The sequence below is a fragment of the Azonexus sp. genome (assembly GCF_049652925.1).
In the GTDB taxonomy this organism is placed as follows: Bacteria; Pseudomonadota; Gammaproteobacteria; order Burkholderiales; family Rhodocyclaceae; genus Azonexus.
The window spans coordinates 56135-171477 of record NZ_JBASFI010000024.1 but is presented as its reverse complement, the minus strand read 5'-3'; the positions used below and the strand labels follow the sequence as shown (position 1 = coordinate 171477).

110 protein-coding genes and 1 tRNA gene (2 of these 111 running past the window's edge) are annotated in these 115343 nt (G+C 59.4%); 29 read left to right on the top strand and 82 right to left on the bottom strand.

The features are described from left to right. Both WBK19_RS13120 and WBK19_RS13115 read right to left on the bottom strand, forming a co-directional pair. A protein-coding gene (locus tag WBK19_RS13120) for a hypothetical protein (RefSeq protein ID WP_511290393.1) crosses the window boundary here: on the bottom strand, positions 1–231 show its beginning. The gene continues 669 nt to the left of window position 1, outside the view; only the first 231 of its 900 coding nucleotides appear in the window; it begins with the start codon at positions 229–231; the stop codon falls past the left edge of the window. Between the two features lie 690 nt (positions 232–921). Beyond that, entirely contained in the window at positions 922–1206 is a 285-nt protein-coding gene (locus WBK19_RS13115) for a hypothetical protein (RefSeq protein ID WP_511290391.1), read from the bottom strand. 33 nt (positions 1207–1239) lie between these two features. Here WBK19_RS13115 and WBK19_RS13110 point away from each other — a divergent pair, with 33 nt between their 5' ends. The 5 genes from WBK19_RS13110 to WBK19_RS13090 all read left to right on the top strand — a co-directional run bounded on the left by WBK19_RS13110 (position 1240) and on the right by WBK19_RS13090 (position 6933). After that, positions 1240–2976: a hypothetical protein gene (locus WBK19_RS13110; RefSeq protein ID WP_511290389.1), complete on the top strand. Its 1737-nt coding sequence runs from the start codon at positions 1240–1242 to the stop codon at positions 2974–2976. A 13-nt stretch (positions 2977–2989) separates the two neighbouring features. Beyond that, positions 2990–4390, top strand: coding sequence for a DUF8535 domain-containing protein (locus WBK19_RS13105; RefSeq protein ID WP_511290387.1), 1401 nt, complete (start codon positions 2990–2992; stop codon positions 4388–4390). Positions 4391–4755: 365 nt separating this feature from the next. Continuing rightward, positions 4756–5349 carry an RNA polymerase sigma factor gene (locus WBK19_RS13100; RefSeq protein ID WP_511290385.1) on the top strand — a complete coding sequence of 198 codons (594 nt, stop codon included), beginning with the start codon at positions 4756–4758 and terminating at the stop codon, positions 5347–5349. Next, positions 5340–6098, top strand: coding sequence for a hypothetical protein (locus WBK19_RS13095; protein ID WP_511290383.1), 759 nt, complete (start codon positions 5340–5342; stop codon positions 6096–6098). The genes WBK19_RS13100 and WBK19_RS13095 overlap by 10 nt, the downstream gene beginning before the upstream one ends. A gap of 76 nt (positions 6099–6174) precedes the next feature. Continuing rightward, entirely contained in the window at positions 6175–6933 is a 759-nt protein-coding gene (locus WBK19_RS13090) for a hypothetical protein (RefSeq protein WP_511290381.1), read from the top strand. A 102-nt stretch (positions 6934–7035) separates the two neighbouring features. Here WBK19_RS13090 and WBK19_RS13085 read toward each other — a convergent pair whose 3' ends face one another. From WBK19_RS13085 to rlmE, 22 genes are all read right to left on the bottom strand, one after another. Beyond that, complete coding sequence (locus WBK19_RS13085; protein WP_511290379.1) at positions 7036–7578, bottom strand: NUDIX domain-containing protein; 543 nt, start codon at positions 7576–7578, stop codon at positions 7036–7038. A gap of 66 nt (positions 7579–7644) precedes the next feature. Beyond that, positions 7645–9123 (bottom strand): NADH-quinone oxidoreductase subunit NuoN, encoded by a 1479-nt coding sequence (nuoN, locus tag WBK19_RS13080; RefSeq protein ID WP_511290378.1) that lies wholly within the window; start codon positions 9121–9123, stop codon positions 7645–7647. Between the two features lie 12 nt (positions 9124–9135). Further along, entirely contained in the window at positions 9136–10620 is a 1485-nt protein-coding gene (locus tag WBK19_RS13075) for an NADH-quinone oxidoreductase subunit M (RefSeq protein WP_511290376.1), read from the bottom strand. 33 nt (positions 10621–10653) lie between these two features. Continuing rightward, positions 10654–12690, bottom strand: coding sequence for an NADH-quinone oxidoreductase subunit L (nuoL, locus tag WBK19_RS13070; protein ID WP_511290374.1), 2037 nt, complete (start codon positions 12688–12690; stop codon positions 10654–10656). Between the two features lie 2 nt (positions 12691–12692). Continuing rightward, positions 12693–13004 carry an NADH-quinone oxidoreductase subunit NuoK gene (gene nuoK / locus WBK19_RS13065; protein WP_511290372.1) on the bottom strand — a complete coding sequence of 104 codons (312 nt, stop codon included), beginning with the start codon at positions 13002–13004 and terminating at the stop codon, positions 12693–12695. A gap of 14 nt (positions 13005–13018) precedes the next feature. Then, a complete protein-coding gene (locus WBK19_RS13060; RefSeq protein WP_511290370.1) occupies positions 13019–13615 on the bottom strand; it encodes an NADH-quinone oxidoreductase subunit J in 597 nt (198 codons plus the stop codon). Positions 13616–13627: 12 nt separating this feature from the next. After that, the gene (gene nuoI / locus WBK19_RS13055) at positions 13628–14116 is read right to left on the bottom strand and encodes an NADH-quinone oxidoreductase subunit NuoI (protein ID WP_226404182.1); all 489 of its coding nucleotides are present in this window, start codon (positions 14114–14116) and stop codon (positions 13628–13630) included. A gap of 10 nt (positions 14117–14126) precedes the next feature. Continuing rightward, positions 14127–15176 (bottom strand): NADH-quinone oxidoreductase subunit NuoH, encoded by a 1050-nt coding sequence (gene nuoH / locus WBK19_RS13050; RefSeq protein WP_511290368.1) that lies wholly within the window; start codon positions 15174–15176, stop codon positions 14127–14129. Then, the gene (gene nuoG / locus WBK19_RS13045; protein WP_511290367.1) at positions 15177–17510 is read right to left on the bottom strand and encodes an NADH-quinone oxidoreductase subunit NuoG; all 2334 of its coding nucleotides are present in this window, start codon (positions 17508–17510) and stop codon (positions 15177–15179) included. A 44-nt stretch (positions 17511–17554) separates the two neighbouring features. After that, positions 17555–18883 carry an NADH-quinone oxidoreductase subunit NuoF gene (gene nuoF / locus WBK19_RS13040; protein ID WP_511290365.1) on the bottom strand — a complete coding sequence of 443 codons (1329 nt, stop codon included), beginning with the start codon at positions 18881–18883 and terminating at the stop codon, positions 17555–17557. Then, complete coding sequence (nuoE, locus tag WBK19_RS13035; RefSeq protein ID WP_011286718.1) at positions 18883–19356, bottom strand: NADH-quinone oxidoreductase subunit NuoE; 474 nt, start codon at positions 19354–19356, stop codon at positions 18883–18885. The genes nuoF and nuoE overlap by 1 nt, the downstream gene beginning before the upstream one ends. Further along, a complete protein-coding gene (locus tag WBK19_RS13030) occupies positions 19356–20609 on the bottom strand; it encodes an NADH-quinone oxidoreductase subunit D (RefSeq protein ID WP_511290363.1) in 1254 nt (417 codons plus the stop codon). Before WBK19_RS13030 ends, nuoE begins: the two co-directional genes overlap by 1 nt. Beyond that, positions 20602–21207, bottom strand: a complete 606-nt coding sequence (locus WBK19_RS13025) for an NADH-quinone oxidoreductase subunit C (RefSeq protein ID WP_511290361.1) — start codon at positions 21205–21207, stop codon at positions 20602–20604. The genes WBK19_RS13030 and WBK19_RS13025 overlap by 8 nt, the downstream gene beginning before the upstream one ends. A gap of 19 nt (positions 21208–21226) precedes the next feature. Further along, positions 21227–21703: a NuoB/complex I 20 kDa subunit family protein gene (locus tag WBK19_RS13020; RefSeq protein ID WP_117609323.1), complete on the bottom strand. Its 477-nt coding sequence runs from the start codon at positions 21701–21703 to the stop codon at positions 21227–21229. Positions 21704–21712: 9 nt separating this feature from the next. Beyond that, a complete protein-coding gene (gene ndhC, locus WBK19_RS13015; protein WP_511290360.1) occupies positions 21713–22084 on the bottom strand; it encodes an NADH-quinone oxidoreductase subunit A in 372 nt (123 codons plus the stop codon). A 64-nt stretch (positions 22085–22148) separates the two neighbouring features. After that, positions 22149–22233, bottom strand: a tRNA-Leu gene (locus WBK19_RS13010). Between the two features lie 53 nt (positions 22234–22286). Further along, the gene (gene secG, locus WBK19_RS13005; protein WP_511290359.1) at positions 22287–22658 is read right to left on the bottom strand and encodes a preprotein translocase subunit SecG; all 372 of its coding nucleotides are present in this window, start codon (positions 22656–22658) and stop codon (positions 22287–22289) included. A gap of 11 nt (positions 22659–22669) precedes the next feature. Then, on the bottom strand, positions 22670–23419 hold the full coding sequence (gene tpiA / locus WBK19_RS13000) for a triose-phosphate isomerase (protein ID WP_511290357.1): 750 nt from the start codon (positions 23417–23419) through the stop codon (positions 22670–22672). A gap of 87 nt (positions 23420–23506) precedes the next feature. After that, complete coding sequence (gene glmM / locus WBK19_RS12995) at positions 23507–24859, bottom strand: phosphoglucosamine mutase (RefSeq protein ID WP_511290356.1); 1353 nt, start codon at positions 24857–24859, stop codon at positions 23507–23509. Continuing rightward, positions 24856–25692, bottom strand: a complete 837-nt coding sequence (folP, locus tag WBK19_RS12990) for a dihydropteroate synthase (RefSeq protein WP_511290354.1) — start codon at positions 25690–25692, stop codon at positions 24856–24858. The genes glmM and folP overlap by 4 nt, the downstream gene beginning before the upstream one ends. A gap of 55 nt (positions 25693–25747) precedes the next feature. Next, a complete protein-coding gene (ftsH, locus tag WBK19_RS12985; RefSeq protein ID WP_511290352.1) occupies positions 25748–27628 on the bottom strand; it encodes an ATP-dependent zinc metalloprotease FtsH in 1881 nt (626 codons plus the stop codon). Positions 27629–27683: 55 nt separating this feature from the next. Continuing rightward, positions 27684–28301 (bottom strand): 23S rRNA (uridine(2552)-2'-O)-methyltransferase RlmE, encoded by a 618-nt coding sequence (rlmE, locus tag WBK19_RS12980; protein ID WP_511290351.1) that lies wholly within the window; start codon positions 28299–28301, stop codon positions 27684–27686. Between the two features lie 31 nt (positions 28302–28332). Between rlmE and WBK19_RS12975 the strand changes: the two genes are divergently transcribed. Beyond that, positions 28333–28698 (top strand): YhbY family RNA-binding protein, encoded by a 366-nt coding sequence (locus tag WBK19_RS12975; protein ID WP_511290349.1) that lies wholly within the window; start codon positions 28333–28335, stop codon positions 28696–28698. Here the strand turns inward: WBK19_RS12975 and WBK19_RS12970 are convergent, their stop codons facing one another. The 7 genes from WBK19_RS12970 to WBK19_RS12940 all read right to left on the bottom strand — a co-directional run bounded on the left by WBK19_RS12970 (position 28699) and on the right by WBK19_RS12940 (position 38076). Beyond that, positions 28699–29160, bottom strand: a complete 462-nt coding sequence (locus WBK19_RS12970; RefSeq protein WP_511290347.1) for a DUF4149 domain-containing protein — start codon at positions 29158–29160, stop codon at positions 28699–28701. A gap of 5 nt (positions 29161–29165) precedes the next feature. Next, positions 29166–29642 carry a transcription elongation factor GreA gene (greA, locus tag WBK19_RS12965; RefSeq protein WP_310491446.1) on the bottom strand — a complete coding sequence of 159 codons (477 nt, stop codon included), beginning with the start codon at positions 29640–29642 and terminating at the stop codon, positions 29166–29168. A 64-nt stretch (positions 29643–29706) separates the two neighbouring features. Then, positions 29707–32913, bottom strand: a complete 3207-nt coding sequence (gene carB, locus WBK19_RS12960; protein ID WP_511290345.1) for a carbamoyl-phosphate synthase large subunit — start codon at positions 32911–32913, stop codon at positions 29707–29709. 21 nt (positions 32914–32934) lie between these two features. After that, a complete protein-coding gene (gene carA, locus WBK19_RS12955; protein WP_511290598.1) occupies positions 32935–34083 on the bottom strand; it encodes a glutamine-hydrolyzing carbamoyl-phosphate synthase small subunit in 1149 nt (382 codons plus the stop codon). Positions 34084–34207: 124 nt separating this feature from the next. Further along, a complete protein-coding gene (locus WBK19_RS12950; protein WP_511290343.1) occupies positions 34208–36778 on the bottom strand; it encodes a response regulator in 2571 nt (856 codons plus the stop codon). Between the two features lie 5 nt (positions 36779–36783). After that, on the bottom strand, positions 36784–37590 hold the full coding sequence (dapB, locus tag WBK19_RS12945; protein ID WP_511290341.1) for a 4-hydroxy-tetrahydrodipicolinate reductase: 807 nt from the start codon (positions 37588–37590) through the stop codon (positions 36784–36786). A gap of 3 nt (positions 37591–37593) precedes the next feature. Then, positions 37594–38076 carry an outer membrane protein assembly factor BamE gene (locus tag WBK19_RS12940; protein WP_511290339.1) on the bottom strand — a complete coding sequence of 161 codons (483 nt, stop codon included), beginning with the start codon at positions 38074–38076 and terminating at the stop codon, positions 37594–37596. Positions 38077–38170: 94 nt separating this feature from the next. On the opposite strand from WBK19_RS12940, the gene fur reads away from it, so the two are divergent. Then, positions 38171–38614 carry a ferric iron uptake transcriptional regulator gene (fur, locus tag WBK19_RS12935; RefSeq protein ID WP_511290337.1) on the top strand — a complete coding sequence of 148 codons (444 nt, stop codon included), beginning with the start codon at positions 38171–38173 and terminating at the stop codon, positions 38612–38614. Positions 38615–38631: 17 nt separating this feature from the next. Beyond that, positions 38632–39234 carry a TMEM165/GDT1 family protein gene (locus WBK19_RS12930; RefSeq protein ID WP_511290335.1) on the top strand — a complete coding sequence of 201 codons (603 nt, stop codon included), beginning with the start codon at positions 38632–38634 and terminating at the stop codon, positions 39232–39234. Between the two features lie 56 nt (positions 39235–39290). Here WBK19_RS12930 and recN read toward each other — a convergent pair whose 3' ends face one another. Both recN and WBK19_RS12920 read right to left on the bottom strand, forming a co-directional pair. Beyond that, positions 39291–40943: a DNA repair protein RecN gene (gene recN, locus WBK19_RS12925; protein ID WP_511290333.1), complete on the bottom strand. Its 1653-nt coding sequence runs from the start codon at positions 40941–40943 to the stop codon at positions 39291–39293. Then, positions 40943–41872, bottom strand: a complete 930-nt coding sequence (locus WBK19_RS12920; protein WP_511290331.1) for an NAD kinase — start codon at positions 41870–41872, stop codon at positions 40943–40945. The genes recN and WBK19_RS12920 overlap by 1 nt, the downstream gene beginning before the upstream one ends. An 87-nt stretch (positions 41873–41959) precedes the next feature. On the opposite strand from WBK19_RS12920, the gene WBK19_RS12915 reads away from it, so the two are divergent. Genes WBK19_RS12915 through WBK19_RS12890 form a run of 6 tightly spaced genes read left to right on the top strand, consistent with a single transcriptional unit; the run spans position 41960 to position 47902 of the window. Then, positions 41960–42448, top strand: a complete 489-nt coding sequence (locus WBK19_RS12915) for an acyl-CoA thioesterase (RefSeq protein WP_511290596.1) — start codon at positions 41960–41962, stop codon at positions 42446–42448. 42 nt (positions 42449–42490) lie between these two features. Next, entirely contained in the window at positions 42491–43519 is a 1029-nt protein-coding gene (gene hrcA, locus WBK19_RS12910; RefSeq protein ID WP_511290329.1) for a heat-inducible transcriptional repressor HrcA, read from the top strand. Beyond that, complete coding sequence (gene hemH, locus WBK19_RS12905; protein WP_511290327.1) at positions 43519–44622, top strand: ferrochelatase; 1104 nt, start codon at positions 43519–43521, stop codon at positions 44620–44622. The genes hrcA and hemH overlap by 1 nt, the downstream gene beginning before the upstream one ends. A gap of 51 nt (positions 44623–44673) precedes the next feature. After that, positions 44674–45120, top strand: coding sequence for a thioredoxin TrxC (gene trxC, locus WBK19_RS12900; RefSeq protein WP_511290325.1), 447 nt, complete (start codon positions 44674–44676; stop codon positions 45118–45120). A gap of 56 nt (positions 45121–45176) precedes the next feature. Beyond that, positions 45177–46250, top strand: a complete 1074-nt coding sequence (locus WBK19_RS12895) for an SPM autocatalytic domain-containing protein (RefSeq protein WP_511290323.1) — start codon at positions 45177–45179, stop codon at positions 46248–46250. Positions 46251–46282: 32 nt separating this feature from the next. After that, positions 46283–47902 carry a methyl-accepting chemotaxis protein gene (locus tag WBK19_RS12890; RefSeq protein WP_511290321.1) on the top strand — a complete coding sequence of 540 codons (1620 nt, stop codon included), beginning with the start codon at positions 46283–46285 and terminating at the stop codon, positions 47900–47902. Between the two features lie 44 nt (positions 47903–47946). Here the strand turns inward: WBK19_RS12890 and WBK19_RS12885 are convergent, their stop codons facing one another. Continuing rightward, positions 47947–49314: a protein kinase domain-containing protein gene (locus WBK19_RS12885; protein WP_511290319.1), complete on the bottom strand. Its 1368-nt coding sequence runs from the start codon at positions 49312–49314 to the stop codon at positions 47947–47949. Between the two features lie 144 nt (positions 49315–49458). Then, a complete protein-coding gene (locus tag WBK19_RS12880; protein WP_511290317.1) occupies positions 49459–50313 on the bottom strand; it encodes a hypothetical protein in 855 nt (284 codons plus the stop codon). A gap of 149 nt (positions 50314–50462) precedes the next feature. Between WBK19_RS12880 and grpE the strand changes: the two genes are divergently transcribed. From grpE to WBK19_RS12855, 5 genes are all read left to right on the top strand, one after another. Further along, positions 50463–51020 carry a nucleotide exchange factor GrpE gene (gene grpE / locus WBK19_RS12875; protein ID WP_511290315.1) on the top strand — a complete coding sequence of 186 codons (558 nt, stop codon included), beginning with the start codon at positions 50463–50465 and terminating at the stop codon, positions 51018–51020. A 120-nt stretch (positions 51021–51140) separates the two neighbouring features. Next, complete coding sequence (dnaK, locus tag WBK19_RS12870) at positions 51141–53078, top strand: molecular chaperone DnaK (RefSeq protein ID WP_511290313.1); 1938 nt, start codon at positions 51141–51143, stop codon at positions 53076–53078. An 84-nt stretch (positions 53079–53162) separates the two neighbouring features. Then, positions 53163–54308 (top strand): hypothetical protein, encoded by a 1146-nt coding sequence (locus WBK19_RS12865; protein ID WP_511290311.1) that lies wholly within the window; start codon positions 53163–53165, stop codon positions 54306–54308. A 29-nt stretch (positions 54309–54337) separates the two neighbouring features. Beyond that, positions 54338–55459, top strand: a complete 1122-nt coding sequence (dnaJ, locus tag WBK19_RS12860) for a molecular chaperone DnaJ (protein WP_511290309.1) — start codon at positions 54338–54340, stop codon at positions 55457–55459. A gap of 281 nt (positions 55460–55740) precedes the next feature. Further along, the gene (locus tag WBK19_RS12855) at positions 55741–56880 is read left to right on the top strand and encodes an ABC transporter substrate-binding protein (RefSeq protein WP_511290307.1); all 1140 of its coding nucleotides are present in this window, start codon (positions 55741–55743) and stop codon (positions 56878–56880) included. Positions 56881–57083: 203 nt separating this feature from the next. On the opposite strand, the gene cysS is transcribed toward WBK19_RS12855, so the two are convergent. Beyond that, positions 57084–58454, bottom strand: a complete 1371-nt coding sequence (gene cysS, locus WBK19_RS12850) for a cysteine--tRNA ligase (RefSeq protein ID WP_511290306.1) — start codon at positions 58452–58454, stop codon at positions 57084–57086. Between the two features lie 105 nt (positions 58455–58559). Here cysS and WBK19_RS12845 point away from each other — a divergent pair, with 105 nt between their 5' ends. Genes WBK19_RS12845 through WBK19_RS12815 form a run of 7 tightly spaced genes read left to right on the top strand, consistent with a single transcriptional unit; the run spans position 58560 to position 65287 of the window. Further along, complete coding sequence (locus WBK19_RS12845; RefSeq protein ID WP_511290304.1) at positions 58560–59705, top strand: nuclear transport factor 2 family protein; 1146 nt, start codon at positions 58560–58562, stop codon at positions 59703–59705. Beyond that, positions 59702–60997 carry a L,D-transpeptidase family protein gene (locus WBK19_RS12840; RefSeq protein ID WP_511290302.1) on the top strand — a complete coding sequence of 432 codons (1296 nt, stop codon included), beginning with the start codon at positions 59702–59704 and terminating at the stop codon, positions 60995–60997. The genes WBK19_RS12845 and WBK19_RS12840 overlap by 4 nt, the downstream gene beginning before the upstream one ends. Next, complete coding sequence (locus WBK19_RS12835; RefSeq protein WP_511290300.1) at positions 60997–61569, top strand: peptidylprolyl isomerase; 573 nt, start codon at positions 60997–60999, stop codon at positions 61567–61569. Before WBK19_RS12840 ends, WBK19_RS12835 begins: the two co-directional genes overlap by 1 nt. Before the next feature lie 9 nt (positions 61570–61578). After that, positions 61579–62076, top strand: coding sequence for a peptidylprolyl isomerase (locus tag WBK19_RS12830; protein ID WP_511290298.1), 498 nt, complete (start codon positions 61579–61581; stop codon positions 62074–62076). Then, positions 62073–62792 carry a UDP-2,3-diacylglucosamine diphosphatase gene (locus WBK19_RS12825; RefSeq protein WP_511290296.1) on the top strand — a complete coding sequence of 240 codons (720 nt, stop codon included), beginning with the start codon at positions 62073–62075 and terminating at the stop codon, positions 62790–62792. The genes WBK19_RS12830 and WBK19_RS12825 overlap by 4 nt, the downstream gene beginning before the upstream one ends. Before the next feature lie 34 nt (positions 62793–62826). Beyond that, positions 62827–64650: a DNA helicase RecQ gene (recQ, locus tag WBK19_RS12820; RefSeq protein ID WP_511290294.1), complete on the top strand. Its 1824-nt coding sequence runs from the start codon at positions 62827–62829 to the stop codon at positions 64648–64650. A gap of 1 nt (position 64651) precedes the next feature. After that, complete coding sequence (locus WBK19_RS12815; RefSeq protein ID WP_511290292.1) at positions 64652–65287, top strand: DUF2238 domain-containing protein; 636 nt, start codon at positions 64652–64654, stop codon at positions 65285–65287. 33 nt (positions 65288–65320) lie between these two features. On the opposite strand, the gene WBK19_RS12810 is transcribed toward WBK19_RS12815, so the two are convergent. The 41 genes from WBK19_RS12810 to WBK19_RS12610 form a co-directional block, all read right to left on the bottom strand. Further along, positions 65321–66007: a DUF3334 family protein gene (locus WBK19_RS12810; RefSeq protein WP_511290290.1), complete on the bottom strand. Its 687-nt coding sequence runs from the start codon at positions 66005–66007 to the stop codon at positions 65321–65323. A gap of 31 nt (positions 66008–66038) precedes the next feature. Next, positions 66039–67697 (bottom strand): fatty acid--CoA ligase, encoded by a 1659-nt coding sequence (locus WBK19_RS12805; protein ID WP_511290288.1) that lies wholly within the window; start codon positions 67695–67697, stop codon positions 66039–66041. Between the two features lie 172 nt (positions 67698–67869). Continuing rightward, a complete protein-coding gene (locus WBK19_RS12800) occupies positions 67870–68964 on the bottom strand; it encodes a tetratricopeptide repeat protein (RefSeq protein WP_511290286.1) in 1095 nt (364 codons plus the stop codon). A 1-nt stretch (position 68965) separates the two neighbouring features. Next, the gene (locus WBK19_RS12795; RefSeq protein WP_511290284.1) at positions 68966–69793 is read right to left on the bottom strand and encodes an ExeA family protein; all 828 of its coding nucleotides are present in this window, start codon (positions 69791–69793) and stop codon (positions 68966–68968) included. A 16-nt stretch (positions 69794–69809) separates the two neighbouring features. Next, on the bottom strand, positions 69810–71546 hold the full coding sequence (gene mshL, locus WBK19_RS12790) for a pilus (MSHA type) biogenesis protein MshL (RefSeq protein ID WP_511290282.1): 1737 nt from the start codon (positions 71544–71546) through the stop codon (positions 69810–69812). Continuing rightward, positions 71543–71938, bottom strand: a complete 396-nt coding sequence (locus tag WBK19_RS12785) for a hypothetical protein (protein ID WP_511290280.1) — start codon at positions 71936–71938, stop codon at positions 71543–71545. Before WBK19_RS12785 ends, mshL begins: the two co-directional genes overlap by 4 nt. Beyond that, on the bottom strand, positions 71923–72609 hold the full coding sequence (locus WBK19_RS12780) for a hypothetical protein (RefSeq protein WP_511290279.1): 687 nt from the start codon (positions 72607–72609) through the stop codon (positions 71923–71925). The genes WBK19_RS12785 and WBK19_RS12780 overlap by 16 nt, the downstream gene beginning before the upstream one ends. Further along, positions 72606–73265 carry a PilN domain-containing protein gene (locus WBK19_RS12775; RefSeq protein WP_511290277.1) on the bottom strand — a complete coding sequence of 220 codons (660 nt, stop codon included), beginning with the start codon at positions 73263–73265 and terminating at the stop codon, positions 72606–72608. The genes WBK19_RS12780 and WBK19_RS12775 overlap by 4 nt, the downstream gene beginning before the upstream one ends. Continuing rightward, entirely contained in the window at positions 73262–74188 is a 927-nt protein-coding gene (locus tag WBK19_RS12770; protein ID WP_511290275.1) for a hypothetical protein, read from the bottom strand. The genes WBK19_RS12775 and WBK19_RS12770 overlap by 4 nt, the downstream gene beginning before the upstream one ends. Before the next feature lie 68 nt (positions 74189–74256). Next, positions 74257–77892 (bottom strand): NIDO-like domain-containing protein, encoded by a 3636-nt coding sequence (locus WBK19_RS12765; protein WP_511290273.1) that lies wholly within the window; start codon positions 77890–77892, stop codon positions 74257–74259. Between the two features lie 11 nt (positions 77893–77903). Further along, a complete protein-coding gene (locus WBK19_RS12760; RefSeq protein WP_511290271.1) occupies positions 77904–78395 on the bottom strand; it encodes a hypothetical protein in 492 nt (163 codons plus the stop codon). After that, positions 78392–79213, bottom strand: a complete 822-nt coding sequence (locus WBK19_RS12755; RefSeq protein ID WP_511290269.1) for a prepilin-type N-terminal cleavage/methylation domain-containing protein — start codon at positions 79211–79213, stop codon at positions 78392–78394. Before WBK19_RS12755 ends, WBK19_RS12760 begins: the two co-directional genes overlap by 4 nt. Then, a complete protein-coding gene (locus tag WBK19_RS12750; RefSeq protein ID WP_511290267.1) occupies positions 79197–79751 on the bottom strand; it encodes a type IV pilus modification PilV family protein in 555 nt (184 codons plus the stop codon). The genes WBK19_RS12755 and WBK19_RS12750 overlap by 17 nt, the downstream gene beginning before the upstream one ends. Beyond that, entirely contained in the window at positions 79741–80253 is a 513-nt protein-coding gene (locus WBK19_RS12745) for a pilus assembly FimT family protein (protein WP_511290265.1), read from the bottom strand. The genes WBK19_RS12750 and WBK19_RS12745 overlap by 11 nt, the downstream gene beginning before the upstream one ends. Positions 80254–80317: 64 nt before the next feature. Next, entirely contained in the window at positions 80318–80716 is a 399-nt protein-coding gene (locus WBK19_RS12740) for a pilin (RefSeq protein ID WP_511290264.1), read from the bottom strand. 24 nt (positions 80717–80740) lie between these two features. Further along, positions 80741–81307 (bottom strand): prepilin-type N-terminal cleavage/methylation domain-containing protein, encoded by a 567-nt coding sequence (locus WBK19_RS12735; RefSeq protein WP_511290262.1) that lies wholly within the window; start codon positions 81305–81307, stop codon positions 80741–80743. A gap of 60 nt (positions 81308–81367) precedes the next feature. Beyond that, positions 81368–81796: a type II secretion system protein gene (locus WBK19_RS12730; RefSeq protein WP_511290260.1), complete on the bottom strand. Its 429-nt coding sequence runs from the start codon at positions 81794–81796 to the stop codon at positions 81368–81370. A 7-nt stretch (positions 81797–81803) separates the two neighbouring features. Further along, entirely contained in the window at positions 81804–83030 is a 1227-nt protein-coding gene (locus WBK19_RS12725; RefSeq protein WP_511290258.1) for a type II secretion system F family protein, read from the bottom strand. Positions 83031–83036: 6 nt separating this feature from the next. Further along, the gene (locus WBK19_RS12720) at positions 83037–84746 is read right to left on the bottom strand and encodes a GspE/PulE family protein (protein WP_511290256.1); all 1710 of its coding nucleotides are present in this window, start codon (positions 84744–84746) and stop codon (positions 83037–83039) included. Between the two features lie 126 nt (positions 84747–84872). Further along, on the bottom strand, positions 84873–86150 hold the full coding sequence (locus WBK19_RS12715) for a DEAD/DEAH box helicase (protein WP_511290254.1): 1278 nt from the start codon (positions 86148–86150) through the stop codon (positions 84873–84875). 185 nt (positions 86151–86335) lie between these two features. Continuing rightward, positions 86336–87517, bottom strand: coding sequence for an O-succinylhomoserine sulfhydrylase (locus tag WBK19_RS12710; RefSeq protein ID WP_511290252.1), 1182 nt, complete (start codon positions 87515–87517; stop codon positions 86336–86338). Between the two features lie 2 nt (positions 87518–87519). Beyond that, a complete protein-coding gene (gene purF, locus WBK19_RS12705; protein WP_511290250.1) occupies positions 87520–89061 on the bottom strand; it encodes an amidophosphoribosyltransferase in 1542 nt (513 codons plus the stop codon). A 12-nt stretch (positions 89062–89073) separates the two neighbouring features. Next, on the bottom strand, positions 89074–89565 hold the full coding sequence (locus WBK19_RS12700; RefSeq protein WP_511290248.1) for a CvpA family protein: 492 nt from the start codon (positions 89563–89565) through the stop codon (positions 89074–89076). Beyond that, complete coding sequence (locus WBK19_RS12695) at positions 89562–90305, bottom strand: SPOR domain-containing protein (RefSeq protein WP_511290246.1); 744 nt, start codon at positions 90303–90305, stop codon at positions 89562–89564. Before WBK19_RS12695 ends, WBK19_RS12700 begins: the two co-directional genes overlap by 4 nt. Before the next feature lie 2 nt (positions 90306–90307). Then, positions 90308–91618 carry a bifunctional tetrahydrofolate synthase/dihydrofolate synthase gene (gene folC, locus WBK19_RS12690; protein WP_511290244.1) on the bottom strand — a complete coding sequence of 437 codons (1311 nt, stop codon included), beginning with the start codon at positions 91616–91618 and terminating at the stop codon, positions 90308–90310. Next, a complete protein-coding gene (gene accD, locus WBK19_RS12685) occupies positions 91615–92484 on the bottom strand; it encodes an acetyl-CoA carboxylase, carboxyltransferase subunit beta (protein WP_511290242.1) in 870 nt (289 codons plus the stop codon). The genes folC and accD overlap by 4 nt, the downstream gene beginning before the upstream one ends. Next, on the bottom strand, positions 92481–93287 hold the full coding sequence (trpA, locus tag WBK19_RS12680) for a tryptophan synthase subunit alpha (protein WP_494648654.1): 807 nt from the start codon (positions 93285–93287) through the stop codon (positions 92481–92483). The genes accD and trpA overlap by 4 nt, the downstream gene beginning before the upstream one ends. Further along, positions 93287–94486 (bottom strand): tryptophan synthase subunit beta, encoded by a 1200-nt coding sequence (gene trpB / locus WBK19_RS12675; RefSeq protein WP_511290240.1) that lies wholly within the window; start codon positions 94484–94486, stop codon positions 93287–93289. The genes trpA and trpB overlap by 1 nt, the downstream gene beginning before the upstream one ends. After that, complete coding sequence (locus WBK19_RS12670) at positions 94473–95099, bottom strand: phosphoribosylanthranilate isomerase (RefSeq protein WP_511290238.1); 627 nt, start codon at positions 95097–95099, stop codon at positions 94473–94475. Before WBK19_RS12670 ends, trpB begins: the two co-directional genes overlap by 14 nt. A gap of 52 nt (positions 95100–95151) precedes the next feature. Then, positions 95152–95940 (bottom strand): tRNA pseudouridine(38-40) synthase TruA, encoded by a 789-nt coding sequence (gene truA, locus WBK19_RS12665; RefSeq protein WP_511290236.1) that lies wholly within the window; start codon positions 95938–95940, stop codon positions 95152–95154. After that, positions 95937–96530, bottom strand: coding sequence for a hypothetical protein (locus WBK19_RS12660; RefSeq protein ID WP_511290234.1), 594 nt, complete (start codon positions 96528–96530; stop codon positions 95937–95939). Before WBK19_RS12660 ends, truA begins: the two co-directional genes overlap by 4 nt. A gap of 63 nt (positions 96531–96593) precedes the next feature. After that, positions 96594–99767, bottom strand: coding sequence for a motility hub landmark protein FimV (locus WBK19_RS12655; RefSeq protein ID WP_511290232.1), 3174 nt, complete (start codon positions 99765–99767; stop codon positions 96594–96596). 159 nt (positions 99768–99926) lie between these two features. After that, positions 99927–101060 carry an aspartate-semialdehyde dehydrogenase gene (asd, locus tag WBK19_RS12650; protein ID WP_511290230.1) on the bottom strand — a complete coding sequence of 378 codons (1134 nt, stop codon included), beginning with the start codon at positions 101058–101060 and terminating at the stop codon, positions 99927–99929. Between the two features lie 27 nt (positions 101061–101087). After that, complete coding sequence (gene leuB, locus WBK19_RS12645) at positions 101088–102140, bottom strand: 3-isopropylmalate dehydrogenase (protein WP_494648661.1); 1053 nt, start codon at positions 102138–102140, stop codon at positions 101088–101090. A gap of 12 nt (positions 102141–102152) precedes the next feature. Beyond that, a complete protein-coding gene (gene leuD, locus WBK19_RS12640; RefSeq protein WP_511290228.1) occupies positions 102153–102791 on the bottom strand; it encodes a 3-isopropylmalate dehydratase small subunit in 639 nt (212 codons plus the stop codon). After that, the gene (locus WBK19_RS12635) at positions 102791–103006 is read right to left on the bottom strand and encodes an entericidin EcnAB (protein WP_511290226.1); all 216 of its coding nucleotides are present in this window, start codon (positions 103004–103006) and stop codon (positions 102791–102793) included. Before WBK19_RS12635 ends, leuD begins: the two co-directional genes overlap by 1 nt. Positions 103007–103021: 15 nt before the next feature. Next, positions 103022–104428 carry a 3-isopropylmalate dehydratase large subunit gene (gene leuC, locus WBK19_RS12630; protein WP_511290224.1) on the bottom strand — a complete coding sequence of 469 codons (1407 nt, stop codon included), beginning with the start codon at positions 104426–104428 and terminating at the stop codon, positions 103022–103024. A 30-nt stretch (positions 104429–104458) separates the two neighbouring features. Beyond that, the gene (locus WBK19_RS12625) at positions 104459–105646 is read right to left on the bottom strand and encodes an MFS transporter (RefSeq protein WP_511290222.1); all 1188 of its coding nucleotides are present in this window, start codon (positions 105644–105646) and stop codon (positions 104459–104461) included. Positions 105647–105687: 41 nt separating this feature from the next. Then, a complete protein-coding gene (locus tag WBK19_RS12620) occupies positions 105688–105954 on the bottom strand; it encodes an HP1242/YdcH family protein (protein ID WP_226447557.1) in 267 nt (88 codons plus the stop codon). A 53-nt stretch (positions 105955–106007) separates the two neighbouring features. Beyond that, a complete protein-coding gene (gene aroC, locus WBK19_RS12615) occupies positions 106008–107108 on the bottom strand; it encodes a chorismate synthase (RefSeq protein WP_511290221.1) in 1101 nt (366 codons plus the stop codon). A 243-nt stretch (positions 107109–107351) separates the two neighbouring features. Continuing rightward, positions 107352–107801, bottom strand: a complete 450-nt coding sequence (locus WBK19_RS12610) for a CBS domain-containing protein (protein WP_511290219.1) — start codon at positions 107799–107801, stop codon at positions 107352–107354. Between the two features lie 273 nt (positions 107802–108074). Here WBK19_RS12610 and WBK19_RS12605 point away from each other — a divergent pair, with 273 nt between their 5' ends. Further along, complete coding sequence (locus tag WBK19_RS12605) at positions 108075–108380, top strand: helix-turn-helix domain-containing protein (RefSeq protein WP_226405690.1); 306 nt, start codon at positions 108075–108077, stop codon at positions 108378–108380. Between the two features lie 39 nt (positions 108381–108419). Here WBK19_RS12605 and WBK19_RS12600 read toward each other — a convergent pair whose 3' ends face one another. Beyond that, positions 108420–109256: a radical SAM protein gene (locus WBK19_RS12600; protein ID WP_511290217.1), complete on the bottom strand. Its 837-nt coding sequence runs from the start codon at positions 109254–109256 to the stop codon at positions 108420–108422. 44 nt (positions 109257–109300) lie between these two features. Here WBK19_RS12600 and queD point away from each other — a divergent pair, with 44 nt between their 5' ends. Both queD and WBK19_RS12590 read left to right on the top strand, forming a co-directional pair. Continuing rightward, entirely contained in the window at positions 109301–109753 is a 453-nt protein-coding gene (gene queD / locus WBK19_RS12595) for a 6-carboxytetrahydropterin synthase QueD (protein WP_511290215.1), read from the top strand. A gap of 121 nt (positions 109754–109874) precedes the next feature. Then, a complete protein-coding gene (locus WBK19_RS12590) occupies positions 109875–111023 on the top strand; it encodes a patatin-like phospholipase family protein (RefSeq protein ID WP_511290213.1) in 1149 nt (382 codons plus the stop codon). A gap of 16 nt (positions 111024–111039) precedes the next feature. Here the strand turns inward: WBK19_RS12590 and WBK19_RS12585 are convergent, their stop codons facing one another. The 4 genes from WBK19_RS12585 to WBK19_RS12570 form a co-directional block, all read right to left on the bottom strand. After that, positions 111040–111519, bottom strand: coding sequence for a nitrous oxide reductase accessory protein NosL (locus WBK19_RS12585; protein WP_511290211.1), 480 nt, complete (start codon positions 111517–111519; stop codon positions 111040–111042). Further along, the gene (locus WBK19_RS12580; protein WP_511290209.1) at positions 111519–112124 is read right to left on the bottom strand and encodes a nitrous oxide reductase accessory protein NosL; all 606 of its coding nucleotides are present in this window, start codon (positions 112122–112124) and stop codon (positions 111519–111521) included. Before WBK19_RS12580 ends, WBK19_RS12585 begins: the two co-directional genes overlap by 1 nt. 81 nt (positions 112125–112205) lie before the next feature. Then, on the bottom strand, positions 112206–112904 hold the full coding sequence (locus WBK19_RS12575) for a sulfite exporter TauE/SafE family protein (protein WP_511290207.1): 699 nt from the start codon (positions 112902–112904) through the stop codon (positions 112206–112208). A gap of 48 nt (positions 112905–112952) precedes the next feature. After that, positions 112953–115343, bottom strand: partial view of a heavy metal translocating P-type ATPase gene (locus WBK19_RS12570; protein ID WP_511290205.1) — the 3' portion only. Its footprint extends 42 nt past the window's final position; only the last 2391 of its 2433 coding nucleotides appear in the window; its start codon lies off the right edge, out of view — the gene reads right to left on this strand; its stop codon occupies positions 112953–112955.

Genomic DNA, 115343 nt, shown 5'->3' with positions numbered 1-115343 from the left:
GATATCGAGCCCAGCGGTCATGACACCCACAGCAAGCTTCTTGGATAAGAGACTTGCTGCGACTAGGGTCGGCACTCCCTGCAAGCCATGTTGCTGACGTAGCTTGAAAACTCTCGCATCCAAGGGGGCATATCGACCTGAAGCAAGAAAATGTGCATACCCAGCCTCATTCATCACAGTTTCAAGCTCACTATCGCTCAGCGATGTCTTATATCCGGCCATCTGGGCCAAGCAGTCGATACCCCCAGCGGGTCGACCAGGCACTCCAAGCTTGGGCACTTCCAGACCGGCAGCACGCAAAAATAGAGGGCAAAGCAACGTGCTTAGCGATGCTGGCCCTCCTGTCGATGCCACGTCGGCTGTTTGCGCAGTTGTACGGATAAATTTGCTGCCGGAACTAGCTAAGACATCTGCGAGGTCTGCGGCTGCCCTAGCGTCGCTTGCGCTCTGCCGAGCAATCTCTTTCAGAAAATTGACTATTTCTTCATCGCTAGATTGAGAGCTAATCACCTAGAAGTCACCTGAACATTAATTTTAAGTGCATATTTTACACTTCTTTCATTTCATTCTTTGGCGTATGCACCTCAATGAACTCCGATACCGCCCCCCCAAACTCCACGGTTCCATTTTGGACGACTGCATGATCGCCTGCGGACTGTGGATTCCGGCCACGTTGACCGCTTGCGCCGGAATCAGTTGACCACATCGAGACAATGTTGCTGCCGGTGACCGCTTTCCGGAGGGCAGATGGAGGGCTCAGTCCGGCCAAGAGCAGTAATCGGCAAAGTTGAGGCAAGTGCCCGCTTTAGGCTGAACAGAATCACTCGAATCCGCAGTCCGAGACCCGGGAAGCCGCTGCCGTCATCACCGAACACTCGACGCGCAGCGACTTGTAGACTTTTCGCCGTATAACGGCCTGTGCTAACCGGCGGCCAGCGTGAGCGGGCTGGCCGCGTCGCGGCTGCCCCGCTCGACGCACAGCTCATTGCGGATACGCTTGAAGTCAAACTCGCCCTGGAGCGCCTTGTCCATGCCATCCAGCATGACTGGCGCTTTGATAGCCGCCTCCCTAGGTGGCATCCCACGTTCGGTCAGCTGATCGCGCAGCTTGTCGCTGACCTCTGAGAACTCGTTTTCTTCTAGAGCTCGGGTCAAGTGCCAGTCGAGACTCATCGCGTACATTGGGCGAAATTTCCGCACTTTCATTTCAGTTCCTTTCGTTGAATTTGACGTCGACGTATGGGCGTCGACAATGCGATATTCGCGGCTCACGCCATCCTGTTCCACCGGAAATCACGGAAACCGATGCTCATCGCCACGCCATCAGCCTACGCACGCTTGCCTACCTTCTCCGCCGTCATTGACGGCCTGGCCTCTGGCCTTGGAATTGCACGGAACCAAGAGGATGCGCTCGTCGGCCTCGGCTCGTTTGGCGGCCGGATCGACGCCTATAGCAGCTCGCCCCACCGCTCAGGCCTCGAAGATCGGCTCTTGGATCTGCTCGCGGGTTCGAATGAAGCGCTCCGGAGCCTTGTCCAAGCACGGCTGCTCGACGCCGAAATGGTGCTGACCGATGCCAGGGCTGTCCCACTGGTCACCGAGGCGACGGAAACAGAAGGGCTGCGGCGCTTCATCGAGATCTGTGCAGTCCCATGGATTGCTCAGATGCTTGCTGATGCCCGCCAACACCCAGGATCGGTGCTGGACAGCGCTCGGCTACTGCTTGAAGTGCATGCCCCTTCACTCACTGGAGACACCACAAGCTATCTGTCCACCTGGAAGGGGGCGGTCAAGCGAGCGATTCCTGAGGGTGTTAATGCCCGTGAGTTCCGCTCGACGCTTGCTAGACTAGATCAGCGTTCTCAGCGCAAGCATTCGTCCATCAAGCAGGACCTAGCCAACTTGCGTATTGAAATGCAGAGCGGTTTCGCCTCTCCGCAGGAGCTTGATGCCGCAGTTGACGCGGTACGCGGGTTATACCTCGCCGGCATGGCGACGATGCGGCTGTGCGCCATGGCTGACGAGATCATTCCAGAACAAGATCTTCTTGCGCTGGTTGTCGGCAAACTGCTTGTAGGCCAGGACAGGAACGGCGCCCCCCCTGTGGAAACACAGCAATACAGCATCCGCAGGTACTGGAGCTACCTCGACCCTTGTTTGACCCTATCAAAGGAGTTTGACCAGCTTGGCGCTCAGGTGAACGCTCTGGACGAAGCGAATTTCGACAAGTTGCGTGCGGATTCGCGCGCGGTCGCCTCGTCGGACTTGTTAATGTTCGTCATCGACTACGCGGAGGGGCACTGGCATCTTCGCCATGGCCGTAATGAACTGGCCGAGCAGTGCTTACAGAAGGTTGTCGCGAGAGCCGACGGTCGACAACTTGGCAAAATCGCTGCGGACGCTGCAAGCATCCTGATCGCGCTGCGACTCGCTGGGCCTAGCCCGGTCACGTTCAAGGCGCTGAATCCCCTGATGCGCGTGCGCATTGACAACATGCCGCAGTTGATTGAGATGTATATCGACTATATTCCGACGCCCTTCTCGCTTTGGTCCCCACGCCCCAAGCCAACCTTCTATGACTCGCACTTGATGGGGTGCGTGGCCTTTTTTTACAAAGTTACTAACGCATCAGGTGTGTCCGCGATCTGCAATCCTCTCCAGCGCTTTGATGCAAGCCTGGAGAACCTGATCACAAAATCCCGTCAGGCGGGAGCTAGGCTGACGAAGGTGGTACGGGAGCGACCGGCAATTGTTGGCACATCCATCAAGCCGTACCAAGTGCTCAGGGACCACTTGTACTACCGAAGTGCGCTCTTTGGGTGGAATCCATCAAACCTTCCTGGCATGGACACCTATGTGAAGCTGCCGCAGCCCGATCAGCTTCGTCTCCTGCGTTTCGTGGATCCGGAGCAGTTCCAACTTGACCTGCAGGCGCATGGTTTAGGTCCATGGCGGCATCCTGATGATTGCATCTAGTGAATAAACAACAATGGCAAAACGACTCGTAACTCACTTTGATCAGGAAAAGACAACACCTCGGGGAAGCGCACTGCAACCCAGTGAAGCTGTTGCCATGATTGCCTACTGGACAAGGACAGCAACAACCGAACAACTGCAACTTGTCGCCACCAAACTCGAGGAAGCACACAAAGACGGCAAGTGGATCGCCTGTGACTGCAAGGATCAGCCCGGCCAAATCAACCCCAACCCGCCAGTAATGATGGTTGGAGCGAAGACAACGGAACATAAAGGCACCACGCTGTATCTGTTTCAGCGTAAGGAACGCCCTCGCCATGCCGACGACTGTCCATTCTCGATCACCGAAGAGGAATACGAGCGCCGGGCCAGAGAGCGCGACCAGGAAGAAGGGAAGCAATCGAAAATCGACCTCGACAAGGTGCCGAATTTGCTGGGTGGCATGAAGGGCAACAATAAAATGGCTTCGCGAGACGGCGCAGCCACTACATCGACGGGCACCGCTGGTGATCAGGATGATCCACTATTTGGAATTCTCGCCTGGCTCATCGAAAAAGCGGGCATCCATCGCTGCACACACGAACCCCAAGCCATTGCTGACCAGTGGACCGCCATCCAAGCATTCGCTGCCTCCGTAACCCTTGAGGACAACATGACATTCGCGGATCTACTTATCCGCGGCGAACGCAACATCCTCCGGGAAGAATTCCAACGTGCCTTCAAAGCAATTTCAGCGAAGACGAACGCCAACCGGGAGAAGGTTGCCTACTTGCTCTTCGTTGCCGATGTTCTCCAGCGCAACGAGGACGGATCCACATCGCTCACCGTCACCCATTGGGTGTCCGACGGCGCCGGTAACCGCAAGCAACAAACAGCAACCGAGCATATCTACTGCGATATCAAGCATCCCGCCCGCGACGGCGACGAAGTCAGGGCCCCATATCTGGTCTTGATCCACTTGGTGGAAAAACGAGACCAACGGGCGCGGCCGAGCAAAGGCGTAGCGCAACCTATCTACGGCAAGTCGAACCTGTTTCCGGTGGACTCCGATCAGGAGCGCAAGACATACCGAAAGCTGCTTCAGGTCGGTGCAGCCTACGCCAAACGAGGCGGTTGTCTGCAGATCGAAAAGCCGGTACGTGGGCGGAATACGACGCTAGGCGTTTGCCGGCCAGATTTCATCGTATGGGACAGCGATCGCCCGACACCAAAGCACATCATCATTGTCGAGACCATGGGGTTCGACACGCCCGAATATCGGGAGCGGAAAGCCAAGACCACCGTGATGATGTGCGAAATCGGAAAGACGTTGATTGAAGATGATCGTTCGGGGAAGCTGCCGGACTTTGATGCGGACAATCAAATCTACACAGCAACGATGAACGCACTGACAACCTTCGCAAAGGATCGATAACTGCGTCAGGCAGGCCGATTCTAAGCCCAAAAACAGGCGTAGGATACGCTATTGCAGACTTTACAGTCCCGGCATGCCAGTCATTGCAAACTTTGACGGATCGTCTTTGCAAATGAGGTGTACCAGTACGACGCCAAGGCCTTGTTCCTCAAACAATTGCAACTTCAGTCATTGCTGTAGCCCACACGAAAAAAGCCCCAAAAATGAAAATTTGGTAGGCGTACTGGGATAGGCCGCAAGGAAATGGAGCCCCGGGATCGTTGATCCCGGGGCTTCTTTGTTTTCCCCTTGCCACTTGATGGCCGTTGCAGTCTCACCCCGACCTCACGACAGGATAATATTCGGGCTCTTTCACCCCGATCCTCATGGCCGAACGTTTACCCGATCAAGACCTCAGAACCGATGAAGGCCTGATGCTCGCCTACAAGAACGGCGATGCTGCGGCTTTCGAGGTGCTTTACGGTCGGTGGCGCCGGCCGCTGTTTCGCTATGTGGCGCACCAATGCGGACAAGACGAGGCAAGCGATGAACTCTTCCAGGATATTTGGCTCCGCGTGGTCAACGCCCGGCTGCAATACGAGGCCGCAGCCAGGTTTTCCACCTGGCTTTTTCGCATTGCCCACAATCGACTGGTCGATCATTGGCGCTCAAGCAACAGGACACCAGTCGTCGACGCCGCACTCCAGGACGACGAGGACGCCGATTTCACGGCGTCCATCCCTTCCCCGGACGATGATCGCCCGGATCGCCGCGCTGAACGCAAAGCCCTGACCGAACAGATCGTCGTCGCCGTCCATGCTCTTCCGGATGTCCAACGTGAAACCTTCCTGCTTTCCCAGGACGGCGACATGACTCTCGAGGAGATCGCGTCCTTGATGGGCGTCGGGCGAGAAACCGTTAAGAGCCGCTTGCGCTACGCGCTAGGCAAGCTGCGTCAGGAGTTGTCGAAATGGCGATGAAACCTACAGATCAAGAAATCGGGGAGCTTTATCGGGAGGCTGGCCCATCCGGCCCGAGCGCGGAACTTGACCGAAATATCCTGCTGGCCGCGCGCGCCGCAGTCGAACGTCAAAGTACACCTGCCCCGTGGTGGCCGCGCTGGCGTCTGCCGCTGCAAGCCCTTGCCACAATCTGTCTGGTCGCAATGGTGACCATCATGGTCGAGCACCACGAACCGATGGAGCCTGCTATTCCACCACGGACCATGAACGACAATGGGGCTGCTACCGACAAACAGAAGATGGCCCCCGCAGCACCGAGCCCGGCGCCCGTCGTTGCCGAATCAAGGGCCAGAATGCCCGATCAGGTGCCGACGCAGGGGCGATCTGAAGCCAAAATGGCAGCCCCTGCTTCAACGCCAGCCCAGGCTGCACCCGCCCAATTTCCGGCCAGCAGCGAAGCTGTTCTTTCGTCGGCACCTGCAGAACGTTCCGTTGCAGCCGAATCGGCGGCTGCGATGCCCATGGCCAAGCGTGAAGCGGTGGCAAGTCCCAGCGCGAAGGCTACCGCAAGGATTGCAGCCGATCAGGCCAATTCGCCAAAGGACTGGCTGGATTCGATTCAGGCACTGATCAAACAAAATCGACTTCAAGAGGCGCAAAAAAGCCTTGAAGCCTTTATTCAGGCCTATCCGGGCGAGGCCGTTCCTGATGAGGTCAGGGCAAAACTCAGGACTGCGCCAGATGGGGGGAGCGGAAGACAACCGTAATCGGAAAACTTTTTAACCCCGTTTCCGAATGCTGATCGTTTAAGAGAGTACCTGCCAACTCAAAGGGACTCTCAAAATGAAACCTGTCTTCCGCTTCATTACCTCGGCCATCATCGCCGCCGGGATTTCTTCCATTTCCCACGCCACCAGCGTTACCGACATCGAGATCGTCAACCGGACGACCGGCGAACATCTGCCGACCTACCGACATGAAGGCCAGCTCTGGATTGCCGGCAAGCCGGGAGATCGCTATGCCATCAACGTCATCAACAAGACCGGAGGGCGCATGCTGACCGTTGTTTCAGTCGATGGTATCAACGTCGTCAGCGGCGAAACCGCCGCCCAAAACCAGCGAGGATATGTGCTGTCGCCAAGGGGTGCAGTCGAAATCGCCGGCTGGCGCAAGAGTGAGCGTGACGTGGCAGCCTTCTATTTCACGGCGGTCGAAGACTCTTACGCCGGTAGAACGAGCCGGCCGGACAATGTGGGCGTGATCGGGGTGGCTGCGTTCCGCGAATACCAGGAACCTGTTCCCGCCCCGACACAAGAAATGTCTGCCGCCGCAGCTTCGGCTCCGATGCGCAGCCGCAACGAAGTGGCTGACAAGGCAGCTTCGCCCATGGCCGAGCGCAAGCTAGGCACTGGCCATGGCGAGCGGGTCTATTCGCCAACGCAGCAGGTTGATTTCAAGCGGGCAAGCGGCACGCCGGACGAGATCATCACGGTCCGTTACGACTCGTATGCAAACCTCGTCGCTCGCAGGATCATTCCTTCGCCCCGGCGCTACAAGTCACCCAATGCCTTCCCTGGTAACTACGTGCCTGACCCGTCCTGATTTCGACCAGAGGGCCTCGGTTTTACATACCGAGCTTTTCATTTTTGGCCGTTTTTTCCGGTTGACCGTAGCCATCACCCGGAAGCGGTCAACAGCGCGGATTCAAGGCTTGTCGAGCCAGAATAGCGAGGTAATGGTCTTCGCATCGGTGATGCGACCATCCCAGATCGCTTGCCTGGCTTCGGCCGGCGACAGTTCGACGACATCGAGGAATTCGTTGTGGTCGAGCTGTTTCTCACCAGCCAGGTTCAGGCCGCGTGCGGCGAAGATTTCGATTCGCTCGTCGGAGTAGCCGATGCACGGGTGCATCACGCCGAGATACTCCCAGTCGCTCGCGACGTAGCCGGTTTCTTCCTTGAGTTCGCGCTGGGCGGTATCGATGATGGCTTCGCCGTGATCGATCTTGCCGGCCGGCAGCTCCAGGAAAACGCGGCGCAACGGGTAGCGGAACTGACGCTCAAAGAGCAGGTTGCCGTTGGGCAGGAAGGCGAGGATGACGACGGCGCCGGGATGAACGATATACTCCCGAATCGATTCCTGGCCATTGGGCAGCAGTACGCGATCCTTGCGGACATTGAGCAAAGCCCCCTTGAAGACGCTCTCGGAGGAGACTTCGGATTCGATGAGGTGTGCGTCGTGCGACATTTCAATCTCCACAAAAAGAAACGCCCCGACTGGCGGGGCGTTTTATTGAATCACTTCACTGTGGCATCAGAGCGAACGGAGCAGCGCGTAGGCGCAGAGCGACATGATGACCTGCGGGAAGATGCCAAGGGCTGCGACGGCCAGACCGTTGGCGGAAATCAGGATACGCATGTCCATCGGCGCGGCCAGCGGGGTATCGTCGGCCGGGGCATCGAAGTACATGACCTTGACGACGCGCAGGTAGTAGAAGGTACCGATCAGCGAGAAGAGAACTGCAACGATGGCCAGCCACATGTAGCCAGCAGCAACGACAGCCTGCAGCACGGAGAACTTGGCGAAGAAGCCGATAAAGAACGGCACGCCAGCCATTGAGAACATGAGCATGAGCATGATGCCGGCGAACCACGGGCTGCGCTTGTTGAGGCCCTTGAAGTCTTCGATATTCTCGGCTTCGAAACCGGCCCGCGACATGAGCAGAATCATGCCGAAAGTGCCGGCACTCATCAACACGTAGGCGATGACGTAGAACATAGCCGAGCTGTAGGCATTGAGCGCGTAGCGGGCATCGCCGCTGACCACGCCGGTAACGATACCGAGCAGCATGAAACCCATGTGCGAGATGGCGGAATAGGCCAGCATGCGCTTGAGATTGGTCTGGGCGATGGCGGCAAGGTTACCGATGGCCATCGACAGCACCGAAAGGATGATCAACATCGCTTGCCAGTCAGCTGCCATGGTGATCAGACCATTGACCAACAGGCGCATGACGATGGCGAAGGCGGCCAGCTTGGGAGCGGAGCCGATGAGCAGCGTGACCGAGGTCGGGGCACCGTGATAGACGTCCGGAATCCACATGTGGAACGGCACGACACCGAGTTTGAAGGCCAGGCCGGCAACCAGGAAGACCAGGCCGAAGACCATCACGCTCTTGTTCACGCCGCCACCGTACAGGCGTTCGGCAATGCCGGTGATTTCCAGCGTACCGGTCGCCCCGTAGATCATCGACATGCCGTAGAGCAACAGGCCGGAGGCCAGTGCGCCAAGCACGAAATATTTCATCGCAGCTTCGGTCGACTGCACCGAGTCACGGTTCATGGCAACCATGGCATAGAGCGACAGCGACAGCAGCTCGAGACCGATGTAGATAGTCAGGAAGTGGTTGGCGGAGATCATGACCATCATGCCGAGCGTTGCGAACAGCGCCAGCACGTAGTATTCGCCCTTGTTCATCGAGTCGCGATCAATAATATAACCACGCGAGTAGAACATGACGATGACCATGGTCATGTACAGGAAGAGCTTCAGCAGGTCGGACATCAGATCGTCGACGAACATGTTGCTGAAGGTGTAGGTGATCTCGCCGGTGCTCGTCGCGAACTGGATGGCAGCACAACCGATCAGCGTCAGTTGGGTCAGCACGAAGATAACTGTGCGGCGGCTATCCTTGACCAGCAAATCGATCATCAGGATGGCCAGCGCCATCACCGTCAGAAAGATTTCCGGCGCTGCGGGCAGAAGATTGGGGACAACGAAATTGTCGAACATGTCGGCTACCGATTATTGAATCTTGCTGATGGCGACATGACGCAACAGGTCATTGACCGAGGCGTGCATGACTTCCGTGAAAGGCTGCGGGTAGAGGCCCATGCCCAAGGTGCAGAGAGCCAGTACGCCAAGAATGGCGAACTCGCGCTTGTTGATGTCGGTCAGTTCGGCCACGTGATGATTGGTGACATCGCCGAAAACCACTCGCTTGTACATCCACAGGGTGTAGGCGGCGCCGATGATCAGCGAGGTGGCGGCAGCAAAGGCGACCCAGAAATTGAACTTGGTAGCGGCCAGGATGACCATGAACTCGCCGACGAAGCCAGAGGTAGCAGGCAAACCAGCATTGGCCATGGAGAACAGCATGAACAGCGCGGCGAATTTTGGCATGGTGTTCACCACACCGCCGTAATCGGCGATCTGACGGCTATGCACTCTGTCGTACATGACACCGATACAGAAGAACATGGCGCCGGCCACAAAACCGTGCGAAACCATCTGGACCAGCGCACCTTCAACGGCGAGCGGACTGAACATGAAGAAGCCGAGGGTCACGAAGCCCATGTGGGCGATGGACGAATAGGCCACCAGTTTCTTCATGTCTTCCTGAACCAGGGCAACAAAACCGATATAGACGACAGCGATCAGCGACATGCCCAGAACCAGACCGGACAACTCATGCGAGGCGTCGGGCAGGATCGGCAGCGAGAACCGGATGAAACCGTATGCGCCGAGTTTGAGAGCGATGGCGGCCAGCACGATGGAACCGCCGGTCGGCGCTTCGACGTGGGCATCCGGCAACCAGGTATGCACCGGCCACATCGGAACCTTGACGGCGAAAGCAACCAAGAATGCCAGGAACAGCCAGATCTGCGGGCCGAGAGCGATCGGCATCTTGTGCCATTCGAGAATGGAGAAGCTGCCGCCTGAATTGATGAACAGATACATCAGGGAAAGCAGCAGAAGCAACGAGCCGAACAGCGTGTAGAGGAAGAACTTGAAGGCGGCGTAAACCCGGTTCGGGCCACCCCACACACCAATGATCAGGTACAACGGGATCAGCGAAGCTTCGAAGAAAACGTAGAACAGGACACCATCGAGCGAGGCGAAAATGCCGTTCATCAAGCCGGACATGATCAGGAAGGCAGCGTTGTACTGGGCAACCTTGGTCTTGACCACTTCCCAGCCGGCAGCAACCACGATGATGGTAACGAAGGCGTTGAGCACGACGAACAGCATGGAAATGCCGTCCACCCCGAGGTGGTAATTGATGTTGAAGCGCGGAATCCAGGAACCCAGTTCAACGAACTGCATGCCCCCATTGGCGGTATCGAAACCAGTCCAGAGCGGAATAGTGATCAGGAAACCGGCAACGGCACCCGCCAGCGAAAGCATTCTTGCCAGCGGTGCGTTCCGGTCGCCACCGGTGGATAGCACCACCAGTCCGGCGAAAATCGGGATCCAGATTGCGAGAGACAGCAACGGGTAAGTCGACATGTTATTCCTTGCTTTTCTGCGAACTATTCACGCTTAGGCGCGGTTGATCCACAGAGTCATCAGCACAAAGACGCCGATGATCATGGTGAAAGCGTAGTGATAGACGTAACCGGTCTGGAACAGACGGGTAATGGAAGAGATCCAGCCAACAACCTTGGCCGAGCCATTGACGATCAGGCCGTCAATGATGGCAACATCGCCGCCACGCCACAGCACCTTGCCCAGAAGGCGGGCGCCACCGGCGAATACGACCTCGTTAAATTTGTCGAAGTAGTACTTGTTCTCAAGTAGCGTATGGACGGCCGAGAAGCGACGCTGGATGGCTGCTGGGATATCGGGGCGCTTCATGTAGAAGAACCAGGACAGCACAACACCCGACAGGGCCAGAATGAACGGCAGGCTGGTCAGCGAATGGACGCCCATGGCCACCGCGCCGTGGAAGTGCTCGGAAAGATGTTCCATAGCCGGATGGGCATGGTGATCGATGAAGATCACGCCCTTGAAATAGTCGCCGAAAACCATCGGACCGATCGCGATAAAACCGATGACCACCGAAGGAATAGCCAGCAACACAAGCGGCAGCGTGACAACCCAAGGCGTTTCGTGTGGCTTCTGACCCGGAGCCAGACCATGATGATGGTCATGCGAGGTTTCTTCATCATCATGATCACCGTCGTGGTCGTGATGGTGTGCGTCATGCGCCTTGCCGAAACGCTCCTCGCCGTGGAATACCAGGAAGTACATGCGGAACGAGTAGAAGGCAGTGACGAATACGCCAGCCAGCACAGCGAAGTAAGCGAAGCCCGCACCCGGAATATGTGACAGGGCAACGGCTTCGATGATCGAATCCTTGGAATAGAAACCGGACATGAAAGGCGTACCGATCAGGGCCAGCGAACCAACCAGCGAGGTAATCCAGGTAATCGGCATGTACTTGCGCAGACCACCCATGTTGCGGATGTCCTGATCGTGGTGCATGCCGATGATCACCGAGCCAGCGCCAAGGAAGAGCAATGCCTTGAAGAAGGCGTGGGTCATCAGGTGGAAGATGGCGACCGAGTAAGCCGAAGCACCCAGTGCAACGGTCATGTAACCCAGTTGCGACAGCGTGGAATAAGCAACCACCCGTTTGATGTCGTTCTGGATGATGCCAAGGAAGCCCATGAATAGCGCAGTGATCGCACCGATGACAATGATGAAGGAGAGCGCCGTGGTAGACAGTTCGAACAGCGGTGACATCCGGGCGACCATGAAGATACCGGCGGTAACCATGGTTGCCGCATGGATCAGCGCAGAGATCGGGGTCGGGCCTTCCATCGAGTCGGGCAGCCAGACATGCAGCGGTACCTGAGCAGACTTGCCCATCGCGCCGATGAAAAGGCAGATACAGGTGACGGACATCAAGGACCAGTCAGCCGCGCCCCAGATATTGATAGTGGTAGCAGCCAGTTCCGGTGCTTTCTCGAACACGGTCTTGTAATCAAGCGAGCCGAAATGAGCCAGCACCAGACCAATGCCGAGGATGAATCCAAAGTCGCCGACGCGATTGACCAGAAAGGCCTTCATGTTGGCGAAGATGGCCGTCGGGCGGGTATACCAGAAGCCGATCAGGAGGTAGGAAACCAGACCGACCGCTTCCCAGCCGAAGAAGAGCTGCATGAAGTTGTTGCTCATCACCAGCATCAGCATGGAGAAGGTAAACAACGAGATGTAGCTGAAGAAGCGGTTATAGCCAGGATCTTCCTGCATATAACCGATGGTGTAGATATGCACCATCAGCGATACGAAGGTGACGACCAGCATCATCGTGGTGGTCAGAGTATCGATCAGGAAACCAACTTCGAATTTATAGTCACCACTGGTCAGCCAGGTATAGACAGCACCGTTGTAGGTGTGACCTGCCAGGACATCCTGGAAGATGATGAGCGAAGCGAAAAAAGCGATGGCAACACCGGCGATGGTTGCTGTATGAGCAACCCAGCGCGGAATGACGCGACAGAACAGGCCGGCGATCATGGCGCCGACCAAAGGCGCCATGGGAACGAGCAGGTAGAGTTTTTGCATTTCCATGTTTAACCCTTCAGGCTGCCCAGGTCATCCACATGGATGCTCTTGAGGTTGCGGAACAGCACGATCAGAATGGCCAGGCCGATCGCCGATTCGGCAGCGGCAACCGTCAGGATGAAGAAGACAAAGATCTGACCGGAGAGATCCTGCAGATAGTGGGAAAAAGCCACGAAATTCATGTTGACCGCAAGAAGCATCAACTCGATGGCCATCAGCAACACCAGCAGGTTCTTCCGGTTCAGGAAGATCCCGACCACGCTGATCGCGAAAAGTATCGCGCCCAGAATCAGGAAATGGGAGAGAGTGAGAGTTAGCATTGTTTCCCCGGGGTTCAGTCTTTTTCAACCGGCATCTGCAGGAGGCGCACGCGATCCTTCGCCTTGACGAAGACCTGCTGATTCGGGTTGGTGTACTTGGACTTCTTCGGACCGCGGTGTGTCAGCACAATCGCCGCGATCATGCCGACGAGCAGAATGATGGAGGCCAGCTCGAAGGGATAGACGTAATCGGTGAACATCAGCGCACCGATACTCTTGGTATTGGAAATACCGGCCGGAAGCATCGCTTCCGCAGCAGGAATCTGGAAGTACTTGCTACCAAGCACCAAGCCCATTTCAAGAACCATCAACAAACCGAGCAATGCTCCGAGCGGCAGATAGTTCCAGAAGCCCTGCCGAATACGGTCGATATTGATATCGAGCATCATCACCACAAACAGGAAGAGCACCATGACCGCGCCGACATAGACGAGGATGATGGCTATCGCTAGGAACTCAGCCTGCAGCAGTGCCCAAATCCCGCCGCAGGTGAAGAAGGCAAGAATGAGATGCAGCGCAGCGTGAACCGGATTGCGCGCGGTGATTACGCGCAGGCTGGCAAAAATCAGGATCGCCGACAGGAAGAAGAAAACCGCAGTTTGAAAATCCATTGCTAGCACCTGTTATCGGTAAGAAGCATCAAGTTCGCGATCCTTCGCGATTTGATCTTCGTAGCGGTCGCCGTTGGCCAGCAACATTTGCTTGGTGTAATACAAATCACCGCGCTTTTCGCCGTGGTATTCGAAAACCCGCGTTTCGACTACTGCATCGACCGGGCAAGCTTCTTCACAGAAACCGCAAAAAATACACTTGGTCAGATCAATGTCGTAACGCGTCGTGCGACGCGAACCGTCGTCACGTGGCTCAGCCTCGATCGTAATGGCCAGCGCCGGACAGATTGCTTCGCACAACTTGCAGGCAATACAACGCTCCTCACCATTCGGATAGCGACGCAACGCATGCAAACCACGAAAACGGAAACTCTGCGGTGTCTTTTCTTCCGGATATTGAACGGTGATCTTGCGGGCAAAGAAATACCGCCCCGTGACCGACATGCCCTTCAACAATTCCTTGAGGAAGAGGCTGTTGAAGATTTCCTTCATCGAACCCATTAGTCTCTCCTCACTTCCAGATATTCAATGGCGACATCATCCAGACGCCGACGACAACCAGCCAGATCAAGCAGATCGGCAAGAAAACCTTCCAGCCCAGACGCATCAGCTGGTCATAGCGATAGCGCGGGAACGTTGCCCGAAACCACAGGAACAAGAAGAGTATTGCCGACATCTTGGCAAACAGCCACAGAATGCCGTCAGGCAGGAAACCAACCGGCGAGAGCCACCCCCCCAGGAACAGGAGGGATGTCAGCGCTGCAACCAGAATCATGTTGGCGTATTCAGCCAGGAAAAAGAGCGCAAAAGCCATCCCGGAATATTCAACGTGGAAACCCGCGACGATTTCGGACTCACCTTCAGCAACGTCAAACGGCGCGCGGTTCAACTCGGCGGTACCGGAAATCAGGTAGACGATGAACATCGGGAATAATGGCAACCAGTTCCACGAAAGGAAACTCAGGCCCCAGCCAGCGAAACGGCCCTGGTCCTGAACATTGACGATATCGACTAGATTCAGGCTGTTGGAGACCATCAGAACGCAAATCAGCGAGAAGCCCATGGAGATTTCGTAAGAAACCATCTGGGCAGCCGAACGCATGGCACCAAGGAAAGCATATTTGGAGTTTGACGCCCAACCGGACAGAATTACCCCGTACACGCCCATGGAAGTAATTGCCATGATGTAGAGCAGGCTGGCATCAATATTGGCAACTACAAGCGAATCGGTAAATGGAATCACCGCCCAGGCAGCCAGCGCCGGAGCAATCGCCAACATCGGGGCAATAATAAAAATCCCCTTGTTAGCTGTGGTGGGAACAATAATTTCCTTGAGCAACAGCTTCAGGCCGTCGGCAATCGGCTGGATTAGTCCCCACGGACCAACCCGGTTGGGGCCGATTCGAACCTGCATATAGCCGATGACCTTGCGTTCGAAATAGGTCAAATACGCTACGCCAAGCATCAGCGGAGCAACGATCAGGACTATTTTTAGAAGGGTCCAGACAGCAGGCCAAGCGCCGCCGAAAATCCCAAGTCCGAAGTTCATCAGTGCGTCCATTTATGCACGCTCCACGGAGATTGAGCCGAACATGTCACCCAGCATCGCTGTGCTTGCATGTGCCGCCGAAACGCGAACACATCCGGCAGGCACATTGTTGTCATTCTTGACGATCAGTATGGCCTCGCCAGAACCCTGCTTGACGCGAATTTGCACACCATCTGCAACGCCAATCTGTGCCAGGGTTTGCTCATTAATGCGGGCAGTCGGAGCAACTGCATCGGCAGTCTGCTGCAGAGCAGGTGCGCGGCGTGCCATCGGATCGGCAAAGTTGATAGGCACATCAGCAATCCGCTGAAGGCCATTGGTGTTGTTAGCCGGCAGAGCAATGGCAACATCCTTCAGGCCATTGTCGAGGGCGCTAACGAATTCGACACCCTTACCCAGCACTTCATCGCGAATTTCTTCGCTGGATGCATAATCAAAGCCATCGAGATTCAGCACATTGCCGAGAACGCGCAACAGCTTCCAGGCCGGACGCGCATCACCACGCGGCTTGGCCACCCCGTTGAAACTCTGGGCGCGACCCTCGATGTTAATGAAGGAGCCCGACGTTTCGGTATAGGGAGCGACCGGCAGCATCACATCTGCAAACTCCAGCGCCGGCGCATGCTTGAAGGCGGACATGTAGACCACCAAGCTGGCCTGCTTCAAGGCACCCAGAACCAGTTGCGGGTTGGCGCAATCAAATTCCGGTTCGACCCCCATCAGGACATAGGCTTTGCGTGGCTGCACGAACATCTGGCGAGCATTGGCGCCGGAGGGCAGCGCCCAGGCGACATGGCCGCCCACGGTGTTGGCGCCTTCGCCAAGGAAGCCTACGGTCGCGCCAGTCAGTTTGCCAAGTTCCAAAGCCAGGGCATGCAACTGCGTGGCATCGGCTGATTGGGTTGCGACATTGCCGAGGAAGACGGCACGCTTCTCACCATCGACCAGGCTTTGAGCTATCTTCTTGCTCGTCTCGCAGACCACTGCCGATTCAACACCGGCCGGCAATGCGACACCCTTGATCTCGGCTGCCGCCTTGACGACAGCAGCCAGCGCGGTAGCCAGTTGGGCTGGCGCGACAGTCAGGCGAGCATGCAGGTTGATCAGTTGCTCGTCACCGGTCACCGACAACAAGCTGACCTTGGTAAATTTCTTGGCGGCCTGACGCAGGCGCTGAGCGATCAGCGGATGGTCCTTGCGCAAGAATGACCCCACCACCAGAGCACCGTCGAGATCCTTAATCTCGGCAAGGCGCATGCCCAACCACGGAGTACCGGAGCGCTTGAAATCGGAGGAGAAATCACTCTGGCGCGGACGGAAATCGATATTGCCGCTTCCCAAGCCCTTCATGACCTTGCCGAGCAGGAAGAGTTCTTCAACCGTCGAACTTTGGGCTGCCAGAGCAGCCAGAGCATCGCCGCCGTGTTCGCGTGAAACGTCCTTCAGGCCATGGGCAACGTAGTCAAGTGCGACATTCCAGTCAACTTCCTTCCACTCGCCGCCCTGCTTCACCATTGGCTTGGTCAGACGTTCGTCGGAATTCAGCGCCTGATAGGAGAAACGCTCCTTGTCCGAGATCCAGCACTCGTTTACTTCTTCATTTTCACGCGGCAAGACACGCATCACGCTCTCGTGCTTGACCTGGACAACCAGATTTGCACCGACGGAATCGTGCGGGCTGACCGATTTGCGACGTTGCAGCTCCCAGGAACGGGCGGTGTATCGGAAAGGCTTTGAGGTCAGTGCACCAACCGGACAGAGGTCGATCATGTTGCCAGACAATTCCGAGTCGACCGTACGACCAACAAAGGTCATGATCTCGGAATGCATGTTGCGGTTGGCCATGCCAAGTTCCATGATGCCGCCGATTTCCTGACCGAAGCGGACGCAACGGGTGCAGTGAATACAGCGGCTCATTTCTTCCATCGAGATCAGCGGGCCGACGCTCTTGTGGAAAACGACGTGTTTTTCTTCGGTATAACGACTCTTCATCGGGCCGTAACCAACAGACATATCCTGCAACTGGCACTCGCCACCCTGATCGCAGATCGGACAATCCAACGGATGGTTGATCAGCAGGAATTCCATCACCCCCTTCTGTGCCTTGACGGCCAGTTCGGAGTGGGTAAAGACCTTCATCCCGTTGGTCACCGGCGTTGCGCAAGCCGGCAACGGCTTCGGTGCCTTCTCAACCTGCACGAGACACATGCGGCAGTTGGCGGCAATCGAAAGTTTCTTGTGGTAGCAGAAATGGGGAATGTATACCCCAACCTGCTGCGCGGCATCCATCACCGTGCTGCCATCAGGCACTTGCGCTTTCTTGCCGTCGATTTCAATTTCTAGCATGTCGCTACCTTGTAGCCAGTTCTTTCGTTACAACCCGTAGCCTGTCAGGCCGGAATCTTGTGGAAGCCACTGCCTGCCCATTGCACATCTTTGGGAACGAGACAGGTCTTGTTTTCAATGTGGTACTCAAATTCCTTGCCGAAGTGCTTTATGAAGCTCTGCACCGGGAAGGCTGCCGCATCACCGAGCGCACAAATGGTGCGGCCGGCAATATTACCCAAGACACTATTTAGCAGATCAAGGTCTTCAGGCTTGCCGAGACCGTTCTCGATACGATGCACGACCTTGTACATCCAGGCAGTACCTTCACGGCACGGCGTACACTGGCCGCAGGACTCTTCGTAGTAGAAGAAGGACAAACGCTCCAGCGCCTTGACCATGCAGACCGTTTCGTCCATGACGATGACGGCGCCCGAACCGAGCATAGAGCCGCCCTTGCTGATCGAGTCATAGTCCATGGTGCAATCCATGATGACCTCACCCGGCATGACCGGGGCCGACGAACCACCAGGAATAACAGCCTTGAGCTTGCGCCCGCCACGCATCCCGCCGCACATTTCAAGAAGGGTCGCGAACGGCGTACCGAGGGGAATTTCGTAATTGCCCGGGCGATTGACATGACCCGAGACAGAGAACAGCTTGGTGCCTCCGTTGTTCGGCTTGCCCAGGTTCAGAAACTCTTCGCCGCCCATCTTCAGAATGAAAGGAATGGCAGCAAAGGTTTCGGTATTGTTGATCGTCGTCGGCTTGCCGTACAGACCGAAGGAGGCCGGGAACGGCGGCTTGAAGCGCGGCTGGCCCTTCTTTCCTTCGATGGATTCGAGCAACGCAGTTTCTTCGCCACAAATGTAGGCGCCGTAGCCGTGATGCGCGAAAAGTTCGAAGTTGAAGCCCGAACCGAGAATATTCTGACCGATGAAACCGGCGGTGCGAGCTTCGTCAAGCGCCTCTTCGAAACGCTTGTACTCCTGCCAGACTTCGCCATGCACATAGTTGTAACCGCGGTTGGCACCCATCGCGTAGGCTGCGATCGCCATGCCTTCAATGACGGCATGCGGATTGAAGCGCATGATGTCGCGGTCCTTGAAAGTACCTGGCTCGCCTTCGTCGGTATTACAGACGACGTATTTGTCCCCCGGGAAGGAGCGCGGCATGAAGGACCACTTCAGGCCGGTCGGAAAGCCAGCCCCGCCGCGACCACGCAACACGGATTTTTTGACTTCGCTGATGACATCTTCCTGGGTCATCTTGCTTTCCAGGATGCGCTTTAGCTGCGCGTAGCCACCGCGGGCAACGTAATCCTTGAAATGCCAAGTGTTGTCGCCATCCAGGCCTTCCATCAGAACGCCGTTGATCGAACCAAGCATGGCCATTATTTGCACTCCTCAAGCAGCTTGTCGATCTGTTCCGGGTGCATGTGGCTGCACATTGAGCGGTTGTTGACGATGAAAACCGGCGCATCACCGCAGGCCCCCATGCACTCACCTTCCTTCAATGTAAACTTGCCATCCGGCGTCGTTTCGCCGTAGCCGACACCCAGCTTATGCTGGAGATATTCGCCAGCATGGTAGCCGCCCGAAAGCGCGCAGGGCAGATTTGTACAGACCGTGATCTTGTACTTGCCAACCGGCTTCAGGTCATACATGTTGTAGAAAGAAGCCACTTCGTAGGCCGCAATCGGCGGCATACCAAGATAGTTGGCAACCGCCTCAATGGACTCGGGGGCTAGCCAGCCTTTTTCTTCCTGGGCGTGAGCGAGACAGGCCATCGACGCCGATTGTTTCTGATCGGCGGGATACTTGGCGACCTCGCGGGCAAACTTCTGGAGGGTTTCAGCGGAAAACATCAGCGGTCGATCTCGCCAAAAACAATATCTTGGGAACCGATAATCGTAACGACGTCGGCAATCATGTGGCCCCTGGACATTTCATCCAGACCGGCCAAGTGAACAAAACCTGGCGCACGAATCTTCATGCGGTAGGGCTTGTTGGCACCATCGGAAACAAAGTAGATGCCGAACTCACCCTTGGGATGCTCGACAGCCGCATAGGCTTCACCAGCAGGAACATGAATGCCTTCTGTAAAGAGCTTGAAGTGATGAATCAGCTCCTCCATGTTGGTCTTCATATTTTCACGCGGCGGCGGTGCCACCTTGTTATTATCTGTGATCACGGGGCCGGGATTTTGGCGCAGCCAGGAGATACACTGCTTAATGATGTTGTTCGACTGGATCATTTCTTCCATACGAACCAGATAGCGATCATAGCTGTCGCCATTGACGCCAACCGGCACATCAAAATCGATCTTGTCGTAAGCAGCGTACGGCTGCTTCTTGCGCAAATCCCAAGCAATACCGGAACCGCGCAACATCGCGCCAGTAAAGCCCATCTGCATGGCACGCTCCGGCGTCACTACACCGACATTGACCAGACGCTGCTTCCAGATACGGTTATCCGTCAGCAGAGTGTGATATTCAGCGTGATACGTCGGGAAGCGATTGGTGAAATCCTCAAGAAAGTCGAGCAAGGAACCGCTGCGGTTCTCATTCTTTTCAGAAGCCTTCTTGGCATTTGTCCAAGTCGATTCCTGATACTGCGGCATACGGTCCGGCAGGTCACGATAGACGCCACCCGGACGATAGTAGGCTGCATGCATCCGGGCACCGGAAACAGCCTCATAGACGTCCATCAGATCTTCGCGTTCGCGGAAAGTATAAAGCGCCATGGTCATGGCACCGACGTCCAGCGCATGACAACCAATCCACAACAGATGGTTGAGGATACGAGTGACTTCGTCGAACATGACACGGATATACTTGCCGCGCTCAGGGACATCAATGCCGAGCAGCTTTTCGGTAGCCAAGCAGTAGGCGTGCTCATTGCACATCATCGACACATAGTCGAGACGATCCATGTAAGGCACGGACTGAACCCAGGTACGGGTTTCAGCAAGCTTCTCGGTCGCGCGATGCAGCAAGCCGATATGCGGGTCAGCGCGCTGGACAACTTCACCATCGAGCTCGAGCACCAGGCGCAAAACACCGTGCGCAGCCGGGTGCTGCGGACCAAAATTTAGCGTGAAATTACGGATATCAGCCATGGGTAGTGTCCCCGAAAGTATCTTCGCGCACGATGCGCGGGGTGTTTTCGCGCGGCTCGATGGTCACCGGCTGATAGATCACGCGAGCCTGATCAGGGTCATAGCGCATTTCAACGTGACCGGAAATCGGAAAATCTTTGCGGAATGGGTGACCGATAAAACCGTAATCCGTCAGGATACGACGCAAGTCATCGTGCCCGACAAAGGCAATGCCGTACAGATCGAATGCTTCGCGCTCAAACCAGTTAACACTCGTCCAGACACCAGTAACAGAGTCAACCGATGGAAACTCATCGTCTTCGGCAAAGACACGGACGCGCAACCGCCAATTGTGAGTAATCGAAAGAAGATGCGAAACCGCAGCGTAGCGCCGGCTTTGCCAGCCACCATCGCCATAGGTCGAATAATCGACACCGCACAAATCAATGATTTCTTCGAAACGAAGATCGCCCTCATTCCGCAACGCAGTCATCACACCGAGATAGTCGGCCGCACTGACTTCAATGGTTAGTTCACCCAAAGCAAGCTTCAACGATTTTAGTTTATCGCCAAAGTGCTTTTGAAGGTTTTGACTAAGCGTTTCCAGCTTGGCAGACATATCGAATCAGCCTTGGCAATTAACGAGCAATGGTGTTGGTACGACGGATTTTGTTCTGCAACTGAATCAACCCGTAAATCAGGGCCTCAGCAGTTGGCGGACAACCCGGCACATAGATATCGACTGGCACGATACGGTCACAACCACGCACAACAGAGTAGGAATAATGATAGTAGCCACCGCCATTGGCACACGAACCCATCGAGATAACCCAACGCGGCTCAGCCATCTGGTCATAGACCTTGCGCAACGCAGGCGCCATTTTATTTGTCAATGTACCAGCAACGATCATGACATCAGACTGACGAGGACTTGCCCGAAAAACAATGCCAAAACGATCGAGGTCGTAGCGAGAAACACCGGCATGAATCATCTCAACTGCGCAACAAGCGAGACCGAAGGTCATCGGCCATATCGAGCCTGTACGCATGTAGTTGATCAGCTTGTCAGCCGTCGTGGTGACAAAACCTTCCTGGAGGACGCCCTCAATAGCCATAACCTAGCCTCATTCCCATTCCAGCGCACCCTTGGCCCAGGCATAAACATAGCCAACGACCAGAATAGCAACGAACACGAGCATCTCGACAAAACCGAACATCTTGATCGATTCAGACGCCACGATATCCTTGAAGATTGCCGCCCAAGGAAACAGGAAGGCAATTTCCAGATCGAACAAAATGAAAAGAATGGCAATCAAATAGAAACGCACATCGAACTTCATGCGCGCATCTTCGAAAGCCTCAAAGCCGCACTCGTATGGAGATAGCTTCTCAGGGTCTGGACGGCTTGGAGCAAGAATAAAGCCCATTGCAATGGGCAAAACCCCGACCGCAACCCCCACCAGAACGAACATCAGGATTGGAAAGTAGTTTTCCATGACCCGCCGCCAATATTCAGTTTTTTGTTCGAAACAGCGCACCTTGCGGCCACTGCCCAGTTTTTGGTGCCGACGGCGAGACTCGAACTCGCACAGCTTGCGCCACTACCCCCTCAAGATAGCGTGTCTACCAATTTCACCACGTCGGCACGTCTTTTTTGCCGCCCCGGCGAGGACTCAAAGCCGGGAAAGCCATCTTGCGTTACTTCGGTATGTCTTTTGCCTTGGAACCCGCATCAACAGGAGCAACCGGCGTTTCACTGCCCGCCGAAGCAGGCTGAGAAACAGTCTGCGATTGTACCGGTTCTTGCATGACACTGCCAGTCGTTTTTGGCTTGCTGGAGGCAACATACGCCAAGGTCAGACTTGTCGCGAAAAACACTGCCGCGAGAACGCCTGTCGTACGACTTAGAAAATTGGCGGAGCCGGTGGCGCCAAACAAGCTGCCGGAAGCACCGCTACCAAACGCAGCCCCCATGTCGGCGCCCTTGCCATGCTGCATCAGCACCAGGCCAATAATAACGATCGCAACCAGAATATGGACCGTCAGGAGGAGAGAGAAAAACCAGTTCATTTGTCAGCCTATCAATTCGCCGCGAGGCAAATCGTCAGAAAATCGTCCGCAACCAAGGCAGCGCCACCGATCAAACCACCATCAATGTCAGACTGCCCAAACAACTCCTTCGCATTCTGCGATTTCACACTACCACCGTAGAGAATGCGCAAACCTTCTGCAACACCCGCATTTAGCGCTGCCACCTGAGCACGAATCGCCGCATGCACCTCCTGCGCCTGTTCAGGAGACGCCGTCACCCCGGTCCCGATTGCCCATACCGGCTCATACGCGACCACTGCCAACGCCATGGCTGCCACCCCGACACGGTCCAAGACGGCCGACAACTGCCTGGCAATCACAAACATCGTCTCGCCAGCCTCTCGCTCACCCAGCGTTTCACCAACACACAAAATGGGCACTAAGCCAGCTTTTTGAGCTGCTTCAAACTTGGCTGCAACGACTACATCAGTTTCACCGAACAGCGCACGTCGCTCCGAGTGACCTACCAGTACGTAGCGACAACCTAACTCCGCCAGCATTGGAGCCGAAACCTCGCCCGTAAACGCCCCGGAAGAATGCTCGCTAACAGACTGAGCCCCTAGAGCAACCACGGAACCCTGCAGCAACGACCGCGCCTGAGCAAGGTACGGATATGGCGGACAAACCGCTATTTCGCAAGGCAACCCGGAAGCCTTTGCAGTGATATGCGCCAGCAATTCTGAATTTTGCTGCAATGCGCCGTGCATCTTCCAGTTACCAGCTACGAGCTTTCTACGCATGGGCTAGACGATTCCGTTGGCGAAAAACCTTCGAATTATAGCGACTCGTCGATTTTTCGGTCAATACGATTAGACACACCCGGTAATTTATTGCGTGGACTCCCGCACAACGCCGGCCAGTTTTTCGGCGGCAACAGCCACTTCGCCAGCATCTTCACCTTCGACCATCACCCGCAGCAACGGTTCTGTTCCCGAGGCGCGCAACAACACCCTGCCCCGCCCAGCCATACCTGCCTCGGTCTCGGCCAGTGCTGACTTGATCGCCGGGTGATCTTTCCATGGAAACCCACGCGAGATCGGCACGTTGATCAGTTTCTGCGGATAAAGTACCAACCCGCCCAGCAAGCCCTTCAGGTCCCCGCCAAACTCGCGCAGCGCGGCCAAAACCTGCAAGGCTGCAACAATGCCATCGCCTGTCGTATGGCGATCCATCGCAAGAATGTGTCCGGAGTTTTCGCCGCCATATAACCAGCCTTTTTCGTTGAGCATCTCTACAACGTAGCGATCACCAACTGCAGCCCGGGCAAACGGTATGTCAATCTTGCCAAGAGCGTGCTCCAAGGCGAGATTGCTCATCAGCGTACCAACGACACCCTTAACTTTGACCATACGGGCCCGACTGCGAACGATAGCAAAAAGCAGTTGATCGCCGTCATAATGGCTCCCTTCAGCATCGACCATCTGAAGACGATCAGCATCGCCATCCAAGGCGATGCCAAGATCGGCGCAATTGGCCAGCACAGCCTCACGCAATGCCTTGGGGGCCGTAGCGCCAACCCCGTCATTGATATTGAGACCATTGGGTTGCGCCCCGATGGAAACGACATCAGCACCCAATTCATGAAAGACACTCGGCGCGATATGGTAAGCAGCGCCATGTGCACAATCGACAACAATCTTCAAACCACGCAAGTCGAGATCGTTTGGAAAGGTACTCTTGCAGAATTCTATGTAGCGGCCGCGCGCATCCTCGATACGTCTGACACGACCCAGATCTGCTGGCGGCGCGCAAACCATCGGCTGATCTATACCCTCTTCGATGGCATGCTCAACCCCATCAGGCAACTTGGTACCCTGTGCCGAGAAGAATTTAATGCCGTTATCGTAGTACGGGTTATGCGAAGCGGAAATAACAATCCCGGCCTGCAATCGCAGGGCACGAGTCAGATAGGCAACCGCGGGCGTTGGTAACGGACCAACCAGAAAAACGTCAATCCCAGCCGCCGAAAACCCTGCCTCCAAGGCTGACTCAAGCATGTAACCTGACAGGCGGGTATCCTTGCCGATCAACACCGCCGGGCGCTCGCCAGATGGCATACTGGATTGATCCAGCAAGGCCTTGCCAGCTGAATATCCGAGGCGCATCACGAAATCGGGAGTAATTGGCGACTGACCAACGCGGCCTCGCACACCATCGGTACCAAAATATTTCCTGCTCATTCCCGCCCCCTTTGTTCTATTGCGACCCAGACCGCCATGGCGTCCTTGGTAGCAGCCACGTCATGCACGCGTAGTATTTTCGCACCTTTTTGGGCGGCGAGCAGGGCTGCCGCTACGCTGGCCGCCTGCCGCTCTCCAACCGGTCGTCCGGTAATTGCGCCGAGCATGGATTTTCTGGAAACCCCGACCAACACTGGAAACCCCTCGATGCCTGCCACGGTCAACGCCGAAAATAGCGCCAAATTGTGGTCCAGTGTTTTGCCGAAGCCAAACCCTGGATCAAGCACGATGCGCTCATCGGCAACACCGGCCAGCCTGCAACGCTCAACAGCCCCCGCCAGAAAGGAATTTACTTCTGAAACGACATCCTGATACTGAGGAGTTTGCTGCATCGTACCCGGCTCGCCCTGCATATGCATGACACACACGGCGCAATCACTCCCCGCAACGACTGACAACGCTTCGCGGCTGGCCATGCCAGTGATGTCATTGATCATCGTTGCACCTGCCTCCAGTGCAGCACGCATGACTGCCGGTTTGTAGGTATCCACTGAGACAGGAACCCCCCAATCGGCAATTTCTTTCAGTACAGGCAATAGGCGCCGTAATTCATCCTCTTCTGACGCGGGAATCGCTCCAGGACGCGATGACTCGGCACCGATGTCAAGAATATCCGAGCCCGCCTCGTACTGCTGACGCGCGCGCCGAACAGCCTGTTCGACATTGCCAACCAAGCCATCACCGGAAAAGGAGTCCGGCGTGAGATTGACGATCCCCATCAACAAAGGACGATCCAGCGGGAGCCTGAAACGGCCGCAATGCAGTATTGTCATGGCGCAAAAATAAAAGGCCGGGAGAGACTCCCGGCCAATTCAGCAATCAGAAAAATCAAGCCGTCGCAGGGGCGCTTGGCTCAGCACCCGGCGTATCGCTAGGTGTTTTAGACCGCGGCGCTGACTGTGATGGTTTAGGCGGACGCGGCGACTTGCCGGCCATGATGTCGTCAATCTGCTCAGCATCAATGGTTTCCCATTCAAGCAAGGCCTTGGTCATCGCCTCAACCTTGTCGCGATTCTCTTCCAGCAAACGGCGGGCGAGAGCGTACTGTTCGTCGATAAGACGGCGAATTTCGGCGTCGACCTTCTGCATCGTCGCTTCGGAAACATTCTTGTGTTGAGTCACCGAGCGGCCGAGGAACACTTCGCCCTCGTTTTCGCCGTAGACCATCACCCCAAGATCCGACATGCCGTAGCGCGTAACCATATCGCGGGCCATAGCCGTGGCTCGCTCGAAGTCGTTGGACGCACCTGTGGTCATCTGATTCATGAACAGCTCTTCGGCAATACGCCCACCAAACAGCACGGCGATACGACTCATCAGGTATTGCCGGTCATAGGCGTAGCGATCCTCTTCCGGCAGTTGCATGGTCAGGCCCAGAGCGCGGCCACGCGGAATGATGGTGACCTTGTGAACGGGATCCGATTTTGGCACCAGTTTGGCAACCACGGCGTGGCCCGACTCGTGGTATGCCGTATTCATCTTCTCTTCTTCGCTCATTACCATGCTGCGACGCTCAGCGCCCATCATGATCTTGTCCTTGGCTTTTTCAAAGTCATCCATGTCGACGAGGCGCTTGTTGGTGCGCGCCGCGAACAAGGCAGCTTCGTTAACCAGATTAGCCAGATCGGCACCCGAGAAACCGGGGGTACCACGCGCAATGATATCGGCCTTGACGTCACCGGCAATAGGCACTTTGCGCATGTGCACCTTGAGGATTTCCTCGCGACCACGAATATCGGGCAACGGCACAACGACCTGACGGTCGAAGCGACCGGGACGCAGCAACGCCGGGTCCAGGATATCCGGACGGTTGGTCGCAGCAATGACGATGATGCCGGTATGTCCTTCGAAGCCATCCATCTCGACCAGCAACTGGTTCAAGGTCTGTTCGCGTTCATCATTGCCACCGCCAAGACCGGCGCCACGATGGCGGCCGACCGCGTCAATTTCATCGATGAATATGATGCATGGCGCGTGCTTCTTGGCGTTCTCAAACATGTCACGAACGCGAGCAGCGCCAACGCCAACAAACATTTCTACGAAATCTGAACCGGAAATACTGAAGAACGGCACCTTGGCTTCGCCGGCAATCGCCTTGGCGAGCAGGGTCTTGCCGGTACCGGGGTTACCGACCATCAGCACGCCCTTCGGAATACGGCCACCGAGCTTCTGGAACTTGGAGGGATCACGCAGGAAATCGACGATTTCCTGAACCTCTTCCTTGGCCTCGTCACAACCCGCAACATCGGCGAAGGTGATGGCGTTGGTCGACTCGTCCATCATGCGCGCCTTGGACTTGCCGAAGGAAAAGGCACCGCCCTTGCCACCGCCCTGCATCTGGCGCATGAAGAAGACCCAGACACCGATCAACAACAGCATCGGGAACCAGCTGACGAAAAGGTTCATCAGGAAGGACGGCTCTTCTTCCGGCTTGGCTTCAATCTTGACGCCATTCTTGAGTAGGTCGGAGACCAGCCAGAGATCAGGCGGCGCGTAGGACGTGATGCGCTTGCCTTCGCTCGTCGTCGCCTTCAGCGTACGGCCTTCCATGACCACCTTGGAAATGCGGCCAGACTTTACCTCCTCGATGAACTGGGAGTATTCGACGGATCCGGTTGCAACCTGACGGCTGTTGAACTGATTAAACACCGTCATCAGCACAAGGCCAATGACCAGCCAGACCGCCAGATTTTTGAACATGTTGTTCAAGCTTGCACTCCTTATACAGCGACGAGCGATAAAAATGCCATTCTAAACAAAACTCTCAGCGCAATGTGCGTCCAAGCAAATAAAGCTCAGCACTACGATCACGGGAAGCGTCCGGTTTGCGCACTACGACAGCCTTGAACGTCTCACGCATTTGACGAAGAAATGTCTCGTAATCCGTTCCCTGAAACACTTTGACCAGAAAAGCACCATCCGGTTTCAGGTGTGCCTTCGAAAACTCCAGCCCCAACTCAGCCAAGTGCATCACGCGCGCCTGATCGACCAGAGGTACTCCTGACATATTGGGGGCCATGTCGGACATTACAAGCCCCACTCGGCGATCACCCAATTGTTTTTCGAGTTGTTCCAGCACATCGTCTTCGCGAAAATCCCCCTGAATGAAATGAACGTTATGAATCGGTTCCATTTCAAGAAGATCGAGAGCGATGACCATTCCACTATCGCCTACCCGCTTTGAGGCGACCTGAGACCAGCCACCCGGGGTGGCGCCGAGGTCAACAACCACCTCACCACGCTTGAGCAGCTTGTCCTTGTCGTCGATCTCAAGCAGCTTGAAAGCAGCGCGCGAACGCCAGCCTTCCTTCCTCGCAAGCTGAACATATGTATCATTGACATGCTCGCGCATCCAAGCTTTGCTGGTTCTGGTTCTTTTCATTCGGTAAAATGCCGTTTTTGAAAGGTTTACTATGCTGCAAATATCATCTGCCCAGCGACGCGAACTGCGCGCCAAGGCCCACGACCTGAATCCTGTTGTCTCGATCGCCGAAAACGGCCTCACCGAGGGAGTTCTAAAGGAAATAAACATGAATCTAAACGCTCACGAGCTGATCAAGATTCGCGTTTATGGTGACAGCCGCGAAAATCGCCTAGCCTATTATGAGCAAATTTGTGCCCAACTGGGCGCCGCACCTGTTCAGCACATCGGCAAGCTGCTGGTCGTTTTTCGTCCCATTCCCGCCGAGATTGCTGCGGTCAACGCGAAAAAAGCCCCGAAAACAAGACGCCCCATTCCTGCCGCTCCGCGCAAAAGCAAGCGCGCCTTCCAGGGCTGATTACTTCAACCCGCGACCGCTCCAGATCACGAGCCACAATCCCAGCAGACTCTGCACCAGATAGAGAATGCTGGAGATTCCGTGCCATGCAGCGAAGCGGTCACGGAGCACACTCTCCATCACTTCGCGCGGCATGGCATCGAGCTTTAGCTGCGCCATCAATGGCTGGATGCCGAACTGGCTGGCGGCGGTCAGCAATGCCATCAGGACGACCAGCCAGAAGACGCCACGCTTGAACACCTGCCGGCCGCAACGAGAAACCAGAAACACCAGCAGCCAGGTTGCGCAGCCCAAACCCACCCAGCCGATCATGGCAAACAACTTACCAGCCACCATACCGGCAAGCTGCCGGTCGCCCAGACTGGCAAAAAGCACTGGCGCCGCCATGTAACCGATAGCCCACAAGCCACCCACCCACAGAGTAATGGAAACCAGGTAGAGGGCTTCGGACAGCCGGCGCACAGAAATTATTCGTAGCGGACGTCGATGACTTCGTACTCGCGGATGCCACCCGGGGCCTGAACCTGGGCAATATCGCCGGCGTACTTGCCAATCAGCGCCCGGGCAATCGGCGAGTTAACCGAAATCTTCCCGCCCTTGATGTCCGCTTCGTCCTCGCCAACAATCTGGTAGGTCACTGCGTCGCCAGAATCCTGATCTTCAAGATCCAATGTCGCACCAAACACACAGCGACCATCGGCATCAAGCAATTTCGGGTCGATGATCTGGGCGTGCGACAGCTTGCCCTCAACCTCCTGGATACGCCCTTCAATAAAGCCCTGGCGCTCCTTGGCGGCATCGTACTCGGCGTTTTCGGAAAGATCGCCATGGGCCCGAGCTTCCGCGATAGCACCGATCACCCACGGACGATCAACCGTCTTTAGTCGATGCAGTTCTTCGCGCAGCTTTTCGGCGCCTTTTACGGTCAACGGAACTTTGCTCATATCATCTTCCAGCAAAAGCAAAACCGCCGGCGCCCCAAGGCTACCCGGCGGTTTCAGGTTTTTCTCAGTGTAGCTGCGTGTGCAATGCCTGAATCGGATAAACCACCAACTCACCCAGATTGCGAATACCTTCGGCAGCCGCTTCGGCCCCCCAGATTGTCGTATACATTGTGACACGAGCCTGCAGTCCGGAAGTGCGGATATTGCGTGAGTCGTTGATCGCCTGACGTTTTTCCTCAACAGTGTTGATGATCAGGGAGATTTCGTTGTTCTTGATCATATCAACGATATGCGGGCGACCTTCGGTAAACTTGTTGACCGTTTGTACCGGCAAACCAGCCGCTTCGATGGCATGCGCCGTACCGCGCGTCGCCACCAGATGGAAACCGGCTTCGACCAGATGGCGGGCAATCTCGATTGCCTTGGCCTTGTCGCTATCCTTGACCGACATGAAGACGCGGCCGCTGGTCGGCAGCTTGACGCTGGCGGCAAGTTGCGACTTGACAAAGGCTTCGGCAAAAGTAACGCCCACCCCCATGACTTCGCCGGTCGACTTCATTTCCGGCCCCAAAATCGTGTCAACGCCAGGGAACTTGACGAAGGGGAAAACAGCTTCCTTGACCGAGAAATACGGCGGAATCACTTCCTTGGTCACGCCCTGATCCTTGAGGCTGCGGCCCGCCATGCAGCGCGCCGCGATCTTGGCCAGTTGCAGGCCGGTCGCCTTGGAAACAAAGGGCACAGTACGCGAGGCGCGCGGATTGACTTCCAGCACGTAGACGTCGTTGTCCTTGATCGCGAACTGCACGTTCATCAGGCCACAGACGTTGAGCGCCTTGGCCATCAATTTGGTTTGGCGGCGCAGTTCGTCCTGCACGGCAGCGGAAAGCGAATACGGCGGCAGCGAGCATGCTGAGTCGCCGGAGTGCACACCAGCCTGTTCAATGTGCTCCATGACGCCACCGATGATCACTTCGTCGCCATCCGACAGTGCATCGACATCGCACTCAACGGCATCATTGAGGAAGCGATCGAGGAGCACCGGCGAATCGTGCGAAACCTTGACAGCTTCGCGCATGTAGCGCTCTAGATCCTTCTGCTCATGGACGATTTCCATGGCCCGGCCACCCAGCACGTAGGATGGGCGGACGACTAGCGGATAGCCGATTTCCTGAGCCAGACGCAGGGCGTCTTCTTCGGTACGGGCGGTACGATTCGGCGGTTGTTTCAGGCCGAGTTCGTGCAGAAGCTTCTGGAAGCGCTCACGGTCTTCGGCGATATCGATCGATTCCGGGGTCGTGCCGATGATCGGCACGCCATTGGCTTCGAGGGCCAGCGCGAGTTTGAGCGGGGTCTGGCCGCCGTACTGGACGATGACGCCGACCGGCTTTTCGATGGCTACGATTTCCAGCACGTCTTCCAGCGTCAGCGGCTCGAAATACAGGCGATCCGACGTATCGTAGTCGGTGGAAACGGTTTCCGGGTTGCAGTTAACCATGATGGTTTCGTAACCGTCTTCGCGCATCGCCATGGCGGCATGCACGCAGCAGTAGTCGAACTCGATGCCTTGGCCGATACGATTCGGACCGCCGCCCAACACCATAATCTTCTTCTTATCGGTCGGATTGGCCTCGCACTCGTCCTCATAGGTCGAGTACATGTAGGCGGTATCGGTCGAAAATTCGGCGGCACAGGTATCGACACGCTTGTAAACTGGACGGACGCCCAAGGCATGACGACGGTTGCGGAATTCGGTTTCGGTGGTTTTCAGCAGATAGGCCAGACGACGGTCAGCGAAGCCCTTGCGCTTCAGATAACGCACTTCTTCTGCGGTCAACGACGAAAATTCGCGTTTTTCGACAGCCAGTTCGAGATCGACGATCTCCTTGATCTGGACGAGGAACCACGGATCAATCTTGGTCAGCTCAAAAACGCGCTCGACCGACATGCCGATACCAAAAGCATCTGCAACGTACCACAGGCGATCCGGCGTCGGGCGGGCCAATTGCTCGTCAATCGTTGCTGGATCAACGGTTTTCAGATTGAACCCGTCGACGCCAACTTCCAGACCACGCAAGGCTTTCTGCAGCGACTCCTGGAAGGTGCGACCGATAGCCATCACTTCGCCAACCGACTTCATCTGCGTGGTCAGCGTGTCATCCGCCTGCGGAAACTTCTCGAAGGCAAAACGGGGAACCTTGGTGACGACATAGTCGATTGACGGTTCAAACGACGCCGGCGTCTTGCCGCCAGTGATGTCGTTCGACAGTTCGTCCAGCGTGTAGCCGACCGACAGCTTGGCGGCGATCTTGGCAATCGGGAAACCGGTTGCCTTGGAAGCCAGGGCAGACGAACGCGAGACGCGCGGATTCATCTCGATGACGATCATCCGGCCGTCAACCGGGTTGATCGAGAACTGCACGTTCGAACCACCGGTATCGACGCCTATTTCGCGCAGCACGGCAATCGAGGCGTTACGCAGGATCTGGTATTCCTTGTCGGTCAGCGTCTGGGCCGGGGCGACGGTGATCGAGTCGCCGGTGTGCACGCCCATCGGATCGAGATTTTCGATCGAGCAGATGATGATGCAGTTGTCCGCCTTGTCGCGAACCACTTCCATCTCATATTCCTTCCAGCCAAGCAGCGATTCCTCAATCAGCAGCTCGTTGGTCGGCGAAGCTTCGAGACCGCGCTTGCAGATGGTCTCGAACTCTTCCATGTTGTAGGCGATACCACCACCCGTGCCACCGAGCGTGAATGACGGCCGGATGATGGTCGGGAAGCCGATCATCGCCTGCACCTGATAGGCCTCTTCCATACTGTGCGCCGTGGCCGACTTGGCAGAACCAAGACCGATCTTGGTCATCGCATCTTTGAATTTCTGGCGGTCTTCGGCCTTGTCGATGGCTTCCTTGGAAGCACCGATCAGTTCGACCTTGAACTTTTCAAGCACACCTTCGCGATCGAGATCCAGCGCGCAATTCAACGCAGTCTGGCCGCCCATGGTCGGCAGCAGTGCATCCGGGCGTTCCTTCTCGATGATCTTGGCGACTACCTGCCAAGTGATCGGCTCGATGTAGGTGACGTCGGCCATTTCCGGGTCGGTCATGATCGTCGCCGGGTTGGAATTAACCAGGATGACCCTGTAACCCTCTTCGCGCAGGGCCTTGCAGGCTTGCGCGCCGGAGTAGTCGAATTCGCAGGCCTGACCGATGATGATCGGGCCGGCGCCAATAATCAAAACACTTTTTATGTCTGTGCGTTTCGGCATCTTTATCTCTCTCTGTGCCGCTTATTGAGCGTTATTGAGCGCGGCAACGCCACGCGTCATGGTGTCGAGGAAGCGGTCGAACAGGTAGGCCACGTCGTGCGGACCCGGGCTGGCTTCGGGGTGACCCTGGAAGGAGAAGGCCGGCACATCTGTACGGGCAATGCCTTGCAGGGAGCCATCGAACAGCGAGACGTGGGTGACACGCAGATTGTCCGGCAGCGAATCACCATCCACGGCAAAACCGTGGTTCTGACTGGTGATCAGCACCTGCCCCGTATCCATGTCCTTGACCGGGTGGTTGGCACCGTGGTGGCCGAACTTCATCTTCAACGTCTTGGCGCCGGAAGCGAGGGCCAGCAACTGGTGCCCAAGGCAGATACCGAAGGTCGGCACGCCTTTATCAAGGAACTCACGTATGGCGCTAATGGCGTAGTCGCAAGGCTCCGGATCTCCCGGACCATTGGACAGGAAAACACCATCCGGCTTCATTGCCAGCACATCGGCCGCCGGCGTTTGGGCCGGGACAACCGTCAGCTTGACGCCACGCTCGGCGAGCATGCGCAAAATATTGCGCTTTACGCCAAAATCGTAGGCAACCACATGGAAGTGCGGCTCGACAGCCTGCTTGTAGCCATTTAGCGTCCACTCGGCTTCCGTCCAGTCATAACCTTCCTTGGCGGAAACCACCTTGGCCAGATCCATACCGGAAAGACCAGGAAACGCCTTGGCCAGCGCCAGCGCCTTGGAATCATCCACTTCACCAGCCAGGATACAACCGGCCTGAGCGCCCTTTTCCCGCAGGATGCGGGTCAGCTTGCGCGTATCGATGCCGGCGATGGCGACGATACCGTGCTTCTTGAGGTAGGACGACAAGTCCTCCTCGGAACGCCAGTTCGAGGCAACCAGCGGCAGGTCACGAATGACCAGGCCTGCGGCGAAATTGGCATTGGACTCGAAATCTTCCGCATTGCAACCGGTGTTGCCGATATGCGGGTAGGTTAACGTGACAATTTGCCGGCAATAGGAAGGATCGGTGAGGATTTCCTGGTAGCCCGACATGGCGGTGTTGAACACCACCTCGCCACTGGTAACGCCATCAGCGCCGATGGATTGGCCCTTGAAAACCGTTCCGTCGGCGAGGGCGAGAATGGCGGGTATAAATGAGGGCAGCAACGACACGACCGGCTCTCCTTGAATTTCTAATTTTTCATGTGCCGAGCGGGAAGGCTTGCGCCTCCCCGCTCGTGCTTTTTAACCTTCCTATTTTAGCCGAAAAGAGCCTTTTCAGGCAAATTCAAGGGATTACGCGAGTCTCGACGTAACGCTTCATGATGGGCTTGATGTACGACATTTCATCAATCAGAGCTGCATGTAGCTGCTTGCAGCCCACCCAGTCGACATTGTCCACCGTCGCGACAGCCTGCTCGATTTCCATCGCACGACGCCGGGCATTTTCAGCATGAAACATGGCCAGAAGACTCTTCACCGTATGTGCATGCATGCGCAGATCCTGCGCATCGGCGGCATCGAGTGCTTTCTTGATCCGCCCTAGATGGGTGTCCCACTCGGATAGAAACATACCGGCCATCGTGGCAAACAACTCAGGCTCGCCGATGTCGCGAAGCGCAGCCGCAAGGTCGAGATGCCCACCGGCCCCGGCCGGGGAAGCACCAAAAGCAATGGGCTCGCCTTCGCTGCCGCCACCCCGACATCGATCCAGAGCAGCAAACAATTCATCCGGCCGCAAGGGTTTGGCGACGTAATCGTTCATCCCGGCTTCCATGCAACGATCCCGGTCACTGGCCATGACATTGGCAGTCATGGCAATGATGTAGACGGGCTTCATCTCATGGGAAACCACCCAGCTCCGGCGCATCTCGCGAGCGCGAATGGCCTCGGTCGCTTCGATACCACCCATCACCGGCATCTGCATGTCCATCAGAATCACGTCATAGTGGCTGCTGTCGAACAAGTCAACCGCCTCGACCCCGTTATTGGCCAGCGTCACCCGGTGCGATTGGCGTTCCAGCAAACGCGTCGCCAGCTCCTGATTCACCGGATTGTCCTCAACCAACAGGATATTCAGACCCGCAACAGCGCCCTCGGTAAGGCTACCCAAGCCTATCTCCGAAAGCATGAATTCGTTCTGATCCAACAAATCAGGCCCCTCGGCCAAGGCCAGCGCATCGACGAGATCGGCGTTGCCGATGGGTTTGACCAGATGCGCCGACACCCCGATTTCGCGCAGGCGTGTCAGATCGTGTCGTTGATTTTCTGTCGTCAGCATAATCAACAGTTTTTCTGCGCGGCCGGACTTTTTCCAGGTTTCAGCCAAGGCAAACCCGGCTGGCGCCTCCATGTTGGCGTCAGCGACCACATAGTCGTAGGGAAAATCAACCGCCCGGCTGCGCTCGATCGCGGCCACTGCAGAAGCGCCGTCCGCCGACAGAGAAGACTGAATACCGAGGCGTTCCAGCAATTCAACCAGATAGCGCCCCACGGTCTCGTTGTCATCGATTACCAACGCCCGCCGGCCCATGTATTTGGCCACTGCAGCAAACGCCTGAGTCTGCGAAAGCATTGAGGATTCGACGCCAAACCGCCCGGTGAACGAAAAGACCGAACCCACGCCAAGCGTGCTTTCGAGCGTTATCTTGCCATCCATCAACTGGACAAGGCGTGCGCTGATGGCTAGCCCGAGACCCGTACCACCGAAGCGACGGGTCGTCGATACGTCAGCCTGGGAAAATGCTTCGAAGATCGCTTGTTGCTTTTCGGGTGGTACGCCGATACCTGTGTCGCGGATTGAGAAGCGCAAATATACCGATTGCTCGGTCTGCTGATCGATGCTCACATCGAGCACGACTTCGCCCTGCTCGGTAAATTTGATGGCATTGCCGATCAGGTTGATGATGACCTGACGCAAACGCGTCGGATCCCCGACGATGCGCGGCGGCACGTCGGGATGCACATTCGCGACCAGTTCGAGGCCTTTCTTGTGCGCACTGACGGCCAGCACACGAACGGCCTCAAGCACGGTGTCCTGAATCGAAAAGGCCAGCGCCTCGAATTCCATCTTCCCGGCTTCGATTTTCGAAAAATCGAGGATGTCATTGACGATGGTCAGTAGCGCCTCGGCTGACGACTTGACGGTCTTCAGATAATGACGTTGCTCGGCATCAAGCTCGGTATCGAGCGCCAACTCCGTCATGCCGATGATGCCGTTCATTGGCGTCCGGATTTCGTGGCTCATGTTGGCCAAGAAGGCACCGCGCGCCTTGTTGGCGGCTTCGGCGGCTTCCTTGGCGGAAATCAACGCCGCTTCCGCCGCCTTGACTTCGCTGATGTCACGTTGCAACACCAGCATGCGAACTGGTTGGCCTTCGGCTTCGCGAGCTGCTATTGCTCCGCGCAACAGGAACCAGCGCCACTGGCCGTCGCGCGCCTTGAAGCGACATTCGGCCTGAAAATAGGGTTCCTGAGTTTGCCGGTGGGCATCGATCCGTGCCTGCAACATGCGCAGATCATCGGGGTGCAGCATGCGCTGCCATTGGGCAATCGTGTTGTCGATATCGCTCTCGGCATACCCGAGCATCTGCTTCCACTGGCGCCCGGAGTCAATGGTTCCGGCCCGCAGATTCCAGTCGGCCAGCGCATCGCCCGACAATTTGGTATGCCAGGCGCTGAGATTGAGCCCGGCGTAGGCGCGGTAGGCCGAATCGACAACGCCGACCAGCTTTTCCATCCCGTTGGCCAGCGCACCCTGCCCCTCTACCCTGGCCAGCTCGATCAACTGCCTGAATTGGGGCTCACCTTCGCCGCCGAAAATTTCCTGAAGTTGCCGATCCAGCAGGCGAGATTTCATGGGGGCTAGCGCAGTCCCAGGACGTCCTGCATGTCGAAAAGGCCGTTCTTCCGGCCCGCCAGGAAACGCGCCGCACGCAGACTGCCGAGTGCATAAGGCATGCGGCTACTGGCCTTGTGTGTAACTTCGACGCGTTCGCCGAGACCGCAAAACATGACCGTGTGGTCGCCGACAATATCGCCACCACGGACGGTGGCGAAGCCGATAGTCGATGGGTCGCGCTCGCCGGTAACGCCTTCGCGCCCATAAACCGCGCATTCTTCGAGATCGCGGCCAAGCGCGCTGGCGACCACTTCGCCCATGCGCAACGCCGTCCCGGACGGCGCATCAATCTTCAGACGATGGTGTGCCTCGACGATTTCGATGTCGTAACCCTGATTCAGAATGCGTGCTGCAGTATCAAGCAGCTTGAAAACAAGATTGACGCCAACCGCCATGTTTGGCGCGAAGACGACAGGAACATCCTTGGCAGCCGCAGCAATCACGGCCTTGCCGTCGGCTTCGAAGCCGGTCGTACCAATGACCATGGCGACGCCAGCCTGACGACACATTTCGAGATGAGCCAGCGTGCCTTGCGGACGAGTAAAATCGATCAGGCAGTCAATATTTTTGAGGCCGGCGGCAACGTCATCGGTCACCACTACATCGCAGGGCATGCCGACCAGATCACCAGCCGTTTTGCCGATGGCCGGGCTGCCCGGCACATCGAAGGCGGCGCCGAGCGCCAGTTGATCATCCTTCAGCGTGGCCTCGATCAACATCCGGCCCATGCGGCCGCCAGCACCGACGACACCAATTCGTGTTGCGCTCATTCCTTAAAACCCCATCATGTCCATGAAACGACGGTAATAGCTCGGCTGCTCGCGCGGCGGCAACGGCTTGTCAGCCTGCTCGGGTGTCAGCGACCCCAGGTCGACGAGACGACTCTTGTTGAGCGGGGCATTCAATTCGCCGGACTCACCCTCGGCGATATCGCCCTCAACCCGCTCGAGCAGGCCGTCATTGTTGAAATACGCGGTGAATTTACGCGCCTCGACCTTGCCGGTCTGGCCGTTCTGGTAGCGATAGACATAGTCCCAGCGTTGCTGGTGGAAGATATCGACGACGAGCGGCGTTCCGAGCAGGAAGCGAACCTGATCGCGCGTCTGGCCCGGCTTGAGCTGGGAAACCATCTCCTGCGTCAAGACATTACCCTGCTGGATGTCGATCTTGTATTCGTTGATGAAACTCGGCTTGTAGGAACAAGCAGCGATGAGCGCGCAGGAGGCGGCTACGAGCAATAGACGGGAACGGCGCATTCAGTTTTCCGGAGTTTTTCAATCGGCTTTGAAGCGGTATATCATACCCGAAATCAGCATTTCGCCTGACCGAACAATTTCAGGAATTCCAGCAATGAGCGATCCGCAAAGCCTCAAGAACATGGGGCTAAAAGCCACCTTTCCCCGCCTGAAAATCCTGGAGCTGTTCGAAACGAGCACCTTGCGCCACATGACGGCGGAAGATGTCTACAAGATGCTGATTGCCGAAAACATGGACATCGGGCTGGCTACCGTTTATCGCGTGCTCACCCAGTTCGAGCAGGCCGGCCTGCTCGAGCGGCATTTCTTCGAGTCGGGAAAAGCCGTTTTCGAAATCAACCATGGCAAGCATCACGACCATCTGGTCTGCATCAACTGCGGTCGCGTCGAAGAGTTCTACGATCCGGAAATCGAGAAACGTCAGAACGCCATTGCCCAGGAACGCGGCTTCGCCATCCAGGACCATGCGCTCTACCTGTACGCCCAGTGCACCAAAGACCAGTGCCCGCATCGCGACCATCCGGGCGCCAAGTCCTGACTTTCTGATTTTCCCCGATGACTGATATCGCCCTGACGCCAGGGGCTTGGCTTTCTTCGGCCGGCGCAACCTTTTTGCTGATCGCCCTCGCCGAAATCGGCGACAAGAGCCAGCTCGTCTGCATGACGCTCGCCGCCCGCCATCGCGGCCTGCCGGTTGTGCTCGGCGCCGTCGCCGCCTTTGCCTTCCTCAACCTGCTCGCCGTGTTGTTCGGCGCGGCGATTGCTGCCTGGCTGCCGGAATGGGTCGTCACGGCGGCGGTGGCCGTGCTCTTTGGTTTCTTCGGCATCAGCGCCCTGCGCTTCGAAGAAGAAAACGACGACGATGACATTGAAGAAAAGCCCGGCCACGGCATCTTCGCGACCACTTTCCTGATGATCTTTCTCGCCGAATTCGGCGACAAAACGCAGATCGCTGTCGCCGGCCTGGGCAGCACCGCCGACGCAACAGCCACCTGGGTCGGCGCCACGCTGGCCCTGGCCTGCACGTCGATCCTCGGCGTCGTCGCCGGCCGCCGCTGGCTCAATCGCCTGCCCCTGCACTGGATTCACCGGATCAGCGGCGTCTTTTTCCTGTTGCTGGCGCTGCTCGCCGTCTTGCGCCTGCTCGGGATCATTTGAATTTTGGTCGTTTTTTCCGGTTGACCGTGGCAACCGGAAAAAACCTGCTTCAAGCCTTACAGGCGGAGCAGTTCCCGTGCATGTTGCAAGGTGATGTCGGTAATATCAACGCCGCCGAGCATACGGGCGATTTCCTGAACTCGGCCGGCATCGTCGAGTGGCTGGATGGCGCTCAGTGTGATGCCGTCGCGCGTCGCCTTGCTGACCTGCCACTGCCAGTTGGCTTGCGCGGCGACCTGCGGCAGGTGGGTGACGCACAGGACCTGGCGTTCGCTGCCGAGTTCGCGCAGCAAGCGGCCGACGATTTCAGCGACACCGCCGCCGATGCCGACATCGACTTCGTCGAAAATCAACGTCGGGACACTGGCTGAGCGCGAAGTGAGGACTTGTATCGCCAGGCTGATGCGCGATAACTCGCCACCTGAGGCGACCTTGGCAATGGGCTTTGCCTCGTTGCTGGCCAGGCCACCGATGCGGAATTCGATTTGTTCGAGGCCGTAAACGGCGCCATCGGCGACCGGCACTAAGGCGACTTCGAAGCGACCGGAGGACAGTGCCAGTTGGCGCATGATTTCGCTGACCGCCTGGCCCATCTCGGTTGCCGCTTTCTTGCGACCAGTCGTGAGTTTTTCGGCCTGGGCCAGATAATCCTTGCGCGCGGCGGCGACCTTTGTTTCCAGCGCCGCCAGATCGGCTGATTCGTCGAGTTCGGCCAGACGCTGGCGCCAACCTGCAAGCAGGCCGGGCAACTCGGCTGGCTGGACGCGATATTTGCGGGAATGGCTCATCACCGCATCCATCCGGCGCTCGACCTGGGCCAGACGGGCCGGGTCGAGATCGGCCCGGTCGGCGTAGCGGCGCAGGGTGGACACGGCGTCGGACAACTCGGCTTGCACCGAGCCGATCAGCGCGGCAACTTCGGCCAACTCCGGATCGTATTCGGCGAGATTGCCAAGCCGCGTGGCGACGCCATCGATCTGGCGTTCGCAGGCGGCATCGTCGTCGGAAAGGATGGCCAACGCGTATTGGGCGCCTTCGATCAGGCTGGCGGCATGACCGAGGCGGCGGTGTTCGACGTCGAGCGTCGCCCATTCGTCGTCGCCAAAGGCCAAGGCATCGAGTTCGCCGATTTGCCATTGCAACTGCTCGCGTTCGCGCTGCAGCACGTCGGCGCTTTCGCTGGCGGTGCGCAGCATTTGCTCGGCATCGCGCCAGATTTTCCAGGCGGTTGCAACTTCACGCGCTTGCCCGCTCAGGCCGGCGTGGCTGTCAAGCAGCGTGCGCTGGGCTTCGGCCCGCAACAGTGACTGGTGGGCGTGCTGGCCATGGATATCGACCAGCCATTCGCCGACTTCGCGCATTTGCTGGACAGTGGCCGGCGAGCCGTTGATGTAGGCACGCGAGCGGCCGCCAGCATCGACGACGCGGCGAAGCAGCAGTTCGTCGTCGCCGTCGAGGTCGTTGGCGCGCAGCCAGTCGCCCACTTGCGGCTGGGCGGCGATATCGAAGGTAGCGGCCACTTCAGCCTTGTCGCAGCCGGAACGGACAACGCCGGCATCGGCGCGTTCACCGAGCGCCAGCGCCAGTGCGTCGATCAAAATGGATTTGCCGGCCCCGGTTTCTCCGGTCAACGCACCAAAACCGGCCAAAAACGAGAGTTCCAGCCGGTCAACAATGACAAAGTCACGAATCGTCAGGTGCTGCAGCATCAGGTGCCCTTGGGCCGCTCGCTCCACTGCAGCTTCTGGCGCAGCATGGCGAAATAACTGTAGCCCGGCGGGTGCAGGAAGGTGATGGCGTACTCGGAGCGGCGCAAGCGCACGCAATCGCCGCGTTCGAGATCGAACGTCACCTGGCCGTCGAAGTGCACGCGGGCGTCGTCGGCATTGGCGATACGTAGCTCGATGTCGGCGCTTTCATTGACGATGATCGGCCGATTGCTCAGGGCGTGCGGGCAGAGCGGCACAAGCGCGATGCCGGCCGTCGTCGGATGCAGGATCGGCCCGCCGGCCGACATCGAATAAGCTGTCGAACCGGTTGGCGTGGAGACGATCAGACCGTCGGAGCGCAGGTTGTAGATGAACTCGCCGTCGATGAACAACTCGAATTCGATCATCCGGCCGATGGCGCCCTTGTCGACCACCACATCGTTGAGCGCCAGGTTTTCGGCGATTTCCTTGCCGTCGCGCGTCACTTCGGCGGCGAGCAGCATCCGGTTTTCCTGGGTGAAACGACCGTCGAGCAGATCGTCCATGCAGGTCAGCAGGTCGTCGCGGGCGATGTCGGTCATGAAACCCAGCCTGCCCTGATTGACGCCGACCAGCGGCACACAATAACGGGCCAGACGGCGCGCCGCGTTGAGCATGGTGCCATCGCCACCAAGCACGATGGCGAGGTCGGCATGGGCGCCGATATCGTTGAAACCGCAGGTCACCCAGCGCGACAGATCGACCTTCTTGCCGATGTGCTCGGATGTTTCCCGCTCGATGAAAACCGAGACGCCGCGCTCGTAAAGGTATTCAGCCAGACGACGCAGCGACTCGGCAATTTCCATACTATGGTATTTGCCGACCAGCGCGATGGTCCGGGGATTGCGGAGGGAAGCGAAGCTTCTGTTCATGGGGTCGAATTCTTGCATAAAAACCGCGCGATCGTGCCACCCGGCAGCACCGATTCGCCGGAAAAGCGCAGTAACATGAGCCATCCATCCTGCACGCCAATATCCATGCCTCTTGCCAACCACCAACTCAGCATGACCGTCCTGATGACGCCGGACATGGCCAATTTTTCCGGCAACGTCCATGGCGGCACCATCCTCAAGCTGCTCGACCAGGTCGCCTACGCCTGTGCCAGCCGCTATGCCGGCGAATACGTCGTCACCCTGTCGGTCGACCAGGTGATGTTCCGCCAGCCCATTCACGTCGGCGAACTGGTCACCTTTCTGGCCGCCGTCAATTACACCGGACGGACCTCGATGGAAATTGGCGTCAAGGTACTCACCGAAAACATCCGCGAACAAAGCGTGCGCCACGCCAACAGCTGCTTTTTCACCATGGTGGCCGTCGATGAAAGTGGCAAGGCGACCAGCGTGCCGCCGCTGGAACCGAGCACCGACGAGGAAAAGCGCCGTTACCAGTCGGCCATGCTCCGGCGCGAACTGCGCCAGGAGTTCGAATCGCGCCGCCAGGCACTGCATCCCGGCGGCCGGTCATAATCACCCGTCGCTGCCGCCCCGTTTTTTGTACAATCCTCAGCCATGCTTGATGAACGCTCGCGCACCCTGCTGAAAACGCTGGTCGAACACTACATTGCCGACGGGCAACCGGTCGGCTCACGTGCGCTGTCGAAGTTTTCCGGCCTCGATCTGTCGCCGGCCACCATTCGTAACGTGATGGCCGACCTAGAAGAAGCCGGCTTCGTGGCCAGCCCGCACACCTCGGCCGGACGCATTCCGACAGCGCGCGGTTATCGGCTGTTTGTCGATACCCTGCTCACCGTGCAGCCGCTCGAAGCCCGGCAGATGGGCGAGATGAAAGAATCGCTGCACGGCTTGCCGAACAACCAGATCATCGCCAGCGCCTCGCAGTTGCTCTCCAGCCTGTCGAATTTCGCCGGTGTCGTCATCGCACCGCGCCGCCAGGCCAGCCGCATCCGGCAAATCGAATTCCTCAGCCTGTCGGAAAAACGCATCCTGCTCATCATCGTCACCACTGACGGCGATGTGCAGAACCGCATTGTCAGCAGCGACAAGGTGTACTCGCCGTCCGAACTGGTCAGCGCCGGCAATTACCTGACGCAGAATTTCGCCGGCCTCGATTTCGAACAGATTCGCCAGCGTCTGGCCAGCGAAATCCAGAAATTGCGCGAAGACATCAAGCCGCTCATGGCCCTGGCGCTCGACGCCGGCGACGCGGCGATGGCCGAAAATTCGGCGCCCTACGTCATTTCCGGCGAGCGCAACCTGCTCGATGTCGAAGAACTGTCGTCGAACATGAAGCGCCTGCGCGAATTGTTCGATCTCTTCGAGCAACGTTCCAGCCTGGTTCGCCTGCTCGACATTTCCAACCGCGCCGAGGGCGTGCAGATCTTCATCGGCGGCGAATCGGGCATCGCCCCGCTCGACGAATGCAGCGTCATCGCCGCCCCCTACAGCGTCGATGGCCGCATCGTCGGCTCGGTCGGCGTCATCGGCCCGACCCGCATGGCCTACGAACGCGTCATTCCCATCGTCGACATCACCGCCCGCCTGCTTTCCAGCGCCCTTTCCTACAAGTCGGACAACTAATGTCACGTTTTCTTCCCGAGCCGCCGCACCGTCACGGCAATGCGGCCAGCACCGCTGTCGTCCTCGTCAATCTCGGCACGCCGGACGCGCCGACCGCGCCGGCCCTCAAGCGCTATCTCAAGCAATTCCTCTCCGATCCGCGCGTCGTCGAAATCCCCAAACCGATCTGGTGGCTGATCCTCAACGGCATCATCCTCAACACACGGCCAAAGAAATCGGCCGCCAAATACGCCACCGTCTGGATGCCGGAAGGCTCGCCACTGCGCGTCCATACCGAGCGCCAGGCCAAACTGCTCAAGGGCCTGATCGGCCAGCGCGGCCATCACGTCACCGTTACTTGGGCCATGCGCTACGGTTCGCCGTCGATTCCCGACACCCTCGCCCACCTCAAGGCTGAGGGCCACAACCGCATCCTCGTTGTGCCGATGTATCCGCAATACGCGGCGAGCACGACGGCGACCGTCGTCGACGATGCCTGCAACTGGCTGACCAAAACCCGCAACCAGCCGGAAATGCGCTTCACGCGAAACTTCCACGACCACGACGGGTACATCTCCTCGCTCGAAAAAACGGTGCGCAAGCACTGGCAGACGAACGGTGCGCTCGGCGACAACGACAAGCTGCTCATCAGCTTCCACGGCCTGCCCAAGCGCAGCCTGACCCTCTGCGACCCCTACTTCTGCGAATGTCACAAGACCGGCCGCCTGCTCGCCGAACGCCTCAACCTCAAGCCCGAGCAATTCCAGATCTGTTTCCAGTCGCGTTTCGGCAAGGCCGAGTGGCTGCAACCCTACACCGCGCCGACGCTTGAAGAATGGGGCAAAAAAGGCATCCGCCGGGTCGACATCATCTGCCCCGGCTTCGTCGCCGACTGCCTCGAAACGCTCGAAGAAATCGCCCAGGAAGGCCGTGCCGACTTTCTCAAGGCCGGTGGCAAGGAATACCACTACATCCCGGCGCTCAACGAAGACGATGGGTGGATCAAGGCGCTGGCCGACATCGTCGAAAGCCACCTTGCTGGCTGGCCGACCAAGCTCGCCATCGACCCGCACGCTCTGGAAACCAGCGCCCGGCAAGCCATCAAATTCGGCGCCCGCTCTTGAAATCCGGCAGCGGGCACCCATATCAGAAAAACATGATATTTGGAGCGCCCGATGCCTGAAGAAAGCCTGCACGTCGTCTGTCCGCACTGTTCCACGGTCAACCGGATTTTTGGCCAAAAATTGAAAGATTCACCGAACTGCGGCCAGTGCAAACAACCGCTGTTCAATGGCGAACCCGCCGAACTGACCGCCGCCAATTTCGACCGCCACATCTCGCGCAACGACCTGCCCGTCGTCGTCGATTTCTGGGCACCGTGGTGCGGGCCGTGCCGGCAAATGGCACCGAACTTCCATCAGGCCGCCATCGACCTCGAACCCTATGCCCGGCTGGTCAAGGTCGATACCGAAGCCGAACAGCAGCTAGCCGCCCGTTTCAACATCCGCAGCATTCCAACCATGGCCATCTTCAAAAACGGCCGCGAGATCGCCCGCCAGAGCGGCGCGCTCGACCTCGGCTCGCTGAAACGCTGGATACAGCCGCATCTCCACAAGCCTTAACTTCTGGCCCCGGCCGCCGTTAATGATGTATCCCAATGCATTCGACGGAGGCCCCCATGAAAATTGCCAGCAGCAGCCTGCAAATGGCCTCGTCGCACGTCAGCGTCGAGCGACATGAAGTCAGCGAATCGCTGAAAATGTGGGTCGGGCCACAGCGCCCGCAATTTGCCGGGGAAGATTCTCGCCCCCGCCCGGCGCGTATCGACAACGTCAGCCTGTCCGATGCCGGCAAGGCGGCCAGCCAAGCCAGCGCCAGCGCCAGCGCCAGCGCCAGCGAAGCCACCGAGGATACCGAGCTCGACGCAGATCCGCGGCTGCGCTTCATTCGCTCCATGCTCGAGCTGCTGACCGGACACCGGATCCGCATTTTCGATGCCAGCGAACTCCAGCCGAATACAGAAACCCCGGTCATCGAAACTCCGCCGGCAACCGGAACACAGGCCCGCCCCCCATCAGCCGGCTTCGGCATCGAATACGACCGTCATGAATCCTACAGCGAGGCCGAGCAAACGACCTTCGCCGCCAGCGGCACGGTGACGACGACCGATGGTCGCGCGATCAAGTTCGACCTGCAATTGTCGATGTCGCGCCAGTATCACGAAGAAAGCAATATCAGCCTCCGCCTCGGCGACGCTGCACGCAAGACCGACCCGCTCGTCCTCAACTTCGCCGGCACGGCGGCACAACTGACCAACCAGCGCTTCGCTTTCGACCTCAATACCGACGGCAGCGCAGAGAACATCAATTTCCTCGCTCCGGGCAGCGGCTTCCTCGCCTTTGACCGCAACGGCGACGGCAAGATCAACAATGGCAGCGAACTGTTCGGCCCGACCAGCGGCGACGGGTTTCAGGAATTGGCGGCGCTCGATGGCGACCAGAACGGCTGGATCGATGAAAACGATACTGCATTTCAACAGCTAACGCTCTGGACACCTGACAAAACTGACAAAGAGACGCTTCAGTCGTTGACCGATGCCGGGGTCGGCGCGATCGCGCTAAGCCGCATCGCTACGCCATTTGACCTCAAGACAAATGCCAATGAATTGCTCGGGCAAATTCGCACTTCTGGAATTTTTTTGCATGAAGCTGGTACGGCTGGCACAATCCAGCAAATAGACCTGACCGCCTAGCTGAAAACGGTGGCAGTAACTCGAGGGACATCATGCCGCGCTTCGCCGATTTGAAGATTTGGATCCGCCTGACGGCGGCCATCTGGGTAGTACTGGCCATCATCTGGGCAGGAGCAATAGTCTGGACCACCCAGGTCAATCGAGAGACAGCGATCCTGCAGGCCCAGGACTTCTCGAAGAGTATCCACGAAATGACCATGGCCGGACTGACCGGCATGATGCTGACCGGCACCGTCGGCCAGCGCGAAGTCTTTCTCGACCAGATCGAACAGCTCTCCGTCATCAAGGATCTGGTGGTCGCCCGCAGCGATGCCGTGGTCAAACTTTACGGCCCCGACACCAAGAGCAAGCGTCCGCTCGATGCGCTGGAAAAAGAAGTGATGGCCAGCGGCAACCCGTACATGTCGGTTGAATCCGCCAACGGCAACTCTTTCCTGCATGTCATCAATCCGACCAAGGCCTCGAAAAACTATCTCGGCAAGGACTGCATCCTCTGCCACCAGGTTCCCGAAGGGACGGTGCTCGGCGTCGTCAGCATGAAGGTGTCGCTCGACTCGGTCGAGGCGCAGGTATCGGCCTTCCGCATCAAGATTGTCGGCGTCGCGCTCGCCGCGCTGGGCGCCCTGCTCGTTCTCATCTACCTGATCACCAATCATTTCGTCAGCAAGCCGCTTGAGGCCATGCGCAAGGGCCTTGCCGACATCGCCCGCGGCGAAGGCGACCTGACACGCCGCCTGCCAATCAAGGGCAATGACGAAGTCGGCCAGGCGGCGCAGGTTTTCAACGAAATGATGGAGAACTTCAACCAGCTGGTCCGTCAGGTCCGTGACTCCGCCAGCCAGGTTTCTGCCCGCGTCGCAGCGCTCTCCGACAGCGCCGACCGCGTCACGCAGAGTTCGCATCAGCAGAACGAAAAATCCGACCAGGCCGCCTCGGCCGTCGAACAGCTGGTTTCGAGCATTTCGTCTATTGCCCAGAGCGCCGAACACGTCCAGCATCAGTCGCAGGAAAGCCTGGCCCGAGCTACCGAGGGTAGCCGCAACCTCAACGTGCTGCTCGGCGAAATGAATGTCGTCGAGCGCGCAGTAACGGAAATGGCCGACTCGGTGAACAACTTCGTCAAGAACACTGAAGCGATCACGACAATGACCCGTGAAGTGAAGGACATCGCCGAGCAGACCAATCTGCTGGCCCTCAACGCGGCCATCGAGGCCGCACGCGCCGGCGAACAGGGGCGTGGTTTCGCGGTCGTTGCCGATGAGGTTCGCAAGCTGGCCGAAAAATCGTCGCGCTCGGCGACCGAAATCGATGCCATTACAGCTCAGCTCAGCGCCCAGTCAGTGGCAGTCCGGCGCAGCATTGAAGCCGGCATGGCCCACCTGGAAAGCAGTCAGGCGGCCGTCCATTCGGTGTCCAAGGTGCTGGAAGCAACGAATGGTTCGGTCACCGAAGTCGGCCACGGCCTTGATGCGATTGCCTCGGCCACCGACCAGCAACGCCGCTTCTCCGGTGATGTTGAAAGCAGTATCGAAGCCATTGCCGGCATGGCCCGCGAAAACTCCGGCACGGTCGAACAGACGGCCGGTGCGGCACACGACCTCAAGCGGCTGGCCGAAGGCCTGGCTACGCTGGTCGGACGATTCAAGGTTTGAGGATTTATAGCCTGCCAGCCAAACAGCCTCTGCGGAGGCTGTTTTTACATTGGCGCCAGTTCGAGATCGAGGCCGCCGCCCGGGCGCGACGAGCCGCCGGGCATTGAGCCGGTCAGGCTCTGGACGGCCGGCTGACCTTGCGCCGCAGCGATACGGTTAACCTCGCGCAGGCGATTGATCATTCTGGCCAGCAGCGTACTGCGCATGCGTTCGAGCAACTCTTCAGAGGACAGGGCGAGCGCCGCCGCATTGACTTCCAGGAACAGGGTCGGCTCCAGCGTTACGACGGTCGAACAGCGCTGGTCACTGGACGGATGCAGATAGGACACCTCGCCGATCGGCTCGCTGCGTCCGAGGCGGCACAAGGCCTTGCCTTCGATCGAGATTTCAACGGAGCCGCTGATGATGACCCCAAAGAACTTGTTGCGCTCGCCTTCACGAATGATTGCCACGTTGGGCAGGACTTCGCGCCAGACCGAGACGCGCAGCACTTCCCAGATTTCGATGTTTTCGAATTCGACGAAGAAGTCGAGCCCGCGCAGCGTCTCGAAATGCCTCGTATCCTGCGCTGTTTCATCCTCTTCGAGGATCTGGTAGCGCACCGCCGAGAGGTCCTTGGCCATCTCTGCGCCATTCCGGTAGCGGCTGTAGAGATCCTTCTCCAGGGCCCGGCGCATGATGGCGTTGAGGCCTTCCGGCAGGTTCGGGTTGAGCGCTGTGACGGCCGGCGCGTCGGTGTTGATGATGCGATAGACCAAGGTGGCCTGGTTGTTGGCACGGAACGGCAAGCGGCCAGTCAGTAGCTGGAACATCAGGACGCCGAGCGAATAGAGGTCGGTCTTCTGGTTGAGTGGATAGCCCTTGATCTGTTCCGGCGACATGTAGGCCGGCGAGCCGACGCCCATGATGAAGGTCGAATCGCGGTCCATGTCCTTGTTCATGTTCAGCGCCAGGCCGAAGTCGGCGATCTTCGGCTCGTCGTTGGCGGCGATCATGATATTGGCTGGCTTGATGTCGCGGTGGATGATGCCCTGCCGGTAGGCCGCGTCGAGCGCCATGCAGCATTTGAAAATGATGCTGATTGCCCGATGCATCGGCAAAAGCTTGTCGATGCGGCAGCTGTCCTCGAGCGTGAAGCCGTCAACATACTCCATGGCCAGATAGGCGAAGTCCGGCTCAACCACGGCTTCGTAAACCTGGACGATATTCGGGTGGTTGAGGCGCTTGGAAACCATGCCCTCGTTCTGGAACAGCTTGCGCATGCGCCGCGACATGGCCGAACTGTCCTTGCCGAACTGGATCACCTTGACGGCGACCTGACGGTTGGCATCCGGGTCGTCACAGAGGTAGACAGTGGCCGTCGCGCCCTTGCCCAGCTCTTTAATCACCCGGTATTTGCCGATCTTTTCCATTCAGGATTCGCCAGAAACAATCAATAATTTATCGTAGCACGCAGGCTACGGCACGGCAGCAGTTTTGTCGCCAAGACTGGCGCCAGGCATCCTGCCGACTGTTCGGCCACTACGCCATCGGCAGCCGTAAGTGGCTTTCGCATTTCAGGCCGCGACATTGACATTCAAGCCACTGATGGCAAACCCGTCTGCCGCACTACCCAGCCCGAGGTCGCCCTGCGCCGAGTACAACTCGCTACCACCCTGAGACAAGGATTTTTCGATGTCAGCCAAGCTTTTCTCAGCGGACTGGAGGTCGAGCTTCGCCTGCTTTTCCTCCTTGCTCGCCCGGGCCTGATTGGCGGCCAGAGCCATTTTGGCTTTGAGCATCGCGATCGCTTCCTTGAGGAGTTTTTTCGCATCCTGCAGCATGGCCCGCAGATCTCCGTCGCCTTCACCCTGCCCGGTTTGCCGGCCATCGGTCGGGCTGACGCCTGATGAGGTGGCGGCATCTGCTGCCGTTTTGCCTTGAGTGTCTTCGACTTGAACCGTATCGCTTGCGCCGCTGGCAGCATCGCCAGCGGCGGCCGAATCCGGCGCGGCACTGGCCGCCGCCTGCACTTCAGCTGACGCGCTGCCGGAGTCATCCGTCGCACCAGTCGCCACTTCACCACCCGCGGGAGCCGAAACCGCGCCTTGAGCGCCACTCCCCAGGCTTTTCGCCACCGACGACAGCTCTTTGGCGATGTTTTTCAATTCACGGGCCAAGGCCCTGGCCTGTTCGGGCGAGGCATGCAGAAGCATGGATTTCAGGGCTTCCAGCCGTTTTTTCAGCATGGCGACGCGATTCGTCGCATCCTGCTTGGCCATCTGCTTTGGCGTGGGCATCGCCTGCAGGCGCTTGATGGCATCCTGCATCTCGCCCAGACGCTTGGCCTGACGCTCTTCGCTCGCTTTGCTGCGGGCGTCCGAGGCTGCCCGCAGCAAAGCGTAGGTAGCACCCAATCCTGTTAATTCCATGTCCTTCACCCCGGCCGACTCAACTTATTTCCTAACGGCATATTTGCCGGAAAGTTGATGGTCAGAATCAGCCATATTTTTTGCCGAACAGCTCTTGAAAGCCGGGAAAGCACCCCCAGATAGCTTGCAGATTTTTGGGAGATCCATGCATGACGAACACTGAAAACAACCAGGAAGCAATGCTCGGCAACGAGCCTGCCGTTGAAGTAACAGCAGCCGAGCCGACCGTCGAGGAGCACACCGACACCCTGCCGAGCATCGAAGAGCAGTTCCGCGCCCTCGAACTGCTGGCGGCTGAGCATCACGATGCCTGGCTGCGCGCCAAGGCCGAGGGCGAAAATATTCGCCGTCGTGCTCAAGAAGACATTTCCAAGGCGCACAAGTTCGCCGTCGAGCGTTTTGCCGGCGAGCTACTGGCCGTCAAGGACAGCCTCGAAGCGGCGCTGGCCGTACCGGAACAGACCGTCGACAGCTTCAAGGCCGGCGTCGAACTGACGCTCAAGCAACTGGTTGCCGCCTTCGAAAAGAACGCGCTGAACGAAGTCAGCCCGGCTGGCGAAAAATTCGATCCGCACAAGCATCAGGCCATCGGCATGGTCGATTCCGAGCAGGAACCGAACACCGTCGTCACCGTGCTGCAAAAGGGCTACACCATCGCCGACCGCGTGCTGCGTCCGGCCCTGGTCATGGTCGCCAAGGGCAAATAACACATTTCATTTTTGGGAGTTTTTCCCGGTTGACCGTAGAAGACTAGTCAATGCGGCTTGAAATCAGCGGCAAAGCCCCCAACTCACGAACATCAGTCATTTATCTTTAAGGAATAAATCATGGGCAAGATCATCGGTATTGACCTCGGCACCACCAACAGCTGCGTCGCCATCATGGAAGGCGGCCAGCCGAAGGTTATCGAAAACGCAGAAGGCGCGCGCACCACGCCGTCCGTCATCGGCTACACCGAAGATGGCGAAATCCTGTGCGGCGCCCCGGCCAAGCGCCAGGCCGTGACCAACCCGAAGAACACGCTGTACGCCGTCAAACGCCTGATCGGCCGCCGCTTCGAAGAGAAGGAAGTGCAGAAGGACATCTCGCTGATGCCCTTCAAGATCGTCAAGGCCGACAACGGCGACGCCTGGGTTGAAGCGCGCGACAAGAAAATCGCCCCGCCGCAGGTTTCCGCCGAAGTGCTGCGCAAGATGAAGAAGACCGCCGAAGACTACCTCGGCGAAGAAGTCACCGAAGCCGTCATCACCGTGCCGGCCTACTTCAACGACAGCCAGCGCCAAGCGACCAAGGACGCCGGCCGCATCGCCGGTCTGGAAGTCAAGCGCATCATCAACGAGCCAACCGCTGCCGCCCTCGCCTTCGGCATGGACAAGACCAGCAAGAGCGACCGCAAGATCGCCGTGTATGACCTCGGCGGCGGCACGTTCGACATCTCGATCATCGAAATCGCCAATGTCGACGGCGAAACGCAGTTCGAAGTGCTGGCCACCAATGGCGACACCTTCCTCGGCGGCGAAGACTTCGACCAACGCCTGATCGACTACATCATCGACGAATTCAAGAAGGAATCCGGCGTCAACCTCAAGGCCGACGTGCTGGCCCTGCAGCGCCTGAAAGAAGCCGCTGAAAAGGCCAAGATCGAGCTGTCCTCCAGCCAGCAGACCGAAATCAACCTGCCCTACATCACCGCTGACGCTTCCGGCCCGAAGCACCTGGCGCTCAAGGTTACCCGCGCCAAGTTCGAATCGCTGGTCGATGAACTGGTCGAGCGTACCGTTGCCCCTTGCGTCATGGCATTGAAGGATGCTGGCTGCAAGATCAGCGACATCGACGACATCATCCTGGTCGGCGGCCAGTCGCGCATGCCGAAGGTGCAAGAGAAGGTCAAGGAAATCTTCGGCAAGGAACCGCGCAAGGACGTGAACCCGGACGAAGCTGTTGCTGTCGGCGCGGCCATTCAGGGCGGCGTGCTGCAGGGCGAAGTCAAGGACGTGCTGCTCCTTGACGTCACCCCGCTATCGCTCGGTATCGAAACCCTGGGCGGCATCATGACCAAGCTGATCCAGAAGAACACGACGATCCCGACCAAGGCTTCGCAAGTCTTCTCGACCGCCGACGACAGCCAGTCTGCCGTGACCATCCATGTGCTGCAGGGCGAGCGTGAAGTCGCTTCCGGCAACAAGAGCCTCGGCCAGTTCAACCTCGAAGGCATCCCGCCGGCTCCGCGTGGCACGCCGCAGATCGAAGTCATTTTCGACATCGACGCCAACGGCATCATGCACGTCACCGCCAAGGACAAGGCCACCGGCAAGGAAAACAAGATCACCATCAAGGCCAACTCCGGCTTGAGCGAGGCTGAAATCCAGGCCATGGTCAAGGACGCCGAGCTGCACGCCGAAGACGACAAGAAGGCGCACGAACTGGCCGATGCCCGCAACCAGGCCGACGGCATGGTGCACATGGTCAAGAAGTCGATGACCGAGTACGGCGACAAGCTCGATGCGTCTGAAAAGGCCGCCATCGAAGCCGCCATCAAGGATGTCGAGGACGTGATGCGCGACGGCGACAAGGAAACCATCACCGCCAAGACCGAAGCCCTGCAGGCGGCCGCTCAGAAACTGGGTGAAAAGATGTACGCCCAGCAACAGGCCGAAGGCGCTGCCGCCGGTGCGGCTGGCCAGCAGGCCGAAGCCGGTGAAAAGACCGTCGAAGGCGATGTCGTCGATGCCGAATTCACGGAAGTGAACAAGGACAAGAAGTAAGCCACAAGCAACCCCTTTCGCCCGGCAACGAAACGGGGGTGGTTCGCCATCCCCGTTGCCCGTTAACCTGCACCTGAAAACCGCATGCGCACCACGCTTCCCCTTCTCCTGGCACTGACTCTCGCCCCGGCCGGACACGCTCTGGCTGGCAAGGGCAGTTCCGATGCGACCGGCTTCACCGACGACATCGACGGTCGTTGCCAGGTCTGGGCGCCGTCCATGCTTGGCCAGCGCGACTATGCGCTGCGCTATCGCGGCGGCTGCAAGAATGGTCGCGCCGATGGCAAGGGCAAGGCTGAATGGCTCTACCGCTACGCCGAGATGAAGGTCAAGGCGACGTGGGAAGGCGATTTCCGCAACGGCGTCTTCCTCGATGGACAAAAGATCAAGGGCGCCGTCGAGCCGGTATCCGGCGACAAGTACGTCGTCGACATGGGCTCGGTCAGTGGCGCCGATGTGCTGTTCATCAGCCGCAGCCCGCAGGATGGCCCGATGGAACTGTGCAAGGTCGATCAGGTGGCGCTGGTGCTTGGCCCCAAAGTCGCGGCGGCCGATGACGAACAGGTCAGGCGCGTCATGAACGATGGCGCCAGGCTCTACCGCAACAGCTGCCCGAATGGTCGCAACCTGCGCGTTGGCGTCTTTACCGAACTGGTCAAGCCGCGCCCGAACGGCATGCTGCCCAACCCGATGGCCAATGCCCGCGTCGACGATGAAACCGGCAATCTGTCCGGCTACTCGAACGAGGCAGCGGCGAAGGCCAAACAGGAACAACAGCGGGCCGAATTCGCCCAGAAGCAGGAAGAAGTGCGCAAGCAGTTCAACGAGTTCAGCCGCAAGCAGGGCATCACTGCCTGGGTGACCGCCCAGCAGATCGAGGAAAACCCCTTCCGCTGGGAAGGCAAGACAGTTGGTCTGGTCGTTCGCCTTGATCGCATGCTGACCCGCGACACCGCATTGGTCCGTAGCGGCTTGCGCGACTGGGGCCCGCAGTTGCAGCTGACCGGTATCACGCCCGACTTCCCGGAAAGCCGGCGCAGCGTGCTGCTCGCCGCCAAGGTGGGCAAGCGCGAGCGACTGGCTGACAGCAACGAAAACAATGCCGTTACCGTTCCCACCCTGCACCACCTCGACAGCCGTGTCTGCGAGCGTGACGGGTGCGGCGACTGGTTCTCCTGGGCGCGTGGCGACCGGGAACTGGTCTGGGGCGAACCCTTTACAGCCCGCTAAACGATGCGCGACATCCAACGAAAGCGATCATGAGCAAACGCGATTTTTACGAAACCCTGGGCGTCAACCGCGACGCCTCCGATGAAGAAATCAAGAAGGCCTACCGCAAGCTGGCCATGAAGCATCACCCCGACCGCAACCCGGACAACCCGGCGGCCGAGGAGAAATTCAAGGAAGCCAAGGAAGCCTACGAAATCCTGTCTGACGCCCAGAAGCGTTCAGCCTACGACCAGTACGGCCATGCCGGGCTTGATCAGCAGGCTGGCATGGGCGGCGGCGGCGCCGGTTTTTCCGATGCTTTCGGCGGCATCTTCGACGAGATCTTCGGTGGTCGAGGCGGCGGTGGCGGCGGTCGTTCGAACATCTATCGCGGTGCCGACCTGCGCTACAACCTCGAAATCACGCTCGAACAGGCGGCGCACGGTACGGAAACCAAGATTCGCATTCCGACCATGGAAGTCTGCGAGCCGTGCAACGGCTCCGGCGCCAAGCCCGGCACCCAGCCGAAGACCTGCCCGACCTGCGGCGGCTCCGGTCAGGTGCGTTTGCAGCAAGGTTTCTTCTCGATCCAGCAAACCTGTCACAAGTGCCACGGCACCGGCCGCTTCATCGCCGAACCGTGCAAGCACTGCGATGGCGCTGGTCGCGTCAAGCAACACAAGACGCTGGCCGTCAAGATTCCGGCCGGGGTCGATGAAGGCGATCGTATCAGGCTATCCGGCGAAGGCGAGCATGGCGTCAATGGTGGCCCGCCGGGCGATCTCTACGTGCAGATTCATCTCAAACAGCACGCCGTGTTCACCCGTGATCACAACGACCTGCATTGCGAAATGCCGATTTCCTTCACCGCTGCCGCACTCGGCGGCGAAATCGAAATCCCGACACTGGACGGCGCCGCCGCCATCAAGATTCCGGCCGAAACCCAGTCCGGGCGGGTCTTCCGCCTGCGCGGCAAGGGCATCAAGGGGGTGCGCAGCCACACCCATGGCGACCTGATGTGCCACGTCGTCGTCGAAACGCCGGTCAACCTGACCGACCGCCAGAAGGAACTGCTGCGCGAACTGGAAGAATCCAGCCGCGACAACAGCGGCAAACACAATCCGCGCTCCAAGTCGTGGATGGACAAGGTCAAGGACTTTTTCGCTGAATGATTGCTTAACCTTGCAGTGCAGGCTAACTTGCCCAGCAAGTTAAGAGGCGCAGCCTCGGCCAAAGCTACAAGGTTAAGGACTTCTTCGCGGAATAACGCATGACTTTGCGCCACAGCCCTGGTGATCCCGAAATTTTGAGGGACTCCGGGGCTGTTTCATTTTTGGCCGTTTTTTCCGGTTGACCGTGGCATCGAACAAATTGCCGAAAGTCCGGCCAAGCCTGTTCCCGGTAATATCCCCGACTGTTAGAATCGATTGATCTATCAGGGGGAGAAAAAACAATGCGAGTCCTCAAACGACTGGCCGCCGTTGGTGCAATTGCCTTTTCCACGCTGTGCTGGGCCGAGCCCGGCGTCACCGACACGACGATCACGCTCGGCATGTCTGCCCCCTTGTCAGGTCCGAATGGCGCCTATGGACTGGACATGCGGCAGACCATCAGCGCCTATTTCGAGCAGGTCAACAAGGCCGGCGGCATCAACGGTCGCAAGCTTGAACTGATCGCCCTTGACGACGGTTACGAAACCGAGCGCACGGTCGCCAACACCAAGACGCTGATCAAGGAAAAAAATGTCTTCGCGCTGCTCGCCTATTACGGCTCCAGCCCGACGACCGAAACCATGAATACCGTCTTCGGCCCGGCCAAAGTGCCGCTGGTCGGCACCATTTCCGGCGCCGCCACCCTGCGCGAATCGCTAGCCACCAATCCGAATGCGCGCTACATGTTCAACGTCCGCGCCAGCTATGCCGACGAAGCCGAGGTCATCGTCAACCAGATGGTCTCGCTCGGCCTCAAGAATATCGCCGTCTTCTACCAGAACGACGGTTTCGGCAAATCCGGGCTGGATGGCGTCACCGCCGCCCTCAAAAAACATAACCTGGCTCCATCCTCCGTCGGCACCGTCGAGCGCAACTCGGTAGACGTTACCAAGGCCGTCGAAGCCATCGCCAAGACGACACCGCAAGCAGTGGTCATGGTCACCCTGTACAAGCCGACCGCCGCCTTCGTCAAAGCCATGAAAAAGCTTGGCCAGCACCCGATGCTGATGACCTTGTCGCCGGTTGGCGCCGAACTGCTCGTCCAGGAACTCGGCCCCGACTCCCGCGGCATCGGCGTTTCGCAGGTTGTTCCCTATCCGTGGAACGACGTCGTACCGGTCGTCCGCGACTATCACAAACTCTCCAGCAAGGGCGCCTATTCCTACTACGGGATGGAAGGCTACCTGATGGCGAGAACCATGATCGAAGGCCTCAAGCGGGCCGGCAAGGATCTCAGCCGCGAGAAACTGGTGAGTTCGCTGGAAAGCATGAACGGGGCTGATCTTGGCGGCTATCGCATCAACTACGGGCCGAACACCCGGCTCGGTTCGCGTTTTGTTGAACTGACGGTTATTGGGCAAGGCGGGAAGATTCTGAAGTAGCACCGGGTAACGCTGTTCAGCCAAGCCTCATTCTGGCCCAGGCAGAGCCCCATATTTTGTCGATATAGCGTCGATTGGCTTGGGGTTCCGCCTTGCTGGCGGTCTTACTTTCTTTTGACGAAGCAAAAGAAAGTAAGACGCCCCGCAAGGGCGTAACCCCATGCCAAATTGATCAACCGCCAACTCGGGAAAGGGCCTCGAAATCAGGCCCTCCGCCAGGTCGTCCCCTGCGGACTATCATCCAGCGCAATACCCGCCGCCTTCAATTCATCGCGAATACGATCCGACTCGGCGAAATTCTTTGCTTTCTTGGCCGCCGCCCGATCGGCGATCATCTGCTCGATAGCCGCCTCGTCGAGGCCGCCAGCCGCCCCACCACCCTGCAAATAAGCCATCGGCTCCCGCTCAAGCAAGCCGATCACCGCGCCCAGCGCCTTGAGCAGGCCGGACAGTTCGCCACTCTTCTGACGATTGGCCTCGGCGGCCAGTTCGAAGAGCACCGAAATGGCGCCATGCGAATCGAAATCCTCGTTCAGAGCAGCGGCAAAACGGGCCGCGAAATCATTTTTCCAATCGATCTCGACAGCCACCGCCGGCACGTCGCGCAGCGTGAAATACAGGCTGTCCAGACTGCGCTTGGCATCGTCGAGGTGGGCGTCCGAATAATTCAGCGGGCTGCGGTAATGGGCGCGCAGGATGAAGAAGCGGACGACTTCGGCATCAAATTGCTCGAGCACCGTGCGGATGGTGAAGAAATTGCCCAGAGACTTGGACATCTTCTCGTTGTCGACACGGACGAAACCGTTGTGCATCCAATAATTGACGAAGGAGCACTGATGCGCCCCTTCAGACTGGGCGATCTCGTTTTCGTGGTGCGGGAACTGCAAATCCTGCCCACCGCCGTGGATGTCGAAATGATTGCCGAGCAGCTTTGAGCTCATGGCCGAACATTCGATGTGCCAACCCGGACGACCTTCGCCCCACGGCGATTCCCAGGCCGGCTCACCGGGCTTGGCGTGTTTCCAGAGCACGAAATCGAGCGGATCCTGCTTGGCCGAATCGACCTCGACGCGCTCGCCGGCGCGCAGATCATCAAGCGACTTGCCGGACAGCTTGCCGTAGCCCTCGAACTTGCGTACCGCGTAATTCACGTCGCCATCGGTTGCCTGGTAAGCGAGGCCTTTGGCTTCGAGCTTGCCGATCAGATCGAGCATTTCCGGCACGTAGTCGGTCGCCCGCGGCTCGAAGTCAGGACGCTGAACGCCGAGCGCATCGGCATCCTCGTGCATGAAGGCGATGAAACGGTTGGTCAGTTGCTGGATCGTCTCGCCATTCTCGATGGCGCGCCTGATGATCTTGTCGTCAATGTCGGTGATGTTGCGGACGTAGGTGACGTCGTAGCCGCTCGCCTTGAGCCAGCGATAAACCATGTCGAAGACAACCATGACCCGGGCATGACCGAGGTGGCAATAGTCATAGACCGTCATGCCACAGACATACATGCGAACCTTGTTCGCTTCGATCGGGGTAAAAACCTGTTTTTCGCGCTTGAGTGAGTTGTATATCTTGAGCATGCGGGGAGTGAGACCGGGCTTGGCCGGCTTGCTAATCCCTATGGAATCACCGGCATTTTTGGTAGAATCGGAAGATTGTATAACCTCGAAAAGTATAGCATAGCGATGACCTCTATTTCCCTGCTCCAGCCCCGTTTTCAGAAGCTCAAGACGTTGCGTGCAATGGCGATTGGCCTGGCCATCGGCTTTGCCGTACCGGCGTTTGCCGACAACCTGCCGGAAGTCCAGCGCCTGATCAAGCAAGGCCAGTATCCGCAGGCTCTCGAAAAAGTCGATGCCTACCTGAGCAGCCGCCCCAAGGATGCCCAGGGTCGCTTCCTGAAAGGTCTGATCTATACCGAGATGAACAAGCCGGCCGACGCCATCAGCGTGTTCACCAAGCTTTCCGAGGATTACCCGGAACTGCCGGAACCCTATAACAACCTCGCCGTGCTCTACGCTCAGCAAAAGCAGTACGACAAGGCCCGCACGGCGCTCGAAATGGCAATAAGGACTCATCCGTCCTACGCCATCGCTTACGAAAACCTCGGCGACGTCTACGCCAAGCTGGCCAGCCAGGCCTACGACAAGGCGCTGCAGCTCGACAACTCCAATTCGACGACGCAGAACAAGCTGGCCCTGATCCGCGACCTGATCACCACCTCCGGCAAGGGCAACGTCAAGCCACAGGCGGCTACGGTTGCCGCCGCTCCGGTTGCTCCAGCCGCACCGGTCGCCGCCGTTGTCGCCAAGCCGGCCGTCGCCGCCGCGCCGAACGCAACCATCGTCGCCTCGACCCCGGGCGCGGCCTCCGCCTCACCAGCCAGCAAGCCGACAACGGTTGCCGCAGCGCCCGCTCCGGTCGCTACAGCACCGACGCCAGCTCCGGCCGCTGCACCGACCCCAGCCCCGGCGCCCGCCAAGGCCGTTGCCGGCAGCGACGATGTCGTCAAGGCCATGAACGCCTGGGCCGACGCCTGGTCGCGCAAGGACATGCGCGCCTACCTTGGCGCCTATGCGCATGAGTTCAACACGCCGAAGGGCATGAACCGCAAGGCCTGGGAACAGGAACGCGAACAGCGCATCGCCGGCAAGGGTGGCAAGATCTCGATTTCCTTCGATACGCCGCAAGTCACCATCAATGGCGACAAGGCCACCGCCAAGTTCCGCCAGCACTACAAGGCAACCGGTCTGAGCAGCTCGACGACCAAGACGCTGGTCTTCGTCCGGGCCGGTAGCAAGTGGCTGATCAAGGAAGAAAACGCACGGTGAAATTAGGCCGTAAATTAGTTCTGTCCGGACTGGCGGTCGCCCTGGCCGCCGGTGCGGCAGCCCGGCTTAAAGACCAGCCGGCGACTACCCCTGTCACCATCAACGAACTCTCTGCAATTGCCTTGGCGCGGACAACGCCCGATGCATCCAGCCAGAGTTCCACCCTGCCCCTTGTTGTTTCCGACTCCGGGCCGGAAGAAGCATTGACGCGTATTTTTGCCGAAATCGAAGGCAATCGCCTGAGCAATGCGCTGCAACTGACCGAAAACCTGCTGCGTCAGCACCCGAACTACCGGCTGGCCCACCTGATCAAGGGCGACCTGTTGCTGGCCCGCAAGCAGCCAATCAACACCTTTGGCGCCTTGACCGATGCACCGGCCGACAAGGTTGCCGACCTGCGCGCCGAAGCCATCGCCCGCCTCGCCGCCTATCGCGAAAAACCGCCGGCCGATTTCGTACCGCGCTACCTGCTTCAGATGCAGCCGGACCAACGTTTCGCCATCGTCGTCGACACCAAGCGCTCGCGCCTTTACCTCTACGAAAACGATCTAAAGAACGGTGGCCAGCCGCGCTTTGTCGCCGACTACTACGTCACCCAGGGCAAGCTGGGCGCGGAAAAGCTGGCCGAGGGCGACAAGAAGACTCCGGTTGGCGTTTATCACGTCACGGCCAATCTGCCCCGCCAGAAGCTGGCCGATCTCTACGGCAACGGCGCCTTTCCGCTCAATTACCCCAACGAATGGGACAAGCGGCAGGGTCGTGGCGGCAGCGGCATCTGGCTGCACGGCACGCCGTCCGACACTTTTGCCCGTCCGCCGCGCGCTTCCGATGGCTGCGTCGTGCTGACCAACCAGGATCTCGACGTCGTCGCCAAGAACCTGCAGGTTGGCCTGACGCCGGTGATCATCAGCAACTCGGTCGAATGGCTGTCGCTTGACGACTGGGCAAAAGAGCGCAGCGAGTTGAACAACTCGATCGACAGTTGGCGCGCCGACTGGGAAAGCCGCGATACCGAGCGCTACCTGACCCATTATTCGAAGCGTTTCAAGGCCGGCGAGCAGGATTTCGCCGAGTTTTCCGCCCAGAAAAAGCAGGTCAATGCCGGCAAGGAATGGATCAAGCTCAAGATCGACAATCTCTCCGTATTCCGCAACCCGGGCAAGGAAGAAGTCGTCGTCGTGACGTTTGATCAGGACTACCGCAGCAACAACCTCAACAACCAGATGAAGAAACGCCAGTACTGGCTGCGTGAAGGCGACCAGTGGAAAATCATTTACGAAGGAAGTGCCTGATGTTGAAAAAAGTCTCCGCCCTCGCCGCCGGCCTGCTCGTCTCGCTCGCCGTGTGGGCTGCCCCGACCGTCGAAATAACGACCAACCATGGCAAGATCACGCTTGAGCTGTTCCCCGAAAAAGCCCCGAAAACGGTCGAAATGTTCCTCTACAACGCCAAGCACGGCTTTTACGAGGCGACCATTTTCCACCGCGTCATCGATGGCTTCATGATCCAGGGCGGCGGCTTCAACCGGGCCATGGAAGAGAAAAAGACGCTGACCCCGGCCCTGCCCAACGAATCGACCAGCGGCCTGGCCAATGACCGTGGCACGATCGCCATGGCCCGGACGCCGGACCCGCATTCAGCCCGCGTCCAGTTCTTCATCAACCTCAAGAACAATGACGCACTGAACCACCGCACATCAGCCGACCCGCGCGGCTGGGGCTATGCCGTCTTCGGCAAGGTCACCCAGGGCATGGATGTCGTCGACAAGATTGCCAAGGTGCCGACCGGCAACGCTGGCTATTACGAAAACGTTCCGACGACTCCGGTTGTCATCCAGAACGTCAAAATCATCTCCGATAAATAAGGATCCCCAATGTCCAAAATCAAGCTCACCACCAACCACGGCGACATCACGCTCGAACTGAACGCCGAGAAGGCCCCGAAGACCGTTGCCAACTTCATCGCCTACGTTGAAGCCGGCCATTACAACGGCACCATTTTCCACCGCGTCATCAAGAACTTCATGATCCAGGGCGGCGGCATGGAGCCGGGCATGGGCCAGAAACCGTGCCAGGATCCTATCGAAAACGAGGCTGCCAATGGCCTCAAGAACAAGCGCGGCACGGTTGCCATGGCCCGTACCGGCGACCCGCACTCGGCCACCGCCCAGTTCTTCATCAACACCGTCGATAACGATTTCCTCGACTTCAAGTCGCCGTCCGGCCAGGGCTGGGGCTACTGCGTGTTCGGCGAAGTCGTCGAAGGACTCGATGTCGTCGACAAGATCCGCGCCGTCAAGACCGGCAACAAGGGTTTCCATCAGGACGTCCCGGCTGAAGATGTGATCATCGAGAAGGCCGAGATCGTTTGATCTTCTTCATCTCTGATCTGCACCTGTCGCCCCGGTCACCCGGGGCGACTCGTTTGTTCCTGAGCTTTCTGGCCGGCCGTGCCCGCCAGGCCGAGGCGCTGTACATCCTCGGCGACCTTTTTGAAGTCTGGGTCGGCGATGACATCGACGATCCCTACGCCGCGCAGATCACTGCCGCCCTGCGCGCTGCCAGCGATGCCGGACTGAAAATCTGCTTCATGCACGGCAACCGCGATTTCGCCATCGGCGAACAATTCACTGCGGCCGCCGGCATGGCGCTGCTGCCAGACCCCTATTTGCTGGTCCTGCCCGAGTGGTCCTTCGTGCTCTCGCACGGCGACGCCCTGTGCATCGACGACCATGCCTACATGGCCTATCGCGCCAAGGTGCGCGACCCGGAATGGCAGCGGAAGATGCGCGCCAAGCCGCGTTTCCTGCGCAGCCTGCTCGGCCGCTACATCCGCTGGCGCAGCGCCCGGCGCAAGCGCGACCACGCCTACGTTTACGCCGACCTCAACGGTCCGGCCACCGACGATTTCCTGCGCGAACACGGCTACGCCACCTTCATTCACGGCCACACGCACCGACCGGAAAAGCATGACCACATCGTCGATGGCATTCATGTCGAACGCTGGGTATTGTCCGACTGGCACGAAGAGCGTGCCGAAGCGCTGGTCTGGGATGGCGAACAGTTGAGCCGCGAAGCCATCCTGTGAGCATTTCAATTTTGACCAAAATTTCCGGTTGACCGTGGAAACCACCTCCGCCCTCGCCATTCTGCGCGACGTCTTCGGCTATCCCGCCTTCCGTGGCGCCCAGGCCGAAATCATCGACCACATCGGTCGCGGTGGCGATGCACTCGTGCTCATGCCGACCGGCGGCGGCAAGAGTCTGTGCTACCAGATTCCCGCCCTGCTCCGCCGGGGCTGCGCCATCGTCGTCTCGCCGCTCATCGCGCTCATGCAGGATCAGGTCGATGCCCTGACCCAGCTTGGCGTCAAGGCTGCCTGCCTGAATTCGACGCTCGACTGGCGCGAGGCGCAGGCAATCGAGCAGCAAATGTTCGCCGGCCAGATCGACCTCGTCTATATCGCGCCGGAACGCCTGTTGATCGACCGCACGCTGTCGATGATCGACGCCCTCTACGAAGCCGGCAAGCTCGCCCTGTTCGCCATCGACGAGGCGCACTGCGTCTCGCAATGGGGCCACGATTTCCGCCCGGAATACCTGCAGCTATCGACGCTGCACGAACGCTATCCGAACGTCCCGCGCATCGCGCTGACCGCCACGGCCGACAAGGCGACGCAGAACGAAATGCTGGTCCGCCTCGGTCTGACCGAAGCGCGCGTTTTCCTGTCCAGCTTCGACCGCCCGAATATCCGCTACACCGTCGTCGAAAAGGACAACGCCAAGAAACAACTGCTCGGCTTCCTGACCGGACGCAAGGGTCAGGCCGGCATCGTTTATTGCCTGTCGCGCAAGAAGGTCGAGGAAACGGCCGAATGGCTGTCAGCCCAAGGCTACCCGGCGCTGCCTTACCACGCCGGCCTGCCCGCCCCGACGCGCGCCGCCAACCAGCGCCGTTTCCTGCGCGAGGAAGGGCTGATCATGTGCGCGACGATCGCCTTCGGCATGGGCATCGACAAGCCGGACGTCCGCTTCGTCGCCCACCTCGATCTGCCGAAAAGCATCGAAGCCTATTATCAGGAAACCGGCCGCGCCGGCCGCGATGGCGAACCGGCCGAAGCGTGGATGGCCTACGGCATGCAGGACGTCGCGCTGCAGCATGCGCGCATCGCCGAATCGGGCGCCGGCGAAGGCCAGAAAATCCTCGAATCGCAGCGCCTGACCGCCCTGCTCTCCTACTGCGAAGCGCCGCGCTGCCGGCGCCAGGTGTTGCTCAATTATTTCGCCGAAGAGCGCGAGCCCTGCGGCAATTGCGACGTCTGCATCGAGCCGCCGGAACTGTGGGACGGCACGCTGGCAGCGCAAAAGGCGCTGTCGGCCATCTTCCGCACCGGCATGCGCTTCGGTGTCACGCATTTGACTGATGTGCTGCGCGGCAAGGCGACCGACAAGATCAAGCAGTGGCATCACGACCAGCTGCCGACCTTCGGCGTCGGCGCCGATCTCGACGACCATGGCTGGAAGAGCGTCTTCCGCCAGTTGGCCGCAGCAGGTTTGGTGCACGTCGACATGGCCGAACACGGCGCGTTGCAACTGACCGACAACGCCCGTGAGGTACTCAAGGGCCAGCGTCAGGTGCAACTGCGCCGGCCGGCCAAGCGCAAGGCAACCTCATCGTCGTCTTCGCGGAGCAGCAGCACGGTCGTTCATAGCGAACTGTCGTCGGCCGACGAGGTGCTCTTCCAGTTGCTGCGCGGCTGGCGCAGCGATACGGCGAAGGAACAGGCGGTGCCCGCCTACGTTATTTTGCACGACAAGACGCTGCGCGAACTGGCCGAAGTCCGTCCGACCAGCCACGGCATGTTGGCCGGCATCACCGGCATGGGCAGCGCCAAGATCGAGCATTACGGCGCCGAATTGCTCGACCTGATCCGCAACGAGGGCTGACATGGACAGCCGGAACGCACTGAACGCCACGCTGGCTGGCATCGTCATCGCGGCACTGGTCGTTTCCGGCATCGCTCCCTTCGATCGGGCGACCTGGGTCATGGAAGTGGCGCCGGTCCTGATTGCCCTGCCGCTGATGATCGCCACGCGCCAAAGCTACCCGCTGACGACGCTGCTCACGGTGCTCATCGCCATCCACGCGCTGGTGCTGATCGGTGGCGGCGCCTACACCTACGCCCGCGTGCCGCTCGGTTTCTGGCTGCAGGACCTGCTCGGCACGGTGCGCAACCCCTACGACAAGATCGGCCATTTGCTGCAGGGCTTCGTGCCGGCCATGGTGGCGCGTGAAGTCCTGATCCGTGGCGGTTACGTCGTCGGACGCCGGATGACCGGCTTCCTGTGCATCTGCATCGCCATGGCGATCAGCGCCAGCTACGAGCTGCTCGAATGGGCCGCGGCGCTGGCCATGGGCCAGGGCGCCGACGAATTCCTCGGCACCCAGGGCGACCAGTGGGATACGCAATCGGACATGTTCATGGCGCTGATTGGTTCGAGCACGGCGATGGTCCTGCTTTCCGGCTGGCATGACCGGCAGCTGAAACGCCTGATTTCAAAACAAGGTGTTTTTTCCGGTTGACCGTGGAAACCCGCGGCCAAGCATCGCCAGCAACTACATCCCGAGCGATTTGAGGAAGTCGGCCTGATCGCTGGCCTCAGTGCTCGTCTGCGGCACGGCGGCGGGGCTCGCTGCATTGGCCTGCTCGATCAGCGCATCCGGATCGAACTCCTCGCTCTCGAAGTCGTTGAGCTTGATGAATTCGGTGCGGTCAATGGCCAGTTCGAGATAAAAGATGTTGTTGCGACCCGTGAAGAAGGTGACGCGACGGGCTTCCGGCTTGTCGAGATTGGTATCGACGCTGAGCATGACCTGCTTGGTCAGGGCCAGCATCTTCGGCTGGTTCTGGGTAATGTGCGTTTGCAGTTCGCGCGCCACCTTGCCGGTAAAATCGCCGACGATCTGGTTCATCAGTTCGCCCATGACGTTCGCCACCTCGTCCGAGGTATGCGAGCTGGCCAGTTCGTCCTTGGCCATGCCCATGCTCAGCATGTAGCTCTCGTACAGTTCCATTGCCGCCGCGGCCGAGAAATTGGTGACCACCAGCCCGGAAAAGCCGCCATCGAACAAAACAAAGCAGCCAATGTCCGGCTTCAGACAGGTCTTGGTGATGCGCTGGACCATGCCGGAATAGTGGATCTGGCTCTGGGTGGCGATGGTCAGCACCTTGGTCATCGAATTGCACAGGCTGCGCAGGATGTCTTCGGTTCCGTAAACGACAGGACTTTCGTGGTGGCTCATGGTTGTTGGTGTTCCGGGCTAATGAGAGGGTTTATAACACGAGCGCCGCTGGATCGGCTCGCATCAGGCGCTTGTTCATCTTGCCGACACTGGTCTTGACCAAGGTCTTGACGAAACTGACCTGAAGCAGGACGCCGTAACGCGAAATCCCGGCGGCCTCGATGGCATGGGCAGCGTAGTTGCGCAGCGCGTGCTCGGTGACCTGGCCGACGAATTCCGGCTTGAGCAGGACCAGCGCCAGCGGCCGTTCGCCCCATTTGTCGTCAGGCACGCCGATGACGGCCACCTCATGCACCGCCTCGTGCTTGGCGATGATGTCTTCGAGTTGCAGCGAGGAAGTCCATTCGCCGCCGGTCTTGATGACATCCTTGATGCGGTCAGTGACCTTGAGGTAGCCGGCCGGGTTGATGTTGCCGATGTCGGCCGTGTGCAGGTAACCGCCGGCCCACAAACCTTCGGAAGCCTCCGGCGCGCCGACGTAGCCCTGGGTCAGCCACGGGGCGCGGACGACAACCTCGCCGGTTGCCTTGCCATCGTGCGCCACGTCGGCCATCTCCGGATCGACGATGCGCAAATCGACGAGCGGCAACGGCCGGCCGGTCTTGGCGCGGATCACCGCCTGCTCCTCGAGCGACAGCTTGAGGTCGGCGCTGTCGAGATGCGCCAGGCTGAGCACCGGGCAGGTTTCCGACATGCCGTAGCCGGTGAATAAGTCCATGCCGCGCTTCTGGGCCGAAATAGCCATGGCTTCCGGCATTGCCGCGCCGCCGATGAGGATTTTGAGGCCGCTGAAATCGGTGGTCTTGGCCGCCGGATGGCTCAGGATCATGTGCAGAATGGTCGGCACGCAATGCGAAAAACTGACGCCCTCCTCGGCGATCAGCCGGCAGATCACATCGGGCTGGTAGCGCCCGGGATAAACCTGTTTGACGCCCAGCATCGTCGCCAGATACGGGAAGCCCCAGGCGTGGACGTGGAACATCGGCGTCATCGGCATGTACACGTCTTCGCGGTGAATATGCCCCTGCGCATTGGCCCCGCCGAGCGCGGCGGCGCAACCCAGCGTGTGCAGCACCAGCTGGCGATGGCTGAAGTAGACGCCCTTCGGATTGCCCGTCGTGCCGGTCGTGTAGAAAGTCGTCGCCTGGGCGTTTTCGTCGAAATCGGGGAAGTTGTAAGCCGGCGAAGCGTCGGCGAGTAGCGCCTCGTATTCGGCGGCCATCGCTACCGGTGCGACGGGCATGGCGGCCTCGTCGGAGAACAGCACGAAGGTCTTCACCGTTTCAAGCTCGCCGGCGATCTGCGCCAGAATCGGGAAGAACTCGCTATTCACCAGCAGCACATCAGCCCGGGCGTGGTTCAGCGTGTACAGGATCTGCTCCGGACTCAGGCGGACATTCACCGTCTGCAGGATCGCCCCCATCATCGGCACGGCAAAGAAACATTCCAGATAACGATGGCTGTCCCAGTCCATCATCGCCACCGTCTGCCCGGCCTCGACGCCCAGCCCGGCCAGACCGCTGGCCAGTCGGCCGATGCGCTCGTTCAACGTGCGGTAGTTGTAGCGTCGTTTGCCCTGGTAAGTGATTTCCTGATCCGGCGCGACGGCCAGCGGGGTCAGCAACAACTGCTTGATGAGCAGCGGATATTGATAAGCCGACGCTGTGGACTGGACGAGTTTGACTGGCATGTTGCCTCCCTGGTCTGTTATTGTTTTCTGGCAGTCAGACGCCGCCAATGGCGATAATTTTACTCGCCATATGGTTTTGCCCCCATAGGTTGCGGCATCCCACGGTCAACCGGAAAAAAGGGCAAAAATCGAAATCGCTGCACCAGGCCGAAACCCGACGATCCGTCGATACTCAGCGCAAGTGCTGTTCAGCGACGGCCGACAACTCGACTGACAGCGTCGCCGTCGCAATACTGCGGCGCATGGCGTCCTTGGCCTCGGCGAGACGACCATCGGCCTCCAGGGCGAGACCCAGGCCAAGCCACCAGCGGCCTTCATTGGGCGCCAGACGGGTCGCCCGCTGGTAATGCGTTACAGCCAGGCGATTGGCGCCCAGGCGGGATTTGACGTGCCCCTGAAAGCCGGCATAGTCGGCGCTGGCCTCGGCATAAACCTGCGATTTGGCCAGCGTGCGATCAGCCGCCGCAACGTCGTGCTGCTCAAGTTGCAGGCGGGCCAGTGACATCGCCCAACCGATCTGCGCCGGCTGGAGTTCGAGACCGTCCTGCAGGACCGTCATCGCCTCCTCGATCTTGCGCATTTCGAGCAACTGGCGCAGCAACATCTGGCGCACCTGGACATAGGCCGGGTCCTGCTTGAGGGCGGCTTTCAGACCTTCTACAGCCTCGGCGCTGCGCCCTGCAGCCAGGGCATTTTCGGCTCTGCGATATTCGGCATCGGCGCGATCGCGCGGCGTCGCCAGAACGGGACTTTTCTCGATCCTGACCGGTCCGACATGGGCCGCCGGCGAAGCGGGAACAGGTGTCGAAGCCGGCGCCGGTGCAGTCACCACTTCGGCTTTGGCCAACGGGACTGGCGCCACCGGGACAATGGGATCAGGCACGGCCAGCACCGGCTCAGCCGGCAGGGGGAGTATGGCCAGATTCGATGCCAGACGCAGATCGCTTTCCGGAACGGGCGCCTCATCGACCGCCGGGCTGGCCGCCACGGTCGGCGCCAGCACCGGAGGTGGCGGAGGGGCAACGGCCGGCACCGACGCTACAGGCGGGGCCGTCTCGAGACCAAGCAAGGGCAGCAATTGCCCGTTGGCGTGCAGCATGGCTGCGCCGAAGACCGGCACACCGATCAGCAGCAAGGGTTTCAGCCAGCGTCCGGCACCGGCTGTGGCAGCCGGCAGCGAGCGGATTTCGCGTTGCAGGTTTTGCCGGGCCGGATCATCGGGGCGCTTGGCCTCGATGTTGCGCAGCATGTCGTTGATCAGGCTCATCTCACCACCATCCGGCCGCAGCCGCACCTTCGGTATCGGCCGCCGCCCGACGAACGTGGGTTGGGCGCACGGCATGTTTTCCCTCGCCGAAAACGGCGAGCAGCGATTTGTGGGCCAGGATGTTAAGCAGGCGCGGCGTGCCCCGGCTGGCCTTGTGCAGGCAGCGCACGGCGCCCGAGCCGAAAACGTCCTCGCCACGGTAACCGGCGACGCGCAGGCGATGCGCCAGATAATTGGCGACCTCTTCACGCGCCAGCCCGCCAATCCGGTAGTGGAAGGCGATGCGCTGCAGCAACTGGCGAACCGACGGCTCGGCCAGCTTGCGATCCAGCTCCGGCTGGCCGAAAAGAACAATCTGCAGCAACTTGCGTTTCTCGGTTTCCAGATTCGACAGCAGGCGCAGCGATTCGAGCGTTTCGAGTGGCATGGCCTGCGCCTCGTCGATGCAGACGACGACCTGACGATCCGCCGCCGCGTGTTCAAGCAGCGCCCGATTGACGCTTTGCAGCAGGTGATAGTCGTCGCTGTCGGCGCTTACGGCCAGGCCGAGTTCCTCAGCCAGCGCCAGCTGCAGGGTGCGCGGCGCGAGGTAGGGATTGGGCAGGTAGGCCGACACGCTGCCTTCCGGCAGGGCCTGCAGCAGGCGGCGGCAGAGCAGGGTCTTGCCGGTGCCGACTTCGCCAGTGATCTTGATGAATCCCTCGCCGCTATTGAGCGCGACGAGCAGCGTATTGAGCGCCTCCTGATGGCTGCGCGTGATAACCGTGTAACTGGTGTCCGGTGTGATACCGAAGGGCAGTTCGCTCAGGCCGAAATGGTCGAGATACAAGGCTGCCCGCTACCTTTCATTGCCATTCGAGTTTGCGCTGCTGGCGCGGGTCCAGACCCTGGACACGCTCCTGCGTTTCGGCCGAGGCATTGCGCCACGAATTTTCGTCACGAATGACCGTTGACCGCATCAGGATGACCAATTCGCGCTTCTTGTTGGACACGCTCTTCTGGCCGAACAAGGCGCCCAGGCCCGGCACACCGCTGATGCCCGGCAGGCCGTAGCGGCTGGTGTTCTGCTCCTGGCTCATCAGGCCGCCGATGGCGACGATGCTGCCATCCTGGACGCGGACGATGCTGTCGGTTTCGTTGATGCTGCTCGAGGCCAGCGGTAGCGTAAAGGTGCCGAGATCGCCGAGATTGACGTTCTTGGTCTTTTCCTCGACGACGCTGACCGAGGGATGGACGTGCAAAATGATATTGCCCTCGTCGTCGATCTGCGGCGTCACATCGAGCGCAATCCCGGAGAAGAAGGGCTGCAGTGTGATGTTCGGCGTCACGACATTGCCGGCGGCGCTGGTCGTCGTGTTGGTGCTGATGCCGGTGACGAAGAAATCATCGGTACCGACCTTGAGCACGGCCTTCTGGTTGTTGGTCGTGGCGATGCGCGGGCTGGACAGCACCTGCACGTCACCCTGCCCTTCGAGGAAGGAAAGCAGCGCAGCAAAATTCTGCGACTGGAAAGCCAGGCCGAAGAAGCCGCGGCCGGCGGTAGTCGTACCAATAGAACCGTTGGCCCCGGGCACTGCGCTAACGACCGTGCCCGCGGTAACGCCCGTGGCCGCTCCGCCCAGAGTCGCCGAACCACTCAGTAACGCCCCCGGCGCCAAAGTACCGAAGGCAACCTGGCCACCGAGCAGACCGCCGAATTTGCTCCAGTTGATACCGGTCTGATACGAATCATTGAGCGATACTTCGATGATCTTCGCTTCGAGCATGACCTGGCGTTCAACCACCAGTTGCGTTGCCTTCAGGTACTCATCGACGGACCGCAGTTCGACCGGCGAAGCCTTGACGAGCACGACGCCCGACCCGGCATTGACGATCACATTCCGTCCTTCCTGGGTACCGACGATGGAATTGAGCGCCGAGCCCAGATCTTTCCAGAAATCGTAGTCAGAAGTGGTCTGCACACGCGCACTGTCGTTACTCCGCTGCGGCTGGCCACCCGTGGTTCCGGCCGGAATGCTGCCGGCCCCGCTTGAAGCCCCGCTGGTCGTCGACGGCGTGGACGTGGTCGGCGAGCTGCCGGTCACCCGCATGTCGCTCATACCCTGACGACGATTGGCCAGGTAGTTGATCTTGAAAATACGCGTCTGGATGGTATTGGGCTGAACATAGATTCGAGTGCCCTGGACCCGGTAGTCATAGCCATAAACTTCACGCAGCGTCTCAAGCGCCTCACGTACCGTCGTGCTCTTCAGGTTGAGGCTGACCGTGCCCGACAATTCAGGCGGGAACAGCACGCTGTACTGGGTACCGGAGACCAGGGCATTGAGAACCTGAGCCACCGGCGCATTGTTCACTGCCAGATTGAAGCGCGGCTCCGGCTTGGCTGCGGCCGGCTGATCGAGTTGCAACGGTGGCACCATGGCCTGACCGACGACATCTCCCTGCGGCCGGGTCGCCTTGCTTGCCGCGGCGGCGCCCAGTTCCTTGTCGGCACGCTCGAAGGCATCACCCCGACGCGCATGCTGGTTGCTGCACGCGCTCAGCATCAGTGCCGACAATCCAATTATCAAAATCTTGCTCATGGCAGACCCTTCACTGGCCCGGTTTTCCCCGTCTTGCGGGGCTTGGGCGTTTCAATCATCTGTTTTTCAACGTCGGGGGTCAGGTAAAGATGGGTCACTCCATCCGCTCCCTGCAATACAGCTTCGCGCTCATTCAGGCGGACCAGCGTCGCGCCGCCGACCCGATCGCCCAAAGCAACGGTCTTGCCGCCGATCACGGCAACCGGCCGACCGCCTTGTCGCATCAGCACCGACTGCAAGCGCAAACCGCCGGCGCTCTCGCCAGCAGACCGGGCATCATCGACCGGCGCCAGCCAGGCTGCCGGTGGACGCGTCGGATCGGCCGACTGGGCCGTAGCCGAGGTCGCAACAACAAGCAGGACGAGTGCAATCAGCCTCATAGGGTCAACCATGTCTTGTCCGGACTCAGGGTATAAACGGTCAGGGTCATTTCGGACCGCGGGTAATCGATCACGCGATAGCTCAACTGTCCCCACAGCAGGCGTTGCGGCAATTTTTCAAGCTGGGCCAGATAGCCATGAAGCTGGCTGTAGCTGCCTTCGAGACGGATTTCCACGCCATGCCGATAAAGGTCAAAGGAGCGCTCTACCGGCTTGCCATCGGTTTCCTTGGCCGCCTCTTTTTCGCGCAGCACGCTTTGCGGCGCCTGCGTTTTCAGACTGACCAGACGCAAGCCCGATTGCCGAACCAGCAGGCGTTCGAGCAGGCCATTCATGTCTTCGGGCCGAACCAGTGTCGAGCCTTGCTGACGCAACTGCTCATCCATTTGATCACGCTGAGCGATCAGGGCCGCCAGTTCGGCCTTTTTGCCGGCATCCGGATCGATCTTCAATTCCTGTTGCAGGCTGGCTGCCTGCGTCTGCATGGCCGCCAACGAAGCGCTCTCGGTGGCGATGGTATTCTGCATTGCCTTGCTGCGGCTCCACTGCGGGTCGACAAACAACGCATTGCCGATCAGCAACGGGCCAAGCACCAGTGCCAGCGCGACAAACAAACGTTCGCGCTGCGACAACGCTGCATATCGGCGGCACAAGCGATTCCATTGCTGGCACAGTACTTTCATCGCGCCCTCTCCTGCCCGGCGACCAGTTCAGTACGCAGGGCGAATTCGGTATAACGCGCCGGCGCCCTGACTCGGGCGGCTGAAGGCGCTTCATCACGCCTTTCGTCGCCTGGATCGACGCCCTTCATGTCGAGCGCGGCAAAGCGACGACCGGCAAAGGCCGGTTCATCGTTGAGCCGGTTGATATAGGTCGGCAGCAAGGCCGGATCGAGCAGTCGACCGCGAATCTCGATTTCCTTGTCGGCGAAGCTGAAGCCAAGGAGCCAGACACCTTCAAGGGTCTGTCGGGAAAATCCCTGCAGCAGGCCGGAATACGCGTTTCCCTGCGTCACATCGCCCTGGGCGATGACGGCAAGCACCTCCTGGCGCTGGGTGACACCCAAGCGCACCGCCGTTATCTGGCGGTCCAGCGAGGTGTCTCCCTGGCGGGCAGCAAGAGACTGGCCGAACGACTGCACTTGCTGCTGCGCGGCTAGCAACTGGTTCTTTATTTCGGTCTCATGCGCCTTGAGATTCATCGCCTGATTCATACCCAAGGCCGCCAGAATACTGACCATCACAAGACCGACCAAAGCCGCACCGGCGACCACCGGCAAGGCCAGCCAGTCAAAACGCGGCCGCAAGGCCGGCAGAATCAGGTTGATCTGCTGGCTCATGCGTCGCTCCTGAGCGCAGCGCCAATAGCGAGCAGGCTCTGCGCCTGACGCTCGGCCGAACGCAATTCAGGCAATCCCGCAAAATCGGCCACCGTAGCAAGATCCGCAGCCTGTACCGGCAAATAGAGGTTCTCGATGAGCCCGGCAACCGTTCCGGCGCTGTCGAACTCGGAGGCCACCAACAGGCGCGAAACCGAAATAAAACCGTACTGCCGATCAAAATTGTCCAGCGTGCGTTGAAGTTCCAGCGCCAGACGCTCAAGAATTTGTCGGCGCCGCTCTTCATCTGCCTTGGCCAAGGCATCCGAATCGATTTCGATGCGCCGTGACAGGAACAACTCACCACCGCAGGTGATGGTCAACAAGCTGTCGCCCTGGGTCAAAGCGAGGAAAGCCAGGCCGCGATTGGGCTCTTCGAAGAGCACCGCAACATTGCGCACCGCCATTTCGGGAATATCGATGGCTTCGAGCGGAATTTTCTTTTCATGAAACAGCGCCATCCGCTCACCGACCACCGAGGCCGGCGCGACGACAGCGAAGACGCTGGCCTGGCGCCCGCCTTCGGTAGGAATGTCGGCAACGGCAATCGCCGCGTCATCGACCGGAAAATCAACCACATCCTTGAGACGCCAGCGCAAGGCCTGCACCCGCTCTTCAGCCGGTACGGCGGGTGCGTCAATCTGCACCAGCCGGTAATCGTTCTCGCCAAGCAGGACCGCGCAGCGGTAGCGCTTCAGGCCGCGGCTCTGGCCAAGACGGGACAAGGCGTCGCCCTCGCTCTTCTCAATGCGAAACGAGTCGCAAAGCTTGATCTCAGGGCGTTTACCAACCGGGCGAATGACATGGGCAAGGTCAATGCGATCGCCGTGCCGGACAACCGACATCCACCCCGCTTCGAACTTCACCCCAATATTCGGCCACATTGTCCCGACACCTTAAGTTTTTTCAGAAGGATATCCAGTAACGCGTTATTTTTCAATGGTTTTTTGAATCAATACCGTTCGCGAAAATAGATTACTGGAGAACGTGGACCGCAGGCACCAAAACAAGCACGCGCCGAGGGCGCCGACAAGGTCAGCCAGCTATTCGCCCCGCGCAAAATGGCGCCCGAAATATCGACCAGTCCGGGATTTCCCGCTCCCGGCGCAGTCAGGCGCAGCCGCGAATCACCGGCCAGAACCGGCGACGAAATACTGGCTGTCGTCTTGGTGGCAAGCACATTGGTCAGCCCCGTATTTCCATTGCTCGGGACAGTCAGCGCCGTACATGTGTCTGCCAAGTTGGTTGTCCAGCCGCTTGCCGACCAGTACTGGACCTTGGCCGGAACAGCGAGGGGCATGAGTTCGCTGCCGTAGGCATTGTTCAAGGAGAGGCGCCCCGCCCGAACCGTAGCCGAGCCGTCGGTACCTGCCATCAGCGCGGTACCGGATGCCGAATCAGCATCTTCGGCATGCACGGCTATCGCGGTCGGCACCGCTGGAAATGGGTTGAAAACATAGGAAACCTTGCCAGTTGCATCGTTGAAGGCCACCGTCCCAATCCCGACCGAAAACTTGCTGGCGGGAATGGCGCCATTCCCGCCAGCGACTGCATCAACATAAAGGCTGCCAGATGCTCCCCCTGCTGCCAGAGAAAGGTTCACGCTTTTTGCGAAGCCGCTGGTCGAATTGAAATTTGGCGTTGTCGCGCCCTTCGCATTCAAGGCCGTCGCTGTCACCGAGAAAGGCTGGCCAGGCACGGCTGGCGCCCCCGTCTGCCCACCATAGACAAAACCTGGGCATTGGGTTGCCACGGCCACATTGAAATGATCAGCATAGAATCGGCCGACATTGCCACTGACCGTTGCCCCCACCGCACCGCTGCCAAGGTAATCGCCTCCGTTGAGCGCAGGGGTCAGGCGGATTATCCCGACATCGTCCCAGGTGAAGGTAGTCCCGGTGGCCGAGCCAGAGGAAAATGCACCAAAGGCCGACGGATTGGTAATCCCGGGATTGTTGGTCAGGTTAAGACCAGTCACCAGGGCACTGCTGATGGAAACGCCTACCGGCGTAGTCTCCTGGCCAAAGTTTGGTGTTCTGCACGTAGCTGGAACGCTCGACAGCAGCGAATAGCCACTCAGGCTTGCCGCGCAGGAAGCGTTGACCGCAGTAACCGTGGCAGAAAAATTTTCTCCGGCTCGCACGAATCGACTTCCTGCTGCCGTCGCTGCCGCCGGATTCGCCGTGTAAGGCGATGCGGTTTGCTTGATATCGGTGAGCAGCAGACTATAGGGCTTGACGACAAACAACGATGATGAACCAGCCACAGTAGGGCTGGTCGAGGTTGCCGGGTAACGCACCCACATGCGAATTTTGCCGACATCGGTGTAGTTGAAAGTAAACGGCACTGCCGGTAGCGGGTTGGTTGCCGTCGCATTGAAAGTCAGCGACTTGGTCGTATAAGAGCCAGCGGAAGACGACACCGCCCCCGCAGCGTTGCTGGCGATGCCGCCCGCCGACCCCGCCCCGGTGCCCGGCGCGAAGGTCAGTGTCTGCCCGCTCTGGCAAGTCGCCGGGTCACTGCATTCATAAGCCAGTCCGATATCCACCGCGCTACCCGACGGAAATACCGAGGAACAGACTCCGGTACAGGCCCCCGCCGCCGTACAGGTATTCCGGACTGCCTGCAGGTAATAGGTGCCGGAACTGGTCCCGGCCACCTGATTGGTCACAAAGTTTCCGGCCGAGTCGACGAAGCGGAACCCGGCTTGGGTAAACACGAGGTTTGCGTCACAAGTCGTCCCTGACGTGTAGTCTTCCGCCACGCAAGTGGCCGCCGTACCGGAATGCTCGGTGTAGGTTCCGGCCGCCACATTGATGTTGATAGATTCGGCATAACTGTTGCGCAGGCCGAGCACAATGAGCGCTTCGTTACTAAAGGTGTAACTGGCCGCGCCATTTCCCGCATTGGAGACCGCGCCGTTGCCAGTAACCAGAGCCCAATCGCCGTGGTTGGTACTCGTCGTCAGGTTGATCTGCGTCCCGGACAGCGATATCTGGTTATGACTCGCATCGTGTGCCTCGATCGTCACGCTGGCCGCATCGCAATTAACCACACTGCCGGCATGCATGATGTGGAAATGGTCGATCGATGTACAACTCGTCCGGGTGGCATTTTTGTCGTTCAGCGCCTGCGTGGCGTTGATTTCCTTGTTGTAGAAATTGACCTCGTCGATAAACCCGTTTGCGCTATTGCCCGTCCCGCCAGAGGGGGTAATTCCCGAGCTGCGGTTGTCGCCGATATAAACCGATGAGAGCGCCGTAATCGCACCGGCTGCGGAGGTAAAGCGCGTTGAAGTTGCTTGGACGCCATTGAGGAATATTTTCAGTACGGTCTGGTTTGAACCGGGATTGATGCTCCACGTGACCCCGACGTGTTGCCAGGTTGCTGCGTTGAAAGACTGTGCGGCAGAAGACAGCGTGGTTACGGTTCCGGCCGAGTCCGTCACGACAAACTTGAGCGTTCCGCTTGCCGTCTTCATCAGGTAGAAGGGCCGCGCGGCGGTTGTGGTTGCGTCGAACAGCATGACATCGGAGCCCGATGTATTCCATTTGACGTTCGATTGATACCAGAAGTCGATGGCGCCTTGCGATGTTGGTGCAATGGTCGTCGCCACGGCATCGATTGTCGCGTTGGAGGTATTCGACGGAAAACTCCCTCCCCGGCATACCTTGCCGGTCGAAGAACTGACTGCCCCCCCAGTCCGCAGGGCGTTGTAGGTGCCTGTTGCGGTATCCACGACTTCGCCGGCTGTTCCGTTCCACAAACCTTCATCGAAACGAAACTCGGCCTGCTTACCGGTAAATTGCGACGACGGATACCAGAGAATGGCCGTCCCTACAGTCGGGTCGATATAGGCCTGGTTGTAGGAATACTGGGTGTAGTCAGTTGAACTGACCTGAACGCCGACGGTGGCGGCCGAGCCGGTCGAACTGCCGCTGGTGTATTGGAACTTGAAGTTGCTGTTGCCGCCGGTGGTCGGGGTTTCGTACAGGATGACCTGGAAGTTGTAGCGCGTGGTCGTGTTGTAGAGCTTGACGTTGACCCATGAAATGACGAAACGCCGATTGGGCTTTGTCCCAAGCAATTCATATTTGATCGACGCGCCACTGGTGCTGTTTGCCGTTCCGGCAACGATATCCGTCCAGTACGGGATGATGATGTTGGTGGCAGTTCCGCCAGGGCAACTGCCGGAATAGGACCCCACCGCAGGAGCCGGCAACGTCGCGTTGCCGAAGTCACGCCACAGGCCGGAATTGTCCGTTCCGAAAGTCAGCATCCCGTTGGAGTAAATGCGCAGCGAGGTGTAGGCCACGCCAGCGAAGGTGAAGGTGAAATCATTGGCCGGCGTAGTGGCGTTGGTAATGTTGGCGTCGGCATAATCATCATCTCCATTCGGGTATCCCGAGCAGGCCGACGCATTGGTAGTATGCCAGGTCACCGTCGTCGCCGATGCAGACGGTGTGTCGTAGCTGAAAGTGTCCGAGCGATAGGAGTAGGTCTGTGCCCAACCAAGCAGGCTGAAGGACAGGAGCAGCATGGCTGCCCACAGTTTCATCCAGCCATTCGATACAAATCGCTTGTTCATTCTCTTGCCCCCTAGCAATCGAAAGGCGCCGCCGGCACATTGATCGGATCCCGGCATTTTTCCAGCGTCACCTCAACCTGCCGCTCGATGCCGGGCGCCTTGACGCCGGCAGCAATCGCCCGCGAGACAATTCGGTAGAAACGAAGCTGCCGAGTGCCTTCGGTGGTATCCCAGCTCTGGCAATTGACTGTCACCGCATGCCCCGGAATGGCCGGCGTGCCGTTGACACAGGCCGGCAGCCCGGCGCTCTGGGCATTCGGATCAAGCTGGAACATGCCCCACTCGGCGCCGGCCCGCGCTGCCTGATAGGCCCGCGCACCACCGATGTCGGCCGCCTGGTTTACATGTGCAGTTGATACGACATTGGCGATGACGGCGGCCAGTACCGACATCAGCAGCAACAGGAAGATGCCGGTGATGATCGAGACGCCGCGCTGGCGTCCGGGAGTCGAAACTCCTGAATGCCACGGTCGACCGGAAAAATTGCCCGAAATTGAAATCATGGCGTATTCAGCACATCGACCTGATGCAGCAACTCGACCGACTCGCCGTTGCGCGTCAGCGTCAGGCGCAGGACAACCAGGCCGTTGCGCTGGAGGATCGCCGGCGTGTAATTGAAGGCACAACCGGTAACGTTGTCGGCCAGCACCGCGGTCACACCGCCCAGCGCACCAAATGCCACGGGCTGCGCGGCGAGAAAACCGTAACCGGAATGCCGGACAAGCGCCGCCCCGGTACATTCATAGGTCACCGGGCCACCAACGATCTGGAAGCGGTTTTGCGGTGAAGCCAGCGGAAATTGCGTGCCGGCCGGGGCGAAAGTAATGTTGTTGAGGCCGACACCGGCAGTCGCCGCCCGCCGGCTGGTTCCTTCATAAACATCCGAGCCCGTTTGCCCGAGGTTGAATATCACCAGCTGGTCGCCGGCCAGAATGGTCACCGGCGGCCCGAGGACATCGAAAGTCGTGTCGGTATTGCTGGCGAAATTGAGAAGGTCGCCGCCGCCGGTGGAATTCAACTCGACACGGTAGCGCCCGGCATCGCGGATCGGCACGAACTCGAGAATGTTGTTGCCGGAAAGCCGCACGCTATTGGGCAATGCCGACTGCAGTTCGCGAGCAATCCGGCGCAGGGTGGTATCGGCCGCGTCCGACAATTCGGCCCGGTTGCCGGCATCGATGTAGGCATCGACCTGGCCGCGCCCGAACATAGCCACCATCGAAACGATGATGCCGGTGATGACAATCGAAATGATCATCTCGACCAGTGTGAATCCACGGTCAACCCGAAAAAACGGCCGAAAATCAAATGCGCGGCGCATAGCGAAAACGATAGCCGGTCAAAGAAAAGGTTTCGGTGCCGCGGGTTACGGTCACCGTGACACTGAGCGCCGCCGTGTCATCGGCCAACCCCAGAGCCGTCCCGGCACGCGCGACAGCAACGCTGGCGGTATAGCCTGCCATGGCATTGCTGCCGGAAGGGTCATCAATATTGGCCATGGAAAAACCGCCATAGTCCGCCACATTGTCAAAAGCTGTTCCCGCCCCTGCCGCATAGCGAGTTTCGCCGGCCGGCGTCGGCCCGAAAGCGTTCTGCGGGTTAGTGCAATCGCCGTAAGACTGTGCCGTCGACGCCGCTGGATCGTCCGGATCACACCAGGTAAACGGTTGGTGCATGACCTCGTGGAGCAAGGATTCAGTAATGGCGACGAGTTGCTTGGTCAGCATCGGATCGGCGCTGGCCCGGATGGCAGGATTCATGACCGACACCAAGCCAATGACGCCAACGCTGACGATAACAATGAACACAATTTGCTCGATCAGCGTGATGCCACGCTGCAGGGCTGGCCTAATGGACATAACCCGTTTCCGCCTCAACGGTGATCGCCAGCGCAGCGGGCAGCCCGGAGACATTGATCGATGCAGCCCCGCCCGGTCGCCCACCGGCATCGAATACCACATCGGCCGGCAAGGCGGCAAAGGTAACGCTACCGGTTGCCGTCACGACCAGTGGATTACCTTCCGGCCCGGATAGCGCATTGCCAGCCGCGCAATTCACTGCTCCGTTGGCAGTCGAGATGGCAAAAGTTACGCTAGCCGGCGGCGAGGAAAAACTGGCGCAAACCGTCCGCCGACTGGCGATGGCAGATTTCTGGGCGTAGCGCAAGCCGGCCACAACGCGGTCACGAAAACCACGCTCGTCGAAACCAGAACCGCCATCCCACTTCGGAAATACAACCACGGCAAGAATTCCGATGATGACGATCGTCGCAATCAATTCGATCAGCGTAAATCCATTTTCCAAAGACGAAAACCCGCCACGCGGCGGGTTTTCAGCTAATTCGCAGACCGCAGGCCGCATTGACGGCGACCTGACTAATTTACGAAGCAGCGATAAAGAGGATCGCCTCTTTTACGTCGCTGCATTACTGTCCGGCACCGATGCCGCTAAAGGTCGTCGGTCCCGTCGGGGTGTAGCCGGAGAGTACCAGCGTACAGCTTACGTTCGCCCCGTTACCAGTAATCGCGGCTGCGGTAACGCTGTAACCGGTAGGCAGGCCACCCTGCATGATGGAACCGGTGTCATCGCAGTCATCGACCGCGATGCACTTGTTCGCAGTGACAACATTGTTCTTCGCCGCACAACCGGCGTAGTTCACCGTCATCGCCGATGCTGCCCCACCACGGACCCCCTGATACGCTGCTTCATTGGCTTCCGAACGCAGATCGATAAATTTCGGCAATGCCGTCGCCGCGAGGATGCCGAGAATGACAATTACGACCACCAGTTCGATCAGGGTAAAACCTTTTTGCATAGTTTTCATCACCAACTCCTAAAAATTAAAAAATCAACATCCGGTCGTGGTCAGCCCGCTGATCGTTGCCGCAGTATTTGGCGCCGTCGGTTGGGTGTATTTAAAGAAACAGGTTGCAGCAGTAGTTGCACCGAGGACGCCAAAGGTGGCTTCGCCACCCACGACATCGTAGGTATAACCCTCAGCCTGCAGTTGCGCGGCATCCGGGTTGAAAACACCGGTCAGGCCGGCCATGGAAAGGATGCCGGCGGTGCCGATCCCTGTCACCGCCGGGTAGGCGTAGACCATGTTGATCAGGCCGCTTTCAGTACAAATGGTACCGCTCGCCCCGGTCGCGTTGTTAGCCGTGCCGCCACCGGCACAGGGCGCCGTATCGGCAATACCAGCCCGTGAAAAGGCCGTCGCATGGACCAGCGCCGAGGCGGCGGAGACGCTGCCCCGAGCTGCCTGCAACTTGGCAATGCGGGCATCGCGCTGCAAATTGACGAAACGCGGCAAGGCAACTGCCGCCAGGATGCCGAGAATGATGACAACGACAATCAGCTCGATCAGCGTAAAACCGAACTGGCCTTGCCTGCGACGGACGGGTTTATGGTTCATGTCAGGTTTAACGGGTATAAGTTTTATTACTTTAGACATATTCATCTTCCTTCTCAACATTTATTCTCGTTGGTCTTCAAGTCGCAACAATCCGACGCCTGCCACAACAGCCCTCGGGCTCTCGACATTACCATCGCGACTGAGCTTGAATCTGGCTCGATGCCCATCACGAAAACGGTAAACAAGCTCCTTTGCCCTCCGGTCGAAATACCAGACTGCCTCGCTGTCCGGCATGCCATCCACTTCTCCAACATAGCTTGCCGGCCGGGTGGCAACCCATTCGAGCGGGTTGTCACTCTTCGGCAAAGTGCCGCCAAACGTTTCCCGGTGCGCCACCACCTCCATCAAGCCAATTCGTATCGCCGACACTTCAGACTGCACGCTGGCCTCTTCCATTTCATTGCTCATCCGCCCCAGCGCCTTCAAGAGCACCAAAGCGAGGATGCCGATCAGGACGACGACAACCGCGAACTCGTAATAGCGCCGCATGTTTGCATCAACGCTTGATGGCGACCTTGCCGAGGTCCCACATCGGCAGGAAGATACCGAGCGCCAGCACCAGCACCAGCGCGCCCAAACAAACGATAAGGATCGGCTCAATCTGCTGGCCGAGCGTCTTCAGTTCATATTCGACTTCGCGCTGGTACATCTGGCCGACTTCTTCCAGCATGTCGTCGAGCGCGCCGGACTCTTCACCAACCGAGATCATCTGGAGCACGACCGGCGAGAAAAATCCAGAGGCAATGGCCGAACGGACGACGCTTTCGCCGCGTTCGACCGTGTCGCGCATGCCTTCGATCTTGGCCGCGATGTAGCTGTTATCGACGGTTTGCGATGAGTTGGTCAGAGCCTGCATGACGGGCACGCCACTGCGCATGCCAAGGGCGAAGCTGCGGGCAAATCGGGCCATCGCCGCCTTGCGGACGATTTTTCCGGCAATCGGGAAACGCAGCAGCATTGACTCCCACTGCATACGCCCCGTGGCGGTGCCGATCCAGGCCTTGAAAAGGAACACAGCGGCAATGGTGCCGACGAGCAAGGCCGGCCACCAGGCGACCATAAAATTGGAAAAACCGAGCAGAATTTGTGTCATCAACGGCAGTTCAGCACCGAAGCCCTGGAACACCTTGGCAAAGGCCGGGATGACGAAGATATTGACGACAATGATCGCCGCCGCCATCGCCATCACGACAAACATCGGATAGCGCAAGGCCGATTTGACCTGTTCGCGCATGAAGCGCTCGAACTCGAGGTGATCGAACAGGCGCAGGAAAATCTCGTCGAGCAGGCCGGTCGCCTCGCCAACCCGCACCATTGAAATGTAAAAAGGGTTGAATACCTTGGGATGGCGCGCGAGCGATACCGATAGTTCGCGACCCGCCTCCAGGCTTTCGCGGACGTCACCGATCACTTTCTTCATCGCCGGATTGGTCGCCGACTCCTGCAGGCCGCTCAGGGCACGCATGATCGGTACCCCGGACTTGAGCAGCGTGTGAATCTGCCGCGAGAAAAGCAGGATATCGACGTGTTCTACCTTGGGCTTGAACAAATCGAAGCCGCCATCACCAGCGCTCTTGGTCGTGGCGCGGGTCTCCTGAATCGAAACCGGTGTGATGCCGCGACCAAGCAGGACGTCAGCCACGCCGCCTGAACTGGCGCCTTCGAGCACGCCTTCGATCAGCTTGCCGCCGCCATCCCGTCCCTTGTAGGCAAAGTTGGCCACCCCAGCTTATTCCTCGAACTGGTTGCTGACACGCATGGCTTCGGCCACCGTGGTCCGGCCGGACAGGACCAGGCGGACGGCATCGCGGCGCAGGGTTTCGCCGCCCATCTGCTGGCGGGCTACGCGCATGAATTCACCCGGGTCTTCATGATTGATCGCTTCGACCACGGTATCGCTCATCTCAAGGAATTCGTAGACCCCGCTCCGCCCCTGATAGCCTGTATTGGCGCAATGCGCGCAGCCACGACCATGATGATAGGCGTGGTCATCAATGCCATTCCCCAGCTCATAGCGCAGCCATTCATGCTCGTTTGGCGTCAGCGTATAGGCCTCGCGGCAGTTGCTGCAGATCAGCCGGACCAGACGCTGGGCGATGACCATATGGACCGACAGTGCCACCATGTAGCGCGGCACGCCCATGTCGAGCAGGCGGATCGGCGTCGATACGGCATCGTTGGTGTGCAGCGTCGATAGCACGAGGTGACCGGTCATGGCGGCGCGCATGCCGATTTCTGCGGTTTCCTGGTCGCGCATTTCGCCAATCAGCACGATATCCGGGTCCTGGCGCAGCACGGTACGCAGCACGCGTGAAAAGGAGAGATCGATCTTTTCGTGCACCTGCACCTGATTCAGGCCACCCAGCCGGTATTCGACCGGGTCTTCGACGGTAATGACTTTCTTTTCCGGGCTGTTCAGTTCGTTGAGCGCGGCGTAGAGCGTCGTCGTCTTGCCTGATCCGGTCGGGCCGGTAACCAGCACCATGCCGCTCGGGCGTTTCAAGGCATGGCGGAGACGCTCTAGCACGCGCTCCGGCATGCCGATCTTGTCGAGTTCGAGCAGGCCGGTGTTCTGGGCGAGCAGACGCATGACCACCGATTCGCCGTACTGGGTGGGCAAGGTCGAGATCCGCACGTCGACCGGGTTGGCGCGCACCTTGATATTGAAACGGCCATCCTGCGGCAGGCGTTTTTCGGAAATATCGAGCCCTGACATCAGCTTGAGGCGCAGAGCAACGGCCGATGAAACCTTGGCATCGGCTTCGGTCTGGATGTGCAGCACGCCGTCGATACGAAAACGGATGCGCAGTGATTTTTCCTGCGGCTCGAAATGGATGTCGGAAGCGCGCAGACGCATGGCTTCTTCGAACACCGTTTGCAGCAGCTTGACGACCGGCGCATCTTCGGCGCCCGGATTGAGGCCGAGCAGGTCGCCGAACTCGATCGGCATGTCGCCCAGCTCGGCGGTCAGCTCCTTGGCCAGCCCGGTAATCTGCTCGCCACGGTGATAGACACGGTCGACCATGGCCAGCAACTGGCTTTCGGTAACGACGGCGAGGTCGATCTCGCGTTTGACCAGACGGGTGATTTCGTCATAGGCCTGCAAGTCGGTCGGATCGGCCAGGCCAATCTGCAAACGGCCGTCCGGCAACTGCTCGAGCACCATCGCCCGAAAACGCCGGGCCGGCGCTTCCGGTAACAGTTTGATCAGATCCGGCTTGGGGGTGAAATTCTTGAGGTCGACAAAGGGAATCCGCAACTGACGGGCCAGCGCCTGCGAGATGCCTTCCTCGGTGACGTAGCCGCTCTCGACAAAGACGCGCCCAAGCTTGCGCCCGGTGCGTTTCTGCTCGTCGAGCGCAATTTTCAGTTGTTCATCGGTCAGCAGGCCTTGCTGGATCAGCAGGTCACCGAGCCGGACTTTTTGCGGGGGGGGCATCCCGACCTCCAAAACACCTTAAGAAACTGCGTTAACAATATGAAGTTACGGCTTAAGTTTCCACAGTAGACGTTTTTTCACCCCCCGACAAGTCAGTTGCCCCCAAACCACAGGGGCGACCGAAAATCAGCGATGCCGGTTGCCGCTGTGATGTTGCTGCGGTCGACTCGGGTTTTGCACTGTTTTCTTGGCCTGTGGCCGGCCGGGTTGCGGCTTGCGCACGCCGCGCGGCGGTTGCACCGGCTTCGGCGGCGCGACAGCTGATGCTTCGAAACCCGGAATGACGAGGCGCTCCAGATCACGCTTGATCAGTCGTTCAATGTCGCGCAGGCTACCGCGCTCGTCGTGGCTGACCAGCGAGATCGCCTTGCCTTCCATGCCGGCGCGCCCGGTACGGCCGATGCGATGCACGTAGTCTTCGGCGACATCTGGCAGCTCAAAATTGATGACGTAGGGTAGTGCATCGATATCGATGCCGCGCGCCGCGATATCGGTCGCCACCAGCGCCACCAGCTTGCCGTCCTTGAAATCGGTGAGGGCACGCGTCCGGGCCCCTTGCGATTTATTGCCGTGGATGGCGGCCGAACTGATGCCGGCTTTTTCCAGCGTCTTGGACAAGGCATCGGCACCGTGCTTGGTCCGGGCAAAAACCAGCACCTGATGCCAGCCGCGGGTTTCGAACAGGTGACAGAGCAATGCCTTCTTCTGGTCGCGGTTGGTTTCGATGACACACTGGGCCACCGTTTCGGCCGCGGTATTGCGCGCGGCGACATCGACCGAGGCCGGATTGTGCAGCAGGCCGGCGGCCAGTTCGCGGATGTCCGGCGAAAAGGTCGCCGAGAACATCAGGTTCTGGCGTTGTTTCGGCAGCAGGGCGATGATCTTGCGGATATCGCGGATGAAGCCCATGTCGAGCATGCGGTCGGCCTCGTCGAGGACCAGAATCTCGACCGCAGAGAGATCGACCGTGCGTTGCTGAATGTGATCGAGCAGGCGGCCCGGTGTCGCCACCAGAATATCGACGCCACGGCGCAGACCGGCGATCTGCGGATTGATGCCGACGCCACCAAAGACGGCCAGCGAGACGACCGGCAGATGCTTGCCGTAGGTACGCACGCTTTCCTCGACCTGGATGGCCAGTTCACGGGTCGGCACGAGGACCAGCACGCGCGGCTTCTTGGTGACGCGGGCGAGATGCCCGGCCGGGCCGCTGAACAGGCGGTGCAGGATGGGCAGCGTGAAGCCGGCCGTCTTGCCGGTGCCGGTCTGGGCGGTGGCCATCAGGTCGCGACCAGTCATGACGGCCGGAATGGCCTGCTGCTGGATGGGGGTCGGCGTGTCGTAACCTTGGTCGGCAACGGCGCGCAGGAGTTCGGCCTTGAGGCCGAGATCGGAGAAATGCATGGAAATCCTTGGATAAAGCCTGACCGGAGGGGCCAGGGAGCAACGATGCAGCGAGGGTCAGGAGAAACCGGGTTTCAATTTTGGGCATTTTTTCCGGTTGACCGTGGAAAGTTCGGTAAACCCAAAAAAAGCCCTGCTCCGGTTGTTTGCGCCCCCTCGCTGTCGGCGCGTGAAAATTCAGTCGATCAGATAACGGCCAGACCCCGTTCGAGGTCGGCCTGCAGATCCTCCACCGCTTCGAGGCCGACAGCGATGCGCAGCAGCCCTTCATTGATGCCGGCCGCGGCCCGGGCTTCCGGGGAAATGCGGCCATGCGTGGTGGAGGCGGGATGGGTAATGGTGGTTTTGGTGTCGCCGAGATTGGCGGTAATGGACAGCAGACGGCAATTATCGACGACCTGCCAGGCTTGTTCGCGAGCGCCCTTGACCTCGAAGGCCACAATGGCACCCCCCGATTTCTGCTGGGTATTCGCCAGTTCGTGCTGCGGATGCGAGGGCAGGCCGGGATAGAAAACGCGCGCCACTTTCGGATGCGCTTCGAGCCAGGCCGCCAATTGCGCCGCATTGGCCGATTGCGCCTCAACGCGCAGCTTCAGCGTTTCGAGACCCTTGAGCAGCACCCAGGCATTGAAGGCCGACAGCGTCGGACCGGCCGTGCGCAGGTATTTGAAGACTTCTTCGGTCAGTTTCTTCGGGCCGCAGACGGCACCGCCCAGCACGCGGCCCTGACCATCAAGGAACTTGGTCGCCGAATGGATGACCAGATCGGCCCCCATGTCGATCGGACGCTGCAGGATGGGCGTGCAGAAACAGTTGTCGACAGCGACCAGGATGCCTTTGGCGTGGGCGATTTCGGCCAGCTTTCGGATGTCAGCGATTTCCGTCAACGGATTGGACGGCGTTTCGAGGAAGAACAGCTTGGTTTCCGGCCGGATCGCCGCAGCCCACTCAGCCGGATCGGTATGCGAGACGAAGGTGGTCGTGATGCCGGTGCGCGACAGGATGTTGTTGAACAACTGCACCGTGGCGCCAAACAGGCTGTTCGAGGCAACGATGTGGTCGCCCTGCTTGAGGTGGGCCAGCACGGCAGCCATGATCGCCGACATGCCGCTGGCCGTGGCGACGCAATCCTCGGCGCCTTCCAGCGCAGCGAGGCGTTCCTCGAACATGGTGACGGTCGGGTTCGAAAAGCGGGCGTAAACGTTGCCCTCTTCCTCACCGGAGAAGCGCTTGGCCGCCTGCCCTGCGCTCTTGAAGACAAAACTGGAGGTCAGGTAGAGCGCTTCGGAATGTTCGCCGAACTGGCTGCGCTGCTGGCCGGCACGAACAGCCAGGGTTTCAGGACGGTAATCGGGCAAATCAGACATGGTCAATCCTGTGCGTCCTCGGCCAGTTGCAGGACGAGTTGCTGCGAGGCCCGGCCATCGCCGTCGTCATCACCGCCCTTGGCACCTTTGGCGCCACGCTTGCCTTCGACAGCGTCGAGGTAATAGTCGTCAATGTCGCCCGTGATGTAGCAGCCATCGAAGCAGGAAGCATCGAACAAGGTCAGATCGGAGCGCAGTGAGGTAATCGACTCCTTGAGCGCCTCGATATCCTGATAAACCAGCGCATCGGCACCTATTTCTGCAGCAATTTCGTCACCTGTGCGGCCCGTGGCGATCAGTTCGGCCCGCGTCGGCATATCGATGCCATAGACGTTCGGGAAGCGCACCGGTGGCGCGGCCGAAGCGAAATAGACCTTGACCGCCCCGGCAGCGCGCGCCATGTCGACAATCTCGCGACTGGTCGTACCCCGAACGATGGAGTCATCGACCAGCAATACGCGCTTGCCCTTGAATTCCTGGCCGACGGTGTTGAGCTTCTGGCGCACCGACTTTCGACGCATGGCCTGACCCGGCATGATGAAGGTGCGGCCAACATAGCGGTTCTTGACGAAGCCTTCGCGGAAGGGAATGCCCAGTACCTGCGCCAGTTGCATGGCCGACGGGCGACTGGAGTCCGGAATGGGGATGACGACATCGATTTCTTCGACCGGGATGAACTTCTTGACCTTCTCGGCCAACTTTTCACCCATGGCCAGACGGGATTCGTAGACGGAAACACCGTCGATCACCGAGTCCGGGCGGGCCAGATAGACGTATTCGAAAATGCACGGCGCGTACATCGGCTGCTGTGCGCACTGACGGCTATGGAACTGGAAATTGAAGTCGACGAAGACGGCCTCGCCTGGCTCGATGTCGCGCACCATCTTGAAGCCCAGCGTATCGAGGGCGACAGATTCTGACGAAACGAGATACTCCATGCCTTCCGGCGTTTCATTCTGGCCATAGACCAGCGGCCGGATACCATGAGGGTCACGGAAAGCAAGCAAGCCATAGCCGGCAATCAGGACAACGACCGCGTAAGCACCGCGGCAACGGCGATGGACGCCGCCAACCGCCTGGAAGATGGCATCGACGTCAAGCTCGTAGCCGTGCGCGGCCGATTGCAACTCATGCGCCAGCACGTTGAGCAGGACTTCAGAATCGGAATTGGTGTTGATGTGCCGGCGGTCGAGGCGGAACATTTCGCCCTTCAACTGCTCAGCGTTGGTCAGGTTGCCGTTGTGGCCGAGACAGATGCCGAAGGGCGAATTGACGTAGAACGGTTGCGCCTCGGCAAAGTTGTAGGCCGAACCGGCGGTCGGGTAACGAACATGGCCGATACCGCAATTGCCCGGCAGCGCCCGCATGTTGCGAGTGCGGAAGACGTCGCGGACCAGCCCCGGCCCCTTGTGCAGGTGAAAAGTATTGTTCTCCGCCGTGGCGATCCCTGCCGCATCCTGGCCGCGGTGCTGAAGCACCATCAGGCCGTCGTAAAGCAGCTGATTGACCGGCGTTGTCGCCATTACACCCAAAATCCCGCACATAGTATTTCCTGCTTAGCTAAATCGAATTCGTTTTGCCAGATCGTCGGGCAGCCAAGGCTTGACTGCCATAACGACGGTTTCCAAAGGTGCTGCCAGCGTCGCATTCCGCCACCAGGGCTGCATCGGCGCCGAAGTCATGCCACCCAGACCAACCAGCACCATGCACACCAGCACACCGCGCGTCAGTCCGAAGATCATGCCAAGGATGCGATCCGACACGGACAGACCCAAAGCTTTGACCATGCTGCGCACCACCATGTTCAGCACGGCCATCGAAACCAGAATGCCGACAAATATCACCACACAGCCAGCCAGCGTCCGCAACGCCGGATCGCTCAAGCCGGCAAAGACCGAGTGCCCGACCGAGGCGCCAAACTCTATCGCAGCAAAGATACCGACGCCCCAGGCCGCCAGCGCGATGATCTCGCCAACCACACCACGCCACAGACCAAACAGCAGCGAAACAGCAACAATCCCTATTACAAAGTAATCAAAACCGGTCATGGTCTGGCTGCAACAACCCCGCTGATACCGATCCGCTTCATTTTCTCCAGCGCCTTGTCGGCGGCTTCACGGCTGGCAAACGGCCCGGCGCGAACACGGGTCTTCTTGCCCTGCGGCGTATCAAGTGGCTCGCTGAAAGTCTTGATGCCCTCCTCGCCGAGCTTGGCCCGCAGACTCTTGACGTTCGCCTCATTGGAAAATGCGCCGATCAGAACCAGATACTCGCCATTCTTTGCGGCGGGCTTGGCCTCTGCCGGCTGGCCGGCCAGAATCGCGGCAGCCCGCTTGGCATCGTCGGCCTTGGGCTTTTCAACCGTCTTTTCAGGCACCTTCGCGGCAGGCTTTTCAGGCGCCTTTTCCGGCTTTGTGGCCGGTTTTTCTGCTGGTTTTTCTACCGGCTTCTCGGCCAGCTTGGGATCCTTGGCTACCTCGACAATGCGTGCAGTCGGTTTCACCGCCGGCTCAGCCACCATCGCCGCGGAGGCGGCCACTGACGGCTCAGCGGGCGCCTCGACCGGCTTTGGCGTGGCTTTCTCGACTGGTGCGATGGCAAATTTCGGCGCAAACGGCTTTTCGTCCTGCCCCGGAATGCGGATTTCGACATCCTGCACGGTCTGGCGCGGCTCGTGATCCATCACCATGGGCAGCACCACTGCGACCACGGATACGAAGAATATCGCCCCGACCAGACGGCGGCGGGCGCGTTTCTTGAGGTGTAACTGGGCGTCGTTGTCGTCCATGACTATGGTCTTTTCCGAAGCGTTTCTAGCGCGCCGGCTACCGTGTAGAAGGATCCAAAGGCGAGGATTCTATCACTTTCAGCGGCCTGCCCCTTGGCGGCTTGCATGGCAAGCCGTGGTGAGGCGTGGCAGACCACCTCCCCACCAAGCCCGTTTTCGGCAATGATCCCGGCCAGCGTCTCGGCGCTGGTTCCTCGCGGACCGGTCAGTGTCGCCAGATGCCAGACATCGACCTTGCCCTTCAATGGGGCCAGCGCACCGACAATATCCTTGTCGCTCAACATGCCGAGCACGGCAAAGGTACGGTCGAAAAAGCCCATGCTCGACAGGTTGTCAGCCAACACACTGATCGCCTGCGGGTTGTGTCCAACATCCAGCACGATGGCCGGCTTGCCGGGAACAACCTGAAAACGACCGGGCAGTTCGGTTTCAATCATCCCGGGACGGATCGCCTGCATGGTCACCGGCAGTTTGTCGCCCAGGGCATCGAGCGCAGCCAACGCGACGGCTGCGTTGTAGAGCTGGGTCGAGCCGCGCAGACCGGGATAGGCCAGCGCACGCTTGATCACTTGGCCGCCGGAGCGGCACCACCAGCGCCATTGCAGGCGATTTTCGTTGGTCTCGGCCGCCGGCCGCTCGAAACCGAAATCGCGGCCGATCAGGCGCAGATCGGCGCCGATGGCTGCAGCGTGATCGAGCAGGCTCTGCGGCGGATTCGGGTCGGCACACAAGGCTGGCTTGCCGGCGCGGTAGATGCCGGCCTTTTCGAAGCCGATGCTCTCGCGGTCCGGCCCCAGCCAGTCGGTGTGATCGAGCGCCACGGTGGTCACGATGGAGACATCGGGTTCGTAGGCATTGACCGCATCGAGGCGCCCACCGAGGCCGACTTCGAGGACGGCTGCTTCAACGCCGGCTTCGGCAAAGACCTCCCAGGCGGCCAGCGTACCGAATTCGAAATAGGTCAGCGCGACCTTGCCGGCCTGCTGGCGCGCCGCTTCGACGCGAGCGAAGGCGGCGCACAAGGACTCGTCGCTTACCGACTTGCCATTCAGGCGCACCCGCTCGTTGTAGGCCAGCAGATGGGGCGAGGTGTAGCAGCCGACCTTGTAGCCGGCGCGGTCGATGATGTTTTCGAGGTAGGCGCAAGTCGAGCCCTTGCCGTTGGTGCCGCCGACCACGATGACCGGGCAGTGTTGCGTTTGCCCCAATGCCGCCTTGACCTGCCGGATGCGGTCCAGACCCAGCTCGATGCCAGCCTGACCTTTCGGATGCAGGCCTTCGAGATGGGCCAGCCAGTCTTCGAGTGTCTTCAAGCAGCAGCCGGCAGTTTTTGCAGCAGCGCCAGAACGCGGGCGACCTGATCGCGCAGTTCGCGACGGTCGACGATCATGTCGATGGCGCCCTTTTCCATGATGAATTCGGAACGCTGGAAGCCTTCCGGCAGTGTTTCGCGGACGGTTTGCTCGATGACGCGCGGACCGGCAAAGCCGATCAGCGCCTTGGGTTCGGCAATGACTACATCGCCGACGAAAGCGAAGGAGGCAGAAACACCGCCCATGGTCGGATCGGTCAGGATGGAGATAAAAGGCAGACCGGCTTCGGACAGCTTGGTCAGCGAGGCCGTCGTCTTGGCCATCTGCATCAGCGAAAACAGGCCTTCCTGCATGCGGGCGCCGCCGGAAGCGGTGATACAGATGAAGGGCATCTTGTGCTCGACGGCAGTCTGCACGCCGCGCACGAAGCGTTCGCCAAGCACGGAGCCCATCGAGCCCCCCATGAAGTCGAACTCGAAAGCAGCAGCGACGACCGGCATGGTCTTGATGGCGCCTTGCAGGACAACCAGCGAGTCGCTTTCACCACTGGATTCGTTGGCATCCATGAGGCGATCGGGGTATTTCTTGGAATCCTTGAATTTGAGGCTGTCGACCGGCAAGACCTCGGCGCCGATTTCGAAGCGGCCTTCGGCATCAAGCAGGATATCGAGGCGCTGGCGGGCATTGAGGCGGTTGTGGTGGCCGCACTTGGGGCAGACCTGCAGGTTGTTTTCCAGATCGGTCGCATAGAGCACGGCCTCGCAGGACGGGCACTTGCTCCACAGGCCTTCCGGCAGGTTGCCGCGGCGCTGGGCGCCTTGCTCGCGCTTGATCTTGGGGGGCAGCAGTTTGGTCAGCCAGCTCATTTTTTCACCTCATCCACACCGCGACGAATGTCTGCGACCAGGGCTTTCACATTGGCGCAGGCAGTTTCCGCCGTCGATTTTTCAATTTCTTCGATAATCCGGCTGCCGACAACAACGGCGTCGGCGATAGCGGCAATGCGTGCTGCGGTCGACGCGTCACGGATGCCAAAACCGACGCCGACCGGCAGACCAGTCTTTTCGCGGATCAGCGGCAGACGCTCGGCCACCGCCTCGACGTTAAGCGCGCCGGAGCCGGTAACGCCGGCCAGCGAGACGTAATAAACATAGCCGCTGGCGATTTCGGCAACCTGGGCGATGCGCTCGGCGTTGGAAGTCGGCGCCAGCAGGAAGATCGGATCCATGCCGTGCGCCTTCATCGCGGCGCCAAAGCTGGCCGCTTCTTCCGGCGGGTAATCGACGACGAGAACACCATCAACCCCCGACTGCGCAGCCTTCTCAGCAAATTTCTCGAGGCCCATCGCTTCGATCGGATTGGCGTAGCCCATCAGCACGACCGGCGTTTTGTCATCGAGCGTGCGGAAGGCGCTGACCAGTTGCAGCACCTTGCGCAACGTCATGCCCTTGGCCAAGGCGCGCTCGGAAGCACGCTGGATGGTCGGGCCGTCGGCCATCGGATCGGAGAAAGGCACACCGAGTTCGATAACATCGGCACCGGCCTCGACCAGCGCCTGCATGAGCGGCAGGGTCAGTGCGGCATCGGGATCGCCGGCGGTGATGAAGGGAATCAGCGCCTTGCGGCCTTCGGCGTTGAGCCGGTCAAAAGCGGTCTTTATGCGCGACATCAGAAGACGATCCCGGATTTTTCGGCCACGGTGTGCATGTCCTTGTCACCCCGACCAGAGAGGTTGACCAGCAGAATCTTGTCCTTCGGCAGCGTCGGCGCCAGTTTGGCGGCGTAGGCCAGCGCGTGACTGGATTCGAGCGCCGGGATGATGCCTTCGATGCGGCACAGGGTATGGAAAGCGGCCAGCGCTTCGCTGTCATCGATCGGCTGGTATTCGGCCCGGCCGATATCCTTGAGCCAGGCGTGTTCCGGTCCGACGCCGGGGTAGTCGAGGCCGGCCGAAATCGAATGCGTCTCGATGATCTGGCCGTCTTCGTCCTGCAACAAGTAGGTCCGATTGCCATGCAGCACGCCGGGTACGCCAGCGGTCAGCGAGGCCGAGTGACGACCGGTATCCATGCCGTCACCGGCAGCTTCGACACCGATCAGGCGAACGCCCTCGACATCGATGTAGGGATAAAAAATACCCATCGCGTTGGAACCGCCACCGACGCAGGCAATCACCGCATCGGGCTGACGGCCGGTCATTTCCGGCATCTGGACCAAGCATTCTTCGCCGATGATTTTCTGGAAATCGCGGACCAGCATCGGATACGGATGCGGCCCCGCCACCGTACCGATGATGTAGAAGGTGTTGTGGATGTTGGTGACCCAGTCGCGCATCGCTTCATTGAGCGCGTCCTTGAGCGTCTTGGAGCCGGATTCGACCGGAACGACAGTCGCCCCCAACAGCTTCATCCGATAGACGTTGGCCGCCTGGCGCTTGACGTCCTCGCTACCCATATAGACAACGCACTCCATGCCATAGCGGGCGGCAACCGTCGCCGTCGCGACGCCGTGCTGGCCAGCGCCGGTTTCGGCGATGACGCGCGGCTTGCCCATGCGTTTAGCCAGCATGGCCTGGCCGATGCAGTTGTTAACCTTGTGGGCGCCTGTGTGGTTGAGGTCTTCGCGCTTCAGGTAGATCTGGGCGCCGCCGAGTATTTCGGACCAGCGCTTGGCGTGGTAGATCGGCGACGGACGGCCGACGAAATGCTTCAACTCGTATTCGTATTCGGCCCGAAAGGCCGGATCGGCCTGCGCGGCTGCGTAGGCTTCCTTCAATTCATCGAGCGCGCCAAACAGCGTCTCGGCCACGAAGACGCCACCGTAGGGGCCAAAATGGCCCTTGGCGTCGGGGAAGTTATATTGACTCATCGGCTTTCCGTACGGCCGCCACGAAGGCAGCGATTTTCGAGTGATCCTTGATTCCCTTGCTCGCTTCGACACCTGATGAGACATCGACGGCCACCGGGCGCACGCGCCGCACGGCATCGCCGACATTGTCTGCGGCCAGGCCGCCGGAAAGCACCAGATACGAGGGGAGATTCGGCGGAATCAGCGTCCAGTCAAAGACATGGCCGCCGCCACCGTAGCCCTCGACAAAGGCATCCAGCAACAGACCCCGGGCATCGGGAAACGAGCCGGCGAATTCTACCAGATCGAGCCCCGGCCTCACCCGTGCCGCCCGCAGATAGGGCCGGGCGAACTGGCGGCAATAAGCGGCATCCTCATCGCCGTGGAACTGCAGGACGTTGATGGGCAAGGCCTCGCAGGTGGCGCGGACGACTTCGGGTGCTTCGTTCACGAACAGGCCGACAACATCGACAAAAGGCGGTATCCGCTTGGCCAGCTCGGCAGCGCGCTGCGGCGCAATGTAACGCGGACTGGGCGGAAAGAAGACGAAGCCGATTGCATCGGCACCGGCCGAAACCGCCGCGTCGACATCCTCTTCGCGGGTAAGGCCACAGATTTTGATCCGAGTTTTCATGAATGCTTCATTCCCACGGTCAACCGGAAAAAACGGCAAAAATTGAAATCGATCATTTGAGCAGGCCATCGAGAAAATCATCGTCCGGATCGGGCAGCCCCCAGTGCGGCTCATAGATCGGGCCACGGAAATACAGGCCATCCGGCGAAAAAGTCGGTGCCGCCAGTTTACGGTCCCGCATCTGCAGCAACTCGTCGATCCAGCCGGGCGACTGCGTTCCTTTGCCGATATAGACCAAGGAGCCAACGAGATTGCGCACCATGTGATGCAGGAAAGCGCTGGCCTCGAAATCGAAGACGAACATATTGCCGCACTGCCGGACCTCGGCCCGCGACAGCGTCTTGACTGGCGACTTGGCTTGGCATCCCGCCGCACGAAAAGCCGAAAAATCGTGCTCACCGAGCAGTCGACCGCAGGCGTCCTGCATCGTGGCCAACTCAAGCGTCCCATGGAACCAGCCAACCCGTCCTGCCCACAAGCCGGGTTTTTGCGGCCGATTGAGCAGCAGATAGCGGTAACGCCGACCACGGGCGCTGAAGCGCGCATGGAATTCGTCGTCCACCGCCTGCGCCCAGCGCACGGCAACACCGGCCGGCAAATTCGAATTGACGCCACGCACCCAGGCCGTCAGCGGACGCTCGACCGAGGTTTCAAAATGCACGACCTGATGACTCGCATGCACCCCGGCGTCAGTCCGTCCGGCGCACATCACGCCCACCGGCATCCCGGCAATTTCGCGCAACGCAGACTCCAGCGCATCCTGCACCGTTCCGCCACCAGCCTGGCTTTGCCAGCCATGGAAGGCCGTACCGCAGTATTCGACACCCAGCGCAATTCTCACAGCAATGCTGCTCCCATCAATCCGAGGCCAGACAGCACCACCAGCAAGGTATCGCGCAACAACCACGGCACCAGGCTCAGATGCAGCACCTCCTGCTTGGGAGAAACCAAGGGCTGAGCCGCCAGCATCTGCTTCCATGCGCCTTTTTCCGGCGGCTCCTGAAGATTTTCGAGCACCAAAGAAAGACGAACGACAACACGCTCGACATCAAAACCCAGCTTTCGAACCGGCTGCAACAGCCCCCACAGGCCGGCGATCATCCCTTCGTGGCCAAGACGGAGGAACAGCCAGGCCAGACAGGCCAGCATCGCCACCAGACGAGCGGCCTGCAGATTGGCTTCGGCCATGCCTTCAAAGGTTGGCGCCCAGGCCATGTCGTGTATTGCTTCGCCCGGCGTGTTGTAGGCCAGAATCAACCAGAGGGTCAGCAACAGCCAGCGAGCCCGCCAGACGTAAGCCCACCAGCGGCCAGCCAGGGCAGGCGTCAGCAGCAAGGCCCCGGCAATGAGCAGGAGCATGGCGGCATAGCCGACGAACTGAACGCCGACAACCGCTGCCAGCCAGATGATCAATGCGCAAGAAGGATGCAAAACCGGGCTCCGAAAATGCACACGGCCCCTTGCGGGGCCATGTGCCGATCACAAGCCTGAATTCTACCCGCCTATGCGGCCGAGTATCGTGCGAGCCTGTTCAACCAGATCAACCGAGCCCTCACCGACTACCTCCTGGAGCAGTTCGCGCGCCCCTTCGAGGTCACCCATCTCTTCATAGGCCTTGGCCAGATCAAGCTTGGTATTGACTTCTTCCCAATGCTCGTTGTGCATCGGTGCAGCTTCCGGAATCGCCTCCTCAGCCGACGGAGCATCAAGCGGGGGCATTTCGGCCGGCTCGGCACTCGCCTCGGCCGGCGCCACTGGCGCGGCCTCCGGTGGTTCGGAAAGATCAAGATTGATCGAACCGATATCAAACTCCTGGGTTCCCATCGGCTGGCCGAGGAACATCGAATCAGTCAGCTTGACATCAAACTCCAGCGAGTCGCTATCAACAATACCCGTGTTAACCACGGTGGCGGACAACGTCGCATTGTCATCATCGACGCCAAAATTCAGGATATTGGAATCAATCAGCGTATCCGTATTTACCATTTGGTTAACCACGGTCTTGCTCATATCCGCATCCTGGCCAAACTGGATCACCGGCGGCTCTTCGGAGGGCAACGCTTCTTCACTGAGCTCCTCTGGCACTTCTTCTCCACCAACCCAGGTGCCCAGACCAACATCCATTTCCTCAGACATCTCGGCAACCGCCGACGGCATTACCAGCGTACCATCCGGTGAAAAATCAGGCGACGAGGCAGCAGGTTCTTCTATCAAGGCTTGCTCAGCAACGCTGAAATCAAGATCCAGACCTGCACTGCCCATATCCTCGGACGGGGCAGACTCCGTCTCGACGACAGCAGGCACTACCTCACCGCCCAGATCGAAATCGAGCGCATCGGAATGATCGACAGAAACCACCGTATCGGTATAAGGCTCAACATCGCCCTCCTTGCCTGCTTCGCTCGTCATATCGGGAGCAATGGTCTCCGCGCCAAGATCGAAGTCAAGGGTCATTGCGTCAGGTCCGAGGTCCATGATTTCGGCAGTTGCCGCATCCTCGGCCGGCGACTCGGACTCCTTCGGAAGAACCAGCGTATCCAGCTCAAATCCTTCAGAAAGATCGAGCTCTGACGGCACAACCTCGACTTCAGGCTCCTCGTCCGGCTCGGGCAAACTAGCCAAAGGCTCGGGCACTGCCGCCGGTACCTCGACGGGGATATCAACAGGCGCTTCGGTCGTCAAAACATCAGGCAGATCAGACACTTCCGGGGCAGACTGCGAGTGCGACGCGGAATACAACGGATTGTTCGGATCAAGACCCAAGCCAAGTACAGCAACTTTCGCCCAATCCGGACCAACACCAGCCGTCTGCGCATACAACTCACCAGCCAGCGTTTCAAACTGCTTCACGCTATGACGATTCGCGTAGATCTCAAGCAACTTGGCGTGAATGGCCGTGCGCTGAGGATCCTTCTGCAACGCCTCGAGAAGGATTTCTTCGGCCTGGGTATCGCGGCCATAGGCCATGTACACATCCGCCTCGGCAACCGGATCTACCTCGTCGGTATCGATGGTGCCGGGACCAGTCTGGCTGAAATCGCCGGTCAGCGGCGGAATATTGCCAGTATCAATGCTCTGGCCACCTGTCATGCGGAATACAGAGTTGGGCCCAAGGCTCGATGGCATCGGAAGTGCGGTCGTTTCGACCGACGAACTCTTCGCTCGCCGGCGGCTAAACACGAAGTAACCGCCCAGCAGCGCGAGAATTCCTCCGAGACCGGCCAAAGGCACCGGATCCTCAAGAATGGAATCGACAAAGCTCGGCTCCATCGGAGACTCGGGAGCATCGACCTTTGGCACTTCCGGCTTCGGTGGCTCAACAGCTTTTGGCGGCTCGACCGGCTTTGCTGGTTCAACCGCTGCAACTGGCTCGGGCGCCTTTGGCGGCTCAACCACTTTGGGTGCCTCAACAGGCTTCGGCTCAACCGGCTTGGCCACCTCGACAGGTTTGGGTGGCTCAACCGGCTTTGCCACTTCAGCCACCTTCGGCTCATCCTTCTTGACCGGCGCTTGCTGCAACTCAGCCAGCTTCTGGTTTTTCATCTCCAGTAGCTTCTGCAATTCATTGACGTTCTTTTCCAGCGACAGCATGCGATCCTGCGCATCCTTCAGCGCCTTGTCTTTGGCAACCTGATCTGCCACCTCGGCTGCCTTGGCAGCAGCAGCGCCCTTGGCTGCAGGATCGGTGCGCGCAACCTTGACCTGGTCCTTGCCCTGCTCGGCTGGAGCTGCTTTCTCTTCTACCTTGGCCGTGATCTTGCCGGCGCTGGTCTGAGTCGCTACGCCATCCGCAGCCGGCATCTTGGCTGTCGATGCAGCTAGTTTTTGCCGGTAGTCATTCCAGTCGCGAGCCTGGGCAACGTAGACTTTTCTCGCTTCGGCCGGAGAAATCGACTCGACAGCCGACTGCTCAGGAATATTCAGGATTGCGCCAGCTTTGAGTCGATTGACATTCTGGGCGATAAAAGCGTCCGGATTGCCCTGGAACAAGCCAATCAGCATCTGCTCCAGAGAAACACCGTCGTACTTGTTCTCGGCTGCGATCTTGCGAAGTGTCTCACCTTGCTTGACGACACGCGCTCCAGCGCTCTCCGGCTTCGCTTTCGGCTCGGCCGCCACCTTCGGAGTCGGGGCCGGACGGGAAGCAGCCTTGACTGGCGCCGCTCTAACCTCTCCAGCATTGCCGCCACCGCGAACCGTCTCGACAATCCGCGCATCCGCTACCGGGCGCGACGACTGTGATGCCAGCATTTCTGGAGGATCGAGCAGGAAAGTATATTCGCGCACCAAACGCCCGGCCGGCCAGTTCAACTCAACCAAAAAATCCAGGAACGGTTCATTGATCGGCTTGACCGAACTCACCTTGACGACGGACTGTCCGTTTGGTCGCTTCTCAACGGAGAACCGGAGGTCCAGCAAGACAGAGGCGAAGTCGACGCCAGCCTGCTTGAAGACATCCTGCGGAGCGAGACGAGCGGTCATCCCCCCGAGTTCATCCTTTGTCGCACCGATATCAAGCTCGGCCCGCAAGGGCTGCCCAATACCCGACAACACCGTGAGTTTACCCAGGCCGGCGGCCTCTGCAATCCACGGCGAAATTGAAAGACAAGAAGCAACGGCGAGCGCAGCTGCGCGTTTCTTGAACCTGGTTTGTACAGTTCCGTTCACGGCAAAACCCTGAGCGTCAAATTTGGGACTTTCAAATTAACATCATGTACTTAGCAATGCAAGCTAAACCCGCTTCTCAAACCTGCCCTTTTTGCATATCCCCAACAAATAAAAAGCCGGGGTCAAAGCCCCGGCTTTTTGTCAAAAGGATGGTCCCGATCAGGCGTCGAGCAGAATCCGCAGCATACGACGCAGAGGCTCGGCGGCGCCCCACAGCAACTGGTCGCCGCAGGTAAAGGCAGCCAGGTATTCCGGCCCCATCGCCATTTTGTGCAGACGACCAACCGGGACGGTCAGGGTACCGGTCACGGCCGCCGGGGTCAGATCGCGCTCGGAGATCTCGCGATCGTTCGGCACGACCTTGGCCCACGGATTGGCCTTGGCCAGCATGTCGCTGATTTCATCAAGCGGCACATCCTTCTTGAGCTTGATCGTCAGCGCCTGGCTGTGACAGCGCATGGCGCCGATACGCACGCACAGACCATCGATCGGGATCGAACCAGCGGAGCGGAAAGCCGGCTTGCCGAGGATCTTGTTGCATTCGGCACCGCCCTTCCATTCCTCCTTGGACTGCCCATTCTCGTAGGGCACGTCGATCCACGGGATCAGCGAACCGGCGAGCGGGGTGTTGCGGAAGTTCTTCTTCGGGAAGGCATCGGAACGAATGGTTTCAGCAACCTTGCGATCGATGTCGAGAATGGCCGAAGCCGGATCAGCCAGCAGCTCGGCCACCGACGAATGGATCGCGCCCATCTGCGAGATTAGCTCGCGCATGTTCTGCGCGCCAGCGCCGGAGGCGGCCTGATAGGTCATGGACGTTGCCCATTCGATCAGGTCGTTCTGGAACAGGCCGCCAAGGCCCATCAGCATCAGCGAAACCGTGCAGTTGCCGCCGATCCAGTTCTTGCCACCCTTGGCCAGCGAGTCCTTGATCACATTCATGTTGACCGGGTCGAGGATGATCACTGCATCGTCAGCCATACGTAGGGAAGACGCGGCATCAATCCAGTGGCCGTTCCAGCCGGTAGCGCGCAGCTTGCTGAAGACTTCCTTAGTGTAATCGCCCCCCTGGCAGGTGATGATGATTTCGCAAGCCTTCAGGGCTTCGATATTGGATGCATCCTGCAATGGTAGCGAGGCTTCCTTGTCGCCGAAAACCGGAGCCTTCCCACCGGCAGCCGAAGTCGAGAAATACACCGGATCGATATGGGCAAAATCGCCCTCTTCCACCATGCGCTGCATGAGGACCGAACCGACCATACCGCGCCAACCAACCAGACCAACCTTCTTCATCTCATCACTCTCCGTGAAAAATCTTTTTTACAGCGCCGCCAGCACGGCGTCGCCCATTTCCTTCGTGCCAACCTTGTTCGTGCCGCGCTCGTAAATATCGCCAGTCCGATAGCCTTGGGCCAAGACCTTTTTGACCGCATTTTCGACGCGCAGTGCCTGCTCTTCAAGGCCAAATGTGTAGCGCAGCAACATCGCCACCGAGAGGATGGTAGCCAGCGGATTGGCCACGCCCTTGCCTGCGATGTCGGGTGCCGAACCGTGCGAAGGCTCGTACATCCCCTTGTTGTTGGCATCAAGCGAGGCCGACGGCAGCATGCCGATGGAACCGGTCAGCATGGAAGCCTCGTCAGACAGGATGTCTCCGAACATATTGCCGGTGACCATCACATCGAACTGCTTCGGTGCCTTGACCAGTTGCATGGCAGCGTTGTCGACCAGCATGTGGCTGAGCTCAACATCCGGGTAATCATGCGCGATCTCGATCATCACATCACGCCAGAGCTGGGTTGTTTCCAGCACATTCATCTTGTCGACCGAGCACAGCTTCTTGTTGCGTTTCTGCGCCGCCTGAAAGGCGACATGGCCGATGCGGCGAATTTCCGATTCGCTGTAGACCATGGTATTGAAGCCGACACGTTCGCCGTTTTCTTCGCGGATGCCGCGCGGCTGGCCGAAATAGATGTCGCCAGTCAGCTCGCGGACGATCAGGATGTCCAGACCGGAAACCACCTCCGGTTTCAGCGTCGAGGCATTGGCCAGTTCCGGGTAGAGAATCGCCGGGCGCAGATTGGCGAACAGTCCGAGATCCTTGCGAATACCGAGCAGGCCGCGTTCCGGGCGCAACTCGCGGGCCAGCACATCCCATTTCGGACCACCGACTGCGCCGAGCAGGATGGCATCGGCCTCAGCGGTCAGCTTCTTGGTCGCTTCAGGATACGGCGTTCCCGTCGCGTCAACTGCGCCGCCACCGATCAGACCTTCTTCGAGCTCGAGCTTGAGATCAAGTGACGTGAGCACACGCACGGCTTCAGCAACAATTTCCGGACCAATGCCGTCACCCGGCAGAACACAAATCTTCATGGTTTTTCCTTATTACGCAAACAGCCAGGGCTGGTTGATACGACGTTTTTCTTCGAATTCGCGAATTTTCTCGGCGTGACGCAAGGTCAGGCCAATGTCGTCCCAGCCGTTGATCAGACATTCCTTGCGGAAGGCATCGATCTGGAATGGAATGCCATAGCCATCAGGACGAATCACGGCCTGTGCCTGCAGATCGACGACCAGCTTGTAACCAGGCGTCGCTTCGACCTGTTTGAACAAGGCTTCGACTTCGGCGGCCGGCATAACGATGGGCACGATGCCATTCTTGTAGCAGTTGTTGAAGAAAATATCGGCAAACGATTCGGCGATGATGGCCTTGAAGCCAAAATCGAGCAGCGCCCACGGCGCATGTTCGCGCGAACTGCCGCAGCCAAAATTGGCGCGTGTCAGCAACACCTGCGCACCTTGATAGCGCGGCTGGTTCAGGACGAAATTCGGATTCTTCGGCCGACCGGAGGCATCCTGCCCGGGCTGACCGACATCCATGTAGCGCCACTCATCAAAGGCATTCGGCCCAAAGCCTGAACGCTTGATGGACTTGAGAAACTGCTTGGGGATGATCGCATCGGTATCGACGTTGTTGCGATCGAGCGGCGCCACCAAACCTTCCAGACGAACGAATTTATCCATTACTCCACCACTTTCTGCACGGCGTCGCCACCCTTCTTGAGGGCTCCGCCAACCGCCTCGCCACTCTTGTGCAGGGCGCTCTCGACGGCTTCGCCGCCCTTCTGCAAAGCCTCACCGGTCTTTTCAGCACCGATGGCGACATCCTTCTTGACACCCTGCGCGGTATTGCAGGCGGCCAGACAAAGCACTGCAAACAAGACAAGCCAATTCTTCATGATCGTCGCTCCTTCTTACAGAACGTCTCGCACGTCGGCAAAACGGCCGGCAATTGCTGCGGCAGCGGCCATGGCCGGGCTGACCAGATGGGTACGCCCGCCCGGACCTTGGCGGCCTTCGAAATTGCGGTTGGACGTCGAGGCACAACGTTCGCCCGGCTCCAGACGGTCGGCGTTCATGGCCAGACACATCGAACAACCCGGTTCACGCCATTCGAAACCAGCCGCAATGAACACCTTGTCCAGCCCTTCCGCTTCGGCCTGACGTTTGACCAGGCCGGAACCCGGGACGGCGAGGGCCAGCTTGACGGTCGCAGCGATATGCCGCCCCTTCAGCACACCAGCCGCCTCGCGCAAATCTTCGATACGCGAGTTGGTGCAGGAGCCGATGAAGACCTTGTCGATAGCGATCTGGTTGATCGGTGTATTGGGATTAAGGCCCATGTATTGCAGGGCACGCTCCATGCCTTCGCGCTTGACCGGGTCGGTCTGCTTGGCGGGATCGGGAACGACGGCGTCGATGGCAACGACCATTTCCGGCGAGGTGCCCCAGGTCACTTGCGGACGAATGTCTTCGGCCTTCAGCGTGACGACGCGATCAAACTGCGCGCCGGCATCGGAGTGCAGCGTGCGCCAATAGGCGACCGCCCGATCCCAGATGTCACCCTTCGGCGAGAACGGGCGGCCTTTCAAATAATCGATGGTTTTGTCGTCGACCGCGACAAAGCCCATGCGCGCACCGCCTTCGATGGCCATGTTGCACAGGGTCATGCGACCTTCCATGCTCAGGCCACGAATGGCGCTGCCGCCGAATTCGATGGCGTAGCCGTTACCACCGGCCGTACCGATGGTGCCGATAATGGCCAGCGCCACATCCTTGGCAGTGACGCCCTTGCCGAGCTTGCCGTCAACGGCGATCAGCATGGTCTTCGATTTCTTCTGCAGCAGACATTGGGTGGCCAGCACGTGCTCGACTTCCGAGGTGCCAATGCCATGGGCCAGACAGGCGAAGGCGCCGTGCGTCGAGGTGTGCGAGTCGCCGCAAACGACCGTCATGCCAGGCAGCGTGGCGCCATTTTCAGGACCGACGACGTGCACGATGCCCTGCCGCGCATCCTTGAACGGGAAATAGGCCAGCGCACCGACTTCGCGGATATTGTCATCCAGCGTTTGCACTTGCTGACGCGAAACCGGATCCTTGATGCCTTCATCCCAGTGATCGGTCGGCGTGTTGTGGTCTGCCGTCGCGACGATGGACGAAATGCGCCAGGGCTTGCGGCCGGCCAGCTTGAGGCCTTCGAAAGCCTGCGGGCTGGTAACTTCGTGGACGAGGTGACGATCAATATAGAGAAGGGCCGTCCCATCAGCTTCCTGATGGACGACATGGTTCTCCCAAAGCTTGTCGTAAAGGGTCTTCGACATAGTGCGTAATGTGGGCTGTAAAGCCTTGAATTATTGCACAGGATCTTTCGTTTTTGCCCTGTTTTCCCGGTTGACCGTAGCATTCGCACCGACCCAGCCCCAGACCAGCACAAAGCCGACCAACGCAAACAGGGCACCGAGCGTAAAGGTCCAACCGGAGCCCAGCGATTCCCAGGTCCGGCCACTGATCAGCGCGCCGAGCAAGCCGCCGGCACCGAACGACAGACTGGAATAGAGCGCCTGCCCCCGCCCCTGCGCCCGACCGGGGAACCACTGGTTGACCGCGGCAATGGAAGCCGCGTGGTAAGCACCGAAAGTCAGGCCGTGCAGCAGCTGGACCACAATCATGATTGCCGCCGACTCGACGCCCCAGCCCATGAGCAGGAAGCGCACAACCGCCGCGCCAAAACTGGCCAGCAGAATGGCGCGCAGCGAGAACCGTCGCGACAGCCGGGCCATGAACATGAAGACGACGATTTCCGCCACCACGCCGAGCGACCACAGCAAACCGACCTCGGTCTTCGAGTAGCCGTGGGCATCAAGGTGAATCGAGTAAAAAACGTAGAACGCGCCATGTGCCGCCGACATCGCGAAACAGGCCGTCATCAACGCAATCACTTTCGGCTGGCGCAGAATTTCGCCGATCGGCTGGGCATCGCGGTCATGCGGAACCGGCGGCGCTTCCGGCAGGGTCAGCGCATAGAGAAGAATCCCGGCCAGAATCGCCCAGCACACCCAGAGCACACCGACCGGCGGTGCCATATCGAGCAGCGCACCGGTTCCCATCACGGCGACGATAAAACCGATTGAACCCCACAGGCGGATACGGCTGTAGCGCCCGCGCTCTTCACGCAGATGATCGAAAGTCAGCGTCTCGACCAGCGGCAGAGCGGCGCTCCAGAAGAACGCGAGCACAGCCATCGCGACCAGCATGCCGGGCAGTTTGTCGAGCCAGAAGAAGGCCGTGAATCCGGCCAGACCGATCCCGGCGGCCAGACGAATGATCGCCATGCGCCGACCGAAACGGTCAGCCAGCCAACCCCACAGATTGGGGCCAAAGAGGCGCATCAACTGCATCTGCGACATCAGCAGACCGATGTCCCAGGCAGAAAAGTTCAGGGATTGGAGATAGAGCCCGAAATAGGGCGAGAAGGCACCAATGAAGGCGAAATAGAAAAAGTAGTAGCCCGAGAGGCGCCAGTAAGGCAATGCATGCATCCGGCGATTTTACCGGATGCAGGATCGGGCACAGGCTTCGATCAAGCCTTGACGGATTGCTGGCCGGCGCGGAAGGCGAGCAGCAGATGGTAGATTTCGTCCTTGAGCTTGACGCGCTGTTTCTTCATATCTTCGATGGTGAAGTCGGCGACCGGCATGTCGTGCTCTTCCAGATCCTCGACCTTGCCGGTCAGTCGGTTGTAGGAAGCAAACTGCCGGGCAAAATAGGCATTGCCCGATTTGAGCGCATCAATCCCGTCCTTGAATTCGGGAAACTCCTGGTACAGATCGTGATGATCAACTTGCATGGTTTTCTCTCCCTGTTGCGATGATCAGCCGCCTCGGCGGCAAAATAGAAATATTACGCGATTTCACCCGGTATGCGCGGCGTCGCACACACCACATCACCACACTGGGCGCGGTGGCGCAAAGCATGATCGATGAGAACCAAAGCGAGCATGGCTTCGGCAATCGGCGTGGCACGGATGCCAACACAGGGATCATGCCGCCCCTCGGTCGCCACTTCAATGGCATTGCCGTGACGATCGATCGAGTGACGCGACTGGGCGATCGACGAGGTCGGCTTGATCGCCATGTTCACGACAATGTCCTGCCCCGTCGAAATCCCACCTAGCACCCCGCCGGCATGGTTGGTCGCAAAACCCTGCGGCGTCATTTCGTCGCCGTGCTCGCTGCCGCGCTGGGCCACCGAGGCAAAGCCGGCGCCGATCTCGACGCCCTTCACGGCATTGATGCCCATCATGGCATAGGCAATTTCGGCATCAAGACGGTCATAAACCGGCTCGCCCCAGCCCGGCGGGACGCCGGTCGCCATCACGGTGATCTTGGCGCCGACCGAATCCAGTGATTTGCGCAGGCTGTCCATGTAGCTCTCGAGCTCCGGCACCAGCGCAGCATTGGGCGCGAAGAAAGCATTTTCGCGGATGTCACCGGCCGAAACGAAGGGAATCTCGATCGGACCGAGGGCACTCATCCAGCCACAAATTGTGACGCCGTAACGCTCGTTGAGCCACTTGCGGGCAATCGCCCCGGCCGCCACTCGCACCGCAGTCTCGCGTGCCGACGAACGGCCGCCACCGCGATAATCGCGGAAGCCATATTTCTGGGTGTAGGTGTAATCGGCGTGACCAGGACGGAAGGTGTCGGCGATATTGCCGTAATCCTTGCTGCGCTGGTCCTGATTGCGAATGAGCAGGCCGATCGGCGTACCGGTGGTCTTGCCCTCGAAGACGCCGGAAAGAATCTCGACGGTATCCGGCTCGCGACGCTGCGTCACATGACGCGACGTGCCCGGCTTGCGGCGATCCAGTTCAGCCTGGATATCAGCCTCGCACAAAGCCAGTCCGGGTGGGCAGCCATCAACAACACAGCCGATTGCCGGACCGTGCGACTCGCCAAAGGAAGTAACGGAAAACAGGGTGCCAAAAGTATTGCCGGACATGGAAGCTGCGTTCTAATATGGAATGAGGAGTTTACCATGCCGAGCAAGAAGCCCTCCCCCGCACCGTCGACTGTAGCAAAACCATCGACTCAGCCTCCGGCCCGCAAGGGAGGCTCGAGTCCGCCGCCAAATGCGCGTCAACAGCCCGACAACCGCTGGCAAAGAACAAAGCGCTACGGCTGGGACAGCCGTTAGCCGTAAACGAACAAAGGCAGCCGAAGCTGCCTTTTGTTCGTTTGAAGCTCAGGCTTCCTGCTGATCCGTTGGCCAGTTCTTGATGTAACTCTTCAGCATCTTGTTCTCGAAACTCTGCTCTTCAAGAACCGCCTTGGCCACATCGAGGAACGAGATGACGCCCATCAGCGTGTTGTCCTCAATGACTGGCAGATAGCGCGAGCGCTTGTCAATCATCAAGCGACGCAAGTCGTTGGCTTCCATATCCGGAAAAGCGGTCACCGGATTGGTCACCATCACATCGCCGACAGTCAGTTGCTCCGCAGTCGCCGCCTTGCCCTTGAGCGCCAGGAGGACTTCGCGAAATGTCAGCATGCCGACCATCTTGCCGGCATCCATGACGACGAGTGAGCCGACATCCAGATCAGCCATGCTGTCGATGGCGAAAGCCAGAGACTGTTGCGGCGCCGCTGTGTACAGCGTAGCGCCCTTGACTCGAAGTATTTCCCGCACCTGCATTGCGCTCTCCCGCACTCGGTTTTAATTGGTCGGTTGATCTTAGAGCATCCTCCGGGATTCGGAAAGACTCATGGCACTTCTCGTTTCGCATAAGGTCGAATTGCTATTGCGAGAAGATTAATCAATACAAATTTTTACGCGTATTTGACAATTTTATTGGCATTGGCACTTGCGAAATGTCATAACCATCTATACACTTGGTTATATCACCTAAGGCATATATCGCTAGGATGCTTGGGTAACCCTATTACACTAGCGTATGGAGATTGAATGATGTCTACAGTTAAAACCATCGAGAAAATCGACGCTCGTGAAATTCGTCGCAAGCTTGGTCTGAACCAGCAACAGTTCTGGTCCACCCTCGGAGTGACGCAGAGCGGTGGTTCCCGCTACGAAAGCGGCCGCAACATGCCGAAGCCGGTGCGTGAACTGCTGCGTCTGGTGCACGTCGAGCAAGTCGATATCAAGAACATCAAGCGTGACGACATCGAAGTCGTCGAATACCTCAAGGCTCAGGAACCGGAACTGTTCAAGTCCCTGAAGAAGTCGGCTCGCGCCCACGCAAAAAAAGCGGCCTGATTATTGCCCCGAAAGGGGCGTCGACCGTAACAACGGGCATCACGGGGAAACACTGACCCGGATGCCCGTTTCCTTTTCTATCTGCCCGGCGAAATCAGCCAGAACCTCGACAGGAAGTGGATTCAAGCGCGATGCGGCGGCTTGCATCGATGGCCGTGCCAATCCGTAAAGGTGCACGCCAGCGAGTTTGCCGGCGAGCGGACGGAGCAGATCGCAATATGCCATTCGCGACGCAAGCGATGGCGCAAGGCCATCAAGCGCGAACCAGCAGGTTTGCACCCATGTCGGCGCGAGCCCGGCGCATATTTCGAGATTTTTTGACGTTTTTACCATTTGCCACGAAACACCGTTAATTTCGGCGACCTCTTCGGCCGTAGCGCGGTCAATCTTGAACCAGACTTCGCCCCCCAGTTCAGCCAGATGACGAATGCCCGCCTGCACGTCGGAACGATGCATCAGGCTGCCGTTGGTGATCAGGCGAACGACCAGCCTCCCTTTTTGGCCAAAGCGCTCAAGCACCCTCCCGACCACGCCGACAGCATCGGCGAACTCGGCGGCGCTAGTCGGTTCGCCGTTGCCGGAAAACGCCACATCCATCAGCCGCCGCGCCTCGGGTGGCACTTGCCGCTGCATAAAGTCGCCGTTCAGCGCGTCATCGAGAAAGCCGGCCAGTTCCCGTTCCAGGCAATCCAGATCAATCGGCGGCGGTCCACCCCGCGTCAGGTTTTCCACCTGGCAATAGACGCAGGCCCAGTTGCAGGCGTTGTTGGGATTGAGGTTGATGCCGATCGACACGCCGCCGGCCCGGCGCGAGATGACGGGATAAACATAACGCAGGCCGGCACTGTCGCGGCGGTGATCGTCTGTGGTGAGCATGGCGCATTGTATAATCCGCGACCGCCTTGTCGAGCAATACGCCCATGTTGATTACCCGCCGACTCGAATTCGATGCCGGGCACCGCATTCCTGACCACAAAAGCCAGTGCCGTCACTTGCACGGGCACCGTTACGCCATTGAAATCACCTTGTCAGGCAGCGTCATCGACAAGGCTGGCGATGCTGCCAATGGCATGGTGATGGACTTTTCGCAGGTCAAGGATCTGGCCAACATCCATCTGGTCAACGAATGGGATCACGCTTTCCTTGCCTACGCGGGCGACAAGGCGATTGTCGATTTTCTCGCGTCGATGCCGGGCCACAAGACAGTCATCCTCGACCGCGTGCCGACCGCCGAGAATCTGGCCCGCATCGCTTTCGAGCGCCTCGACGCAGTGTACCGCGACACCTACGGCAACCATCTTCGCCTAGAACAGGTCCGCCTCTACGAAACGCCCAACTGCTGGGCCGACGCACTTCGCACCAAGCTCGATTGAGCGGAAAAATTTCTCCCTCTATACTGCACGAATACAGCAAGCACTTTGACTGCAAGCGCGCGGAGGGGGAGATGAAAAACAGGAAAGCCAGCCTGCTCAGGCGAACATTGCTCGGGCCGGCATGAGCCCGCCCCCGGCAAGCTCAGCCAAGACCGCGCTGGTCCTGACCGGCGGTGGCGCCCGGGCGGCCTATCAAGTCGGCGTTCTGCTCGCAGTTTCGAAACTATCGACCAATCGCCGGAAAAACCCCTTCCCTATTCTGTGCGGCACCTCAGCTGGCGCCATCAATGCGGCCGGCATCGCTTGTCTGGCCGACAACTTCGGCAAAGGCGTCTCGGTGCTGGCCAGCTTCTGGCGCAACATGCACGCTGGCGACATCTACCGCGCCGATCCAGTCGGCATTGGCGTCTCGGGTGCGCACTGGATGACCATGCTGACGCTGGGCTGGCTGGTTCGCAGCCGGCCACGCTCACTGCTCGACAATTCACCGCTGCGCGAGTTGCTGAGTCGCCACCTCGATTTCCGCGGCATCCAGCGCTCAATCGCCAATGGTGCGCTGCACGCGATCAGCATTTCGGCATCCGGCTACGAATCCGGCGACAACATCAATTTCTTTCAGGGCCATGCCGACGCCCAGCCCTGGCATCGCGTTCAGCGTATCGGCATTCGCTCGAAAATTGGCGTCGACCACCTACTCGCCTCCAGCGCGATCCCCTTCATTTTTCCGGCCGCCAAAATTCATCGGGAGTTTTTCGGCGATGGCTCAATGCGCCAGCTGGCGCCGATTTCTCCGGCCATCCACCTTGGTGCCGAGCGGGTGCTGATCGTCGGCGCCGGACGCAAGAATGAACATCAGGAACGTCGCCGGGTCGACAGCCATCCATCGCTGGCGCAAATTGCCGGCCACGCGCTATCGAGCATCTTTCTCGATAGCCTGGCCGTCGATATCGAGCGCATGCAGCGGATCAACCGGACGCTCGCCGCCATCCCGCTCAGCGTCAGGGAAAACAATAAAATCCCGTTGAGACCGATCAAGGCCCTGATCATTTCGCCCTCCGAACGTCTCGAGCGCATCGCCGCCGAACATGCCGGCGCCCTGCCCTGGGCAATGCGCATGATGCTGGGCGGCATTGGCGGCATGAATCGCCGCAACGGCACGCTGACCAGCTACCTGCTTTTCGAGAAACCCTATACGCGGGCCCTGATCGACCTTGGCTACGCCGACACGATGGCGCGCTCCGACGAAGTTGGGGAATTCCTCGACCTTTGAGCCTGATTCGTCGCGCTCAGAACTTCCCCGAATCAAGCCCCGCAGGCAGATCCGGCGTCACTTGCTCGAAACGCAAGGTCCGCTTTCCCTTGTGATCCTTGCTGAAATCGCTGGCATCCACCTGACTGGCCAGCGGCACCAGCTCATGCCCCATCGGGCCAAGGACATCGGAGCCGGTGACAAAAATGGCCTTGCGCGCGTCGATCCGTTCCAGATTGTAGAAATCGGTAACGTAGATACCCGTGATGTCTTCCTTGCGATGATTCGGCGCGTATTTCGGCAGGTCATGCAGGAACTTGAACATGTCCTTGGCACCGTCGAAGAAATGGGCATGGCCATCCTTCCACGTCACGACCGCTACCCAGTTCGGATACTTGGAAACCAGCATGCCGCAGACCGGACAGAGATCCTTCGGCCCCGGCTTGGGCACATTCTGGGCTACAGCCAAGGGTGCCCAGAATGCGACCAGCAAGACCAAAAAGGCGCGACGGGTCATCAGCCCTTCTTCATTTCAGCGGCGCGCTTGCGGCGCTCTTCGCGATTCTTGCGAATCATGCCCACATCGGAGGCCATGTCGAGGTAGGACTCACGCAGCGCATCGTTGAAATTGCCCAGCGAGCCGCCATGCTTGGCCTGGAATTCCTTGGCCGTGCTCAGCGAGGCGAAGGAATGTTTCGAGCGCTTGGTCATCGCGTGCTTGAGGTCGGCACCGATCAGGTAAATCAGATTATCGACCGGTACGAGCGGGCGCGGTTCGATGGTGGCGCCATAGTCCGGCCCCCAGATGTTCTTCGGCTCACGGTCGACATTGACGCCCAGGCTGAGCGACAGGCAGTGGATTGAGCAGACCCCATCGCTGAGGTCATCGGCATACTGGACAAGCATGCGGGCGCGGTGGTGCTCCTTGCGATCCATGCCGCAATACGGGCACTTGGGATATTTCTCGAACTCATTTTCCAGCGGCTTGGCGTCGGCTGGTTTCTTGGGAATGAACTGGTTCGGCGTGCCGTCGGTGGCGCAGGAGGTGTTCGCACTGGCTTGCGTCGAGGCGGCGGCGAAGCCGGAAAGAACGGACATCTTGAGTAGGTCACGGCGTTTCATTTTTGCTCTCCCTGAAGCTGTTTGTTAGCCGTGAAATATTAGCGCTCGATGATGTGCGGCACCTGCGACATAGTGTCGCACTCAACCCAGGAGGTTGCGCATCACAGTGTAATAGCGGATTCCTTGCCATAGCGTCGATACGCCCAGCGCGATAACGAACAGCGCGGCGCCTTTGAGCAGCCAGCCGCGCAGTTTCGGGCCGAGCTTGCCGAACAGGAAGGAGGCAGACAACATTGATGGCAGAGTGCCGGCACCGAAGGCCAGCATCAGCAAGCCACCTTCCAGCACCGAAGGAGCCGTCGTTGCCTTGACGGCCATCGCCATGGTCATCGAGCAGGGCATCAGGCCGTTGATGGCGCCGCCGATCAGCGCGCCAACCACCGGACCTTTCTGCACCGCCAGCCCAAACTGCTTGCGCAGCCAGGCAATGGGGGCAAAACCGAGGCGATTGCGAAAGGGCGAAACACCGAGCAGATCAAGGCCGAGCAGGATGACAATCACCCCGGCAACGATCTGCAGCACGCCCTGCAATTTGCCGAACTGGCCAGTCGATACGAGGACGGCGCCAATCGCTGCAGCGATGATACCGACGACAGTATAAATGCCGACCCGCGCGCTGTGATAGGCCAGATAGGGCCAGACACCCTTGGCGCCGAGCTTCATGAAAAAGCCGGAAACCAGCCCGCCGCACATGCCCAGACAATGGCCACTGCCGAGCAGGCCGGTCATGAAGGAGAGCATGTAAGAAAATTCGGCGATGGCGTGGTGGCTGTGGTCCATGTATGGCTTGCTACGGTCAACCGTAAAAAACGGCCAAAATTGAAATATTCACCGTTGCAGGCGCAGGGAGTTGGCAACAACCGAGGTCGAGCTCATCGCCATCGCTGCCGCAGCGATCATCGGGTTGAGCCGGCCGGCGGCGGCGACCGGGATGGCGATGACGTTGTAGCCGAGCGCCCAGAACAGGTTTTGGCGGATGATCGCCATGGTCCGCCGGGAAAGGTCGATGCCGGCCGCGACACGGGCGATGTCGCCGCCGACCAGCGTGATGTCGGCGGATTCGACGGCGATGTCGGCGCCACCGCCGATGGCGAAACCGACGTCGGTGGCGGCCAGGGCTGGTGCGTCGTTGATGCCGTCGCCGATCATGCCGACCTTTTCGCCGGCCTGTTGCAATGCGTGGATGACGGCCAGCTTGTCGGCCGGCGTGGCGCGGGCGACGACGCGGTCGATGCCGACCAGCTGGGCGACGTGGCGGGCGACGGCGTCGACATCGCCGGTCGCCATCACGGTTTTCAGGCCAAGGCGGTGGAGCAGCGCGATGGCCTCGCGGGCACCGGCGCGAGGCTGGTCGGCGATGGCAAAAATAGCCATGTTTTTCCGGTCGACCGTAGCAAACACCGGCGTCTTGCCCTGCTCGGCCCAACGGGCGGCTTCGTCGGCCAGCGGGCCGATGGCGATGCCTTCGGCCTCGAGCAGGCGAGCGTTGCCGATGACGATATCCACGCCGCCCACCGTCGCCGTGACGCCCAGTCCGGGCCGCGCAGCAAAGGCTTCGGCGACCAGCGTTTCGTTCCCTCGCGGCCGGCACCAGTCGGCCAGGGCGCGGGCCAGGAAGTGTTCGGAACCGGCTTCGGCCGCCGCTACCAGCGCCGCCAGCCGGGCCTCACCCATCTCGGGCAGGATCAAGGTGTCGGTGACCACCGGCTTGCCTTCGGTGATCGTGCCGGTCTTGTCGAAGACCACCGTGGTCAGCTTGGCCGCCGTTTCGAGCGCCTCGCCGTTGCGGATGTAGATGCCGCGCTTGGCGGCCTGGCCGGTACCGACCATGATGGCCGTCGGCGTGGCAAGGCCGAGCGCGCAGGGGCAGGCGATGAGCAATACGGCGACGGAATGGGCCAGCGCGGCCGAAACCGGGGCGCCGGCCATCGCCCAGCCGCCAAAGGTCAGCGCGGCAATGCCGCCGACGGCCGGCACGAAGCGCGCCGAAATGCGGTCGGCCAGTTTCTGCACCGGCAGCTTGCTGCCCTGAGCCTGATCGACCAGCTTGACGATGCCGGAGAGCACGGTGTCGCCGCCGATGGCCGTCACCGTCATGACGAAACTGCCGTTGCCATTCAGGCATCCGCCGATCACCTTGTCGCCGGCCGTCTTGGCCACCGGCAGCGATTCGCCGGTGATCATCGCTTCATCGACCGAGGAAGCGCCTTCGAGCACGCAGCCGTCGGTCGGGATCTTGTCGCCGGCCCGCACGCGCAGGCGGTCGCCGATCTCCACATCGTCGATGGCCACTTCAAATTCGCTGCCGTCGGCCTCGATGCGCAGCGCCGTTTCCGGTTGCAGTTCGATGAGCTTGCGGATCGCCTCGCCGGCCTTGCCCTTGGCGCGTTCTTCCATGTAACGGCCGAGCAGCACGAAGGTGCAGATGCCAGCCGCCGACTCGAAATAGACGTGGTGATGCATCCTGAATACGCCGGGAATGCTGTAGGCCCAGGCCGCGCCGGCGCCGATGGCGATCAGCGTGTCCATGTTGGCTTCGCCCTGTTTGGCGAGCATCCAGGCCTTGCGGAAAATGCTGTTGCTGCTGCCGAAAAGGATGGCCGACGACAGCGCGAACTCCATGACGCGCAGAGCGGGCGAGCGGTGCATGGCCATGCCGGAAAGCATCACCGGCACGGTCAGGATGGCGGCCTGGATGAAACGCTTCTTTGCTTCCTCGACGCGCTCCTTTTCACGCTCGACGATCAGCCGACGCTGGGCCAGCGTGTCCATCGGCCGCGTCGTATAACCGAGCGCGCCGACGACTTTCGACACCGCCTCGCGGTCGATCACGCCATTGACCGTCACCGTTTCGGCGGCAAAATTGACCGAGGCGTAGCGCACGCGCGGGTCGCGCTTGAGCTTCATTTCGATGAGCAGGGCGCAGGAGGCGCAGCTCATGCCTTCGATGGCCAGCGAGCATTCCTGCACCGGGCCATCGACCGGCGCGGCCACGACTGGCGCCGCCTTGGGCGCGGCGATCAGGTTGCCGAGGACGGCGTCCAGTGTCGCCAGCAGCCGCTCTTCCGGCAAGGCCGCCGGGTCGTATTCAATGACCAGCGAACCGATGTCGGCGACGATGCGCACTTCCTTGATGGCCGGATGCTTGCGCAGCAGGATTTCCAGGATGTAGCACCGCTCCTGCTCTTTTTCGAGCGAGGGCGCCAGCACCCGAAGGCG

Excerpts from the sequence above, each read along its gene's own strand:
- WBK19_RS12670 (WP_511290238.1), bottom strand. The coding sequence starts at position 95,099 with ATGAAAACTCGGATCAAAATCTGTGGCCTTACCCGCGAAGAGGATGTC.
- WBK19_RS12885 (WP_511290319.1), bottom strand. The coding sequence starts at position 49,314 with ATGGAAAAGATCGGCAAATACCGGGTGATTAAAGAGCTGGGCAAGGGC.
- WBK19_RS12805 (WP_511290288.1), bottom strand. The coding sequence starts at position 67,697 with ATGCCAGTCAAACTCGTCCAGTCCACAGCGTCGGCTTATCAATATCCG.
- WBK19_RS12720 (WP_511290256.1), bottom strand. The coding sequence starts at position 84,746 with ATGCCCCCCCCGCAAAAAGTCCGGCTCGGTGACCTGCTGATCCAGCAA.
- nuoL (WP_511290374.1), bottom strand. The coding sequence starts at position 12,690 with ATGGAAATGCAAAAACTCTACCTGCTCGTTCCCATGGCGCCTTTGGTC.
- WBK19_RS12785 (WP_511290280.1), bottom strand. The coding sequence starts at position 71,938 with ATGGTTGACCCTATGAGGCTGATTGCACTCGTCCTGCTTGTTGTTGCG.
- WBK19_RS12755 (WP_511290269.1), bottom strand. The coding sequence starts at position 79,213 with ATGCGCCGCGCATTTGATTTTCGGCCGTTTTTTCGGGTTGACCGTGGA.
- WBK19_RS12775 (WP_511290277.1), bottom strand. The coding sequence starts at position 73,265 with ATGAGCCAGCAGATCAACCTGATTCTGCCGGCCTTGCGGCCGCGTTTT.
- WBK19_RS12880 (WP_511290317.1), bottom strand. The coding sequence starts at position 50,313 with ATGGAATTAACAGGATTGGGTGCTACCTACGCTTTGCTGCGGGCAGCC.
- purF (WP_511290250.1), bottom strand. The coding sequence starts at position 89,061 with ATGTGCGGGATTTTGGGTGTAATGGCGACAACGCCGGTCAATCAGCTG.
- rlmE (WP_511290351.1), bottom strand. The coding sequence starts at position 28,301 with ATGAAAAGAACCAGAACCAGCAAAGCTTGGATGCGCGAGCATGTCAAT.
- nuoE (WP_011286718.1), bottom strand. The coding sequence starts at position 19,356 with ATGTTTTCCGCTGAAACCCTCCAGAAGTTTGCCCGCGAGGTCGCCAAG.
- WBK19_RS13060 (WP_511290370.1), bottom strand. The coding sequence starts at position 13,615 with ATGGATTTTCAAACTGCGGTTTTCTTCTTCCTGTCGGCGATCCTGATT.
- WBK19_RS12895 (WP_511290323.1), top strand. The coding sequence starts at position 45,177 with ATGAAAATTGCCAGCAGCAGCCTGCAAATGGCCTCGTCGCACGTCAGC.
- hrcA (WP_511290329.1), top strand. The coding sequence starts at position 42,491 with ATGCTTGATGAACGCTCGCGCACCCTGCTGAAAACGCTGGTCGAACAC.
- nuoF (WP_511290365.1), bottom strand. The coding sequence starts at position 18,883 with ATGGCCATGCTTGGTTCGATCAACGGCGTTCTGATGGAAGGCCTGGAT.
- recN (WP_511290333.1), bottom strand. The coding sequence starts at position 40,943 with ATGCTGCAGCACCTGACGATTCGTGACTTTGTCATTGTTGACCGGCTG.
- WBK19_RS13085 (WP_511290379.1), bottom strand. The coding sequence starts at position 7,578 with ATGTCGCACGACGCACACCTCATCGAATCCGAAGTCTCCTCCGAGAGC.
- cysS (WP_511290306.1), bottom strand. The coding sequence starts at position 58,454 with ATGCTCAAGATATACAACTCACTCAAGCGCGAAAAACAGGTTTTTACC.
- trpA (WP_494648654.1), bottom strand. The coding sequence starts at position 93,287 with ATGTCGCGCATAAAGACCGCTTTTGACCGGCTCAACGCCGAAGGCCGC.
- WBK19_RS12855 (WP_511290307.1), top strand. The coding sequence starts at position 55,741 with ATGCGAGTCCTCAAACGACTGGCCGCCGTTGGTGCAATTGCCTTTTCC.
- WBK19_RS12605 (WP_226405690.1), top strand. The coding sequence starts at position 108,075 with ATGTCTACAGTTAAAACCATCGAGAAAATCGACGCTCGTGAAATTCGT.
- carB (WP_511290345.1), bottom strand. The coding sequence starts at position 32,913 with ATGCCGAAACGCACAGACATAAAAAGTGTTTTGATTATTGGCGCCGGC.
- WBK19_RS12920 (WP_511290331.1), bottom strand. The coding sequence starts at position 41,872 with ATGCAAGAATTCGACCCCATGAACAGAAGCTTCGCTTCCCTCCGCAAT.
- WBK19_RS12770 (WP_511290275.1), bottom strand. The coding sequence starts at position 74,188 with ATGTGGCCGAATATTGGGGTGAAGTTCGAAGCGGGGTGGATGTCGGTT.
- WBK19_RS12735 (WP_511290262.1), bottom strand. The coding sequence starts at position 81,307 with ATGAACCATAAACCCGTCCGTCGCAGGCAAGGCCAGTTCGGTTTTACG.
- WBK19_RS12635 (WP_511290226.1), bottom strand. The coding sequence starts at position 103,006 with ATGAAGAATTGGCTTGTCTTGTTTGCAGTGCTTTGTCTGGCCGCCTGC.
- nuoK (WP_511290372.1), bottom strand. The coding sequence starts at position 13,004 with ATGCTAACTCTCACTCTCTCCCATTTCCTGATTCTGGGCGCGATACTT.
- folP (WP_511290354.1), bottom strand. The coding sequence starts at position 25,692 with ATGACAATACTGCATTGCGGCCGTTTCAGGCTCCCGCTGGATCGTCCT.
- WBK19_RS12915 (WP_511290596.1), top strand. The coding sequence starts at position 41,960 with ATGCCTCTTGCCAACCACCAACTCAGCATGACCGTCCTGATGACGCCG.
- WBK19_RS13110 (WP_511290389.1), top strand. The coding sequence starts at position 1,240 with ATGGGCGTCGACAATGCGATATTCGCGGCTCACGCCATCCTGTTCCAC.
- leuB (WP_494648661.1), bottom strand. The coding sequence starts at position 102,140 with ATGAAGATTTGTGTTCTGCCGGGTGACGGCATTGGTCCGGAAATTGTT.
- WBK19_RS12810 (WP_511290290.1), bottom strand. The coding sequence starts at position 66,007 with ATGAGCCACCACGAAAGTCCTGTCGTTTACGGAACCGAAGACATCCTG.
- trpB (WP_511290240.1), bottom strand. The coding sequence starts at position 94,486 with ATGAGTCAATATAACTTCCCCGACGCCAAGGGCCATTTTGGCCCCTAC.
- dnaJ (WP_511290309.1), top strand. The coding sequence starts at position 54,338 with ATGAGCAAACGCGATTTTTACGAAACCCTGGGCGTCAACCGCGACGCC.
- WBK19_RS12835 (WP_511290300.1), top strand. The coding sequence starts at position 60,997 with ATGTTGAAAAAAGTCTCCGCCCTCGCCGCCGGCCTGCTCGTCTCGCTC.
- WBK19_RS13030 (WP_511290363.1), bottom strand. The coding sequence starts at position 20,609 with ATGGCTGATATCCGTAATTTCACGCTAAATTTTGGTCCGCAGCACCCG.
- WBK19_RS13105 (WP_511290387.1), top strand. The coding sequence starts at position 2,990 with ATGGCAAAACGACTCGTAACTCACTTTGATCAGGAAAAGACAACACCT.
- WBK19_RS13090 (WP_511290381.1), top strand. The coding sequence starts at position 6,175 with ATGAAACCTGTCTTCCGCTTCATTACCTCGGCCATCATCGCCGCCGGG.
- WBK19_RS12740 (WP_511290264.1), bottom strand. The coding sequence starts at position 80,716 with ATGAAAACTATGCAAAAAGGTTTTACCCTGATCGAACTGGTGGTCGTA.
- WBK19_RS12975 (WP_511290349.1), top strand. The coding sequence starts at position 28,333 with ATGCTGCAAATATCATCTGCCCAGCGACGCGAACTGCGCGCCAAGGCC.
- nuoI (WP_226404182.1), bottom strand. The coding sequence starts at position 14,116 with ATGGGTTCGATGAAGGAAATCTTCAACAGCCTCTTCCTCAAGGAATTG.
- WBK19_RS13115 (WP_511290391.1), bottom strand. The coding sequence starts at position 1,206 with ATGAAAGTGCGGAAATTTCGCCCAATGTACGCGATGAGTCTCGACTGG.
- WBK19_RS12760 (WP_511290271.1), bottom strand. The coding sequence starts at position 78,395 with ATGATTTCAATTTCGGGCAATTTTTCCGGTCGACCGTGGCATTCAGGA.
- WBK19_RS12575 (WP_511290207.1), bottom strand. The coding sequence starts at position 112,904 with ATGGACCACAGCCACCACGCCATCGCCGAATTTTCTTACATGCTCTCC.
- aroC (WP_511290221.1), bottom strand. The coding sequence starts at position 107,108 with ATGTCCGGCAATACTTTTGGCACCCTGTTTTCCGTTACTTCCTTTGGC.
- nuoN (WP_511290378.1), bottom strand. The coding sequence starts at position 9,123 with ATGTTCGACAATTTCGTTGTCCCCAATCTTCTGCCCGCAGCGCCGGAA.
- WBK19_RS12700 (WP_511290248.1), bottom strand. The coding sequence starts at position 89,565 with ATGACCGGTTTTGATTACTTTGTAATAGGGATTGTTGCTGTTTCGCTG.
- tpiA (WP_511290357.1), bottom strand. The coding sequence starts at position 23,419 with ATGCGTAGAAAGCTCGTAGCTGGTAACTGGAAGATGCACGGCGCATTG.
- glmM (WP_511290356.1), bottom strand. The coding sequence starts at position 24,859 with ATGAGCAGGAAATATTTTGGTACCGATGGTGTGCGAGGCCGCGTTGGT.
- WBK19_RS12715 (WP_511290254.1), bottom strand. The coding sequence starts at position 86,150 with ATGCATTTCTCCGATCTCGGCCTCAAGGCCGAACTCCTGCGCGCCGTT.
- grpE (WP_511290315.1), top strand. The coding sequence starts at position 50,463 with ATGACGAACACTGAAAACAACCAGGAAGCAATGCTCGGCAACGAGCCT.
- queD (WP_511290215.1), top strand. The coding sequence starts at position 109,301 with ATGTTGATTACCCGCCGACTCGAATTCGATGCCGGGCACCGCATTCCT.
- WBK19_RS12780 (WP_511290279.1), bottom strand. The coding sequence starts at position 72,609 with ATGAAAGTACTGTGCCAGCAATGGAATCGCTTGTGCCGCCGATATGCA.
- WBK19_RS13075 (WP_511290376.1), bottom strand. The coding sequence starts at position 10,620 with ATGTCGACTTACCCGTTGCTGTCTCTCGCAATCTGGATCCCGATTTTC.
- dnaK (WP_511290313.1), top strand. The coding sequence starts at position 51,141 with ATGGGCAAGATCATCGGTATTGACCTCGGCACCACCAACAGCTGCGTC.
- asd (WP_511290230.1), bottom strand. The coding sequence starts at position 101,060 with ATGAAGAAGGTTGGTCTGGTTGGTTGGCGCGGTATGGTCGGTTCGGTC.
- WBK19_RS12865 (WP_511290311.1), top strand. The coding sequence starts at position 53,163 with ATGCGCACCACGCTTCCCCTTCTCCTGGCACTGACTCTCGCCCCGGCC.
- WBK19_RS12610 (WP_511290219.1), bottom strand. The coding sequence starts at position 107,801 with ATGCAGGTGCGGGAAATACTTCGAGTCAAGGGCGCTACGCTGTACACA.
- ndhC (WP_511290360.1), bottom strand. The coding sequence starts at position 22,084 with ATGGAAAACTACTTTCCAATCCTGATGTTCGTTCTGGTGGGGGTTGCG.
- mshL (WP_511290282.1), bottom strand. The coding sequence starts at position 71,546 with ATGAGCAAGATTTTGATAATTGGATTGTCGGCACTGATGCTGAGCGCG.
- WBK19_RS12710 (WP_511290252.1), bottom strand. The coding sequence starts at position 87,517 with ATGTCTGATTTGCCCGATTACCGTCCTGAAACCCTGGCTGTTCGTGCC.
- accD (WP_511290242.1), bottom strand. The coding sequence starts at position 92,484 with ATGAGCTGGCTGACCAAACTGCTGCCCCCCAAGATCAAGCGCGAGCAA.
- secG (WP_511290359.1), bottom strand. The coding sequence starts at position 22,658 with ATGAACTGGTTTTTCTCTCTCCTCCTGACGGTCCATATTCTGGTTGCG.
- WBK19_RS12580 (WP_511290209.1), bottom strand. The coding sequence starts at position 112,124 with ATGAAACGCCGTGACCTACTCAAGATGTCCGTTCTTTCCGGCTTCGCC.
- WBK19_RS12940 (WP_511290339.1), bottom strand. The coding sequence starts at position 38,076 with ATGCGCCGTTCCCGTCTATTGCTCGTAGCCGCCTCCTGCGCGCTCATC.
- dapB (WP_511290341.1), bottom strand. The coding sequence starts at position 37,590 with ATGAGCGCAACACGAATTGGTGTCGTCGGTGCTGGCGGCCGCATGGGC.
- nuoG (WP_511290367.1), bottom strand. The coding sequence starts at position 17,510 with ATGCTAGAAATTGAAATCGACGGCAAGAAAGCGCAAGTGCCTGATGGC.
- WBK19_RS12950 (WP_511290343.1), bottom strand. The coding sequence starts at position 36,778 with ATGAAATCTCGCCTGCTGGATCGGCAACTTCAGGAAATTTTCGGCGGC.
- WBK19_RS12830 (WP_511290298.1), top strand. The coding sequence starts at position 61,579 with ATGTCCAAAATCAAGCTCACCACCAACCACGGCGACATCACGCTCGAA.
- WBK19_RS12590 (WP_511290213.1), top strand. The coding sequence starts at position 109,875 with ATGAGCCCGCCCCCGGCAAGCTCAGCCAAGACCGCGCTGGTCCTGACC.
- WBK19_RS12750 (WP_511290267.1), bottom strand. The coding sequence starts at position 79,751 with ATGTCCATTAGGCCAGCCCTGCAGCGTGGCATCACGCTGATCGAGCAA.
- nuoH (WP_511290368.1), bottom strand. The coding sequence starts at position 15,176 with ATGGACGCACTGATGAACTTCGGACTTGGGATTTTCGGCGGCGCTTGG.
- WBK19_RS13025 (WP_511290361.1), bottom strand. The coding sequence starts at position 21,207 with ATGTCTGCCAAGCTGGAAACGCTTAGTCAAAACCTTCAAAAGCACTTT.
- WBK19_RS13020 (WP_117609323.1), bottom strand. The coding sequence starts at position 21,703 with ATGGCTATTGAGGGCGTCCTCCAGGAAGGTTTTGTCACCACGACGGCT.
- hemH (WP_511290327.1), top strand. The coding sequence starts at position 43,519 with ATGTCACGTTTTCTTCCCGAGCCGCCGCACCGTCACGGCAATGCGGCC.
- WBK19_RS12625 (WP_511290222.1), bottom strand. The coding sequence starts at position 105,646 with ATGCATGCATTGCCTTACTGGCGCCTCTCGGGCTACTACTTTTTCTAT.
- WBK19_RS12585 (WP_511290211.1), bottom strand. The coding sequence starts at position 111,519 with ATGACCCGTCGCGCCTTTTTGGTCTTGCTGGTCGCATTCTGGGCACCC.
- WBK19_RS12815 (WP_511290292.1), top strand. The coding sequence starts at position 64,652 with ATGGACAGCCGGAACGCACTGAACGCCACGCTGGCTGGCATCGTCATC.
- trxC (WP_511290325.1), top strand. The coding sequence starts at position 44,674 with ATGCCTGAAGAAAGCCTGCACGTCGTCTGTCCGCACTGTTCCACGGTC.
- WBK19_RS12620 (WP_226447557.1), bottom strand. The coding sequence starts at position 105,954 with ATGCAAGTTGATCATCACGATCTGTACCAGGAGTTTCCCGAATTCAAG.
- WBK19_RS12890 (WP_511290321.1), top strand. The coding sequence starts at position 46,283 with ATGCCGCGCTTCGCCGATTTGAAGATTTGGATCCGCCTGACGGCGGCC.
- WBK19_RS12695 (WP_511290246.1), bottom strand. The coding sequence starts at position 90,305 with ATGGACGACAACGACGCCCAGTTACACCTCAAGAAACGCGCCCGCCGC.
- WBK19_RS13100 (WP_511290385.1), top strand. The coding sequence starts at position 4,756 with ATGGCCGAACGTTTACCCGATCAAGACCTCAGAACCGATGAAGGCCTG.
- WBK19_RS12765 (WP_511290273.1), bottom strand. The coding sequence starts at position 77,892 with ATGAACAAGCGATTTGTATCGAATGGCTGGATGAAACTGTGGGCAGCC.
- WBK19_RS12730 (WP_511290260.1), bottom strand. The coding sequence starts at position 81,796 with ATGCGGCGCTATTACGAGTTCGCGGTTGTCGTCGTCCTGATCGGCATC.
- leuC (WP_511290224.1), bottom strand. The coding sequence starts at position 104,428 with ATGTCGAAGACCCTTTACGACAAGCTTTGGGAGAACCATGTCGTCCAT.
- WBK19_RS12800 (WP_511290286.1), bottom strand. The coding sequence starts at position 68,964 with ATGAGCCTGATCAACGACATGCTGCGCAACATCGAGGCCAAGCGCCCC.
- WBK19_RS13095 (WP_511290383.1), top strand. The coding sequence starts at position 5,340 with ATGGCGATGAAACCTACAGATCAAGAAATCGGGGAGCTTTATCGGGAG.
- greA (WP_310491446.1), bottom strand. The coding sequence starts at position 29,642 with ATGAGCAAAGTTCCGTTGACCGTAAAAGGCGCCGAAAAGCTGCGCGAA.
- WBK19_RS12845 (WP_511290304.1), top strand. The coding sequence starts at position 58,560 with ATGACCTCTATTTCCCTGCTCCAGCCCCGTTTTCAGAAGCTCAAGACG.
- fur (WP_511290337.1), top strand. The coding sequence starts at position 38,171 with ATGAGCGATCCGCAAAGCCTCAAGAACATGGGGCTAAAAGCCACCTTT.
- WBK19_RS12930 (WP_511290335.1), top strand. The coding sequence starts at position 38,632 with ATGACTGATATCGCCCTGACGCCAGGGGCTTGGCTTTCTTCGGCCGGC.
- WBK19_RS12600 (WP_511290217.1), bottom strand. The coding sequence starts at position 109,256 with ATGCTCACCACAGACGATCACCGCCGCGACAGTGCCGGCCTGCGTTAT.
- WBK19_RS12745 (WP_511290265.1), bottom strand. The coding sequence starts at position 80,253 with ATGCGGCCTGCGGTCTGCGAATTAGCTGAAAACCCGCCGCGTGGCGGG.
- leuD (WP_511290228.1), bottom strand. The coding sequence starts at position 102,791 with ATGGATAAATTCGTTCGTCTGGAAGGTTTGGTGGCGCCGCTCGATCGC.